97 protein-coding genes, 1 pseudogene and 2 other annotated features (1 of these 100 running past the window's edge) are annotated in these 103,754 nt (G+C 55.8%); of the genes and pseudogenes, 63 read left to right on the top strand and 35 right to left on the bottom strand.

Going from position 1 to position 103,754, the window contains the following annotated elements; translation table 11 throughout:
* Positions 1-907 (bottom strand) — a sequence feature (16S ribosomal RNA rRNA prediction is too short).
* A gap of 455 nt (positions 908-1,362) precedes the next feature.
* Entirely contained in the window at positions 1,363-2,070 is a 708-nt protein-coding gene (locus tag SK54_RS02125) for a FadR/GntR family transcriptional regulator (protein WP_003862405.1), read from the top strand.
* Positions 2,067-3,500, top strand: coding sequence for a multidrug transporter subunit MdtD (gene mdtD / locus SK54_RS02120; protein ID WP_048246649.1), 1,434 nt, complete (start codon positions 2,067-2,069; stop codon positions 3,498-3,500). Before SK54_RS02125 ends, mdtD begins: the two co-directional genes overlap by 4 nt.
* On the opposite strand, the gene rbsR is transcribed toward mdtD, so the two are convergent.
* The 7 genes from rbsR to kup form a co-directional block, all read right to left on the bottom strand.
* On the bottom strand, positions 3,466-4,458 hold the full coding sequence (gene rbsR, locus SK54_RS02115) for a ribose operon transcriptional repressor RbsR (RefSeq protein WP_003862402.1): 993 nt from the start codon (positions 4,456-4,458) through the stop codon (positions 3,466-3,468). The genes mdtD and rbsR overlap by 35 nt on opposite strands.
* Positions 4,459-4,461: 3 nt before the next feature.
* Positions 4,462-5,391 (bottom strand): ribokinase, encoded by a 930-nt coding sequence (gene rbsK, locus SK54_RS02110; RefSeq protein ID WP_015570155.1) that lies wholly within the window; start codon positions 5,389-5,391, stop codon positions 4,462-4,464.
* Positions 5,392-5,499: 108 nt separating this feature from the next.
* Positions 5,500-6,390 carry a ribose ABC transporter substrate-binding protein RbsB gene (rbsB, locus tag SK54_RS02105; RefSeq protein WP_003862397.1) on the bottom strand — a complete coding sequence of 297 codons (891 nt, stop codon included), beginning with the start codon at positions 6,388-6,390 and terminating at the stop codon, positions 5,500-5,502.
* Between the two features lie 27 nt (positions 6,391-6,417).
* Positions 6,418-7,383 (bottom strand): ribose ABC transporter permease, encoded by a 966-nt coding sequence (rbsC, locus tag SK54_RS02100; RefSeq protein WP_003862395.1) that lies wholly within the window; start codon positions 7,381-7,383, stop codon positions 6,418-6,420.
* 4 nt (positions 7,384-7,387) lie between these two features.
* Positions 7,388-8,893 carry a ribose ABC transporter ATP-binding protein RbsA gene (rbsA, locus tag SK54_RS02095; RefSeq protein ID WP_048246648.1) on the bottom strand — a complete coding sequence of 502 codons (1,506 nt, stop codon included), beginning with the start codon at positions 8,891-8,893 and terminating at the stop codon, positions 7,388-7,390.
* A gap of 7 nt (positions 8,894-8,900) precedes the next feature.
* Entirely contained in the window at positions 8,901-9,320 is a 420-nt protein-coding gene (gene rbsD / locus SK54_RS02090; protein ID WP_003862392.1) for a D-ribose pyranase, read from the bottom strand.
* A 196-nt stretch (positions 9,321-9,516) separates the two neighbouring features.
* Positions 9,517-11,385: a low affinity potassium transporter Kup gene (gene kup / locus SK54_RS02085; RefSeq protein WP_006808744.1), complete on the bottom strand. Its 1,869-nt coding sequence runs from the start codon at positions 11,383-11,385 to the stop codon at positions 9,517-9,519.
* 222 nt (positions 11,386-11,607) lie between these two features.
* On the opposite strand from kup, the gene ravA reads away from it, so the two are divergent.
* Together ravA and viaA are read left to right on the top strand one after the other, a co-directional pair.
* Positions 11,608-13,104, top strand: coding sequence for an ATPase RavA (gene ravA, locus SK54_RS02080; protein ID WP_003862389.1), 1,497 nt, complete (start codon positions 11,608-11,610; stop codon positions 13,102-13,104).
* Positions 13,098-14,549 (top strand): ATPase RavA stimulator ViaA, encoded by a 1,452-nt coding sequence (gene viaA / locus SK54_RS02075; RefSeq protein WP_015570153.1) that lies wholly within the window; start codon positions 13,098-13,100, stop codon positions 14,547-14,549. Before ravA ends, viaA begins: the two co-directional genes overlap by 7 nt.
* Here viaA and asnA read toward each other — a convergent pair whose 3' ends face one another.
* A complete protein-coding gene (gene asnA / locus SK54_RS02070) occupies positions 14,550-15,542 on the bottom strand; it encodes an aspartate--ammonia ligase (protein WP_003862385.1) in 993 nt (330 codons plus the stop codon).
* Between the two features lie 151 nt (positions 15,543-15,693).
* Between asnA and asnC the strand changes: the two genes are divergently transcribed.
* The 20 genes from asnC (at position 15,694) to phoU (ending at position 35,618) form a co-directional block, all read left to right on the top strand.
* Positions 15,694-16,152 (top strand): transcriptional regulator AsnC, encoded by a 459-nt coding sequence (gene asnC, locus SK54_RS02065; protein WP_048246646.1) that lies wholly within the window; start codon positions 15,694-15,696, stop codon positions 16,150-16,152.
* Between the two features lie 90 nt (positions 16,153-16,242).
* Entirely contained in the window at positions 16,243-16,692 is a 450-nt protein-coding gene (gene mioC / locus SK54_RS02060; RefSeq protein ID WP_003862381.1) for an FMN-binding protein MioC, read from the top strand.
* Between the two features lie 374 nt (positions 16,693-17,066).
* On the top strand, positions 17,067-18,956 hold the full coding sequence (gene mnmG / locus SK54_RS02055; RefSeq protein ID WP_048246644.1) for a tRNA uridine-5-carboxymethylaminomethyl(34) synthesis enzyme MnmG: 1,890 nt from the start codon (positions 17,067-17,069) through the stop codon (positions 18,954-18,956).
* A gap of 107 nt (positions 18,957-19,063) precedes the next feature.
* Positions 19,064-19,687, top strand: a complete 624-nt coding sequence (gene rsmG / locus SK54_RS02050; protein ID WP_048246642.1) for a 16S rRNA (guanine(527)-N(7))-methyltransferase RsmG — start codon at positions 19,064-19,066, stop codon at positions 19,685-19,687.
* Positions 19,688-20,302: 615 nt separating this feature from the next.
* The gene (gene atpI / locus SK54_RS02045; protein ID WP_003862375.1) at positions 20,303-20,683 is read left to right on the top strand and encodes a F0F1 ATP synthase subunit I; all 381 of its coding nucleotides are present in this window, start codon (positions 20,303-20,305) and stop codon (positions 20,681-20,683) included.
* Between the two features lie 8 nt (positions 20,684-20,691).
* A complete protein-coding gene (atpB, locus tag SK54_RS02040) occupies positions 20,692-21,507 on the top strand; it encodes a F0F1 ATP synthase subunit A (RefSeq protein ID WP_003862373.1) in 816 nt (271 codons plus the stop codon).
* A gap of 49 nt (positions 21,508-21,556) precedes the next feature.
* Positions 21,557-21,796 (top strand): F0F1 ATP synthase subunit C, encoded by a 240-nt coding sequence (atpE, locus tag SK54_RS02035; protein WP_000429386.1) that lies wholly within the window; start codon positions 21,557-21,559, stop codon positions 21,794-21,796.
* 48 nt (positions 21,797-21,844) lie between these two features.
* Positions 21,845-22,315, top strand: coding sequence for a F0F1 ATP synthase subunit B (atpF, locus tag SK54_RS02030; RefSeq protein WP_003862370.1), 471 nt, complete (start codon positions 21,845-21,847; stop codon positions 22,313-22,315).
* A gap of 14 nt (positions 22,316-22,329) precedes the next feature.
* Positions 22,330-22,863 (top strand): F0F1 ATP synthase subunit delta, encoded by a 534-nt coding sequence (gene atpH, locus SK54_RS02025; protein WP_015570151.1) that lies wholly within the window; start codon positions 22,330-22,332, stop codon positions 22,861-22,863.
* A gap of 12 nt (positions 22,864-22,875) precedes the next feature.
* Positions 22,876-24,417, top strand: coding sequence for a F0F1 ATP synthase subunit alpha (atpA, locus tag SK54_RS02020; RefSeq protein ID WP_048246639.1), 1,542 nt, complete (start codon positions 22,876-22,878; stop codon positions 24,415-24,417).
* Between the two features lie 51 nt (positions 24,418-24,468).
* Positions 24,469-25,332, top strand: a complete 864-nt coding sequence (gene atpG / locus SK54_RS02015; RefSeq protein WP_003862364.1) for a F0F1 ATP synthase subunit gamma — start codon at positions 24,469-24,471, stop codon at positions 25,330-25,332.
* Positions 25,333-25,363: 31 nt separating this feature from the next.
* Positions 25,364-26,746 carry a F0F1 ATP synthase subunit beta gene (gene atpD, locus SK54_RS02010; protein ID WP_015570150.1) on the top strand — a complete coding sequence of 461 codons (1,383 nt, stop codon included), beginning with the start codon at positions 25,364-25,366 and terminating at the stop codon, positions 26,744-26,746.
* Between the two features lie 20 nt (positions 26,747-26,766).
* On the top strand, positions 26,767-27,186 hold the full coding sequence (locus SK54_RS02005; RefSeq protein WP_003862360.1) for a F0F1 ATP synthase subunit epsilon: 420 nt from the start codon (positions 26,767-26,769) through the stop codon (positions 27,184-27,186).
* 138 nt (positions 27,187-27,324) lie between these two features.
* The gene (gene glmU, locus SK54_RS02000) at positions 27,325-28,695 is read left to right on the top strand and encodes a bifunctional UDP-N-acetylglucosamine diphosphorylase/glucosamine-1-phosphate N-acetyltransferase GlmU (protein WP_045349583.1); all 1,371 of its coding nucleotides are present in this window, start codon (positions 27,325-27,327) and stop codon (positions 28,693-28,695) included.
* 225 nt (positions 28,696-28,920) lie between these two features.
* Positions 28,921-30,750, top strand: coding sequence for a glutamine--fructose-6-phosphate transaminase (isomerizing) (gene glmS / locus SK54_RS01995; protein WP_048246636.1), 1,830 nt, complete (start codon positions 28,921-28,923; stop codon positions 30,748-30,750).
* Between the two features lie 277 nt (positions 30,751-31,027).
* Positions 31,028-32,068 (top strand): phosphate ABC transporter substrate-binding protein PstS, encoded by a 1,041-nt coding sequence (gene pstS, locus SK54_RS01990; protein WP_017383706.1) that lies wholly within the window; start codon positions 31,028-31,030, stop codon positions 32,066-32,068.
* A 127-nt stretch (positions 32,069-32,195) separates the two neighbouring features.
* On the top strand, positions 32,196-33,155 hold the full coding sequence (gene pstC / locus SK54_RS01985) for a phosphate ABC transporter permease PstC (RefSeq protein WP_015570141.1): 960 nt from the start codon (positions 32,196-32,198) through the stop codon (positions 33,153-33,155).
* Entirely contained in the window at positions 33,155-34,045 is an 891-nt protein-coding gene (gene pstA, locus SK54_RS01980) for a phosphate ABC transporter permease PstA (RefSeq protein WP_003861156.1), read from the top strand. The genes pstC and pstA overlap by 1 nt, the downstream gene beginning before the upstream one ends.
* Before the next feature lie 47 nt (positions 34,046-34,092).
* Positions 34,093-34,866 carry a phosphate ABC transporter ATP-binding protein PstB gene (gene pstB, locus SK54_RS01975; protein WP_003861154.1) on the top strand — a complete coding sequence of 258 codons (774 nt, stop codon included), beginning with the start codon at positions 34,093-34,095 and terminating at the stop codon, positions 34,864-34,866.
* 26 nt (positions 34,867-34,892) lie between these two features.
* On the top strand, positions 34,893-35,618 hold the full coding sequence (gene phoU, locus SK54_RS01970) for a phosphate signaling complex protein PhoU (protein ID WP_003861153.1): 726 nt from the start codon (positions 34,893-34,895) through the stop codon (positions 35,616-35,618).
* Positions 35,619-35,662: 44 nt separating this feature from the next.
* Here the strand turns inward: phoU and yieH are convergent, their stop codons facing one another.
* A complete protein-coding gene (gene yieH / locus SK54_RS01965) occupies positions 35,663-36,328 on the bottom strand; it encodes a 6-phosphogluconate phosphatase (protein WP_017383705.1) in 666 nt (221 codons plus the stop codon).
* Positions 36,329-36,493: 165 nt separating this feature from the next.
* On the opposite strand from yieH, the gene adeP reads away from it, so the two are divergent.
* On the top strand, positions 36,494-37,831 hold the full coding sequence (adeP, locus tag SK54_RS01960; protein ID WP_017383704.1) for an adenine permease AdeP: 1,338 nt from the start codon (positions 36,494-36,496) through the stop codon (positions 37,829-37,831).
* Between the two features lie 88 nt (positions 37,832-37,919).
* Here adeP and SK54_RS01955 read toward each other — a convergent pair whose 3' ends face one another.
* From SK54_RS01955 to rpmH, 9 genes are all read right to left on the bottom strand, one after another.
* Complete coding sequence (locus tag SK54_RS01955) at positions 37,920-38,486, bottom strand: NADPH-dependent FMN reductase (RefSeq protein ID WP_045333543.1); 567 nt, start codon at positions 38,484-38,486, stop codon at positions 37,920-37,922.
* Positions 38,487-38,522: 36 nt separating this feature from the next.
* Positions 38,523-39,269 (bottom strand): 4'-phosphopantetheinyl transferase family protein, encoded by a 747-nt coding sequence (locus SK54_RS01950; protein WP_017694032.1) that lies wholly within the window; start codon positions 39,267-39,269, stop codon positions 38,523-38,525.
* Positions 39,270-39,391: 122 nt separating this feature from the next.
* Entirely contained in the window at positions 39,392-40,363 is a 972-nt protein-coding gene (yidZ, locus tag SK54_RS01945; RefSeq protein ID WP_048246633.1) for an HTH-type transcriptional regulator YidZ, read from the bottom strand.
* Positions 40,332-41,507 carry an MFS transporter gene (locus SK54_RS01940; RefSeq protein ID WP_015570137.1) on the bottom strand — a complete coding sequence of 392 codons (1,176 nt, stop codon included), beginning with the start codon at positions 41,505-41,507 and terminating at the stop codon, positions 40,332-40,334. The genes yidZ and SK54_RS01940 overlap by 32 nt, the downstream gene beginning before the upstream one ends.
* Positions 41,508-41,618: 111 nt before the next feature.
* Positions 41,619-42,983 carry a tRNA uridine-5-carboxymethylaminomethyl(34) synthesis GTPase MnmE gene (gene mnmE / locus SK54_RS01935; protein WP_015570136.1) on the bottom strand — a complete coding sequence of 455 codons (1,365 nt, stop codon included), beginning with the start codon at positions 42,981-42,983 and terminating at the stop codon, positions 41,619-41,621.
* Positions 42,984-43,055: 72 nt separating this feature from the next.
* On the bottom strand, positions 43,056-44,699 hold the full coding sequence (gene yidC, locus SK54_RS01930; RefSeq protein ID WP_003861138.1) for a membrane protein insertase YidC: 1,644 nt from the start codon (positions 44,697-44,699) through the stop codon (positions 43,056-43,058).
* A 2-nt stretch (positions 44,700-44,701) separates the two neighbouring features.
* Positions 44,702-44,959: a membrane protein insertion efficiency factor YidD gene (gene yidD, locus SK54_RS21630; protein ID WP_001307474.1), complete on the bottom strand. Its 258-nt coding sequence runs from the start codon at positions 44,957-44,959 to the stop codon at positions 44,702-44,704.
* Positions 44,923-45,282: a ribonuclease P protein component gene (gene rnpA / locus SK54_RS01925; protein WP_006808764.1), complete on the bottom strand. Its 360-nt coding sequence runs from the start codon at positions 45,280-45,282 to the stop codon at positions 44,923-44,925. The genes yidD and rnpA overlap by 37 nt, the downstream gene beginning before the upstream one ends.
* Before the next feature lie 16 nt (positions 45,283-45,298).
* Positions 45,299-45,439: a 50S ribosomal protein L34 gene (rpmH, locus tag SK54_RS01920; RefSeq protein WP_000831330.1), complete on the bottom strand. Its 141-nt coding sequence runs from the start codon at positions 45,437-45,439 to the stop codon at positions 45,299-45,301.
* A 638-nt stretch (positions 45,440-46,077) separates the two neighbouring features.
* On the opposite strand from rpmH, the gene dnaA reads away from it, so the two are divergent.
* From dnaA to gyrB, 4 genes are read left to right on the top strand one after another with little or no spacing between them, the layout of a single operon-like run.
* Positions 46,078-47,472: a chromosomal replication initiator protein DnaA gene (dnaA, locus tag SK54_RS01915; RefSeq protein ID WP_003861124.1), complete on the top strand. Its 1,395-nt coding sequence runs from the start codon at positions 46,078-46,080 to the stop codon at positions 47,470-47,472.
* A 4-nt stretch (positions 47,473-47,476) separates the two neighbouring features.
* Positions 47,477-48,577, top strand: coding sequence for a DNA polymerase III subunit beta (gene dnaN / locus SK54_RS01910; protein WP_015570134.1), 1,101 nt, complete (start codon positions 47,477-47,479; stop codon positions 48,575-48,577).
* Complete coding sequence (gene recF, locus SK54_RS01905; RefSeq protein ID WP_000060091.1) at positions 48,577-49,650, top strand: DNA replication/repair protein RecF; 1,074 nt, start codon at positions 48,577-48,579, stop codon at positions 49,648-49,650. Before dnaN ends, recF begins: the two co-directional genes overlap by 1 nt.
* Positions 49,651-49,678: 28 nt before the next feature.
* The gene (gene gyrB, locus SK54_RS01900) at positions 49,679-52,090 is read left to right on the top strand and encodes a DNA topoisomerase (ATP-hydrolyzing) subunit B (RefSeq protein WP_006808766.1); all 2,412 of its coding nucleotides are present in this window, start codon (positions 49,679-49,681) and stop codon (positions 52,088-52,090) included.
* 33 nt (positions 52,091-52,123) lie between these two features.
* Here gyrB and SK54_RS01895 read toward each other — a convergent pair whose 3' ends face one another.
* The gene (locus SK54_RS01895; protein ID WP_017694028.1) at positions 52,124-53,059 is read right to left on the bottom strand and encodes a LysR family transcriptional regulator; all 936 of its coding nucleotides are present in this window, start codon (positions 53,057-53,059) and stop codon (positions 52,124-52,126) included.
* A 113-nt stretch (positions 53,060-53,172) separates the two neighbouring features.
* On the opposite strand from SK54_RS01895, the gene SK54_RS01890 reads away from it, so the two are divergent.
* From SK54_RS01890 to SK54_RS01855, 8 genes are all read left to right on the top strand, one after another.
* Positions 53,173-54,198 carry a zinc-dependent alcohol dehydrogenase family protein gene (locus SK54_RS01890; RefSeq protein WP_017694027.1) on the top strand — a complete coding sequence of 342 codons (1,026 nt, stop codon included), beginning with the start codon at positions 53,173-53,175 and terminating at the stop codon, positions 54,196-54,198.
* Between the two features lie 113 nt (positions 54,199-54,311).
* Positions 54,312-55,124 carry a sugar-phosphatase gene (gene yidA, locus SK54_RS01885; RefSeq protein ID WP_017694026.1) on the top strand — a complete coding sequence of 271 codons (813 nt, stop codon included), beginning with the start codon at positions 54,312-54,314 and terminating at the stop codon, positions 55,122-55,124.
* A gap of 226 nt (positions 55,125-55,350) precedes the next feature.
* Complete coding sequence (gene dgoR / locus SK54_RS01880) at positions 55,351-56,040, top strand: D-galactonate utilization transcriptional regulator DgoR (RefSeq protein WP_003861109.1); 690 nt, start codon at positions 55,351-55,353, stop codon at positions 56,038-56,040.
* Entirely contained in the window at positions 56,037-56,915 is an 879-nt protein-coding gene (locus tag SK54_RS01875) for a 2-dehydro-3-deoxygalactonokinase (protein WP_003861107.1), read from the top strand. Before dgoR ends, SK54_RS01875 begins: the two co-directional genes overlap by 4 nt.
* The gene (locus SK54_RS01870) at positions 56,899-57,516 is read left to right on the top strand and encodes a 2-dehydro-3-deoxy-6-phosphogalactonate aldolase (RefSeq protein ID WP_023295663.1); all 618 of its coding nucleotides are present in this window, start codon (positions 56,899-56,901) and stop codon (positions 57,514-57,516) included. The genes SK54_RS01875 and SK54_RS01870 overlap by 17 nt, the downstream gene beginning before the upstream one ends.
* Positions 57,513-58,661: a galactonate dehydratase gene (gene dgoD, locus SK54_RS01865; protein ID WP_017694024.1), complete on the top strand. Its 1,149-nt coding sequence runs from the start codon at positions 57,513-57,515 to the stop codon at positions 58,659-58,661. The genes SK54_RS01870 and dgoD overlap by 4 nt, the downstream gene beginning before the upstream one ends.
* 117 nt (positions 58,662-58,778) lie before the next feature.
* Positions 58,779-60,116 (top strand): MFS transporter, encoded by a 1,338-nt coding sequence (locus SK54_RS01860; protein ID WP_015570129.1) that lies wholly within the window; start codon positions 58,779-58,781, stop codon positions 60,114-60,116.
* A gap of 51 nt (positions 60,117-60,167) precedes the next feature.
* On the top strand, positions 60,168-61,397 hold the full coding sequence (locus SK54_RS01855; RefSeq protein WP_075550070.1) for a DUF3748 domain-containing protein: 1,230 nt from the start codon (positions 60,168-60,170) through the stop codon (positions 61,395-61,397).
* Here SK54_RS01855 and SK54_RS01850 read toward each other — a convergent pair.
* Positions 61,394-61,726, bottom strand: a complete 333-nt coding sequence (locus tag SK54_RS01850; protein WP_017383693.1) for a YceK/YidQ family lipoprotein — start codon at positions 61,724-61,726, stop codon at positions 61,394-61,396. The two genes, SK54_RS01855 and SK54_RS01850, sit on opposite strands and share 4 nt — an antisense overlap.
* Before the next feature lie 247 nt (positions 61,727-61,973).
* Positions 61,974-62,048 (top strand) — a sequence feature (ROSE (Repression Of Heat Shock gene Expression) occurs in the 5'-region of heat shock genes and acts as an RNA thermometer to modulate expression.).
* On the opposite strand from SK54_RS01850, the gene ibpA reads away from it, so the two are divergent.
* From ibpA to SK54_RS01835, 3 genes are all read left to right on the top strand, one after another.
* On the top strand, positions 62,042-62,452 hold the full coding sequence (gene ibpA / locus SK54_RS01845; protein ID WP_006177605.1) for a small heat shock chaperone IbpA: 411 nt from the start codon (positions 62,042-62,044) through the stop codon (positions 62,450-62,452). (Overlaps the previous feature by 7 nt.)
* Before the next feature lie 136 nt (positions 62,453-62,588).
* Positions 62,589-63,017: a small heat shock chaperone IbpB gene (gene ibpB, locus SK54_RS01840; RefSeq protein ID WP_015570126.1), complete on the top strand. Its 429-nt coding sequence runs from the start codon at positions 62,589-62,591 to the stop codon at positions 63,015-63,017.
* A 191-nt stretch (positions 63,018-63,208) separates the two neighbouring features.
* Entirely contained in the window at positions 63,209-64,870 is a 1,662-nt protein-coding gene (locus SK54_RS01835) for a putative transporter (protein WP_017694020.1), read from the top strand.
* On the opposite strand, the gene SK54_RS01830 is transcribed toward SK54_RS01835, so the two are convergent.
* Positions 64,838-65,584: a GntR family transcriptional regulator gene (locus SK54_RS01830; RefSeq protein ID WP_017383690.1), complete on the bottom strand. Its 747-nt coding sequence runs from the start codon at positions 65,582-65,584 to the stop codon at positions 64,838-64,840. The two genes, SK54_RS01835 and SK54_RS01830, sit on opposite strands and share 33 nt — an antisense overlap.
* A 222-nt stretch (positions 65,585-65,806) precedes the next feature.
* Here SK54_RS01830 and SK54_RS01825 point away from each other — a divergent pair, with 222 nt between their 5' ends.
* Positions 65,807-67,429 carry an alpha-glucoside-specific PTS transporter subunit IIBC gene (locus SK54_RS01825; RefSeq protein ID WP_015570124.1) on the top strand — a complete coding sequence of 541 codons (1,623 nt, stop codon included), beginning with the start codon at positions 65,807-65,809 and terminating at the stop codon, positions 67,427-67,429.
* On the top strand, positions 67,426-68,748 hold the full coding sequence (locus tag SK54_RS01820; RefSeq protein WP_015570123.1) for a 6-phospho-alpha-glucosidase: 1,323 nt from the start codon (positions 67,426-67,428) through the stop codon (positions 68,746-68,748). Before SK54_RS01825 ends, SK54_RS01820 begins: the two co-directional genes overlap by 4 nt.
* Here SK54_RS01820 and SK54_RS01815 read toward each other — a convergent pair.
* Positions 68,745-69,638: a helix-turn-helix transcriptional regulator gene (locus SK54_RS01815; RefSeq protein WP_033487029.1), complete on the bottom strand. Its 894-nt coding sequence runs from the start codon at positions 69,636-69,638 to the stop codon at positions 68,745-68,747. The two genes, SK54_RS01820 and SK54_RS01815, sit on opposite strands and share 4 nt — an antisense overlap.
* Positions 69,639-69,811: 173 nt before the next feature.
* Between SK54_RS01815 and SK54_RS01810 the strand changes: the two genes are divergently transcribed.
* From SK54_RS01810 to SK54_RS01790, 5 genes are read left to right on the top strand one after another with little or no spacing between them, the layout of a single operon-like run.
* Positions 69,812-71,527 carry a solute:sodium symporter family transporter gene (locus SK54_RS01810; protein ID WP_033487028.1) on the top strand — a complete coding sequence of 572 codons (1,716 nt, stop codon included), beginning with the start codon at positions 69,812-69,814 and terminating at the stop codon, positions 71,525-71,527.
* On the top strand, positions 71,524-73,020 hold the full coding sequence (locus SK54_RS01805) for a sulfatase-like hydrolase/transferase (protein WP_048246629.1): 1,497 nt from the start codon (positions 71,524-71,526) through the stop codon (positions 73,018-73,020). The genes SK54_RS01810 and SK54_RS01805 overlap by 4 nt, the downstream gene beginning before the upstream one ends.
* A 9-nt stretch (positions 73,021-73,029) precedes the next feature.
* Positions 73,030-73,377, top strand: coding sequence for a YidH family protein (locus SK54_RS01800; protein ID WP_032668912.1), 348 nt, complete (start codon positions 73,030-73,032; stop codon positions 73,375-73,377).
* The gene (locus SK54_RS01795; RefSeq protein WP_032668910.1) at positions 73,367-73,726 is read left to right on the top strand and encodes a DUF202 domain-containing protein; all 360 of its coding nucleotides are present in this window, start codon (positions 73,367-73,369) and stop codon (positions 73,724-73,726) included. The genes SK54_RS01800 and SK54_RS01795 overlap by 11 nt, the downstream gene beginning before the upstream one ends.
* A 17-nt stretch (positions 73,727-73,743) precedes the next feature.
* Positions 73,744-74,829: an anaerobic sulfatase maturase gene (locus SK54_RS01790; protein ID WP_033487026.1), complete on the top strand. Its 1,086-nt coding sequence runs from the start codon at positions 73,744-73,746 to the stop codon at positions 74,827-74,829.
* A 3-nt stretch (positions 74,830-74,832) separates the two neighbouring features.
* Here SK54_RS01790 and dsdA read toward each other — a convergent pair whose 3' ends face one another.
* Complete coding sequence (dsdA, locus tag SK54_RS01785; protein WP_048246627.1) at positions 74,833-76,122, bottom strand: D-serine ammonia-lyase; 1,290 nt, start codon at positions 76,120-76,122, stop codon at positions 74,833-74,835.
* 17 nt (positions 76,123-76,139) lie between these two features.
* Positions 76,140-77,477, bottom strand: a complete 1,338-nt coding sequence (dsdX, locus tag SK54_RS01780) for a D-serine transporter DsdX (RefSeq protein ID WP_048246625.1) — start codon at positions 77,475-77,477, stop codon at positions 76,140-76,142.
* A gap of 204 nt (positions 77,478-77,681) precedes the next feature.
* Here dsdX and dsdC point away from each other — a divergent pair, with 204 nt between their 5' ends.
* Both dsdC and SK54_RS21620 read left to right on the top strand, forming a co-directional pair.
* Positions 77,682-78,608, top strand: a complete 927-nt coding sequence (gene dsdC, locus SK54_RS01775) for a DNA-binding transcriptional regulator DsdC (RefSeq protein ID WP_023302824.1) — start codon at positions 77,682-77,684, stop codon at positions 78,606-78,608.
* Between the two features lie 84 nt (positions 78,609-78,692).
* Positions 78,693-79,778: pseudogene (locus SK54_RS21620) on the top strand (cellulase family glycosylhydrolase); the annotation flags it as partial.
* Here SK54_RS21620 and emrD read toward each other — a convergent pair.
* The 4 genes from emrD to tisB all read right to left on the bottom strand — a co-directional run bounded on the left by emrD (position 79,684) and on the right by tisB (position 82,540).
* Positions 79,684-80,868, bottom strand: a complete 1,185-nt coding sequence (gene emrD / locus SK54_RS01770; protein WP_048247925.1) for a multidrug efflux MFS transporter EmrD — start codon at positions 80,866-80,868, stop codon at positions 79,684-79,686. The pseudogene SK54_RS21620 and the gene emrD sit on opposite strands and share 95 nt — an antisense overlap.
* Positions 80,869-81,043: 175 nt before the next feature.
* Positions 81,044-81,877 (bottom strand): DMT family transporter, encoded by an 834-nt coding sequence (locus SK54_RS01765; protein WP_015570117.1) that lies wholly within the window; start codon positions 81,875-81,877, stop codon positions 81,044-81,046.
* Between the two features lie 62 nt (positions 81,878-81,939).
* The gene (locus SK54_RS01760; protein ID WP_003861064.1) at positions 81,940-82,386 is read right to left on the bottom strand and encodes a GNAT family N-acetyltransferase; all 447 of its coding nucleotides are present in this window, start codon (positions 82,384-82,386) and stop codon (positions 81,940-81,942) included.
* A gap of 64 nt (positions 82,387-82,450) precedes the next feature.
* Positions 82,451-82,540, bottom strand: a complete 90-nt coding sequence (gene tisB, locus SK54_RS21615; RefSeq protein WP_017383683.1) for a type I toxin-antitoxin system toxin TisB — start codon at positions 82,538-82,540, stop codon at positions 82,451-82,453.
* A gap of 726 nt (positions 82,541-83,266) precedes the next feature.
* On the opposite strand from tisB, the gene SK54_RS01750 reads away from it, so the two are divergent.
* The 10 genes from SK54_RS01750 (at position 83,267) to SK54_RS01705 (ending at position 93,169) form a co-directional block, all read left to right on the top strand.
* Positions 83,267-83,980 carry a hypothetical protein gene (locus SK54_RS01750; RefSeq protein WP_032668902.1) on the top strand — a complete coding sequence of 238 codons (714 nt, stop codon included), beginning with the start codon at positions 83,267-83,269 and terminating at the stop codon, positions 83,978-83,980.
* A 195-nt stretch (positions 83,981-84,175) separates the two neighbouring features.
* Positions 84,176-84,655 carry an Hcp family type VI secretion system effector gene (locus SK54_RS01740; RefSeq protein WP_032668901.1) on the top strand — a complete coding sequence of 160 codons (480 nt, stop codon included), beginning with the start codon at positions 84,176-84,178 and terminating at the stop codon, positions 84,653-84,655.
* Positions 84,656-84,762: 107 nt separating this feature from the next.
* Positions 84,763-84,861: an ilvB operon leader peptide IvbL gene (ivbL, locus tag SK54_RS22430; protein ID WP_057979964.1), complete on the top strand. Its 99-nt coding sequence runs from the start codon at positions 84,763-84,765 to the stop codon at positions 84,859-84,861.
* Between the two features lie 106 nt (positions 84,862-84,967).
* Entirely contained in the window at positions 84,968-86,656 is a 1,689-nt protein-coding gene (ilvB, locus tag SK54_RS01735; protein ID WP_015570114.1) for an acetolactate synthase large subunit, read from the top strand.
* A 3-nt stretch (positions 86,657-86,659) separates the two neighbouring features.
* Positions 86,660-86,947 (top strand): acetolactate synthase small subunit, encoded by a 288-nt coding sequence (gene ilvN / locus SK54_RS01730; protein WP_015570113.1) that lies wholly within the window; start codon positions 86,660-86,662, stop codon positions 86,945-86,947.
* A 125-nt stretch (positions 86,948-87,072) separates the two neighbouring features.
* Complete coding sequence (gene uhpA / locus SK54_RS01725; protein WP_003861054.1) at positions 87,073-87,666, top strand: transcriptional regulator UhpA; 594 nt, start codon at positions 87,073-87,075, stop codon at positions 87,664-87,666.
* Positions 87,663-89,168 carry a signal transduction histidine-protein kinase/phosphatase UhpB gene (gene uhpB / locus SK54_RS01720; protein WP_017694010.1) on the top strand — a complete coding sequence of 502 codons (1,506 nt, stop codon included), beginning with the start codon at positions 87,663-87,665 and terminating at the stop codon, positions 89,166-89,168. The genes uhpA and uhpB overlap by 4 nt, the downstream gene beginning before the upstream one ends.
* Positions 89,161-90,471 carry an MFS transporter gene (locus SK54_RS01715; protein ID WP_017383677.1) on the top strand — a complete coding sequence of 437 codons (1,311 nt, stop codon included), beginning with the start codon at positions 89,161-89,163 and terminating at the stop codon, positions 90,469-90,471. The genes uhpB and SK54_RS01715 overlap by 8 nt, the downstream gene beginning before the upstream one ends.
* A 132-nt stretch (positions 90,472-90,603) precedes the next feature.
* Positions 90,604-91,995 carry a hexose-6-phosphate:phosphate antiporter gene (uhpT, locus tag SK54_RS01710; RefSeq protein WP_006808805.1) on the top strand — a complete coding sequence of 464 codons (1,392 nt, stop codon included), beginning with the start codon at positions 90,604-90,606 and terminating at the stop codon, positions 91,993-91,995.
* A gap of 169 nt (positions 91,996-92,164) precedes the next feature.
* Positions 92,165-93,169 carry an alpha/beta fold hydrolase gene (locus SK54_RS01705; protein WP_048246622.1) on the top strand — a complete coding sequence of 335 codons (1,005 nt, stop codon included), beginning with the start codon at positions 92,165-92,167 and terminating at the stop codon, positions 93,167-93,169.
* On the opposite strand, the gene SK54_RS01700 is transcribed toward SK54_RS01705, so the two are convergent.
* A complete protein-coding gene (locus tag SK54_RS01700) occupies positions 93,157-94,059 on the bottom strand; it encodes a LysR family transcriptional regulator (RefSeq protein ID WP_048246621.1) in 903 nt (300 codons plus the stop codon). The two genes, SK54_RS01705 and SK54_RS01700, sit on opposite strands and share 13 nt — an antisense overlap.
* Before the next feature lie 99 nt (positions 94,060-94,158).
* On the opposite strand from SK54_RS01700, the gene SK54_RS01695 reads away from it, so the two are divergent.
* The 3 genes from SK54_RS01695 to nepI all read left to right on the top strand — a co-directional run bounded on the left by SK54_RS01695 (position 94,159) and on the right by nepI (position 96,587).
* Positions 94,159-94,611 (top strand): DUF1198 domain-containing protein, encoded by a 453-nt coding sequence (locus SK54_RS01695; protein ID WP_045343915.1) that lies wholly within the window; start codon positions 94,159-94,161, stop codon positions 94,609-94,611.
* 97 nt (positions 94,612-94,708) lie between these two features.
* Positions 94,709-95,227 (top strand): SRPBCC domain-containing protein, encoded by a 519-nt coding sequence (locus tag SK54_RS01690; RefSeq protein WP_017694007.1) that lies wholly within the window; start codon positions 94,709-94,711, stop codon positions 95,225-95,227.
* Between the two features lie 169 nt (positions 95,228-95,396).
* Entirely contained in the window at positions 95,397-96,587 is a 1,191-nt protein-coding gene (nepI, locus tag SK54_RS01685) for a purine ribonucleoside efflux pump NepI (RefSeq protein WP_047364891.1), read from the top strand.
* Positions 96,588-96,635: 48 nt separating this feature from the next.
* Here the strand turns inward: nepI and SK54_RS01680 are convergent, their stop codons facing one another.
* The 6 genes from SK54_RS01680 to SK54_RS01655 all read right to left on the bottom strand — a co-directional run bounded on the left by SK54_RS01680 (position 96,636) and on the right by SK54_RS01655 (position 102,545).
* On the bottom strand, positions 96,636-97,541 hold the full coding sequence (locus SK54_RS01680; RefSeq protein ID WP_017383673.1) for an EamA family transporter: 906 nt from the start codon (positions 97,539-97,541) through the stop codon (positions 96,636-96,638).
* A 134-nt stretch (positions 97,542-97,675) separates the two neighbouring features.
* Entirely contained in the window at positions 97,676-99,055 is a 1,380-nt protein-coding gene (locus SK54_RS01675) for a carbohydrate porin (protein ID WP_040117018.1), read from the bottom strand.
* Between the two features lie 136 nt (positions 99,056-99,191).
* Complete coding sequence (locus SK54_RS01670; RefSeq protein WP_014168006.1) at positions 99,192-99,494, bottom strand: PTS lactose/cellobiose transporter subunit IIA; 303 nt, start codon at positions 99,492-99,494, stop codon at positions 99,192-99,194.
* 5 nt (positions 99,495-99,499) lie between these two features.
* Positions 99,500-100,876 (bottom strand): glycoside hydrolase family 1 protein, encoded by a 1,377-nt coding sequence (locus SK54_RS01665; protein WP_017383670.1) that lies wholly within the window; start codon positions 100,874-100,876, stop codon positions 99,500-99,502.
* 17 nt (positions 100,877-100,893) lie between these two features.
* Positions 100,894-102,219, bottom strand: coding sequence for a PTS sugar transporter subunit IIC (locus SK54_RS01660; protein WP_023302832.1), 1,326 nt, complete (start codon positions 102,217-102,219; stop codon positions 100,894-100,896).
* 11 nt (positions 102,220-102,230) lie between these two features.
* Positions 102,231-102,545 carry a PTS sugar transporter subunit IIB gene (locus SK54_RS01655; protein WP_003861034.1) on the bottom strand — a complete coding sequence of 105 codons (315 nt, stop codon included), beginning with the start codon at positions 102,543-102,545 and terminating at the stop codon, positions 102,231-102,233.
* Between the two features lie 293 nt (positions 102,546-102,838).
* Between SK54_RS01655 and SK54_RS01650 the strand changes: the two genes are divergently transcribed.
* Positions 102,839-103,754, top strand: the 5' portion of a protein-coding gene (locus tag SK54_RS01650) for a LacI family DNA-binding transcriptional regulator (protein WP_003861033.1). The gene runs 35 nt beyond the window's last position; 916 of the gene's 951 nt are visible here — the first part of the coding sequence; the start codon lies at positions 102,839-102,841; its stop codon lies beyond the right edge, outside the window.

Genomic DNA, 103,754 nt, shown 5'->3' with positions numbered 1-103,754 from the left:
TTAACCTTGCGGCCGTACTCCCCAGGCGGTCGACTTAACGCGTTAGCTCCGGAAGCCACGCCTCAAGGGCACAACCTCCAAGTCGACATCGTTTACGGCGTGGACTACCAGGGTATCTAATCCTGTTTGCTCCCCACGCTTTCGCACCTGAGCGTCAGTCTTTGTCCAGGGGGCCGCCTTCGCCACCGGTATTCCTCCAGATCTCTACGCATTTCACCGCTACACCTGGAATTCTACCCCCCTCTACAAGACTCTAGCCTGCCAGTTTCGAATGCAGTTCCCAGGTTGAGCCCGGGGATTTCACATCCGACTTGACAGACCGCCTGCGTGCGCTTTACGCCCAGTAATTCCGATTAACGCTTGCACCCTCCGTATTACCGCGGCTGCTGGCACGGAGTTAGCCGGTGCTTCTTCTGCGGGTAACGTCAATCGACAAGGTTATTAACCTTATCGCCTTCCTCCCCGCTGAAAGTACTTTACAACCCGAAGGCCTTCTTCATACACGCGGCATGGCTGCATCAGGCTTGCGCCCATTGTGCAATATTCCCCACTGCTGCCTCCCGTAGGAGTCTGGACCGTGTCTCAGTTCCAGTGTGGCTGGTCATCCTCTCAGACCAGCTAGGGATCGTCGCCTAGGTGAGCCGTTACCCCACCTACTAGCTAATCCCATCTGGGCACATCCGATGGCAAGAGGCCCGAAGGTCCCCCTCTTTGGTCTTGCGACGTTATGCGGTATTAGCTACCGTTTCCAGTAGTTATCCCCCTCCATCAGGCAGTTTCCCAGACATTACTCACCCGTCCGCCACTCGTCAGCGAAGCAGCAAGCTGCTTCCTGTTACCGTTCGACTTGCATGTGTTAGGCCTGCCGCCAGCGTTCAATCTGAGCCATGATCAAACTCTTCAATTTAAAAGTTTGATGCTCAATGAATTAAACTTCGTAATGAATTACGTGTTCACTCGTTGAGACTTGGTATTCATTTAGTGTCCGAGGACATTAAGAATCCATGTCACTTTGAGTGCCCACACAGATTGTCTGATAAATTGTTAAAGAGCAGTGCCGCTTCGTTTTCGCTGCGGCGCGGGGTGTGCATATTACGCTTTCCCGCTTCAGAGTCAAGCGTTTGTTTTGCTTTTCTCTGCTGACCCGGCGGCTTGCGTGCCGTTGTTCCGTGTCAGTGGAGGCGCATTATAGGGAGTTCTTCTGAAGTGACAAGAGGAAATTTAAAAAAAGTTTCTGACCGTGTTTTTTTTCACCAAAAGCGATGAGTTCAAGCTAAAAATTGTTCTATTTGATGTATCTGCAACCACAATCACACCTGAGATGGCATAATTAACCGCATCAATATTTAAGGAATAAAAGCGATGCCATTAAGCGCACAACAGCTGGCAGCTCAAAAAAACCTGTCCTATGTGCTGGCAGAGAAACTGGCGCAGCTGATCTTAGCGGGTAAATATGCTCCAGGTAGCATCCTGCCCAGCGAGATGGAGCTGGGAGATCAGTTTGGCGTTAGCCGTACCGCCGTTCGCGAAGCGGTAAAAACATTAACGGCGAAAGGGATGGTGCTTCCACGCCCGCGCATTGGCACCCGCGTTATGCCTCAGGGAAACTGGAACTTTCTCGATCAGGAGTTACTCACCTGGTGGATGACCGAAGATAACTTTAATCAGGTCGTCGATCACTTTCTGGTCATGCGCAGCAGTCTTGAGCCTCAGGCCTGCCTGCTTGCCGCCACGCTCGGCACAGCCGAGCAAAAAGCGCAGCTCAATACTTTGATGGAAGAGATGGTGGATCTGAAAAAGCACTTTAACCGCGAGCGCTGGATAGCGGTCGATATGGCCTGGCATGAACATATCTATAATATGAGCGGAAATCCTTTCCTGACCTCCTTTGCTTCTTTATTCCATTCTGTGTACCACACTTACTTTACCTCTATCACGCAGGATGAGGTGGTGAAGCTGGATCTGCATCAGGCGATAGTCGATGCCATTCAGGAGAGCGACGGGCAGCGAGCCCTGAGTGCGTGCCAGGCGTTGCTGGCCGCGCCAACCCACCAGCAGGTAAATAAATGACAGAGAAAAAAGCACGCAGTATGGCCGGACTGCCGTGGATTGCAGCCATGGCGTTCTTTATGCAGGCACTGGATGCCACTATCCTCAATACCGCCCTTCCCGCCATAGCCCAAAGCCTTAACCGCTCCCCGCTGGCGATGCAATCCGCCATCATCAGCTACACCCTGACAGTGGCGATGCTTATTCCGGTCAGCGGCTGGCTGGCCGATCGTTTTGGCACACGCAAAGTGTTCATGCTGGCGGTGACGCTGTTCACGCTCGGTTCTCTGGCTTGCGCCCTCTCCACCTCTCTGACGGAACTGGTTATCTTCCGCGTTCTACAGGGGATAGGCGGCGCGATGATGATGCCCGTCGCGCGTCTGGCGTTATTACGCGCCTATCCGCGCAGCGAACTGCTCCCGGTGCTCAACTTTGTGACTATGCCGGGGCTGGTCGGCCCGATACTTGGCCCGGTTCTCGGCGGCGTACTGGTGACCTGGGCTAGCTGGCACTGGATCTTCCTGATTAATATTCCGATTGGTGTGGCAGGGCTGATTTATGCCCGCAAATATATGCCGAACTTCACCACGCCAAGACGCAGCTTCGATATGGGTGGTTTCTTCCTGTTTGGCCTGAGCCTGGTCCTGTTCTCCAGCGGGATGGAGCTGTTTGGCGAGAAAATCGTAGCGACGTGGCTGGGGCTGGCCGTCATCCTCAGCGGTATTCTGCTGTTCCTTCTATATATACGTCATGCGCGTCGCCATCCGACACCGCTTATCTCTTTATCTCTGTTTAACACCCGAACGTTCTCCGTCGGGATCGCGGGCAATATTGCCTCGCGTCTGGGCACGGGCTGCGTACCGTTCCTGATGCCGCTGATGCTCCAGGTCGGTTTCGGCTATCCGGCCCTGATTGCTGGCTGCATGATGGCACCCACGGCGATGGGCTCGATTCTGGCAAAATCGACGGTCACGCAGGTGCTGCGCTGGTTTGGCTATCGTAAGACGCTGGTTGGCGTGACGATCTTTATCGGATTGATGATTGCGCAGTTCTCCCTGCAATCTGCGGCGTTACCAATCTGGATGCTGATCCTGCCGCTGTTTGTGCTGGGTATGGCCATGTCGACGCAGTTTACGTCGATGAACACCATCACCCTTGCGGACCTCACCGACGAGAATGCCAGCAGCGGCAACAGCGTACTGGCGGTCACTCAACAGCTGTCGATCAGCCTCGGGGTTGCCGTGAGCGCGGCGGTACTGCGGTTTTATGAAGGGTTCGAGGGAACCAATACCGTTGAGCAGTTCCACTATACCTTTATCACTATGGGCGCGCTTACCGTGGTATCGGCGGTGGTCTTTATGTTGTTAAAACCAAAAGACGGCCGGAACCTGATTAAAGAGCGTCACAAAGAGAAGGCTAAACCGAACCGCGTTCCATCAGAACAGGAGTAAGCTGCAAACGTTGCTGTTGCAGCGTGGGCTGGGCCATGCGGTGGATCAACACATCGATGGCCAGCTCGCCCAGTTCATCCTTCGGCTGATGGATGGTGGTCAGTGGGGGCGTCATGTAGCGCGCCAGTTCGATATCATCGTAACCGACGATCGCCATGTCGTCCGGAACACGTAATCCCGCCTGATACAGCGCCTGATATGCTCCGAATGCCATCGCATCGTTACCGATAAACACCGCCTGCGGACGCGGCTCTTGCGCCAGCAGTTTCTGCATTGCTTCAAATCCACCGTTAAATTCGAAATCGCCGGTGATGCGATAGCCATCAGGAATGGCAAGCCCCGCCCGTTCCATGGCCGAAAGATAGCCTTCCAGACGCAAGCGCGCCGGGGTTTTATCCAGCGGGCCGGTAATACAGGCAATGCGGGTATGACCTTTATCGATCAGATGCTGAGTCGCCATATCGCCGCCCAGCAGCGAGTTATCCTGAATCAGATCGCTGGTGCCGTCGAACGGCGCCCAGTCCATCATCACCGTGGGAATAGAAGGGTAGCGCTGGATGATCTCTTTCGAGGGTTGATGCGTTTCGGTACAGAGCAGCAGCAGCCCGTCGACGCGTTTTTGCATCAGCGTCTCCAGGTTTCGGTTCATGCGCTGCTCATCGCCTTCGGTATTGCACAGCACCAGGCTGTAGCCGCGCTCGAAGCAGCTGCGCTCCACGCCGCGCACCAGTTCAGAATAAAAAGGGTTGGTACTGGCCGTGATCAGCATGCCGATGGTGCGCGTCTGGTTGAGCTTCAGGCTGCGGGCCAGCGCAGACGGCGCATAGTTGAGTTCTTTAATTGCAGCGTCAACTTTCTCCCGAATCGCCTCGCTGACGAAGCGATCGTTATTGATTACGTGGGAGACAGTCGAGGTAGAAACGCCCGCCATACGGGCGACATCTTTCATTGTGGCCAAGCGTTACCCCTGCTGACTTAAGAATTCATCAATCTCTTTACGCCATGGAACAGAAGGCTGAGCGCCTTTACGCGTCACCGCAATCGCAGCGGCGGCATGCGCGAAGCGGATCGCGTCATCCATTGCTTTTCCTTCCAGCAGCGCCGTTACCAGTGCACCGTTGAAGGTGTCTCCTGCGGCGATGGTATCAATGGCTTTGACCTTAAAGCCCGGTACGCGACGGCCTTCGCCATTGACGCTAGCCCACACCCCACGGCTGCCGAGGGTGATGATTACGGTGCCGATGCCTTTTTCATGCAGTGCAAGCGCGGCACGCGCTGCATCGTCATCATTTTCGACACGGATACCCGTCAGCTTTTCCGCTTCGGTTTCGTTCGGGGTGATGATATCCACCAGCGCCAGCAGCTCATCTGATAATACACGGGCAGGCGCAGGGTTAAGTACGACAGACGTATGATTTTCATGCGCAATTTTCGCGGCGGCCAGCACGCTTTCAACCGGTGACTCCAGCTGCATCAGCAGGGCTTCCGCTCCGGCGATGATTCCACGCTGCGCTTCGACGCGTTCAGTCGTTAACGCGGCATTAGCCCCCGCATGAATACCGATGACATTCTCACCTTCCGCATTGACGAAAATCAGCGCCACGCCGGTAGATTCCCCTGCAACCACGCTGACGGGTGCAATGTCGATGTTGTCGCTTGCCAGCTGTTTGCGTACGCGCTCGCCGGTATCGTCATCACCCGTACAGGCGATAAACGCGATATTCGCCCCGCTGCGTCCGGCGGCAACCGCCTGGTTTGCGCCCTTACCGCCGAACGCCACCTGATACTGATTGCCAGTGACGGTTTCGCCCGGAGTGGGGAACGTTTCAAGGTTAAGAATGTGATCGGCATTGATACTGCCAAGGACGACGAGGTTGCCTGCGGTTTTCATGTATTGAGGTGTCCATCTGAGAGCGCCACCGGTCTTACCCGGTGGCGTATGCCACACTTTTCTTTTATTTGGTGTCCCTCAGGCAGCCAGCGACTGCCTGAATCGCCTTTACTGCTTAATGACCAGTTTCAGGTCAACAGGATATTTGGCCTGAACTTTTTCGCCCTTCAGCACTTTATCGGCAGTTTGCACGCCAGTCGCGCCAATCTGCTCAGGCAGCTGAGCGATGGTCGCAGCCAGTTTGCCATCATTTACTGCTTTTTCACCATCCGGCGTGCCGTCAAATCCGACAACCATCACATCTGATTTACCCGCAGTCTGGAGCGCACGCAGCGCGCCCAGCGCCATTTCGTCGTTCTGTGCGAATACCGCCTGCACATCAGGATGCGCGGTCAGCAGGTTCTGCATGACGTTCAGGCCCTTTGTACGGTCGAAGTCTGCCGGCTGGCTCGCCAGCACGTTGAATTTGTGCGCCGCTACAGCCTGCTGGAAGCCTTCACCACGTTCACGGGCTGCGGAAGTCCCGGCGATACCCTGCAACTCGATCACTTTCGCGCCTTCACCTGCTTTCTTCGCGATGTAGTCACCGGCGATTTTACCGCCCAGTACGTTATCAGACGCAATGTGGCTGACCACATCCCCTTTCGTTGCCTGACGGTCAAGGGTGATGACCGGGATCTTCGCCTGGTTTGCCATCTTCACGGCGTTACCGACCGCGTCGGAATCGGTTGGGTTGATCAGCAGGATTTTGGTACCACGAACGGTTAAGTCCTGAACGTTAGCCAGCTCTTTCGCCGGGTTGTTCTGAGAATCCAGCACCACCAGGTTGTAGCCCAGTTTATCTGCTTCTTTCTGCGCGCCATCCTTCAGGGAGACGAAGAACGGGTTGTTCAGGGTAGAGACAACCAGCGCGATGGTGTCCTTCGCCATGGCGTTAGCACTTACGGTTGCGCTCAGCGCGACAGCAGAAACCAGGGTAGCCAGTTTTTTCATGTTCATATCTAAGATGTCCTGTAGTGTCGTCAGTTACTGTTTTTTGTTGTCTACCAGTACCGCCAGCAAAATCACCACTGCCTTAACGATCATCTGGTAATAGGAGGAAACACCTAACAAATTCAAACCATTATTCAGGAAACCGAGGATCAGTGCGCCGATCAATGTCCCAACAATGCGACCTTTACCACCCGCAAGGCTCGTACCGCCCAGAACCACTGCCGCGATGGCATCCAGCTCATAGCCCGTACCCGCCGTTGGCTGCGCGGAGGAGAGGCGCGCCACTTCGATGATGCCCGCCAGAGACGCCAGCAGGCCGCACAGGGAGTAAACGATAATTTTGACTTTATTAACGCTGATACCGGACAGGCGCGTTGCCGCTTCGTTACCGCCCAGCGCATAGATATAACGACCCAGACGGGTATGGTGCAGCATGTACCATGCCGCCAGGAAGACGATAGCCATGATCCAGACCGGGGTCGGGACACCCAGCGGGCGACCAATACCGAACCAGCCAAACAGATCGGCGTTATCGGTAAAACCGGTATTAATCGGGCTGCCGTTGGTGTACACCATGGTCACACCGCGCAGCAGCAGCATCATCACCAGCGTGGCGATGAACGCCTGCACGCGACCTTTCGCCACAATCACGCCGGTTACGGCGCCAATTGCCGCACCTGCCGCCAGCGCAGCGGCAACGGCCACCAGCGCGTTGACCTCAATACCAACAATCGACGCGGCGATCGCGCCGGTGAGGGCCAGCAGGGAACCGACGGACAGATCGATACCCGAGGTCAAAATCACCAGCGTCATCCCCACCGCCATAATGGCGTTGACGGAGGTCTGCTGAAGAATGTTGAACAGGTTATTGACGGTAAAAAAGTTCGGGCTCATGGTCGAGACAATCGCGATCAGCACCAGCAGGGCAATCAGCGATTTTTGTTCCATCAGCCATGCCTTTGTGAAATAGCGGCGACCAGAAACAGCCTGGGTAGTCATCTTCTTACTCCTGATTCACGCGATTAAGCTTGCCCACAGCGGCAGCCATCAGAACTTCCTGGGTGGCCTGCTCGCGAGTGAATTCACCGCCGAGATGCCCTTCATGCATGACGATAATGCGATCGCTCATGCCTAATACCTCTGGCATCTCGGAAGAGACCAGAATGATGCTCAGACCGTCGGCCTTGAACTGGTTAATCAGCTGATAGATCTCTTTCTTCGCGCCCACGTCCACCCCGCGGGTAGGCTCATCCAGGATCAGCACTTTCGGGCGCGTCATCAGCCCGCGGGCAATCGCCACTTTCTGCTGATTCCCGCCGGACAACAGGCCAATCGCCTGCTCCATCGATGGGGTTTTAACGTTAAAGAGACGGATAAAATCGCTGACCGCCTGCTGCTCATCTTTGTGTTTCAGGCTGCCGCCGCTGCGGCTGAAATAGCCTAGCGCAGTCAGGGACATGTTCTCTTTCACCGACATGCCCAGCACTAAGCCGTCGCGCTTACGGTCTTCGGAAATATAGACAATGCCGTTCGCCAGGCCATCCTGCGGCGAGCGGGTGACCACCTCATGGCCGTCAAGGGTAACGTAGCCTCTGGTGCGCGGCAGTGCGCCATAGAGCACTTTCATCAGTTCGGTACGTCCCGCCCCCATCAGGCCCGCGACGCCAAGGATCTCGCCCTTGCGCAGAGTAAAGGAGACGTCATTCACGCCCGGCCCGCAGAGATTATCCACCTTCAGGCGAATCTCTCCCGGCGCTTTATCCAGATGCGGATACTGATCTTCGAGCTTACGTCCCACCATCATTTCGATGAGCGTATCTTCGGTCAGGGTTGCTACTTCGCGCTCGGCAATAAACTGCCCGTCGCGAAAGACGGTGACGTCGTCGCAGATTTCGAAGATCTCTTTCATGCGGTGAGAGATATAGACAATGCCGCGGCCCTGCGATTTCAGCTCACGGATCACGCGGAACAGGGATTCGGTTTCGGTATCGGTCAGGGCGTCGGTCGGTTCATCCATAATGATGACCTTCGACTCGAAGCTCAGCACCTTCGCGATTTCCACCATCTGCTGATCGCCGATGGAAAGGTCGCCCACCAGTCGGTCGCTCTTAAAGCGCAGATTCAGCTTCGCCAGCAGTTTGTCCGCTTCGGCATACATGGTTTTCCAGTCGATTTTGCCAAACCGGTTCACGAACTCACGGCCGAGGAAGATGTTCTCCGCAATGGTGAGCTGCGGGATCAGGTTCAGCTCCTGGTGGATGATGCCGATGCCCGCTTCCTGAGAGGATTTCGGGCCGTTGAAGGTGGTCTCTTTACCCAGCCACAGCAGCGAACCGGCATCGCGTTGGTAGATACCGGTCAGCACTTTCATCATGGTGGATTTGCCCGCGCCGTTTTCGCCCACCAGCGCCATGACGCGCCCGGAATAGACGTTCAGCGCCGCGCCGGAGAGGGCTTTTACGCCCGGGAACGACTTATCGATCCCTTTGAGTTGCAGTAATGCGTCCATGATGGCCTCAGAAGGTGACGCCAGCACAGAGAATGATATTCGCATACGGGGAACACTCCCCGCTGCGAATCACCGCCTGACTGTCTGCGGTTTGTTGTTTGAACTGCTCGTGCGTTGTGTAACGAATTTCTATGGTGTTTCCCTGGTGCTGTTGCAGTTGCTCAATATGGCTGAGCAACGTTTCGTGGAGTTGCGGATTATGTTGTTTGATTTCCGCCGCGAGAATGGCCGCCTCAACCTGCATCTCCGCGGTGACCACTTCCAGTACCTGCATGAACGAGGGTACGCCCTGCGTTAACGCCATATCGATACGGGTTGTGCTGCGCGGAACCGGTAAGCCTGCATCGCAAACCACCAGCGTATCGGTATGCCCAAGACGGGAGATCACCGATGAGATTTCTGAGTTGAGTACTGTGCCTTTCTTCATTTTTTGCTCCACTAGCGAAACGTTTCGCTAAAAACAGTGTAGCCGCAGAAGTGTTCAGAAAACCATCATGACGTAACGGATTTGTGATCAACGTCGAAACGTTTCGCTAAGTGAAATATTGAGGTGATTTTGGCGGGTATGTTGAGGATCTGGTAGGCCGGGTAAGCGCAGCGCCACCCGGCATTTTTAGAAGGACTTAAATCTCGACCTGCGTCCCCAGCTCAATCACGCGATTAGGCGGGATCTCAAACTGGTCAGGCGCACGCAGGGCGTTACGTTGCAGAATGAGATACAGCTTGCCGCGCAGGCGCAGATACCATGGGCGCTTGCCGATGATCAGCGACTCGTGGGACATAAAGAATGACGTCTCCATCATGCGGCAGCTCAGGCCTTCCAGACCGCAGCGGTGGAACACCTCTTCCACGTTCGGCGTTTCGCGCCAGCCGTAGCTTGCCACCACGCGCCAGAAGGTTGGCGATAGCTGCTCAATCTGTACGCGACGCACGTTGTGAACGTACGGCGCATCTTCGGTACGCAGCGTCAGCAGGATCACGCGTTCGTGCAGCACTTTGTTGTGCTTGAGGTTATGCATCAGCGCAAACGGGATCACGTTCAGCGCGCGAGACATATACACCGCCGTGCCCGGCACGCGCACCGGTGGGGACTTCTCCAGCGAGGCGATCATCGCCTCAAGAGAGTTACCGTGCTCGTGCATACGACGCAGCAGGCGGAAACGTTCGCTCTTCCACGTCGTCATCACAATAAACATCACCAGACCCAGCGTCAGCGGCAGCCAGCCGCCGGAGACAATCTTGTCGAGGTTCGCAGAGAACAGCGGCACGTCGATGCAGAGGAAGCCAACCAGGATCAGCCCCACGAGGAACTTATTCCAGTGCCAGTTACGGTACGCCACGGTAGTGGAGAGAATAGAGGTCAACACCATCGTTCCGGTTACCGCGATACCGTACGCCGCCGCCAGATTACTGGAGTGCTCAAAGCTGACGATAACAATCACCACCGCGAAATAGAGCAGCCAGTTGACGAAGGGAATGTAGATCTGGCCAGACTCCATCTCCGAGGTATGGATAATGCGCATTGGGGAGAGATATCCCAGACGCACGGCCTGACGCGTCAGGGAGAATACGCCGGAAATGACAGCCTGAGAGGCAATGACCGTCGCCAGCGTCGCCAGGATCAGCATCGGAACCAGCGCCCAGTCCGGCGCCAGCAGGAAGAACGGGTTTTTAATCGCTTCAGGGTGTGCAAGCAGCAGCGCGCCCTGACCGAAGTAATTCAGCACCAGTGAAGGCAAGACCACGCTAAACCAGGCGACGCGAATAGGGAGTTTCCCGAAGTGGCCCATATCCGCATACAGCGCTTCAACACCGGTAATGGACAGCACCACCGCGCCCAGCGCCACAAACGACACCACTTTATATTCAAGGAAGAAATGCACCGCCCACATTGGGTTCAGCGCGTGCAGGACATCCGGGTTGGCGATAATACTGCGTAAGCCCAGCGCCGCCAGGATCAGGAACCAGGCCAGCATAATAGGCGCGAACAGCTTACCCACCAGCCCGGTACCGTGTTTTTGTATGGCAAACAGCAACGTCAGCACGATAATAGCGAGTGGCACCACCCACGTATCAAGCTGTGGCGCGACAATCTCCAGCCCCTCTATGGCCGACATTACAGAAATCGCCGGCGTAATCACGACTTCTCCATAGAAGAAGCTGCCGCCAATCAGGCCGATGATGACCAGCACGGAGGTCATTCTTGCAGACGTATTGCGCCCGGCAAGGGACATCAGGGTCAGAATACCGCCCTCGCCCGCGTTATCAGCCCGCATTACGAAAGAGAGATACTTAAGGGAGACCACCAGGATCAGCAGCCAGAAGATGAGCGAGAGGAAACCAAATACGGCGTCACGCTCTACACCAAAACCAAACTGACCGGACAGACATTCACGAAGCGTATAAAGCGGGCTGGTGCCGATATCACCGTAGACAACCCCGATCGCCGCAAGCGTTACTGCGGGTAATGATTGCTTATTATCAGTGCTCATAGACTAGTCTTTTCGTTTGAATAACAAATGTGTGCTTAGTCCCTTGGCCCACAAAAAGCGCACAGTATGCACGATTCAATGCAAAATCGTACCCCTAAATGCAGCCGCATTAATGTAGCGCAAAGAAAATAGCGCCGCACTTCAGCCTATTACCAGGCCAGACCGAAACGTCTATACTCGCTTCAATTAGCCGCCACGACGGCGAAAGGATGCAAAACTATTATGGCTCACTCACATTTATTAGCAGAAAGAATTTCCCGCCTCAGCAGTGCGCTGGAGAAAGGCCTTTACGAGCGTAGCCACGCCATTCGCCTCTGTTTACTGGCGGCGCTGAGTGGGGAAAGCGTATTTCTGCTGGGCCCGCCGGGCATTGCCAAAAGTCTGATCGCACGCCGCCTCAAATTCGCTTTCCAGAACGCGCGCGCATTCGAGTATTTGATGACGCGCTTCTCCACGCCGGAAGAAGTTTTCGGCCCACTCTCCATTCAGGCGTTAAAAGATGAGGGACGCTATGAACGTCTGACGGCGGGCTATCTTCCGGAAGCGGAAATCGTCTTTCTTGATGAGATCTGGAAAGCCGGCCCGGCCATACTGAATACCCTGTTGACGGCAATTAACGAACGCCGCTTCCGCAACGGCGCCAGCGAAGAGAAGATCCCCATGCGCCTGCTGGTGGCCGCGTCTAACGAATTGCCCGAAGCCGACAGCAGCCTGGAAGCGCTGTATGACCGTATGCTGATCCGTCTGTGGCTGGATAAAGTCCAGGATAAATCAAACTTCCGTTCCATGCTGGTAAGCCAGCAGGATGAAAACGAAAACCCGGTGGCAGCGTCATTGCAGGTCACGGACGAGGAATACCACCAGTGGCAGGAGGAGATCGGCAAGATAAAACTGCCCGATCCCGTTTTTGAGCTGATCTTCATGCTGCGCCAGCAGCTTGATTTGCTGCCCTCCGCGCCGTACGTCTCCGATCGTCGCTGGAAAAAAGCCATTCGCCTGCTCCAGGCAAGCGCGCTGTTTAGCGGCCGCGATGCTGTCGCCCCAATCGATCTGATCCTGCTGAAAGACTGCCTGTGGCACGACGCAGAAGGGATGAATCTGATGCAGCAGCAGCTGGACGTTTTGATGACCGGACACGCGTGGGGTCAACAGTCGATGCTTAATCAACTGGGCGCGATTGCCCAACGTCGCCTTCAGCTCCAGCAGCAGCAAAGTGACAAAACCGCGCTGAAGGTGAACCGTCTTGGCGGGATGTTTGCCCGTAAACCGCACTATGAACTGCCCGCCGGGCTGACTGACGCCTCGCTCACGCTTCTTCTTCAGCAACCGCTGAAGCTTCATGATATGCAGGTTGTGCACGTGACGATCGAACGCGTTGCGCTGGTTCAGTGGCTGGATAAAGGCGGTGAGATCCGCGGTAAACTCAACGGTATCGGCTTTGCACAGCCGCTGTCGATGGAAGTCGACAGCAGCCAGCACCTAGTGATCCGTGACGTCAGCCTTCAGGGATCGCGCCTGGCGCTGCCGGGCACGGCCTCCGATACTGTTCCGGAGGAGATCAAACAGCAGCTCGACGCGCTGGATAACGAATGGCATCAGCAGCACACGCGCTTCAGCGAGCAGCAGAAATGCCTCTTTATCCATAGCGACTGGTTAGGTCGCATTGAAGCCAGCTTGCAGGATGTCAGCGCGCAGATCAAACAGGCGCGTCAATGCTAACGCTGGACACGCTTAACGTCATGCTGGCGGTTAGCGAGGAAGGGTTGATCGAAGAGGTCGTCATTACCCTGCTCGCTTCACCGCAGCTGGCGGCCTTCTTTGAAAAATTCCCGAAGCTCCGAAAAGCAATGACGGACGATCTGCCCCGCTGGCGCGATAACCTGCGACAGCGGTTTAAGGAGACGGAAGTCCCGCCGGAACTGACAGAGGAAGTGGCTGGTTACCAGCAGTGCCAGCGGCTTTCAACACCGCAGTTTATTGCCCAGCTACAGCAAACCCTGACGCTGCTTGATAACGTTCACTCCCCGTTTGCCAGCCAGGCCAGAGCGCTGGTCACTGACAACCCCAGCTTTACTCCCGCCCTGCATACGCTGTTTTTACAGCGCTGGCGTCTGAGCCTTGTGGTCCAGGCCACGGCCCTTAATCAGCAGTTGCTGGACGAAGAGCGCGAACAGTTGCTCAGTGAAGTCCAGGAGCGAATGACCCTGAGCGGCCAGTTAGAACAGGTGCTGGTGGAGAATGAAAACGCCGCCGGTCGACTCTGGGATATGAGTGCCGGCCAGTTAAAGCGGGGCGATTATCAGCTGATCGTGAAGTACGGCGACTTTCTGGCACAACAGCCGGAGCTGATGAAGCTCGCAGAACAGCTCGGCCGCTCCCGGGAGGCCCGGTCGGTCCCAAAGAAAGATGCGCCGATGGAGACCTTCCGTACGCTGGTACGCGAACCCTCCACCGTACCGGAGCAGGTGGACGGGCTACAGCAAAGCGATGACATCCTGCGCCTGCTGCCTACGGAACTCAGCACGCTGGGCATGACCGAACTGGAGTATGAGTTTTATCGTCGGCTGGTGGAAAAACAGCTCATTACCTATCGACTGCATGGCGAAGCCTGGCGCGAGAAGATCAGCCAGCGTCCGGTGGTACACCAGGATTTTGATGAGCAACCGCGCGGCCCATTCATTGTTTGCGTCGATACGTCTGGATCGATGGGGGGCTTTAATGAACAGTGTGCAAAAGCGTTCTGCCTGGCTCTGATGCGCGTGGCGCTTGCCGATCGTCGTCGCTGCTACATCATGCTCTTTTCCAGCGAAGTTGTTGGGTATGAACTGACCAGCCCACAGGGGCTGGAGCAGGCGATCCGCTTTTTAAGCCAGCGCTTTCGCGGCGGCACCGATCTGGCCAGCTGTTTTCGCAGCATCATTGAGCGCATGCAGGGCGGAGACTGGTACGACGCGGATGCGGTGGTGATTTCCGATTTTATCGCCCAGCGGCTGCCGGACGACGTCGTGAATAAAGTGAAGGAGATGCAGCGCGTGCACCAGCACCGTTTCCATGCCGTGGCGATGTCTGCACATGGAAAACCCGGCATCATGCGCATCTTCGATCACATCTGGCGCTTTGATACCGGGTTGCGTAGCCGCCTGCTCAGACGCTGGCGACGTTAATTAAAGAAGAGAACCGACGCTCTCACGTACCTGCTGCGGCCAGACCCCACACTGTACCTGACCAATGTGAGAGAGTTGCAGCAGCAGCATGGTCAGACGAGACTGGCCAATCCCACCGCCGATGGTCTGCGGCATTTCACCGCGCAGCAGTGCCTGGTGCCACTCCAGTTGCAGACGATCTTCATCACCGGTCACGGCCAGCTGACGCTTCAGTGCTTCAGCATCCACGCGGATCCCCATCGAAGAGAGTTCAAACGCATCTTCCAGAACCGGGTTCCAGACCAGAATATCGCCGTTCAGACCGGCATATTCGCTTTCGCCCACGGTGCTCCAGTCATCGTAATCCGGCGCACGGACGTCGTGACGTTTACCATCAGACAATTTCCCGCCAATGCCGATAAGGAATACCGCGCCCAGCTCTTTGGCGATCGCGCGTTCACGGCCTTTGGCATCCAGATCCGGGAAACGGCTCAGCAATTCCTGACTGTGAACAAAGTGGATCGTTTCCGGCAGGAACGGTGCCAGACCAAACTCTTTGCTCACGGCCGCTTCGGTTGCTTTGATCCCGGCGTAGATCGCCTCAACAGTGGATTTCAGCGTACCGACGTGACGCTCGCCATCTCCCATCACGCGCTCCCAGTCCCACTGGTCAACGTAGACAGAGTGAATCGGGGAAAGGCGGTCTTCATCGGGGCGAAGGGCTTTCATGTGCGTGTAAAGCCCTTCGCCCGCGCTGAAGTCGTGTTGTCCCAGGGTTTGACGCTTCCACTTCGCCAGGGAATGAACCACTTCGAACTGGGCGTCTGGCAGTGTTTTCACTTTTACCTGTACCGCTTTTTCGCAACCAGACAAGTTATCCTGCGTCCCGTCACCCACGCGGCTCAGAATCGGCGCCTGAACTTCAATAAGGCCAAGCTTCTCTTCCAGCTGGCGGGAAAAATGGGATTTTACGAAACTGATCTGGCGTTGTTTTGCGATGTAAGCGGTTTTCATTATTTATACTCCTGCGTCCTGTTGATACTGATTAAGCAACAGAACAGGCGCTTAATTCAATAACCCATCAACAAAAAGCCGCCTTCACTTTTGATTCGTTAAAATAAGACGCTAGAATAGAGGGAATCATTAATCTTCATAAGAAAAACCTATGGAAAATTATCAGATCGACAATCTGGACCGCGGCATTCTGGAAGCGCTAATGGCCAACGCACGCACCGCGTATGCCGAACTGGCGAAACAATTTGGCGTCAGCCCGGGGACCATTCACGTTCGCGTCGAGAAAATGAAGCAGGCCGGGATCATCACCGGCGCACGCATTGATGTCAGCCCGAAGCAACTTGGCTACGACGTCTGCTGCTTCATTGGCATTATTCTGAAAAGCGCCAAAGATTACCCCTCCGCGCTGGAGAAACTGAACGCGCTGGATGAAGTCACCGAGGCGTACTACACCACCGGGCACTACAGTATCTTTATAAAGGTGATGTGCCGATCCATTGACGCCCTCCAGCAGGTACTTATCAACAAGATCCAAACAATCGATGAAATTCAGTCCACTGAAACCCTGATCTCCCTGCAAAACCCGATCATGCGTACTATCCGCCTGTGATCGGGCAATTTCATTCCCACATTTTCCACAGGTAGATCCCAGCTCGTTCACAGCGTACAATGGCCGCCTCTTTATCTGAGCGAGCGATCAATGGCGGACATTACTCTTATCAGCGGCAGCACCCTTGGCGGTGCGGAATATGTAGCGGAACATCTGGCTGAGAAGCTGGAAGATGCGGGCTTTTCTACACAAACGCTGCACGGACCGCTGCTGGAAGATCTCCCGACTGACGGGGTCTGGCTGCTGATCACCTCCACGCACGGCGCGGGCGATCTGCCGGATAACCTGCAACCTTTATATGACGAACTGCTTGAACAACAGCCCGATCTGTCAAACGTCCGGTTTGGCGCTGTGGGGATCGGCAGCCGTGAATATGACACTTTCTGTGGCGCCATAGAGAAAGTAGAAGCTGCGGTGACCGCCTGCGGAGCAAAACAGCTGGGTGAAACGCTGAAGATCAACATCCTCGATCATGACATTCCCGAAGATCCAGCCGAGATCTGGCTCGCGGAGTGGAAAAATTTACTCAAAAACGATTAAAGATCGTGCGATCAGATGTGGATAACTCTGGTTAAAAGCTCGTATTAAGCCGTAGTTATCCAAAGAACAACGTTGGTTTAGTTTTTGACCTGTGTATAAAGTGGCGATCTGATCCCAGCTTATACGGTCCAGGATCACCGATCATTCACAGCAAACGATCCTTCCTAACTGCATGATCTTATTTATGGGATCGGACTTATCCACAGAGGTCTGCGATCCTAATAAGAGATCACAATAGAACAGATCTCTAAATAAAAAGATCTTCTTTTTAATAGCCCAGGATCCCAATGCTTTCTCGAAAGACTAAAGTTGAGTAGAATCCACGGCCCGGGCTTCAATCCATTTTCATACCGCTTTACGCGAGGCAGACCACCATGTTTTATCAGGATCCTTTTGACGTCATCATCATTGGCGGGGGTCACGCAGGCACTGAGGCCGCAATGGCCGCAGCGCGAATGGGTCAGCAGACCCTGCTTTTGACACACAATATCGACACGCTGGGACAAATGTCCTGTAATCCGGCGATTGGCGGCATTGGGAAAGGACACCTGGTAAAAGAAGTGGATGCACTTGGCGGCCTGATGGCGAAAGCGATCGATCATGCAGGCATCCAGTTTAGGATACTAAACGCGAGTAAAGGGCCTGCTGTTCGTGCGACCCGCGCACAGGCAGACCGCGTGCTTTACCGTCAGGCTGTGCGCACCGCGCTGGAGAACCAGCCGAACCTGATGATCTTCCAGCAGGCAGTTGAAGATCTTATCGTCGAGAACGATCGCGTCGTGGGTGCCGTAACCCAGATGGGGCTCAAGTTCCGCGCAAAAGCGGTTGTGCTGACGGTCGGGACATTCCTGGACGGAAAAATTCATATCGGCCTGGATAACTACAGCGGTGGCCGTGCTGGCGATCCGCCGTCTATCCCACTTTCACGTCGTCTGCGTGAACTGCCGCTGCGCGTCAGCCGCCTGAAAACCGGTACACCGCCGCGTATTGACGCGCGCACCATTGATTTCAGCGTGCTGGCGCAACAGCACGGTGATAATCCGATGCCGGTGTTCTCGTTCATGGGCAATGCGGCTCAGCATCCGCAGCAGGTACCGTGCTACATCACGCATACCAACGAGAAAACCCATGACGTGATCCGCAATAACCTCGATCGCAGCCCAATGTATGCTGGCGTGATCGAAGGGATCGGCCCGCGCTACTGCCCGTCGATCGAAGACAAGGTGATGCGCTTTGCCGATCGTAACCAGCACCAGATCTTCCTGGAGCCGGAAGGGCTGACCTCAAATGAAATTTACCCGAACGGCATCTCCACCAGCCTGCCGTTCGATGTACAGATGCAAATTGTTCGCTCAATGCAGGGCATGGAGAACGCAAGAATCGTTCGCCCTGGCTACGCTATTGAGTACGATTTCTTCGATCCGCGTGACCTGAAGCCAACCCTGGAAAGCAAATTCATCCAGGGTCTGTTCTTCGCGGGCCAGATTAACGGTACTACCGGCTACGAAGAAGCCGCAGCGCAAGGTCTGCTGGCCGGTCTGAACGCCGCTCGCTTCTCTGCCGAGAAAGAGGGCTGGGCACCGGCGCGTTCTCAGGCTTACCTGGGCGTTCTGGTCGACGATCTCTGCACGCTGGGGACCAAAGAACCGTACCGCATGTTTACTTCTCGTGCGGAATATCGCCTGATGCTGCGCGAAGACAATGCCGATCTGCGTCTGACTGAGGTGGGCCGTGAATTGGGTCTGGTGGATGACGAACGCTGGGCGCGCTTCAACGAGAAGCTGGAGCGTATCGAACAGGAACGTCAGCGCCTGAAAACCACCTGGGTGAATCCGCAGGCGGAAACCGCTGCCGAAGTAAACGCTCACTTAACAGCACCGCTGTCGCGCGAAGCCAGCGGGGAAGATCTGCTGCGTCGTCCTGAAGTCACTTACGAGAATCTGGTCAAACTGACCGCGTTCGCGCCGGGCCTTGAAGACGCGGAAGCGGCTGAACAGGTCGAGATCCAGGTGAAATACGAAGGCTACATCGCGCGTCAGCAGGATGAGATCGAAAAACAGCAGCGCAACGAAAACACGCTGCTGCCGGAAATGCTGGACTATCGTCAGGTGACGGGCCTTTCCAACGAAGTGATCACTAAGCTAAACGATCACAAACCTGTGTCGATTGGCCAGGCCTCACGTATCTCCGGCGTCACACCTGCCGCGATTTCGATTCTGCTGGTGTGGCTGAAAAAGCAGGGTATGCTGCGCCGCAGCGCGTAATGCTCTGAAAATTGCCCGGTGGCGCTGCGCTTACCGGGCCTACTGAACCCGTAGGGCGGGTTAGCGAAGCGCCACCCGCCACTTAAGTTTCTCAACAGGTATCCACCGTGCTCAATAAACTCTCTCGTCTGCTGGAACAGGCAGGTATTTCGCTCACCGATCACCAGAAAAATCAGCTGGTGGCCTATGTCGATATGCTGAACAAATGGAATAAAGCGTACAACCTCACCTCCGTACGCGATCCCAACGAGATGCTGATTCGTCATATTCTCGATAGCATCGTCGTGGCGCCATATCTGAACGGGGAACGTTTTATCGACGTGGGCACCGGCCCGGGCTTGCCGGGCGTTCCGTTGTCTATTGTTCGACCGGAGAGTCAATTCACGCTGCTGGACAGCCTGGGTAAGCGCGTACGCTTTTTACGCCAGGTCCAGCATGAGCTGAAGCTGGAAAACATCATGCCCGTGCAGAGCAGGGTAGAGGAGTTCCCGGCTGAGCCACCGTTTGACGGCGTTATCAGCCGCGCATTTGCGTCACTCAATGACATGGTGAGCTGGTGCAAACACCTGCCGGCGGAGAAGGGGCGTTTTTATGCGCTGAAAGGGCAACTTCCGGGGGACGAAATCGAGCTGCTTCCGGACGGTTTTGCTGTCGAATCCATTGAGAAACTTCAGATCCCTCAGCTCGAAGGTGAGCGTCATCTGGTGATAATTAAGCCAAACACTTTTTAAAAATTAATAAAAAATGTGGAATTTGTGCTGTTCTGATCGTGTTAAAAAGCAGCACATCCCGTCTGTTTTGGCCGTTGTTAATTTAACCTTGTTGTTACCATGGGTTTTCTTATGGTTAACCTGAAGTGAGTTGTTCACTCTGAGGATAATCAACCATGAAAATATCAGCCTGCTAAAAGTGGGTAAAGGCAACAAGAATGGAATGTTAAATATTTATTAAGAATGTCAATAAAAGGTTTTTGTTGTATACGGCTCTGTTTTAAAAATAGTTGCGATTTTTTTGCTTTAATTTCATACAGATGAAATAAATCGTTTTACGTCTTTGATAAATACCACTTTATCGCAAATGTGTATTTTGTGATCTCGTGCACGCTTTATCACCAACGTTTCCGCGCTGTTTGCAGTTTTGCCTGAAGGTCGGCACTTAGGTCAAAAGTTGAAAAATAGGACTGGGGAAAAATATTTAAACATTTATTCACCTTTTCGCTACTTAATGTTTGAAATCACGGGTACGCACCGTATAATTTGACCGCTTTTTGATGCTTGACTCTGAGCCTTAAAGGACGTTTTATACGACACGCGGCATACCTCGAAGGGAGCAGGAGTAAAAACGTGATGTCTGTGTCGCTCTTGAGTAGAAACGTTGCTCGTAAGCTTCTGTTCATTCAGTTTCTGGCTGTGATAGCAAGTGGACTGCTGTTTAGCCTCAAAGACCCCTTCTGGGGCATCTCCGCCGCGTGCGGAGGTTTGGCGGTGGTTCTGCCAAACGTGTTGTTTATGATTTTTGCCTGGCGTCATCAGGCGCATACACCCGCCAAAGGCCGCGTGGCCTGGTCCTTCGCTCTCGGCGAAGTGTGTAAGGTGTTGCTGACCTTTGCTCTACTGGTGATGGCGCTGGCGGTTTTGAAAGTGGTATTCATGCCGCTGATAGCAACGTGGGTTTTGGTGCTGGTGGTACAAGTTCTGGCTCCAGCTGTAATCAATAACAAAGGGTAAAAGGCATCATGGCTTCAGAAAATATGACGCCGCAGGATTACATAGGTCACCATCTGAATAACCTTCAGCTGGACCTGCGTACATTCTCGCTGGTGGATCCACATAACCCCCCGGCCACCTTCTGGACGATCAACATCGACTCCATGTTCTTCTCGGTGGTTTTGGGTCTTCTGTTCCTGGCCATGTTCCGCAGCGTTGCTAAAAAGGCGACCAGCGGTGTTCCAGGGAAATTCCAGACGTTCATCGAGATGATCATCGGCTTCGTCCATGGCAGCGTGAAAGACATGTACCATGGTAAGAGCAAACTGATTGCTCCGCTGGCCCTGACCGTGTTCGTTTGGGTCTTCCTGATGAACCTGATGGACCTCCTGCCTATCGATTTCTTACCTTGGATCGGTGAGCACGTACTCGGCCTGCCTGCACTGCGCGTGGTTCCGTCTGCCGACGTGAACATCACCCTGTCGATGGCGCTGGGCGTATTTATCCTCATTCTGTTCTACAGCATCAAAATGAAAGGCGTAAGCGGCTTTGTGAAAGAGCTTACCTTGCAGCCGTTCAACCACTGGGCGTTTATTCCGGTCAACCTGATCCTGGAAGGCGTTAGCCTGCTGTCCAAACCTGTTTCACTGGGTCTGCGACTGTTCGGCAACATGTATGCGGGTGAGCTGATTTTCATTCTGATCGCGGGTCTTCTGCCGTGGTGGTCACAGTGGATTCTGAATGTGCCATGGGCCATTTTCCACATCCTGATCATTACGCTGCAAGCCTTTATCTTCATGGTTCTGACGATCGTCTATCTGTCGATGGCGTCTGAAGAGCACTGATTTTTTACCAACACTACTACGTTTTAATTGAAACAAACTGGAGACTGTCATGGAAAACCTGAATATGGATCTGCTGTACATGGCTGCCGCTGTGATGATGGGTCTGGCGGCTATCGGTGCTGCGATCGGTATCGGCATCCTCGGGGGCAAATTCCTGGAAGGCGCAGCGCGTCAACCTGATCTGATTCCTCTGCTGCGTACTCAGTTCTTTATCGTTATGGGTCTGGTGGATGCAATCCCAATGATCGCTGTAGGTCTGGGTCTGTACGTGATGTTTGCTGTCGCGTAGTAGTTGTTTTAAAACCCCAAGCCACAGAAATTTAAGAGGTATTGTGCTGTGAACATGAACGCAACAATCCTCGGCCAGGCCATCGCGTTTATTCTCTTTGTCTGGTTCTGCATGAAGTATGTATGGCCGCCTTTAATGGCTGCCATCGAAAAACGTCAGAAAGAAATTGCTGACGGTCTGGCTTCCGCAGAACGCGCTAAGAAAGATTTGGACCTTGCACAGGCCAACGCGACAGACCAGCTGAAAAAAGCGAAAGCTGAAGCTCAGGTAATCATTGAACAGGCTAACAAACGCCGTTCTCAGATCCTGGACGAAGCCAAAGCTGAAGCAGAACAGGAACGTACTAAGATCGTGACACAGGCTCAGGCTGAAATTGAAGCTGAGCGTAAACGTGCTCGTGAAGAACTGCGTAAGCAGGTTGCGATTCTGGCTGTTGCTGGCGCCGAGAAGATCATCGAACGTTCCGTGGATGAAGCTGCTAACAGCGACATCGTGGACAAACTTGTCGCTGAACTGTAAGGAGGGAGGGGCTGATGTCTGAATTTGTTACGGTAGCTCGCCCCTACGCCAAAGCAGCTTTTGACTTTGCTGTCGAACACCAAAATGTCGATCGCTGGCAGAATATGCTGGCGTTTGCCGCTGAGGTGACGAAAAACGAACAAATGGCCGAGTTGCTTTCTGGTGCGTTAGCGCCTGAAACTCTCGCCGCGTCGTTTATCGCCGTGTGCGGAGAGCAACTGGATGCCAACGGCCAGAACCTGATTAAGGTGATGGCGGAAAATGGTCGTCTCCGTGTGCTCCCGGATGTTCTCGAGCAGTTTGAGCACTTACGTGCCCTTAGTGAAGCTACCGCTGAAGTTGAAGTAACTTCTGCGACTGAACTGAGTAACGAACAGCTTGCGAAAATCACCGCCGCGATGGAAAAACGTCTGTCACGCAAAGTTAAGCTGAATTGCAAAATCGATAAGTCTGTAATGGCAGGCGTAATCATCCGCTCGGGTGATATGGTCATTGATGGCAGCGTACGCGGCCGTCTTGAGCGCCTTGCAGACGTCTTGCAGTCTTAAGGGGACTGGAGCATGCAACTGAATTCCACCGAAATCAGCGAACTGATCAAGCAGCGCATTGCTCAGTTCAATGTTGTGAGTGAAGCTCACAACGAAGGTACTATTGTTTCTGTAAGTGACGGTGTTATCCGCATCCACGGCCTGGCCGATTGTATGCAGGGTGAGATGATTTCCCTGCCGGGTAACCGTTACGCTATCGCACTGAACCTGGAGCGCGACTCCGTAGGTGCCGTTGTGATGGGTCCATACGCTGACCTTGCCGAAGGCATGAAGGTTAAGTGTACTGGCCGTATTCTGGAAGTACCGGTTGGCCGTGGCCTGCTGGGGCGCGTTGTTAACACCCTGGGTGCGTCAATCGACGGTAAAGGTCCGGTTGAGCACGATGGCTTCTCCCCAATCGAAGTTATCGCACCAGGCGTTATCGACCGTCAGTCCGTTGATCAGCCAGTGCAGACGGGTTATAAGTCCGTTGACGCCATGATCCCAATCGGTCGTGGTCAGCGTGAACTGATCATCGGTGACCGTCAGACCGGTAAAACCGCGATGGCTATCGACGCCATCATCAACCAGCGTGACTCCGGCATCAAATGTGTGTACGTGGCTATCGGCCAGAAAGCGTCCACCATTTCCAACGTGGTTCGTAAACTGGAAGAGCACGGCGCGCTGTCTAACACCATCGTTGTGGTAGCAACCGCGTCTGAATCTGCTGCACTGCAATACCTGGCGCCATACGCCGGTTGCGCAATGGGCGAATACTTCCGTGACCGCGGTGAAGATGCGCTGATCGTATACGATGACCTGTCTAAACAGGCCGTTGCTTATCGTCAGGTTTCCCTGCTGCTCCGTCGTCCACCAGGACGTGAAGCATTCCCGGGCGACGTATTTTACCTCCACTCTCGTCTGCTGGAGCGTGCTTCCCGCGTTAACGCGGAATACGTCGAGAACTTCACCAAAGGTGAAGTGAAGGGTAAAACAGGTTCTCTGACCGCTCTGCCGATCATTGAAACCCAGGCGGGTGACGTTTCTGCGTTCGTTCCGACCAACGTAATCTCCATTACCGATGGTCAGATCTTCCTGGAAACCAACCTGTTTAACTCCGGTATTCGTCCGGCGGTTAACCCGGGTATCTCCGTATCCCGTGTGGGTGGTGCTGCTCAGACCAAGATCATCAAGAAACTGTCCGGTGGTATCCGTACCGCGCTGGCACAGTATCGTGAACTGGCTGCGTTCTCTCAGTTCGCATCCGATCTGGACGAAGCAACCCGTAAACAGCTGAGCCACGGTCAGAAAGTGACCGAGCTGCTGAAGCAGAAACAGTACGCGCCAATGTCTGTTGCTCAGCAGGGCCTGGTACTGTTCGCGGCTGAACGCGGTTACCTCGAAGATGTGGAACTGGCGAAAATCGGTAGCTTCGAAGCCGCTCTGCTGGCTTACGTCGACCGTGATCACGCTCCGCTGATGCAAGAGATCAACCAGACCGGTGGCTATAACGACGAAATCGAAGGCAAGCTGAAAGCTATCCTCGATTCCTTCAAAGCAACCCAATCCTGGTAATCGTCCGGCGGCTTGTCTCAGGACAAGCCGTCTGGCATTGAGGAGAAGCTCATGGCCGGCGCAAAAGAGATACGTAGTAAGATCGCAAGCGTCCAGAACACGCAAAAGATCACTAAAGCGATGGAGATGGTCGCCGCTTCCAAAATGCGTAAATCGCAGGATCGCATGGCGGCCAGCCGTCCTTATGCAGAGACCATGCGCAAAGTGATTGGTCACCTTGCGAACGGTAATCTGGAATATAAGCACCCTTACCTGGAAGAACGCGACGTTAAGCGCGTGGGCTACCTGGTGGTGTCGACTGACCGTGGTCTGTGTGGCGGCTTGAACATTAACCTGTTCAAAAAACTGCTGGCGGATATGAAAGGCTGGTCCGATAAAGGCGTTCAGTGCGATCTGGCACTGATTGGCTCTAAAGGCGTCTCTTTCTTTAACTCCGTTGGCGGCAACATTGTCGCTCAGGTGACCGGTATGGGTGATAACCCGTCCCTGTCCGAACTGATCGGCCCGGTTAAAGTGATGTTGCAGGCCTACGATGAAGGCCGTCTGGACAGACTGTACGTTGTCAGCAACAAATTTATTAACACCATGTCTCAGGTGCCTACGCTCACTCAGATGCTGCCGTTACCGGCATCAGAAGATGACGAGCTGAAACAGAAAGCCTGGGATTACCTGTATGAACCCGATCCGAAACCGCTGCTGGATACCCTGCTGCGTCGTTACGTTGAATCTCAGGTTTATCAGGGCGTTGTAGAAAACCTGGCCAGCGAGCAGGCCGCACGAATGGTGGCGATGAAAGCCGCGACCGATAATGGCGGCAGCCTGATTAAAGAGCTGCAGTTGGTTTACAACAAAGCTCGTCAGGCCAGCATTACTCAGGAACTCACCGAGATCGTCTCGGGGGCCGCCGCGGTTTAACCAGGTTTACGAATTACGTAGAGGATTCAAGATGGCTACTGGAAAGATTGTCCAGGTAATCGGCGCCGTGGTGGACGTCGAGTTCCCTCAGGACGCCGTACCACGCGTGTACGACGCGCTTGAGGTACAGAATGGTAACGAGAGCCTGGTGCTGGAAGTTCAGCAGCAGCTCGGCGGCGGTATCGTGCGTACCATCGCCATGGGTTCTTCCGACGGTCTGCGTCGTGGTCTGGAAGTAAAAGACCTTGAGCACCCGATCGAAGTCCCGGTAGGTAAAGCAACACTGGGTCGTATCATGAACGTATTGGGTCAGCCAATCGACATGAAAGGCGACATCGGTGAAGAAGAGCGTTGGGCTATCCACCGCGCGGCACCTTCCTACGAAGAGCTGTCCAGCTCTCAGGAACTGCTGGAAACCGGCATCAAAGTTATCGACCTGATGTGTCCGTTCGCGAAGGGCGGTAAAGTCGGTCTGTTCGGTGGTGCGGGTGTAGGTAAAACCGTAAACATGATGGAGCTGATCCGTAACATCGCGATCGAGCACTCCGGTTACTCCGTGTTTGCGGGCGTGGGTGAACGTACTCGTGAGGGTAACGACTTCTACCACGAAATGACCGACTCCAACGTTCTGGATAAAGTATCCCTGGTTTACGGCCAGATGAACGAGCCACCAGGAAACCGTCTGCGCGTTGCGCTGACCGGCCTGACCATGGCTGAGAAGTTCCGTGACGAAGGTCGTGACGTTCTGCTGTTCGTTGATAACATCTACCGTTACACCCTGGCCGGTACTGAAGTATCTGCACTGCTGGGTCGTATGCCTTCAGCGGTAGGTTATCAGCCTACGCTTGCGGAAGAGATGGGTGTTCTTCAGGAACGTATCACCTCTACCAAAACCGGTTCTATCACCTCCGTTCAGGCGGTATACGTACCTGCGGATGACTTGACTGACCCATCCCCAGCCACCACCTTTGCTCACTTAGATGCAACCGTGGTACTGAGCCGTCAGATCGCGTCTCTGGGTATCTACCCGGCCGTTGACCCGCTGGACTCCACCAGCCGTCAGCTGGATCCACTGGTTGTTGGCCAGGAGCACTACGACACCGCGCGTGGCGTACAGTCCCTGCTGCAACGTTATCAGGAACTGAAAGACATCATCGCCATCCTGGGTATGGATGAACTGTCTGAAGAAGACAAACTGGTGGTAGCACGTGCGCGTAAGATCCAGCGCTTCCTGTCCCAGCCGTTCTTCGTTGCGGAAGTATTCACCGGTGCACCTGGTAAATACGTTTCCCTGAAAGACACCATCCGTGGCTTTAAAGGCATCATGGAAGGCGAATACGATCACCTGCCAGAGCAGGCGTTCTACATGGTTGGTTCCATCGAAGAAGCCGTGGAAAAAGCCAAAAAACTTTAACGCCTTAATCGGAGGGTGATATGGCAATGACTTACCACCTGGACGTCGTCAGCGCAGAGCAACAAATGTTCTCTGGTCTGGTCGAGAAAATCCAGGTAACGGGTAGTGAAGGTGAACTGGGTATTTTCCCGGGTCACGCACCGCTGCTCACCGCCATTAAGCCTGGTATGATCCGCATCGTTAAACAGTTCGGTCATGAAGAGTTTATCTATCTGTCCGGCGGCATTCTTGAAGTGCAGCCAGGCAGTGTGACCGTTCTGGCCGATACCGCTATACGTGGCCAGGATCTCGACGAAGCGCGAGCCCTGGAATCGAAGCGTAAGGCTGAAGAGCACATTAACAGCTCTCATGGTGACGTGGATTACGCTCAGGCGTCTGCGGAGTTGGCCAAAGCGATCGCGAAACTGCGCGTTATCGAGTTGACCAAAAAAGCGATGTAACACCGGCTTGAAAAGCACAAAAGCCAGTCTGGATCCCAGGCTGGCTTTTTTTTTCGGCCTTAATTCATGATGAAAAAGATGTAGAATTTTAAGCATCAAACGTTTTTACTTCTCACACAAACTACCGTCAGGATGCGTATGTTAAACAGTGCGATGAGCGTGGTGATCCTTGCCGCAGGCAAAGGTACCCGCATGTATTCCGATCTGCCTAAGGTGCTCCACACGCTGGCAGGAAAGCCAATGGTTCAGCATGTTATTGATGCAGCGAATGAATTAGGCGCCAGCCAGGTGCATCTGGTTTATGGACATGGCGGCGATCTGCTGAAAAAAACGCTGCGTGATGACAATCTCAACTGGGTGCTACAGGCAGAACAGTTGGGTACAGGCCATGCGATGCAGCAGGCTGCACCCTTCTTCGCTGATGATGAAGATATCCTGATGCTCTACGGCGACGTCCCGCTGATCTCCGTTGAAACCCTCACTCGCCTGCGTGAAGCCAAACCGCAGGGCGGCATCGGTTTGTTGACCGTCGTGCTGGACGATCCAACCGGCTATGGCCGCATTACGCGTGAAAACGGCAAGGTAACCGGGATTGTTGAGCATAAAGATGCCACTGACGAACAGCGCCAGATTCAGGAGATCAACACCGGCATCCTGATTGCGAACGGTGCGGATATGAAGCGCTGGCTGTCCAGACTCAACAATAACAACGCGCAGGGTGAATACTACATCACCGACATCATTGCGATGGCGTACCAGGAAGGGCGTGAGATTGCCGCCGTTCACCCGGCTCGCATCAGCGAAACGGACGGGGTAAACAACCGTCTCCAGCTTTCTCGCCTGGAGCGTATTTACCAGTCCGAGCAGGCAGAAAAGCTGTTGCTCGCGGGCGTTATGCTGCGCGATCCGGCGCGTTTCGATCTGCGTGGCACGCTGACCCACGGGCGCGACGTTGAAATAGATACTAACGTTATCCTGGAAGGTAACGTCACGTTGGGCAACCGCGTCAAAATCGGCACTGGCTGCGTGATTAAAAACAGCGTGATCGGTGACGACTGCGAAATCAGCCCGTACAGCGTGGTGGAAGATGCCCATCTTGAGGCGGCATGTACCATCGGCCCGTTTGCGCGTCTGCGCCCGGGCGCTGAGCTGCTGGAAGGCGCTCACGTAGGTAACTTTGTGGAAATGAAAAAAGCGCGTCTGGGTAAGGGCTCGAAAGCCGGTCATCTGACCTATCTGGGCGATGCGGAAATTGGCGACAACGTAAACATCGGTGCTGGAACCATCACCTGTAACTATGACGGTGCCAATAAGTTTAAAACCATCATCGGTGATGATGTGTTTGTAGGCTCCGATACCCAGCTGGTGGCGCCCGTCACCGTGGGCAAAGGCGTGACCATTGCCGCCGGGACAACCGTTACGCGCGATGTGGCCGAGAACGAGCTGGTGTTAAGCCGTGTGCCGCAGGTCAGCAAGCAGGGCTGGAAACGCCCGGTGAAGAAGAAGTAACAACAAGGCGGGTGGCGCTATGCTAACCCGCCCTACGATTGAGTAGGCCTGATAAGGCGTAGCCGACATCAGGCAAACCCGGGAGAGGAGATAAATATATATCTCCCCCCACAAGCAGTACCCATAAAAATAACCCCACTCTCTACAAGGCTCGGGGCGCCCGGAAAGGGCAAATACAGGTCAGCGACAACGCATGGCATAACGCCATAATCAGGAAATCTAACTATGTGTGGAATTGTTGGCGCAGTTGCGCAGCGTGATATTGCTGAAATCCTTCTCGAAGGTTTACGTCGTCTGGAATACCGTGGTTACGACTCAGCCGGTCTGGCTGTGGTCGATGCAGAAGGTCATATGACCCGTCTGCGTCGTCTCGGTAAAGTGCAGATGCTGGCCCAGGCTGCGGAAGAACATCCGCTGCACGGTGGCACCGGTATTGCACATACCCGCTGGGCGACCCACGGTGAGCCATCTGAAGGCAACGCACACCCGCATGTGTCTGAACACATTGTGGTGGTGCATAACGGCATTATCGAAAACCACGAACCGCTGCGTGAAGAACTGAAAGCGCGCGGCTATACCTTCGTCTCTGAAACCGACACCGAAGTGATTGCTCACCTGGTGCACTGGGAGCTGGCAAAGGGCGGTACACTGCGTGATGCGGTGCTGCGCGCTATCCCTCAGCTGCGTGGTGCTTACGGTACGGTGATCATGGATTCCCGCGACCCGTCCACGCTGCTGGCCGCGCGTTCCGGTAGTCCGATGGTGATTGGTCTGGGCATGGGTGAAAACTTTATCGCTTCCGACCAGCTGGCGCTGTTGCCGGTTACCCGTCGCTTTATCTTCCTGGAAGAGGGAGACATTGCCGAGGTGACACGTCGCAGCGTGACCGTATTCGACACGAAAGGCGAGCAGGTTAAGCGTCAGGAGATCGAATCAAACCTGCAATACGACGCGGGCGACAAAGGTGCTTACCGTCACTACATGCAGAAAGAGATCTACGAACAGCCAAACGCCATTAAAAACACCCTGGCCGGGCGCATCAGCCACGGCGAAGTGGATCTGAGTGAGCTGGGCGCCAATGCCAACGAACTGCTGGGCAAAGTCGAGCACATTCAGATCGTGGCCTGCGGTACCTCTTATAACTCCGGTATGGTCTCGCGCTACTGGTTTGAATCCCTGGCGGGCGTGCCGTGTGATGTGGAAATCGCGTCTGAGTTCCGCTACCGCAAATCTGCGGTGCGTCGTAACAGCCTGATGATCACCCTTTCTCAGTCTGGCGAAACGGCTGATACCCTGGCGGCGCTGCGTCTGTCTAAAGAGTTGGGTTACCTGGGCTCGCTGGCCATCTGTAACGTGCCGGGCTCTTCGCTGGTACGTGAATCCGATCTGGCGCTGATGACCAAAGCCGGTACTGAAATTGGCGTGGCTTCCACCAAGGCGTTTACCACTCAGTTAACCGTTCTGCTGATGCTGGTGGCGAAACTGGCGCGTCTGAAAGGTCTGGATGCCTCCGTTGAACACGACATTGTGCATGGCCTTCAGGCGCTGCCGAGCCGTATCGAGCAAATGCTGTCTCAGGACAAACGCATTGAGGCGCTGGCGGAAGATTTCTCTGACAAACATCACTCCCTGTTCCTGGGGCGTGGCGATCAGTATCCGATTGCGCTGGAAGGCGCACTGAAGCTGAAAGAGATCTCTTACATTCACGCTGAAGCTTACGCGGCAGGTGAACTGAAACATGGCCCGCTGGCGCTGATCGACGCGGATATGCCGGTTATCGTGGTGGCACCGAACAACGAACTGCTGGAAAAACTGAAATCTAACATCGAAGAAGTGCGCGCCCGTGGTGGTGTTCTGTACGTCTTTGCGGATAAAGATGCCGGTTTCGCCAGCAGCGACAACATGCACATCATCGAGATGCCGCATGTGGAAGAGGTGATTGCGCCGATCTTCTATACCGTTCCGCTGCAACTGCTGGCTTATCACGTCGCGCTGATCAAAGGCACCGACGTTGATCAGCCGCGAAATCTGGCGAAGTCTGTTACCGTAGAATAACTCCTTCAGACTCCACCTTCGGGTGGAGTTTTTTTTATGACAACCTGTCATTTTCAGCTATTTTTTCAGTGTCACATAAAGAAAATATTACTGAAATCCTGCCGTCACGTTCCCATTTAAGTGGATGAGAATTAAAGATCTTTTTGGTTTTCTTTAAGTGAAACTTTCTTTGTCATAAAACTGTCATATTTCGTACATTTATCTGTCACCTGTTTGTCCTATTTTGCTCATCGTAGCCACTTAAACAATGATTTACGAAATCCTTGCAGGAGACATTATGAAAGTTATGCGTACCACTGTCGCAACTGTTGTCGCCGCGACCTTATCGATGAGCGCTTTCTCTGCCTTTGCAGCAGCAAGCCTGACTGGCGCTGGTGCAACCTTCCCTGCGCCGGTGTATGCCAAATGGGCGGATACCTACCAGAAAGAGACCGGTAACAAGGTCAACTATCAGGGTATCGGCTCCTCCGGTGGCGTAAAACAAATTACCGCGAATACCGTTGATTTCGGCGCATCCGACGCTCCGCTGTCTGATGAGAAACTGAATCAGGAAGGCCTGTTCCAGTTCCCGACCGTGATCGGCGGCGTTGTGCTGGCTGTTAACATCCCTGGCCTGAAATCAGGCGAGCTGGTGCTGGACGGCAAAACCCTGGGTGACATCTACCTGGGCAAAATCAAAAAATGGGATGACGAAGCCATCACTAAGCTGAACCCGGGCGTTAAGCTGCCTTCGCAGAATATCGCGGTGGTTCGTCGTGCTGACGGCTCTGGTACCTCTTTCGTGTTCACCAGCTACCTGGCGAAAGTGAACGAAGAGTGGAAATCTAAAGTCGGTTCCGGCTCTACCGTTAACTGGCCAACCGGTCTGGGCGGTAAAGGCAACGACGGTATCGCAGCCTTCGTACAGCGTCTGCCAGGCTCCATCGGTTACGTAGAATACGCTTACGCTAAGCAGAACAACCTGGCTTACACCAAACTGGTTTCTGCCGACGGCAAACCGGTTAGCCCGACCGAAGAGAACTTCGCCAACGCCGCGAAAGGCGCTGACTGGAGCAAATCCTTCGCGCAGGACCTGACCAACCAGAAAGGCGACGATGCATGGCCTATCACGTCTACCACCTTCATTCTGGTCCACAAAGAGCAGAAGAAGCCTGAGCAGGGTGCTGAAGTGCTGAAGTTCTTCGACTGGGCATACAAAAATGGCGGCAAACAGGCTAACGATCTGGATTACGCCAGCCTGCCAGACAGCGTGGTTGAGCAGATCCGTGCTGCATGGAAAACCAACGTGAAAGACAGCAGCGGTAAAGCGCTGTACTAACAGGATATATTTAACGAAGATGGCGGGTGGCGCGCAGCGATCCCGCCCTACGGTTCATCCTGTAGGCCCGGTAAGCGTCAGCGCCACCGGGCATATTCGTAAGACGTCTCATAAAGAAGAGTAATTTATGGCTGCAACCAAGCCTGCATTTAACCCTCCGGGTAAAAAAGGTGACATGATTTTCAGCGCGCTGGTGAAACTGGCTGCGCTGATTGTGCTATTGCTGCTGGGCGGCATTATCGTGTCCCTGATTTTCTCCTCCTGGCCGAGCATTCAAAAATTTGGTTTCGCCTTCCTGTGGACCAAAGAGTGGGATGCGCCGAACGATATTTACGGTGCGCTGGTGCCGATTTACGGCACGCTGGTGACCTCTTTTATCGCCCTGCTGATTGCGGTTCCGGTGAGCTTTGGTATTGCCCTGTTCCTGACGGAACTGGCGCCAGGCTGGCTGCGACGTCCGCTGGGTATCGCCATTGAACTGCTGGCGGCCATCCCAAGTATCGTTTACGGCATGTGGGGCCTGTTTATCTTCGCGCCGCTGTTTGCGACGTACTTCCAGGAGCCGGTCGGTAACGTTCTCTCTGCCATTCCGTTTGTGGGAGCGCTGTTCTCCGGCCCGGCATTCGGTATCGGTATTCTGGCGGCAGGTGTGATCCTCGCCATCATGATTATTCCGTACATTGCGGCGGTCATGCGCGATGTCTTCGAACAAACCCCGGTGATGATGAAAGAGTCGGCCTACGGCATCGGCTGCACCACCTGGGAAGTTATCTGGCGCATCGTCCTTCCGTTCACCAAAAATGGGGTGATTGGCGGCATTATGCTGGGCTTAGGCCGCGCGCTGGGTGAAACCATGGCGGTCACCTTTATCATCGGCAACACCTACCAGCTCGACAGCGCCTCGCTCTATATGCCGGGGAACAGTATTACCTCTGCGCTGGCGAACGAATTTGCCGAAGCGGAATCCGGGCTGCACGTCGCGGCGCTGATGGAACTGGGTCTGATCCTGTTTGTTATCACCTTTATTGTGCTGGCTATCTCCAAGCTGATGATTATGCGTCTGGCTAAAAACGAGGGGGCACGCTAATGGCGACTCTCGACATGCAAAACACCGCTCAGCTTGCGGAATCCCGTCGCAAAATGCAGTCAAAGCGCCGGATTAAAAACCGCATTGCGTTGACGCTTTCCATGGCAACGATGGCGTTCGGCCTGTTCTGGCTGATCTGGATCCTGATGTCCACCATCACCCGGGGTATTGATGGAATGTCCCTGGCGCTGTTCACCGAGATGACGCCGCCGCCGAACACGGCGGGTGGTGGTCTGGCAAACGCTCTGGCGGGCAGCGGCCTGTTGATCCTGTGGGCGACCGTTTTCGGTACGCCGTTGGGCATCATGGCGGGTATCTATCTGGCGGAATATGGCCGCAAGTCCTGGATCGCTGAAGTCATCCGCTTCATTAACGACATTCTGCTTTCTGCCCCGTCGATTGTCGTGGGTCTGTTTGTTTACACCATCGTGGTGGCGCAAATGGAACACTTCTCCGGCTGGGCGGGTGTGATTGCGCTGGCGCTGTTGCAGGTGCCTATCGTTATTCGTACCACTGAAAACATGCTGAAACTGGTGCCGGACAGCCTGCGTGAAGCGGCTTACGCGCTGGGTACGCCTAAATGGAAGATGATTTCGGCTATCACCCTGAAAGCGTCCGTCTCGGGGATCATGACCGGTATCCTGCTGGCTATCGCCCGTATCGCCGGTGAAACCGCACCGCTGCTGTTTACCGCCCTCTCCAATCAGTTCTGGAGCACGGACATGATGCAGCCGATCGCCAACCTGCCGGTGACGATCTTTAAATTTGCGATGAGCCCATTCGCGGAATGGCAGCAGCTGGCCTGGGCCGGGGTGCTGATCATCACCCTTTGCGTACTGTTGCTGAACATTCTGGCGCGCGTCATTTTCGCGAAGAAGAAACACGGTTAAATTTTTACGGCGCGGCAGCTCGCGGCGCCGAATGAGGAAATGAGTCAATGAGTATGGTTGATACTGCCCCGGGTAAGATTCAGGTTCGTGATTTGAACTTCTACTACGGCAAATTCCATGCCCTGAAGAATATCAACCTGGATATCGCAAAGAACCAGGTAACGGCATTTATCGGTCCGTCCGGCTGTGGCAAATCCACGCTGCTGCGCACCTTTAACAAAATGTATTCGCTCTATCCGGAGCAGCGCGCAGAAGGTGAAATTCTGCTGGACGGTGACAACATCCTGACCAATACCCAGGATATCGCCCTGCTGCGTGCGAAAGTGGGGATGGTATTCCAGAAACCCACGCCGTTCCCGATGTCGATCTATGACAACATCGCCTTTGGTGTGCGTCTGTTTGAGAAGCTCTCCCGTGCGGATATGGACGAGCGCGTGCAGTGGGCATTGACCAAGGCCGCATTATGGAACGAAACCAAAGATAAACTTCACCAGAGTGGGTACTCTCTCTCCGGTGGTCAGCAGCAGCGTCTGTGCATTGCGCGCGGTATCGCCATTCGCCCGGAAGTCTTGCTGCTGGATGAGCCGTGCTCAGCCCTGGACCCGATCTCAACCGGGCGTATCGAAGAGCTGATCACCGAGCTGAAGCAGGATTACACCGTGGTGATCGTGACCCACAACATGCAGCAGGCTGCACGTTGTTCTGACCACACGGCGTTTATGTATCTGGGCGAGTTGATTGAGTTCAGCGATACGGACGCGCTGTTCACTCGTCCGGCGAAGAAACAAACCGAAGATTATATTACTGGCCGCTACGGTTGATTTGCCTTAGTGCATGTGGAGAAACCATGGACAACCTCAATCTTAATAAACACATTTCCGGCCAGTTTAACGCAGAGCTGGAAAGCATTCGCACCCAGGTGATGACCATGGGCGGCATGGTCGAGCAGCAGCTTTCTGATGCGATCACGGCGATGCACAACCAGGACAGCGAGCTGGCGAAGCGCGTTATTGAAGGCGACCACAACGTCAATATGATGGAAGTCGCCATCGACGAAGCCTGCGTGCGCATCATTGCGAAGCGTCAGCCGACGGCGAGCGACCTGCGTCTGGTGATGGCGATCATCAAAACCATCGCCGAGCTGGAGCGTATCGGTGACGTGGCGGATAAAATCTGCCGTACCGCGCTGGAGAAATTCTCCCAGCAGCACCAGCCGCTGCTGGTGAGCCTGGAGTCTCTCGGGCGCCACACCGTGCAGATGCTGCACGACGTGCTGGACGCTTTCGCGCGCATGGATCTGGACGAAGCGGTCCGTATCTACCGTGAAGACAAGAAAGTTGACCAGGAATACGAAGGCATTGTGCGTCAGCTGATGACCTACATGATGGAAGATTCTCGTACCATTCCAAGCGTACTGACCGCGCTGTTCTGCGCGCGCTCCATCGAGCGTATCGGTGACCGTTGCCAGAACATTTGCGAATACATTTTCTATTTCGTGAAGGGGCAGGATTTCCGACACGTGGGCGGCGACGAGCTGGACAAGCTGCTGGCGGGTAAAGATCCGAAAGAGTGATATGTGTGGCGGGTGGCGCTAACGCTTACCCGCCCTACGTTAATTCAACGCGTAATATCCCACCCGCGCGCCTTCCACAACGCTGGCAGTTGCGCCAGATCGGTAAAGGTTGTCACTTTTGGATGGTCGATCGGCTTGTTGTGCGGATCGGCGCAGAAGTAAAACACCTCCATCCCCGCATCAATCCCTGACTGCGCGCCGGCAGATGAGTCATCCACCAGAATGCAGTTCTCCACGTTGACGTTCATCGCCTTCGCCGCGTGGAACATCAGCGCCGGATCGGGCTTCCAGCGCTGGATATCGTAGCCGCTGAACAGTTTTTCCGGGAAGTGGTGCAACATCTCCAGCTTGCCGAGCGAGTGCTGCATTTTGCTGACCGGGCCGTTAGAGACCACGCAGATCGGCACCGTCATCGCATCCAGCAGCGCGTTAGCGCCGGCGATAACTTCCAGCTCGGCGTCGAAGAGGCGTGCGACCTCGGCGCGGTACACCGGTTCCAGATCCGCTTTCACCAGATCCACCCCGTGCTCTTCGTTAATGATGTCGATGATCTCGTACAGCTTCACGCCCTTAAAGCGTTTAAACACCTCTTCGAGATCGAGCGTAATACCAAATTCCTGGAACATGGCGACATACGCGCGGGAACAAATGACCTCACTGTCGACCAGCGTACCGTCACAGTCGAAAAATACCGCTTCAATTCCGGACATGCCTTTCCCTTTTAACAAGTTTAACGTTTTCGTACGGCAGTTCACCGGGACGCAATCGTTGCCGTATAAGCAAAATCAATGAAAAAAGTATCCCGTAACCGCCACTATTGTCGCATTTTGGTATAGGATAGCGACGAATTTTCCCTCCTTGTTCGGAAATTGATGATGAGTCAACAACACACTACCCAGACGTCTGGTCAGGGGCTGCTTGAGCGCGTGTTCAAACTGCGCGAGCACGGCACAACGGCACGCACCGAAGTGATCGCCGGTTTTACTACCTTCCTGACGATGGTCTATATCGTTTTCGTTAACCCGCAAATTCTGGGCGTGGCTGGCATGGACACCAGCGCCGTCTTTGTAACCACCTGTCTGATCGCGGCCCTTGGCAGCATCCTGATGGGCGTTTTCGCTAATCTGCCCGTGGCGCTGGCCCCGGCAATGGGTCTGAATGCGTTCTTTGCGTTCGTGGTGGTTCAGGCAATGGGCCTGCCGTGGCAGGTTGGGATGGGCGCCATTTTCTGGGGCGCGGTCGGCCTGCTGCTGCTGACCATCTTCCGCGTGCGCTACTGGATGATTGCGAACATTCCCGTGAGCCTGCGCGTGGGCATCACCAGCGGTATCGGTCTGTTCATCGGCATGATGGGGCTGAAAAACGCTGGCGTTATCGTGGCGAACCCGGAAACGCTGGTGAGCATTGGTAACCTGACCTCTCACAGCGTGCTGCTGGGCGTGCTGGGCTTCTTTATCATCGCGATCCTGGCATCGCGCAACATCCATGCTGCGGTGCTGGTCTCTATCATTGTGACCACGCTGCTGGGCTGGATGCTGGGTGACGTGCATTACAACGGTATCGTCTCTGCGCCACCGAGCGTCTCTACCGTGATTGGCCACGTTGATCTGGCGGGCTCGCTGAACCTGGGACTGGCCGGGGTGATTTTCTCCTTCATGCTGGTCAACCTGTTTGACTCCTCCGGTACGCTGATTGGCGTGACCGACAAAGCGGGTCTGGCAGATGAAAAAGGCAAATTCCCGCGCATGAAGCAGGCGCTGTATGTGGATAGCATCTCTTCCGTTGCTGGCTCTTTCATCGGTACCTCGTCTGTTACCGCTTACATTGAATCCTCTTCCGGTGTGTCCGTGGGTGGTCGTACCGGCCTGACGGCGGTAGTTGTGGGTCTGCTGTTCCTGCTGGTGATCTTCCTCTCTCCGCTGGCGGGGATGGTGCCACCATACGCGGCAGCCGGCGCGCTGATCTACGTCGGCGTGCTGATGACCTCAAGCCTGGCGCGCGTGAAGTGGGAAGATCTGACGGAAGCCGTTCCGGCATTTATTACCGCGGTGATGATGCCGTTCAGCTTCTCGATCACCGAAGGTATCGCGCTGGGCTTTATCTCTTACTGCGTGATGAAGATCGGTACCGGCCGCTTCCGCGAACTTAGCCCGTGCGTGATTATTGTGGCGCTGCTGTTTGTGCTGAAGATTGTGTTTATTGATGCACACTAAGATGCTGGTGGTGTCAGGTGGCGCTTCGCTTACCTGACCTACTGACGAGTGTAGGCCCGGTAAGCGCTAGCGCCACCGGGCTTTTTTATCAGGCCTTCACCCGCTTAATATAATCCCCAAACGCGGTCAGCTGGCCAGAGAGATGGTCACGCGTACTCTGATCCACCACTTCACCCGTCTGCGGGTCGACCTTGTTCTGAATCACGCCGCCCATAAATTCCGGCTTGTTCATCACCATCGCATCCAGGAACACCAGGATCTGACGCAGGTGATACTGGCAGCGCGCGCCGCCGATGGCGCCCATTGAGCTGGTCTGGATCAGCACAGGTTTACCAGACAGCGGCTGCTCCGGTAAACGGGACAGCCAGTCAATGGCGTTCTTCAGACCACCCGGCACCGAGTAGTTATACTCAGGCGTCACAATCACCACGCCGTCAGCCTGACGGATTTGCTCGGCTATCGCTTCCACACTCTGCGGGAACCCTTCTTCCTGCTGAACGTCAGCATCATAAAGCGGGATGTCGCCAATGGACGGCAGGGTACTGATCTCCATTCCCGCAGGCGCCAGCTGCGGCAGCGTACGGGCAACCATCCCGTTAAAAGAACCTTTGCGCAGGCTTCCCAGTAACGTAACAACTTTCAACGTATCAGACATGATTACTCCTGTTTCATCATGATGATCCTGGACGGATCAGCTATGGGTGTATGCTTTTTCTGCCGGTAAACTGGTTAATCGCATCAGGCGCGCGGCGGGCTCGTTGGCGCGCTCAGGTACATCCGGAAGACTACGCCAACCGCGAGTGCTGTCAAACTCCCAGATTTTCAGCCGTTCGATGGCGGGGGTCACCGCAACGGACCAGATCAGTACGTCCTCAGCGTCGCAGAGTGCCTCTACCAGCGAGGCTTTTGTCGCGCGCAGGCGTCCGGAGCCGGGGAGCAGCTGCAACAGGCTGGCGTCGTCTGACGCCGCGCCGCTCAGTTTGCGGATGCTCTGGCGAAGGGTGATGAGCTGCGCTCTGGCTTCAACGGGGTCGTTCTGGTTACGTATCCACAGCTTTTCATTGCTGGAGAGCGGGTATTCATCGAGCGCGTTAGCACCATGGAAGCTGCGCGTGACGCGTTGTAGCTCCATATCCAGGCCGCAATCACCTTCCGTCGTCAGCGCGACGCCAACAATGTTGCCGGTGTACGCAATGGAAAAATGGGGGAGTGCCGGGTCCGCAAAAACCGGGCGACCTTCTGGCTGGGTGAGTATGTCCGGTAATTCGCTGGTGCCGTAGAGCATAAAAAGCAGTTCTGCGAGGAGCGCTCGGGAAGCTAAAAACCGCGTCCTGCGGTGTTCAGGTAGTTTGAGCGCCTCACTGTGACAGGCTGAAGAAAGTCTGGCCGATACGAGATGCCCTTCCGTTAATGTTCCTCGTGCAAAGTGCGTAGCCATTTTTCGCTCCTTGATAATGGTCGTAGTCGGTTAAACGGTTACATGATTATCGCTTAACTCAGCTTCTGTTTTAATCAGTAAATGGAAATAAGAGAAGCCTGAGCACCGAACTTTACATTATCTTAGGCAAAAACCTGACCTGGTGCGGTATACAGCGCTTTGATCGTCTCGCGCAGCCAGAGGATTTTCGGATTATGGCTGTTCCGTTTATGCCAGATCAGCGTGAAGGGGACGGTGAGCTTTTCTGCCTGCGCCTCATCGATGGGAATGGGCAGACAGACCAGATTACGCTGGTGGAGTTGATTGTAGTGATGACAGTAGTGCGGCGCAGTGGCAATGTAGTTGTGATCCGGCTGGGCCGCCATAAACATCGACTGTTCAAAACCGGGCAAACTCATGGCGATGTTACGCTCCCGACCCATCTCTCTTAGCACCTCGTCGAGCGCCCAGGTGTCGCTGCGTTCCCAGAAGATGCTGATATGCGGGTAGCGCAGAAACGTCTCCAGATCCCATGCTTCCTGGAGCGCGGGATGATCCTCGCGCAAATACACGCACGGACGGTCACTGAACAGGATTTCGTAGTCGATAAACCACGGCATCAGCTTTAGCAGTTCGCGCGAGCGAGGGTGCGTTTCACGCCCGGTGAAGCCTAGATCCACTTCTCCGCGCGTAATGGCGTCCAGCGAATCGTAATCCCATTGGCGCAGCTTCACCGTCGCCTGTGGGTAGCGTTCATTCACCTGCTCCAGCAGGGCATTAAAGCGGATCAGCATCAGCGGTGTTTCGGCGGCGAGCACAAACTTAAGCCCGCCAGGAGAGCTATGGTGGAATTTATCGAGGATCTGGTTGCCAATCTGCATCCAGTCGGCCAAATCCTGTTCCAGACTCACCGTCAGCGGTGTGGGCAATAGCCCTAAAGGCGTTTTCACAAACAGCGGATCGTCGAACCAGTCGCGCAGCTTCGCCAGCGATTTACTCACCGCGGACGGCGTCACGTTCATCCGCTTCGCGGCTTTGGTGACGCTGCGCTCCTGCAACAAAAGTTGCAGGCAAAGTAAAAGATTAAGATCGAGACTGCTGATGGGCTTCTTCATAGTGCGCCGCGGGCTGGATGACCATAAGTAAGGTAATGCAGAGTATGCTACAGCCAATCAGAACCCCGATCAGCATATTCAGCGCGTTAAGGCCGATCACCGCCGCCAGCCAAATCCACAGTGACGAACCGCAGACCTGCGCAATGCCCAGCACCGAGCTTGCCACGCCTGCCCGCAATGAAAACGGGCCAAGTGCCTGACTCATTGCCACACCAAAGCCGACGGAGAATCCGGCGCAGATCAGAGTAATGCCCACCAGCATTACAGCGTGTGAGGTGGCGGTCGCCAGGATCACGCCTGCGGCGAGGAACAGCGTCTGTGAGGTGAGCATCAGCGTGCGCTGGCGGAAGATGTTGAGCGCAAAGGGCGTGGAGAATGAAACCGCCATGCTCACCATCGCGGTTAGCGCCATCACCGTCGAATACTCACCGCGATCGAAGCCCATCGTCTCCATCAGCAACACCGGGGAAACGTTTACATAGGTGAGGATCACCGCCACGCTAAGCGTGGTGATTGTCAGCCGACTCAGGAAAAAGCGATTCATCAGCTTTTCAGCCGGATGGAGGGTTGCGGTGTGATATGGCTGTTGCGAACCGGGATGGGTCTCTTTCAGCACCGTCACGGACAGGATAAAGACGATGGCGCCCATTGCGGCCATGGTCCAGAAAAGACTCTGCCACGGAAATTTAAGCATAATCAGGTAGCCTACAACCGGTGCCAGCACCGGGATGATGCAGGTAATGCCGTTCAGCATCGACAGCACTTTAGCGCGGCGCTGGGCGCTTAAGGTATCGCGAAGAATAGCAAACGCCACCACGTAACAGCCACCCGCGCCAATGCCCTGGATAAAACGGCCTGACAGGAACATTGTGCTTTCCTGAGCTACTGAAGACAGTACTGATGCCAGCGCAAAGATAACTGCACCCGTAATGGCGACGGGCTGACGGCCTGCTTTATCCGCGATTTTCCCGGCAAACACCATCGACGACGCCATTCCCGCGAGGTAGGCCGAAAACGCGATGTGCAGCTGCGCCTCGCTGGCGCCCAGATCGCGGGCAATATGCGGTAGCCCCACCAGATACATATCAATGCCGGACGGATACAGCAGAACCAGCGCAAAACTACAGAACAGAAAACGAGCCATAAATCCCCCATAGATGCAGGCAAGCAGGATAGGGGGCGTGGAGGGATTAAGCGAGTTGCCATTTGGACAATGGTGATTTCCCAGGAGGAAATCACCCTGTATTAACGGGAATTACTTACCAATACAGAAGCTCGAGAAAATCCGACCCAGCAGATCGTCCGACGTAAACTCCCCGGTGATCTCACTCAGGTTCTGCTGCGCCAGACGCAGCTCTTCCGCCAGCAGTTCACCGGCCCACGCGCCGATCAGCTGGGCTTTACCCTGCTCAAGGTGGCGAGCCGCCTCTTCCAGCGCCTGCAAGTGACGACGACGTGCCAGGAAGCCGCCCTCCATACTGGTGTCGAAGCCCATGCTCTGTTTGAGATGGCTACGCAGGGCTTCCACGCCTTCACCGGTACGGGCCGACAGGCGAATAAGTGAGTGACCATTCACATCGCTGATGCCCAGCGTTTCGCCGGTAACGTCGGCCTTGTTGCGCACCACGGTGATCGGCAGTTTAGCCGGGAGACGGGCGATAAAGTCTGGCCAGATTTCAGCCGGGTCAACGGCGTCGGTTGTGGTGCCGTCCACCATAAACAGCACGCGGTCGGCCTGCTCGATCTCCTGCCAGGCGCGTTCGATACCGATACGCTCGACTTCATCGCTCGCATCGCGCAGGCCAGCGGTGTCGATGATGTGCAGCGGCATGCCGTCGATATGGATATGCTCGCGCAGGACATCGCGGGTGGTGCCGGCTATGTCGGTCACGATCGCCGCTTCACGGCCCGCCAGGGCGTTCAGCAGGCTCGATTTTCCGGCATTGGGGCGACCAGCAATCACCACCTTCATTCCTTCACGCAGCAGGCTGCCCTGGCGCGCTTCGGCGCGAACGGCATCGAGATCGTTCATCACCTGGTTGAGCTGAGCTTCAATTTTACCGTCTGAGAGGAAGTCGATCTCCTCGTCCGGGAAGTCGATAGCCGCTTCGACATAGATTCGCAGGTGAGTAAGTGCTTCCACAAGGTGATTCACGCGTGCGGAAAATGCCCCCTGCAACGAGTTCAGCGCGGAGCGGGCTGCCTGTTCGGAACTGGCGTCGATCAGGTCGGCAATCGCCTCGGCCTGCGCCAGGTCGAGCTTATCGTTGAGGAAAGCACGCTCGGAGAACTCACCCGGCTTTGCAATGCGCAGGCCAGGCAGGGTCAGAATACGTTTTAACAGCAGGTCGAGGATCACCGGGCCGCCGTGACCCTGAAGCTCCAGCACGTCTTCGCCGGTGAAGGAGTTTGGGCCGGGGAACCACAGCGCGATGCCCTGGTCCAGCGGTGTGCCGTCGGCATCCTTAAACGGCAGATAATCAGCGTAGCGCGGCTTTGGCAGTTTACCCAGCACCGCTTCGGCCACCTCACGCGCCTTCAGGCCGGAGATGCGCAGAATGCCTACACCACCGCGTCCCGGTGGGGTTGCCTGGGCGACGATAGTGTCGTTATGGCTCATGGTTGCTCTCGTTCAATACAAATAAAAAAGGCGGTCAATCGACCGCCCTTATTTTAGCGTTAAGTTACCGAATCAGGACTTTTTCTTTTCGCGGCTATGCAGGCCACGTTTTTCCAGACCACGGTAAATCAGCTGCTGCTGGATGATGGTCACCAGGTTGCTGACGATATAGTACAGCACCAGACCTGACGGGAACCACAGGAAGAACACGGTGAAGATGACCGGCATAAAGGTCATGATCTTCTGCTGCATCGGGTCGGTCACGGTGGTCGGAGACATCTTCTGAATGAAGAACATCGTCACGCCCATCAGGATCGGCAGGATGTAGTACGGGTCCTGTGCGGACAGGTCATGGATCCACAGAGCGAACGGCGCGTGGCGCAGCTCAACGGAACCCATCAGCATGTAGTACAGCGCAAGGAAGATTGGCATCTGAATCAGCAGCGGGAAGCAACCACCCAGTGGGTTCACTTTCTCTGCTTTATACAGGGCCATCATCTCCTGGCTCTGACGCTGTTTGTCATCGCCCAGACGCTCACGCATAGCCTGAATCTTCGGCTGTAGCATACGCATCTTCGCCATGGAGGTGTACTGCGCTTTAGTCAGCGGGTACATGATGCCACGAACGATAAAGGTGATAACGATGATGGAGAAGCCCCAGTTACCCAGGAAGCTGTGGATGAACTTCAGCAGCTTAAACAGCGGCTGAGAGATGAACCACAACCAACCGTAATCGACGGTCAGATCCAGGTGCGGCGCAACGGCAGCCATTTTGTCCTGGATTTCCGGGCCGACCCACAGGGTGCTTGCCAGTTTACCGGTTTGACCCGGCTGCACCAGAACCGGCTGAGATTTGTAGCCGATGGCTGCAATACCGTTGCCGAGGTTCGCGGTGTAGAAGTTGTTCGTACCGTCGTTATTCGGTACCCACGCCGTCGCGAAATACTGTTGCAGCATTGCGACCCAACCGCCTTTAGAGCTGACGTTCAGGTTTTCGTTATCGGCAATGGTGTCGAATTTGTATTTCTCGTACTTGGTATCTGGCGTGGAGTAAGCCGCGCCACGGAAGGTATGCAGCGCAAAGTTGCTGCTTCCGGTGTCACGGTGAGACGGCAGATTGATGGACTGCTTCAACTGACCAAAGGTAGAGATTTCCAGTGGTTTCGCACCGGCGTTCTGTACGCTGTAGCCCACGTTCACCGCATACTCACCGCGTTTCAGGGTGAAGGTTTTGGTGAAGGTGTTGCCTGCCGCGTCGGTGTAGGTCATCGGGATAACCAGTTCGTTCTGACCATCAGCCAGCACAAACGTGTCATTCTCGACGTTATACAGTGGACGCGCACCGTTAGCCGGGTTATCCGGGCCATCACGACCGGTCAGGCCGCTCTGCGCCTGGTAGATAAATTCAGGCGTGGTTTCCAGTAACTGGAACGGTTCGGTAGACTTCAGCTCTTTCGGGTAGGTCAACAGCAGCGCCTGCTCAACATCACCACCACGGGTGTTGATAGTCAGCTCAAGCACATCGGTCTTAACCGTAATCTGTTTCCCCTGGCCACTGGCCGGTACGCCCTGGTCGGCGGCGCTACCCGCTGCGGTGGTCGTGGTCTGCGTGGTCTGCTGCTGGGGTTGAGGATTTTTATCCTGCTCCCATGCCTGCCAGATCATGAAAGACACGAACAACAAAGCGATGATAAGAAGATTGCGTTGCGAATCCATCGTTAGTGTTCTCTGGTATCAAAAGGTCCTGGAGGGACGGGGTCGTCTCCACCTGGGTGTAAAGGGTGGCATTTTAATACGCGTTTCACCGTCAACCAACTGCCTTTTATCACTCCAAACCTGCGCAATGCCTCAATTCCGTAGCTTGAGCATGTTGGCGTGAAACGGCAGTGTGGCCCGAGTAGCGGACTAATCAGGCGTTGATAGACCCGAATGAGGGCTATCAGGACCCGCGAGCCAGGCGACAGTGGCGGCGCCATAATTTTTCCAACGCTTCCGAGAGAGCACGGTTATCGAGGTCGGCAACCCCTTTTTTAGCCACCACCACGAAATCCATTGAAGGCAGTTCGTGCTGACGTAAACGGAAGCTTTCACGCGTCAGACGTTTAATCCGGTTGCGTTCATGCGCACGCTTAACGTTTTTCTTGGCGACTGTGAGACCGATGCGGGGATGCCCCAGCGAATTTTGGCGGCCGAGGATGGTGATTTGCGGCGTGCCAGCCCGTAATGGCTGCTGGAAGACGAAAGTGAAATGAGTGGGAGTTAACAAACGTAACTCCCTGGGAAATGCGAGCTTAACCACTCAGGGGTTAGCTTTATTACTTGGAAACGGTCAGACGAGCGCGGCCTTTAGCACGACGACGTGCCAGAACCTGACGACCATTTTTAGTAGCCATACGAGCACGGAAGCCGTGAGAACGGTTGCGCTTCAGTACAGACGGTTGAAAAGTGCGTTTCATGGCGATTTCTACCTAAACTTGAAAAAATTCATGACTTTTGCGGATGCCCGACCGAGTTTCGAATGACGGACGCCGAAGCCGTGGGTGATTAAAGAGGCCGGATTGTAATAATTGTACACTCCGGAGTCAATTCTCTTTCCTTAAATCCCTGTGTATTTCCGCACGTTTTCGCGTGGAAAATGAGCAGCGGACGACGCAGGAAGATGAGCATCACGCGCCGGGTCGAGGATTATACGGGCTCAACGATAAAGCGCAAGGATCGTCCCGGATCTTCGTTAGATCATTTAAGCCAAAAATTGTCTGTGCTCATTAAATTTTCCAATATGCGGCCTAAATCGCGAGGCACTCGCGTCAGGATCGTTTACACTTACCCGATTCCGGATCTTCCTGTGGATAAATCGGGAAGAATCTGTGAGAAACAGAAGATCTCTGGCTCAGTTTAGGCTATGATCCGCGGTCCCGATCGGGATCCAGCGATCCTGGTCGGGCATAAACACAACATCGTTCAGGTTGTATCAACGATAGCGTGTATAACCGCAGATAGCGGTTCGCACATCACCCTGATGGGGTCATGTCGATGTGCGCCAACAATCATGAATATTCAATAGTTTTCTTTTATTGTTCGAGTGGAGTCCGCCGTGTCACTTTCGCTTTGGCAGCAGTGTCTTGCCCGATTGCAGGATGAGTTACCAGCCACAGAATTCAGTATGTGGATCCGCCCGTTGCAGGCGGAACTGAGCGATAACACGCTGGCTTTGTATGCGCCAAACCGTTTCGTGCTCGATTGGGTAAGGGATAAATACCTTAATAACATCAATGGACTGCTGAACGATTTCTGCGGGTCAGATGCCCCACAGCTGCGTTTTGAAGTGGGCACAAAGCCGGTCACCCAAACCGTTCGTGAAGTTGTCAATGTGGCAGCCCCTGCACAGGCGGCGCCCGCGCCAGCGCCTCGCGTTGCACCGGCTCGTCAGGGCTGGGATAACGTTCCGGCCCCCGCTGAGCCTACCTACCGCTCTAACGTTAACGTGAAACACACGTTCGATAACTTCGTTGAAGGTAAGTCGAACCAGCTGGCGCGCGCGGCGGCTCGCCAGGTAGCCGATAACCCCGGTGGCGCTTACAACCCGCTGTTTCTGTATGGCGGCACGGGTCTCGGTAAAACGCACCTGCTGCATGCGGTGGGTAACGGCATTATGGCGCGTAAGCCCAATGCGAAAGTGGTGTATATGCACTCCGAACGCTTCGTTCAGGACATGGTAAAAGCCCTGCAAAACAATGCGATCGAAGAGTTTAAACGCTACTACCGTTCCGTTGATGCGCTGCTGATCGATGACATTCAGTTCTTTGCCAATAAAGAACGATCGCAGGAAGAGTTTTTCCATACCTTTAACGCCCTGCTGGAAGGCAATCAGCAGATCATTCTGACCTCGGATCGTTATCCAAAAGAGATCAACGGCGTTGAAGATCGTCTCAAATCCCGCTTCGGCTGGGGCCTGACCGTGGCTATCGAGCCGCCGGAGCTGGAAACCCGCGTCGCGATCCTGATGAAAAAAGCCGACGAGAACGACATTCGCCTGCCGGGTGAAGTGGCGTTCTTCATTGCCAAGCGCCTGCGTTCCAACGTGCGTGAGCTGGAAGGGGCGCTGAACCGCGTTATCGCCAACGCCAACTTCACCGGTCGGGCGATCACCATCGATTTTGTGCGTGAAGCGCTGCGCGATTTATTGGCTTTGCAGGAAAAACTGGTCACTATCGACAATATTCAGAAGACGGTGGCTGAGTACTACAAGATCAAAGTGGCAGATTTACTGTCTAAACGTCGTTCCCGCTCGGTGGCGCGTCCGCGTCAGATGGCGATGGCGCTGGCAAAAGAGCTAACCAACCACAGCCTGCCGGAAATCGGTGATGCGTTTGGTGGCCGTGACCATACGACCGTGCTGCACGCTTGTCGCAAGATCGAGCAGTTACGCGAAGAAAGCCACGACATAAAAGAAGATTTTTCCAATTTAATCAGAACATTATCATCGTGACGCTATGAAATTTACCGTTGAACGTGAACATTTATTAAAACCGCTGCAACAGGTGAGTGGCCCATTAGGCGGCCGCCCTACGCTGCCTATTCTTGGAAACCTGCTGCTTCAGGTCGCGGACGGTACGCTGTCGCTGACCGGCACAGATCTGGAAATGGAAATGATCGCGCGCGTTACGCTGACTCAGCCGCACGACGCGGGCGCGACCACGGTTCCGGCACGTAAATTCTTTGATATTTGCCGTGGGCTGCCGGAAGGCGCTGAAATCGCAGTGCAGCTGGAGGGCGACCGCATGCTGGTGCGCTCTGGCCGCAGCCGTTTCTCCCTCTCCACGTTGCCCGCTGCGGACTTCCCGAACCTGGATGACTGGCAGAGCGAAGTTGAATTTACCCTGCCGCAGGCGACGATGAAGCGTCTGATTGAAGCCACGCAGTTCTCCATGGCGCATCAGGACGTTCGTTACTACTTAAACGGCATGCTGTTCGAAACCGAAGGTGAAGAGCTGCGTACCGTGGCGACCGACGGTCACCGTCTGGCGGTTTGTTCCATGCCGATTGGCGATTCACTGCCAAACCATTCGGTGATCGTACCGCGTAAAGGCGTAATTGAACTGATGCGTATGCTCGACGGCGGTGAAACGCCGCTGCGCGTGCAGATCGGCAGCAACAATATTCGTGCCCACGTGGGCGATTTTGTCTTCACATCGAAGCTGGTAGACGGTCGTTTCCCGGATTATCGCCGCGTATTGCCGAAGAACCCGGATAAAACGCTGGAGGCGGGTTGCGACATCCTCAAGCAGGCGTTCGCGCGTGCCGCTATTCTCTCCAACGAGAAATTCCGCGGCGTACGTCTGTACGTGAGTGAAAACCAGATCAAAATCACCGCCAACAACCCGGAGCAGGAAGAGGCAGAAGAGATTCTGGACGTCACCTACGCCGGGGCTGAGATGGAAATCGGCTTCAACGTCAGCTATGTGCTGGATGTGCTGAATGCACTGAAATGCGAGAACGTTCGCATCCTGCTGACTGACTCCGTTTCGAGCGTACAGATTGAAGATGCCGCATCACAGTCGGCTGCTTATGTTGTCATGCCAATGAGACTGTAATGTCGCTCACCCGTCTGTTGATCCGCGACTTTCGCAATATCGAAAGCGCGGATCTCGCTTTATCCCCTGGCTTTAACTTCCTGGTTGGCGCGAACGGCAGCGGCAAAACCAGCGTGCTGGAAGCCATCTATACGCTCGGCCACGGCCGGGCGTTTCGCAGTTTGCAGATTGGTCGCGTGATTCGCCACGAGCAGGAATCTTTTGTTCTGCACGGGCGTTTGCAGGGCGCAGAGCGGGAAACCGCCATCGGCCTGACCAAAGACAAGCAGGGCGACAGCAAGGTGCGCATCGACGGCACCGATGGCCACAAGGTGGCGGAGCTGGCGCTGCTGATGCCGATGCAGCTGATTACGCCCGAGGGGTTTACTTTACTCAACGGCGGCCCCAAATACAGAAGAGCGTTCCTCGACTGGGGATGCTTTCACAATGAAGCCGGTTTCTTTAACGCCTGGAGCAACCTGAAGCGTCTGCTTAAACAGCGTAACGCCGCATTGCGCCAGGTCACGCGCTACGCTCAGCTGCGTCCGTGGGACATGGAACTCATCCCTCTTGCGGAACAAATCAGCCGCTGGCGTGCCGAATACAGCGCAGGTATCGCCGAAGACATGGCCGACACCTGCAAACAGTTTTTACCCGAGTTCTCTCTCACCTTCTCTTTTCAGCGTGGCTGGGAAAAAGAGACGGATTATGCCGAGGTGTTAGAGAGAAGCTTCGAGCGCGATCGCATGTTGACCTACACCGCGCACGGCCCGCACAAGGCGGATTTCCGCATTCGTGCCGACGGTGCGCCGGTGGAAGACACGCTGTCGCGCGGGCAGCTGAAGCTCCTGATGTGCGCGCTGCGCCTGGCGCAGGGGGAGTTCCTCACTCGAGAGAGCGGGCGACGCTGCCTGTACCTGATAGATGATTTTGCCTCGGAACTTGACGACGCGCGGCGCGGGCTGCTTGCCAGCCGCTTAAAAGCCACGCAGTCGCAGGTTTTCGTCAGCGCCATTAGCGCTGAACACGTTATAGACATGTCGGACGAAAATTCGAAGATGTTTACCGTGGAAAAGGGTAAAATAACGGATTAACCCAAGTTGAAATGAGCGAGAAACGTTGATGTCGAATTCTTATGACTCCTCCAGTATCAAAGTCCTGAAAGGGCTGGATGCGGTGCGTAAGCGCCCGGGTATGTATATCGGCGACACGGATGACGGCACCGGTCTGCACCACATGGTATTCGAGGTGGTAGATAACGCTATCGACGAAGCGCTCGCGGGTCACTGTAAAGACATCGTGGTCACGATCCATGCGGACAACTCCGTGTCCGTTACCGATGACGGTCGTGGTATCCCAACCGGTATTCACCCGGAAGAGGGCGTATCTGCTGCGGAAGTCATCATGACCGTTCTGCACGCAGGCGGTAAGTTCGATGATAACTCCTATAAAGTTTCCGGCGGTCTGCACGGCGTAGGCGTCTCCGTGGTTAACGCCCTGTCGCAGAAGCTGGAGCTGGTTATCCAGCGCGAAGGCAAAATTCACCGTCAGATCTATCAGCACGGCGTGCCTGACGCTCCGCTGGCCGTCACGGGTGATACTGATAAAACCGGTACCATGGTGCGTTTCTGGCCGAGCCTCGAAACCTTCACCAACGTCACCGAATTCGAGTACGACATTCTGGCGAAACGCCTGCGTGAACTGTCGTTCCTGAACTCCGGCGTGTCGATTCGTCTGCGCGACAAACGCGACAACAAAGAAGACCACTTCCATTACGAAGGTGGTATCAAGGCGTTCGTTGAGTATCTGAACAAGAACAAAACGCCAATTCACCCGAATATCTTCTACTTCTCTACTGAAAAAGACGGTATCGGCGTGGAAGTGGCCTTGCAGTGGAACGACGGTTTCCAGGAAAACATCTACTGCTTCACCAACAACATTCCACAACGCGATGGCGGTACGCACCTGGCGGGCTTCCGCGCGGCGATGACCCGAACCCTGAACGCCTACATGGACAAAGAAGGCTACAGCAAAAAAGCGAAAGTCAGCGCCACCGGTGACGATGCACGTGAAGGCCTGATTGCCGTGGTCTCCGTGAAGGTGCCGGATCCGAAGTTCTCCTCACAGACCAAAGACAAGCTGGTCTCTTCTGAGGTGAAATCGGCGGTTGAACAGCAGATGAACGAACTGCTGAGCGAATACCTGCTGGAAAACCCGTCCGACGCGAAAATCGTGGTGGGTAAAATTATCGATGCGGCGCGTGCCCGTGAAGCGGCGCGTAAAGCGCGTGAAATGACCCGTCGTAAAGGCGCGCTGGACCTGGCAGGCCTGCCGGGCAAACTGGCTGACTGTCAGGAACGCGACCCGGCGCTGTCTGAACTGTACCTTGTGGAAGGGGACTCCGCGGGCGGTTCTGCGAAGCAGGGCCGTAACCGCAAGAACCAGGCGATTCTGCCGCTGAAGGGTAAAATCCTTAACGTTGAGAAAGCGCGCTTCGACAAGATGCTCTCTTCTCAGGAAGTGGCGACGCTCATCACCGCGCTCGGCTGCGGCATTGGTCGCGACGAGTACAACCCGGACAAACTGCGCTATCACAGCATCATCATCATGACCGATGCGGACGTCGACGGCTCGCACATTCGTACGCTGCTGTTGACCTTCTTCTATCGTCAGATGCCGGAAATCGTTGAGCGCGGCCACGTCTACATTGCCCAGCCGCCGCTGTACAAAGTGAAGAAAGGCAAGCAGGAACAGTACATTAAAGATGACGACGCGATGGATCAGTACCAAATCGCGATCGCCCTTGATGGTGCGACCCTGCACGCAAATTCCAGCGCGCCAGCGCTGGCCGGTGAGCCGCTGGAGCGTCTGGTCTCCGAGTTCAACGCCACGCAGAAAATGATTGGCCGTATGGAGCGTCGCTATCCGAAAGCGCTGCTGAAAGAGCTGATTTACCAGCCGACCCTGACCGAAGCCGATCTGAGCAACGAGCAGACCGTCACCCGCTGGGTGAACACCCTGGTGAGCGAGCTGAACGAGAAAGAGCAGCATGGCAGCCAGTGGAAGTTCGACGTCCAGCAGAACGCTGAGCAGCAGTTCGAGCCGATCGTCCGCGTGCGTACCCACGGCGTCGATACCGACTACCCGCTGGAGCACGAATTTGTGACCGGTCCGGAATACCGCCGTATCTGCACCCTCGGCGAGAAGCTGCGCGGTCTGATCGAAGACGATGCGTTTATCGAACGTGGCGAACGTCGTCAGCCGGTAGCCAGCTTCGAACAGGCGCTGGAGTGGCTGGTAAAAGAGTCCCGTCGTGGTCTCTCTATTCAGCGTTATAAAGGCCTGGGCGAAATGAACCCGGATCAGCTGTGGGAAACCACCATGGATCCGGAAAGCCGTCGCATGTTGCGCGTCACCGTTAAAGACGCAATCGCAGCGGATCAGCTGTTCACGACCCTGATGGGCGATGCGGTTGAACCACGTCGCGCCTTCATCGAAGAGAACGCCCTGAAGGCGGCGAATATCGATATTTAATCGTCGCTTTACGACAGCATAACTGGCCGCGCTTCAGCGCGGCTTTTTTATGGACGCAGGAAACTCCAGCGACATCACTGCCGGTAAACGTTTGACCAGCATATCTATGGCAATTCTTACCCTTAGCGGCAGGTGTGGCGTCTGCTGCCAGACGGCATGAACGTCGAAGCGTACATCCGGGGCCTGCTTTAAGAGCGGGACAAGATCTCCCTGCTGAATTTCTTTAATGACCATCCAGCAGGGTAACCATGCAAGGCCGTGGCCGGCCAGCGCCGCGTCGCAGATCGCCTGCAAATCATCCATATTGAGCGATGAGCGGGGAATAAACGTGCGCGACGTGCCATCGTAATCCATCAGCTGCCAGGGTAGGACTCTGCCCGCACGCGTGTAGTTAATGGCCGTATGCTGGCGTAAATCATCAACGGTTTGCGGCTGGCCATTCTTAAGCAGATAATCCGGCGCGGCGCACAGCACCATCCGGTGCTCCCCCAGCCTTCTGGCGACCAGCACGCTGCTGTCAGCCAGAGCGCCATTGCGCACCGCCATATCAAACCCTTCTTCCACGAGATCCACGACGCGGTCGCTGAAGGACATTTCAAGCTCAAGCCCGGGATGCTCCTGCGCCAGCTCTATTAGCAGCGGGGCGATACACTGGCGACCAAACAGCACCGGCACGGCAACACGCAGCCGACCGCTGACCTGATGTTTTCCGGTTTCAAGCTGCGATTCAGCGCCACGGATCTCCTCCAGCGCGCGCAGGCAGCGTTCATAAAAAAGCGCGCCGTTATCGGTCAGCCTCTGACTGCGGGTGGTCCGATGAAACAGACGAACCCCCAGCCTCTCTTCAAGACGAGCAATACTTTTTCCTACCGCCGAGCGCGACAAATGCAGACGGACGGCGGCCTGGGCAAAACTTCCTGCCTCAACGGAGGCAACGAAAACGGGAATATCTTTCAGCGTATCGGTCATGGACGGATTGTGTCAATTTGGTCATCAATGAAGGGAAAACTTATCGCCACTGGCGACGCTGAGTCAACGGTAGACTGTCAGAACTGAAAATCATCTGATGACAGGAGAAAAAAATGACTGAAACAATGCAACGCTGGTCAATGGATGCCCTTGGTCGTGAAAGCCTCAGGCTCGTTCAGGAGCCTGTTCCACAGCCAGGCCCGGGGGAGGTTCGCGTAAGGGTTAATGCCGTTGCGCTCAACTACCGGGATAAAATGGTGATTGAAGGCACGATGCCGATTCCGCTTTCCTTCCCGTTTACCCCAGCATCTGACATGGCAGGCGTGGTGGACAGCATCGGCGAAGGCGTTACGCGTTTCAAGCCCGGCGCACGCGTCATCTCAACCTTCTTCCCGGAATGGATCGACGGCAAGCCGCAGGCAGACGCGCGCGATTTGCCCTATAAAACGTCCGGTGGATACTTCCAGGGCATGCTGGCCGAATATGTGATTGTGAGTGAAAACGCGCTGGTGGCGTCCCCGGAAAGCCTGGATGACGCTGAGGCCAGCACGCTTCCTTGCGCGGGGCTTACCGCATGGTTCGCGCTGGTGGAGCGCGGTCATTTACGCGCCGGGCAATCGGTGCTGGTACAAGGGACGGGCGGTGTGGCGCTATTCGCTTTGCAGATAGCAAAAGCGCACGGCGCAGAAGTTATTGTTACGTCGGGGAGTGATGAAAAACTGGCGCGGGCCAAAAAGCTGGGGGCCAGCCAGGGCATCAACCGACTGAAAGGCGACTGGGCTGAAAATACGCTGGCACTGACGCAGGATCGCGGCATCGACCATATTATCGAAACGGTGGGTGGGGAGAACCTGAGACATTCCCTGCGCGCCGTTGCCGTTCATGGGCGGATATCGGTCATTGGCGTGCTGGCCGGGACAGAAATTTCTCTGCCTGCAAGCGAGCTGTTGCTGAAATCTCCCGTCATTCAGGGGATTGGGGTTGGACACCGCCGGGCGCTGGAAGATTTTGTCCGTGCTGTTGATGTCACGGAGTTAAAACCGGTGATTGAGCATCGCTACCGCTTTGACGAGCTGGAACAGGCGCTTGAACATCTGGATCGCGGTGCGTTTGGCAAAATCGTTCTCACCCGCGAGTGAGTTCCCGTTCCCGGGATAAACGTAAAAGGGGCTTTTTGTTGCGCAAGGTAGCTCTATTTTTGTGTGCTTAATCGCGTTAGCATGAGGTAGCACTCATTTATCCCGGGGACCCCATGGCCATCAAACTCATTGCAATCGATATGGACGGCACGCTGCTGCTGCCGGACCACACTATCTCTCCTGCCGTTAAAAATGCGATCGCCGCCGCACGCGAAAAAGGCGTGAACGTGGTGCTCACCACCGGACGCCCGTATGCCGGGGTGCACAGTTACCTGAAAGAGCTGCACATGAACCAGCCTGGCGATTACTGCATCACCTATAACGGCGCGCTGGTGCAAAAGGCAGCCGATGGCAGCACGGTGGCGCAAACTGCACTGAGCTATGATGACTACCTTTTCCTGGAAAAACTCTCCCGCGACGTGGGCTCTCACTTCCACGCGCTCGATCGCAATACGCTTTACACCGCCAACCGCGATATCAGCTACTACACGGTGCACGAGTCCTACGTTGCAACCATTCCACTGGTGTTCTGCGAAGCGGAAAACATGGACCCGGCAACCCAGTTCCTGAAAGTAATGATGATCGACGAACCCGCGATCCTCGACAAAGCCATTTCACGCATTCCGGCTGAGGTAAAAGAGAAATACACCGTGCTGAAAAGTGCGCCGTACTTCCTCGAAATCCTTGATAAACGCGTCAATAAAGGCACGGGCGTCAAATCGCTTGCCGATGCGCTGGGCATCAAGCCTGAGGAGATCATGGCGCTGGGCGACCAGGAAAACGATATTGCGATGATCGAATATGCGGGCATGGGCGTGGCGATGGATAACGCCATCCCGTCGGTAAAAGAAGTGGCGAACTTCGTGACCAAATCTAACCTGGAAGACGGCGTTGCCTGGGCGATCGAGAAATTCGTTCTGTCGTAACAAGTGCTTTGAAAGATTAGCCCCGGTTATTAACCGGGGCTTTTTTTGGCCCTGAATTTATCAAATTGTTCTTTTTGTGATCTGGATTGTAGTACAACATTAACTGATTGTACTACATTGTCACCACGGCAAAGACGAAAGGCCTCACGTTTGTACTGCAAAAGTGAGGCGAAATTCAGCGGTCGCGGTAAAGTAGTGATGGACTTACAGAGCACAAGGACTCTCCATGACACTCAATAAAACCGATCGCATTGTCATCACGCTGGGCACTCAGATTGTGGGTGGCAAATACGTTCCCGGTTCGCCGCTGCCAGCAGAGGCGGAACTGTGCGAGGAGTTTGAAACCTCGCGCAACATCATTCGGGAAGTGTTCCGCTCGCTGATGGCGAAGCGGCTGATTGAAATGAAGCGCTATCGCGGCGCGTTTGTGGCGCCGCGTAACCAGTGGAACTACCTCGATACCGATGTTCTGCAATGGGTGCTGGAAAACGACTACGACCCACGGCTCATCGGCGCGATGAGCGAAGTCCGAAATCTGGTGGAACCGGCCATCGCCCGCTGGGCGGCAGAGCGCGCAACGTCAGGTGACCTGGCACAGATTGAGTCGGCTTTAAACGACATGATCGCCAATAACCAGAATCGGGAGGCGTTCAACGAAGCGGACATTCGTTACCACGAAGCGGTATTGCAGTCGGTGCATAACCCGGTTTTACAGCAGCTTAGCGTGGCGATCAGCTCGCTACAGCGAGCAGTATTTGAACGTACCTGGATGGGCGATGAGGCCAACATGCCGAAAACGCTTCAGGAACATAAAGCGCTGTTCGATGCGATACGGCATCAGGACGGTGATGCGGCAGAGCAGGCGGCGCTGACCATGATCGCCAGCTCGACACGAAGGTTGAAGGAAATCACATGACATCACGCTACATCGCAATTGACTGGGGATCGACCAATCTGCGCGCCTGGCTCTACCAGGGTGAGCAGTGCCTGGAAAGCAGGCAATCAGAAGCAGGTGTGACGCGCCTGAACGGTAAATCCCCCGCAGCGGTGTTAGCAGAAGTGACACAAAACTGGCGCGACGGTACTACGCCAGTGGTGATGGCCGGAATGGTCGGCAGTAACGTGGGGTGGAAGGTCGCGCCTTACCTGTCAGTTCCGGTGCATTTCACCGCCGTTGGCGAGCAGTTAACGTCCGTTGGCGACAATGTCTGGATTATTCCCGGTTTATGCGTCTCTCGCGACGATAACCATAATGTGATGCGCGGCGAAGAGACGCAGCTGCTCGGGGCGCGCACCCTTTCTCCTTCTTCTGTCTACGTCATGCCCGGGACGCACTGCAAATGGGTCCAGGCGGATGCTGAGCAAATTCATGATTTCCGCACCGTGATGACCGGCGAACTGCACCACTTGCTGCTTAAGCATTCGCTGGTGGGGGCCGGTTTGCCGGAGCAGACCCCTTCGCCGGAAGCGTTTGCCGCCGGGCTTGAGCGCGGGATCGCATCCCCTGCCGTTTTGCCGCAACTTTTTGAGGTTCGCGCCTCGCACGTGCTGGGAAATCTTCCGCGCGAACAGGTCAGCGAATTTCTGTCCGGCCTGCTGATTGGCGCAGAAGTCGCCACTCTGAGCGACGCGTTCGCCGGGCAGCAGGCCATCACGCTCGTCGCGGGTTCATCGCTGACGTCTCGTTACCGCCAGGCGTTCCACGCTATCGGACGGGATGTTGCTGCGGTGGAAGGCGACACGGCATTTCAGGCAGGCATAAGGAGCATCGCTCATGCAGTGGCAAACTGAACTTCCCCTGATCGCGATTTTGCGCGGTATCACGCCCGGTGAGGCCTTAGCGCACGTTGGCGCGGTGATCGACGCCGGGTTCGACGCGGTGGAAATCCCGCTCAACTCCCCGGAGTGGGAAAAAAGCATTCCGGCAATTGTGAAGGCGTTTGGTGATAAGGCGCTGATTGGCGCAGGCACCGTGCTGCAACCGGAGCAGGTGGATGAACTGGCGAAAATGGGCTGCAAGCTTATCGTCACACCGAATATCAACCCCGAGGTGATCCGCCGGGCGGTGGATTACGGCATGACCGTCTGCCCGGGTTGCGCCACGGCCACAGAAGCCTTTGCCGCCCTCGATGCGGGCGCACAGTCTCTCAAAATTTTCCCGTCGTCGGCCTTTGGTCCGGATTACATCAAAGCGCTGAAAGCGGTCTTACCCGCCAGCGTGCCGGTCTTTGCCGTGGGCGGCGTCACGCCGGAAAACCTGGGCCAGTGGATGAGCGCGGGCTGTGTGGGCGCGGGGCTGGGCAGCGATCTCTATCGTGCCGGTCAGCCCGTTGAGCGTACCGCACAGCAGGCGGCAGCATTTGTGAAAGCGTATCGAGAGGCAGTGCAATGAAAATAACCAAACTCACCACGTACCGTTTACCCCCGCGTTGGATGTTCCTGAAAATCGAAACCGACGAAGGCGTGGTTGGCTGGGGCGAGCCGGTGATTGAAGGCCGTGCGCGCACCGTTGAAGCCGCGGTGCACGAGCTGGGCGAATACCTGATTGGCCAGGATCCGGCGCGCATCAACGACCTGTGGCAGGTGATGTACCGCGCGGGATTTTACCGTGGCGGTCCGATCCTGATGAGCGCCATCGCCGGTATTGATCAGGCGCTGTGGGATATCAAAGGCAAAGTGCTGAATGCCCCGGTCTGGCAATTAATGGGCGGCCTGGTGCGCGACAAAATCAAAGCCTACAGCTGGGTGGGCGGTGACCGCCCTGCGGAAGTGATCGACGGTATCCGGCAACTGCGCAACATCGGTTTTGACACCTTCAAACTCAACGGCTGCGAAGAAATGGGCGTTATCGACAACTCGCGCGCGGTAGACCGGGCGGTGAATACCGTGGCGCAAATCCGTGAAGCCTTCGGCAACGAGATTGAGTTTGGTCTGGATTTCCACGGCCGCGTCAGCGCGCCAATGGCCAAAGTGCTGATTAAAGAGCTGGAGCCGTATCGCCCGCTGTTTATCGAAGAGCCGGTGCTGGCCGAGCAGGCGGAATACTATCCGAAACTGGCTGAACAGACGCACATTCCCATCGCGGCTGGGGAACGCATGTTCTCGCGCTTCGAGTTTAAACGCGTGCTGGAGGCGGGCGGCATTGCGATCCTGCAACCGGACCTCTCCCACGCGGGCGGCATCACCGAATGCTACAAAATTGCCGGAATGGCAGAAGCCTACGATGTGGCGCTGGCGCCGCACTGTCCGCTTGGGCCGATTGCGCTGGCGGCCTGCCTGCACGTCGACTTCGTCTCCCGCAATGCGGTGTTCCAGGAACAAAGCATGGGCATTCACTATAACAAGGGCGCGGAGCTGCTCGACTTTGTGAAAAACAAAGAAGACTTCAGCATGGAAGGTGGTTTCTTTAAACCGTTAACGAAGCCGGGCCTTGGCGTGGAGATCGACGAAGCCAAAGTCATTGAGCTGAGTAAAAGTGCGCCGGACTGGCGTAACCCACTGTGGCGTCTTGAAGACGGTTCCGTAGCCGAGTGGTAAATCGCCGGATGGCGCTACGCTTATCCGGCCTACTCTCTCGTAGGCCCGGCAAGCGAAGCGCCACCGGGCAAAAAAAACGTACATAGAAAAAATATAACCCTCTGTAAATTACAGGGCATGGTGAGCGGCTTCGCTATGCCCAAAATCTGGAGACAGATTGCGATGGATATTCCAGTTACTGCTGCAAAAACCGGGCGTCGTCGTTACCTGACGCTGATCATGATCTTTATTACCGTGGTCATCTGTTATGTCGACCGCGCCAACCTTGCCGTGGCATCGGCTCATATTCAGGAAGAGTTTGGCATCACCAAAGCGGAAATGGGCTACGTCTTCTCGGCGTTTGCCTGGCTGTATACGCTCTGCCAGATCCCGGGCGGCTGGTTCCTCGACCGCGTGGGTTCACGTCTGACCTACTTTATCGCTATTTTTGGCTGGTCCGTGGCGACCCTGTTCCAGGGCTTCGCGACTGGGCTGATGTCGCTGATTGGCCTGCGCGCCATCACCGGGGTGTTTGAAGCGCCGGCGTTTCCGACCAACAACCGCATGGTGACCAGCTGGTTCCCTGAACACGAACGCGCTTCCGCTGTTGGTTTTTACACCTCCGGGCAGTTTGTTGGTCTGGCGTTTCTGACGCCGCTGTTAATCTGGATCCAGGAGCTGCTGAGCTGGCACTGGGTGTTTATCGTCACCGGCGGGATCGGCATTATCTGGTCGCTCATCTGGTTTAAGGTTTATCAGCCGCCGCGCCTGACCAAAAGCATCACCAAAGCCGAACTGGACTACATCCGCGACGGCGGTGGCTTGGTGGATGGCGATGCGCCCGTGAAAAAAGAGGCGCGCCAGCCGCTGACCAGAGCGGACTGGAAGCTGGTCTTCCACCGTAAGCTGGTGGGCGTGTATCTGGGACAGTTCGCGGTGACCTCCACGCTGTGGTTCTTCCTCACCTGGTTCCCGAACTATCTGACCCAGGAAAAAGGTATTACCGCGCTGAAGGCAGGCTTTATGACCACCGTACCCTTCCTTGCGGCGTTTTTCGGCGTCCTGCTCTCGGGCTGGCTGGCGGATAAGCTGGTGAAAAAAGGTTTCTCGCTGGGCGTTGCGCGTAAAACGCCGATTATCTGCGGACTGCTGATCTCTACCTGCATCATGGGAGCGAACTACACCAACGATCCGGTGTGGATCATGACCCTGATGGCGGTAGCGTTCTTCGGAAACGGTTTTGCCTCCATCACCTGGTCGCTGGTGTCGTCCCTGGCGCCGATGCGTCTGATCGGCCTGACTGGCGGCGTGTTTAACTTCGTTGGCGGCCTGGGCGGGATCACCGTACCGCTGGTCATCGGTTACCTGGCGCAGGACTACGGCTTTGGTCCGGCTCTGGTGTATATCTCTGCCGTGGCGCTGATCGGGGCGCTCTCCTACATCCTGCTGGTCGGCGACGTTAAACGAGTAGGCTAATCCCTTCGGATGTTTTACCCTGATGCGATAACCGCGCATCAGGGTATTTTCATGAAACAAATCACCTTCGCTTCCCGCAACCACCAGCTCACCAACATCAACACCTGGACGCCAGACAGCCAGTGGCTTGTCTATGATGTCCGCCCGTCCGGCGCGTCGTTTACCGGTGAAACCATTGAGCGGGTCAATGTTAGTACGGGCGAGGTTGAGGCGATCTACCGTGCGACTGACGGCGCGCATGTCGGCGTGGTAACCGTTCATCCGGCGCAGGAAAAATATGTTTTTATCCACGGCCCGAAAAACCCGGATGCAGACTGGCAGTATGATTTTCACCATCGTCAGGGGGTGATTGCGCACAATGGTCAGGTGAGCAATCTTGATGCGATGGATATCACCGCGCCTTACACCGCAGGCGCGCTGCGTGGCGGCAGCCACGTCCACGTTTTTAGCCCGAACGGGCAGTTCGTCAGCTTTACCTACAACGACCATGTGCTGCACGCGCGCGATCCGCAGCTGGATTTGCGTAACGTCGGGGTGGCGGCGCCTTTTGGCCCAGTAAACCCACAGGGGAACCATCCGCGGGAATATGCCGGCACCTTCTGGAGCGTACTGGTAAGCCGGACAACGCCGAACCCGAAACCGGGCAGCGATGAGGTAAACCGCGCCTATGAAGAGGGCTGGGTGGGCAACGACAGGCTGGCGTTTATCGGCGATACGGTGTCTGCGAAAGGCGAGAAAGTGCCCGAACTGTTTATTGTCGATCTCCCCAAAGACGAGCAGGGCTGGAAACGGGCGGGCGATGCGCCGTTGCAGGGAACGCCTGATACAATGCCCGCGCCGCCTGCGGGCGTAACGCAACGTCGCTTAACCTTCACCCATCAGAAGGCGTATCCGGGGCTGGTGAACGTGCCGCGCCACTGGGTGCGCAGCAATCCGCAGGGGACGCAGATTGCGTTTTTAATGCGGGACGATAACGGCGTTGTGCAGCTGTGGCTTATCTCCCCTGAGGGCGGCGAGCCGCGTCAGCTGACCCACACTGAGCGTGGTATTCAGTCGGCCTTTAACTGGCATCCTTCCGGCAACGGGCTGGGATTTGTGCTTGCAGGCCGTATTGCCTGCTGCGATGCGCAGACCGGAGAGGTGACGTTTTTGACGTCCGATCACGGCAATCCGCCGTCTGCTGACGCTGTGGTGTTTTCCCCGGACGGACGATTTATTGCATGGATGGAAGAGAAGGACGGTTTCCGCCAGCTGTGGCTAACGGAAACCGCACAGAATTAGCGTGGAGGCATCTCTGCGGGCGGGATGACGGAATTGGTCGCCAGCTTTTCCTGCTCGCTTTTCTCAACGCGCGAACGCACTGAGCTGTCGGTGCGGAACATATCCCACGGCAGCAGAAGCGTATCGGCAACCGCCGTAAACGGCATATCAAGAATCGCCAGAGATTTGGTACCCCAGTTTGTCTCATCATCAGAGATCATTGCGGCACTGGCGCGCGTCCCCGGATATGTTCCTTCTTTACCGCCGGTGTGCGACATCACGCTCGAACACCCGCAAAGTAAAACAACCCCGCTGAACGACGCCAGCTTAATCAGAACATTTCTCATCATCACTCAGTCATCTTTAGTAGCACGGCATTGACCTGCAACTCAGGGTTATAGCGAGGCGCGTCCAAAATGGATAGCTCAAAACTCCCGCACTGTGGTCGTCATCGCAATTTAACCCTTTGTGCTGTGCCCCTGAGTCTATGCGACAACCAGCAAAGTGCAAAAAAATCTCACATCAACAGTCTTGAAAAGGCCGTATCCAGACCCATTTTAAGAATGTAACCCGATAACGGACACGCCTGATGGGTGTTCGGGGAAGCAGAAGCCTGTCCATGGTGGAAGGCTACATTTTCTCGCTGATTTCAGGAGCATTTATCCATGCGTAATTTCGATCTCTCTCCGCTATACCGTTCTGCCATTGGTTTCGATCGTCTGTTCAACCACTTAGAAAACAACCAGAGCCAGAGCAACGGCTATCCTCCTTACAACGTTGAACTGGTTGACGAAAACCACTATCGCATTGCGATTGCTGTTGCCGGTTTCGCAGAGAGCGAACTGGAGATCACCGCGCAGGACAATCTGCTGGTGGTGAAAGGCTCCCATACGGCCGAGCAGAAAGAACGAACCTACCTCTACCAGGGCATCGCAGAGCGCAACTTTGAGCGCAAGTTCCAGCTGGCTGAGAACATCCACGTCAAGGGCGCGAACCTGGTGAACGGCCTGCTGTTTATCGAACTGGAACGTGTGATTCCGGAAGAGAAAAAACCGCGTCGTATCGAAATCAACTAATTACGCGGGTCGCGTGAGCGGCCCACCCGAACTTGCTTGCCGTAACGGGAGCATATGCGAATCCGCAAGGGTTTGCAGGTACAACTGTGCACAAAATTAAACTGTGCCGCACTCGCTTCTCAGAAGGAGATTTAGTATGCGTAACTACGATTTATCCCCCCTGCTGCGTCAGTGGATCGGTTTTGACAAACTGGCTAACGCGCTGCAAAGCGCAACCGAACAGCAGACCTTTCCGCCGTACAACATCGAAAAAAGCGATGATAACCACTACCGCATCACGCTTGCGCTGGCCGGGTTCCGCCAGGAAGATCTCGACATCCAGCTTGAGGGTACGCGCCTGACCGTGAAAGGGTCACCGGAAAAACCAGACACCGAGACCAAATGGCTGCATCAGGGGCTTGTCACTCAGCCGTTTAGCCTGAGCTTTACCCTGGCAGACCATATGGAAGTTTCTGGCGCGACGTTCACTAACGGGCTGCTGAACATTGACCTCACCCGTAACGTGCCGGAAGCCATTGCGCCTCAGCGCATCGCCATTAGCGAACGCCCGGCGTTGAACAGCTAAACCACGTTTTTGCCGGGTGGCAAACCTGCCGATCCTGTAGGTCGGGTAAGGCGCAGCCGCCACCCGACTCGCTCACAGATGCCATGAAGCCCTGCCCCGGCAGGGCTTTTTTGTGCGCCATCGCCCATACAACCGCCGTCAGCTCTGAGAGAATCCTTAGCATAACTATGGTTATACACAGGATGTGGATCATGAGTGATATCGCGTTAACCGTTAGCGTGTTGGCCCTTGTCGCGGTAGTGGGGCTATGGCTGGGGAATATCAAAATCCGCGGCGTCGGATTTGGCATCGGCGGGGTGCTGTTCGGCGGGATTTTTGTCGGCCATTTTGCCGACCAGCTTGGGTGGGTGCTCAGCGCCGATATGCTGCATTTCATCCAGGAGTTCGGCCTGATCCTCTTTGTGTATACCATCGGTATTCAGGTGGGGCCGGGCTTCTTCGCTTCCCTGCGCGTCTCCGGTTTACGCCTTAATCTCTTTGCCTTCGGCATCGTCGTGATGGGTGGGCTGGTTACCGCCATTCTGCATAAACTCTTCGCGATTCCGCTGCCCGTTGTGCTGGGCATCTTCTCCGGCGCCGTCACGAATACGCCCGCGCTCGGGGCGGGCCAGCAAATTCTGCGCGATCTGGGTATCCCTGCTGATGTCGTCGATCAGATGGGGATGAGCTACGCCATGGCCTATCCGTTTGGCATTTGCGGTATTTTGCTCTCGATGTGGCTGGTGCGCGTGCTGTTCCGTGTTAACGTCGAGCAGGAGGCAAAAGAGCATGAAAGCACGCTGACCAACGGCCATGCGCTCATTAAAACCATCAACATTCGCGTCGAAAACCCCAACCTGAACAATATGGCGATACAGGATGTTCCCATTCTGAACAGCGCGACCATTATCTGTTCCCGCCTGAAACGTGATGAAACGCTGATGGTACCTTCACCGGATACCCTTATTCAGCACGGCGATCTCCTGCATCTGGTAGGGCAACCGGCGGATTTAAACAATGCCCGGCTGGTGATTGGTCAGGAGGTGGATACCTCACTCTCAACCCGTGGAACGGACATGCGCGTGGAGCGCGTGGTAGTGACCAATGAGAAGGTTTTGGGCAAGAAAATACGCGATTTGCAGGTTAAAGAGCGTTATGACGTGGTGATCTCCCGGCTTAACCGCGCCGGTGTCGAGCTGGTAGCCAGCCAGGATGCCAGCCTGCAATTCGGTGATATTCTCAACCTCGTCGGGCGTCCCTCATCCATTGATGCCGTAGCGGACATGGTAGGCAACGCCCAGCAAAAACTCCAGCAGGTGCAGATGCTGCCGGTCTTTATCGGCGTCGGGCTTGGCGTCATGCTTGGCTCCATCCCCCTGTACGTGCCCGGCTTCCCGGTAGCACTGAAGCTGGGTCTGGCAGGCGGGCCGCTCATTATGGCGCTGATCCTCGGGCGTATCGGCTCCATCGGTAAGCTCTACTGGTTTATGCCGCCGAGTGCTAACCTGGCGCTGCGGGAGTTAGGCATCGTGCTGTTTCTGGCGGTGGTGGGGCTGAAATCCGGCGGCGATTTTGTCGATACTCTGGTCAACGGCGAAGGGATGAGCTGGGTAGGATACGGCATATTTATTACCGCTATCCCACTGATAACGGTCGGATTACTGGCACGTATCTTCGCTAAAATGAACTATCTCACGCTGTGCGGCATGCTGGCCGGTTCCATGACCGATCCGCCCGCGCTGGCGTTCGCCAACAACCTGCACGCCACCAGCGGCGCGGCGGCGTTGTCCTACGCCACGGTTTATCCGCTGGTGATGTTTCTGCGCATCATCACCCCGCAGCTACTGGCGGTGCTGTTCTGGGGGATGGGCTAACAAGTCTTCCGGGTGGATGCGCCGCAGATGGTAGTCCACCTGGTAATCGCTGGTGTTCCGGAACATCACGGAATAATTGAGGAACTCGCCGCTGTCGCTGTAGGAAAGGGAGGTGATGCGCAGCAGCGGCGTCTGTTCCGGCACATTCATATAACCGGCCAGCTGTTTATCTGCCAGCACCGGCGTCAGGCTCTCGTAGTTGCCGCTGATGGTGATCCCGCATTCCTTCTCGATGTAATCAAACTTAGATCCTTCGAGATGCGCCAGGGAAAGATTGCGGAACAGCTTCACCGGCATAAAGCTGTCCTCCAGCATCAGCGGTTTTCCGTCCACGTAACGCACCCGCCTTGAAAAATAGATCCGCTCATCAACCTGAATCCGCAGCTGGCTGGCGATGGCGGGCGGCGCGGGCATCACTTCAAACTGCAACACCTTGCTCTGCACTTCTTTCCCCTGCTGGCGCAGCACCTCCACCAGCCCGGTCAGGTTAGTCGTTTCATGATGAACGTCTTTGCGCGCCACGAACGTCCCGCTGCCGTGTCGACGTTCAACCAGCCCCCAGCTTACCAGCAGATCCAGCGCCTTGCGGATGGTCATCCGGGCTACGCCAAACTCCTTTGCCAGCGCTTTTTCTCCGGGTAACGGACTGCCAATGTTGTAGTCCGAGGAATTCAGCCGCAGCCGCAGCCGATCGGCAATTGATTTGTAGATCACCAGTAGACCTCTCTGCGCACATCATGGCGTGGATTACGTCTTAACTTGTCTATGTTTAGTTTAAAAAGTAGACCTGATTGGTCAAATTAAAACCATGAATGCGATCACGAATCGCAGCGGCATACCATGTTGCCGCATCAGTAAGTTCTTATGCTCACCTCAGGCCAGTAAAAAACCATAAAGGCCTCTATCCCCTACAGGTTGTTTCATGAGGATTTAAAAATGCTCAGTCAAATACAACGTTTTGGCGGCGCCATGTTCACCCCGGTTTTGCTGTTTCCCTTTGCCGGGATCGTGGTTGGGATCGCCATCATGCTTCGCAATCCGCTGTTTGTCGGTGAGGCCTTAACCGCGCCGGATAATCTGTTCGCGCAAATTGTTCACATCATCGAAGAGGGCGGCTGGGCGGTGTTCCGAAATATGCCGCTGATTTTTGCTGTCGGCTTACCGATTGGCCTGGCAAAGCAGGCGCAGGGCCGCGCCTGTCTGGCGGTGCTGATTAGCTTCCTGACCTGGAACTACTTTATCAACGCGATGGGGATGACCTGGGGTCACTTCTTTGGCGTCGACTTCTCTGCTGAACCCACTGCCGGCAGCGGGCTGGCGATGATTGCCGGAATCAAAACGCTTGATACCAGCATCATCGGGGCGATTATCATTTCCGGGCTCGTCACCGCCATCCACAACCGATTTTTCGACAAGCCGTTGCCGGTCTTTCTGGGGATTTTCCAGGGCACCTCGTTTGTCGTTATCCTCGCGTTCTTCGTCATGATCCCTTGCGCCTGGCTGACGCTGCTGGGATGGCCGAAAGTGCAGATGGGCATTGAGTCGTTGCAGGCCTTTCTACGTACCGCTGGCGCGCTGGGCGTATGGGTTTATACCTTCCTGGAACGCATTCTGATCCCAACCGGATTACACCACTTTGTCTACGGCCCGTTTATCTTCGGCCCGGCTGCGGTAGAAGGCGGCATTCAGGTCTACTGGGCACAGCACCTTCAGGAATTCAGCCAGAGCACTGTGCCGCTGAAAACGCTGTTTCCGGAGGGCGGATTCGCGCTGCACGGCAACTCTAAGGTGTTTGGCTCAGTCGGTATTGCGCTGGCTATCTGGTATACCGCGTCGCCGGAGAACCGCGTCAAAGTGGCAGGTCTGCTGATCCCGGCCACGCTTACCGCCGTGCTGGTGGGCATTACCGAACCGCTGGAGTTCACCTTCCTGTTTATCTCGCCGTTGCTGTTTGCCATCCACGCCGTGCTGGCCGCAACGATGGCGACGGTGATGTATACCTTCGGGGTGGTGGGGAACATGGGGGGCGGTCTGCTGGACCAGTTCCTGCCGCAAAACTGGATCCCGATGTTCCATAACCACGCCTCGACGGTATTCACCCAGATTGGCATCGGCCTCTGCTTCACCGCTCTCTATTTCGTGGTTTTCAGGACGCTTATCGAACGTCTGAATCTCAAAACGCCGGGCCGGGAAGAGAGCGAAATCAAACTCTACAACAAAGCCGACTATAAGGCCGCGCGCGGGCAAACCACCGCCCCGGCGGCAGCCAGCCAGCAGGTCGGGCAGGCTGCTGGGTTCTTACAGGCGCTCGGCGGTGCAGCAAACATCGAAAGTATCAATAACTGCGCCACCCGCTTGCGTATCGCCCTGGTGGATATGACGAAAACCCAAAGCGACGACGTCTTCAAAGCCCTGGGCGCACACGGTGTGGTGCGGCGCGGCAACGGCATACAGGTGATTGTCGGTCTGCACGTTCCTCAGGTGCGCGACCAGCTGGAATCGCTGATGAAAACCCCCTTAACAAACGAACAAACCACTCTGACAGAGGCTATATCATGAAAAAATTCTCAGTTGTTATTGCAGGCGGCGGCAGTACATTCACGCCTGGTATCGTCCTGATGCTGTTAGCCAACCGTGACCGTTTCCCGCTGCGTGCGCTGAAGTTCTATGACAATGACGGAGCACGTCAGGAGATCATCGCCGAGGCGTGCAAAATCATCCTTAAGGAGCAGGCGCCGGAGATTGAATTTAGTTACACCACCGATCCTGAAGCGGCCTTTACCGATGTGGATTTCGTGATGGCGCATATTCGCGTGGGCAAATACCCCATGCGTGAAAAAGATGAAAAAATCCCGCTGCGCCACGGCGTGCTGGGCCAGGAAACGTGCGGGCCGGGCGGCATCTCCTACGGCATGCGCTCCATCGGCGGCGTGCTGGAGTTGGTGGATTACATGGAGCAGTACTCCCCGAACGCGTGGATGCTGAACTACTCCAACCCGGCGGCGATTGTTGCGGAAGCCACGCGCCGCCTGCGTCCGAACGCGAAAATTCTCAACATCTGCGACATGCCGATCGGCATTGAAGGACGTATGGCGCAAATCGTCGGCCTGAAAGATCGCAAAGAGATGCGCGTGCGTTACTACGGTCTGAACCACTTCGGCTGGTGGACGTCGATTGAAGATCTGAACGGCAACGATCTGATGCCGAAACTGCGCGAATACGTGGCGAAAAACGGTTATGTTCCGCCTTCGGAAGATGCGCATACTGAAGCGAGCTGGAATGATACTTTCGCCAAGGCTAAAGACGTACAGGCGCTGGATCCGGACACCATGCCGAACACCTACCTGAAGTATTACCTGTTCCCGGACTATGTGGTCGCCCATTCCAACCCGGAGCGTACCCGCGCCAATGAAGTGATGGATCACCGTGAGAAGCATGTATTCAGTTCATGCCGGGCGATTATCGAAGCCGGTCATTCTTCTGCCGGTGAACTGGAAATCGACGAACATGCGTCGTACATCGTCGATCTGGCGACCGCGATCGCCTTTAATACCCAGGAACGCATGCTGCTGATTGTGCCTAACAATGGGGCTATCCATAATTTTGACGCCGACGCGATGGTAGAAATCCCTTGTCTGGTCGGCCACAACGGACCGGAGCCGCTGACCGTTGGTGATATTCCGCACTTCCAGAAAGGGCTCATGAGCCAGCAGGTGGCAGTGGAAAAACTGGTGGTGGACGCCTGGGAGCAGCGCTCGTATCAGAAACTCTGGCAGGCGATTACCCTGTCGAAAACCGTACCGAGCGCGTCGGTGGCGAAGGCGATTCTGGACGATCTGATTGAAGCCAACAAAGAGTACTGGCCGGAACTGCATTAATTTTCCTGACCGGCATCATTGAGGTGCCGGTCCTTAAACTTGCTGACCGCCGACGGCGCATAGCCAAACTTATTCTTAAACGCTTTGCTGAAGTGAAACGAATCAAAAAAGTTGAGCATGTCAGCCACCTTGTTTACCGTATTTCCCTCCTGGCGCAGCAGCGATTGCGCCAGTTCGAGGCGTGCGTCAAGATAATATTCTTTCGGCGTTTTACCCGTGTATCGTAAAAAGATCCGCCGCAGCCAGGGCTCGCTGCACTGCATCCGCTGTGCCATTTCTGTGACGCTCCAGCGCTTTTGCACACTGGCGTGCAACTCGGCCAACAGATTTTCCAGACGCAGCAGTTCCCGATCTTTTCTACCATTTTCGGAAATAAGACAAATCCACTGATAGATAATTTTTGTGAGAAACGCGACGGCTAAATTATTTTTTATGTTGGACCGCAAAGCGAGTAATTCAGCAACTTCTGAAAGTTCTTTATTAAACTCGTCGCCATTATAAATTATGCCAGTTTGTAATATAGGGATTTCCATCATGTTTGTGGGGATGAATTCCATCCAGTATTGTTCCCAGATAAGACCGTCGCAGTAGTACGACGTTATATCGGTAGGTTTTAAGAATATAACGTTATTTCCATTAAGCATAATTTCAGAATTATCTTTGAGCCTGATTTTCCCGCACCCTTGCACGGTATAAACCGCCACCCAGGAGTTAGCAATCAGCGGTTTTTTCTTATCCTGAGGCCAGATAACGCGGTAGCTCTCGTCGGCTAGCGTATGCCAGAGTGAGATCAGTGAAATTCCGCTTGAGATCACACTTTCATCAAGAACTAAGGGAATATTGTACGTTGTTTCGTTTTTTACATGCGAAATTTGAATTTTTCCATTCATTTTAATTTCCCGTCAGCAAATTATGCCCACAACCTGTAGCGGAATTTATCAGAAAATTACCGTGATGGGGAAACCAGTCTTGTATTTTAAGATATCGAATAGCCTGGGTCCGGTGCGTTAAATTCCTCTGTACAGCGAACTACCGGGTCATAATCATAATTAAGGGCAACAAGATGAATATTCAGCAAATTGTGAGCTTTATTGCCTTTACGCTGCTGGTGGCGTTTATCACCTGGTGGAAGATACGTAAAGTGGATACCGCTTCGCAGCAGGGATACTTTCTGGCGGGCCGGTCGCTGAAAGCGCCAGTGATTGCTGCTTCACTGATGCTGACCAACCTGTCCACAGAGCAACTGGTGGGTCTGTCTGGCCAGGCCTATAAAAGCGGCATGTCGGTGATGGGCTGGGAGGTCACGTCAGCGGTTACGTTGATTTTTCTGGCGCTGATCTTCCTGCCGAAGTATCTGCAACGCGGTATTGCCACTATTCCCGATTTTCTGGAAGAGCGTTACGACAAAACGACACGCATCATTATTGATTTCTGTTTTCTTATCGCGACGGGCGTCTGCTTCCTGCCGATTGTGCTCTACTCCGGCGCGCTGGCGTTGAATAGCCTGTTTCACGTCGGCGATGCGCTTGGACTTTCGCAGGCCGCAGCCATCTGGTTGCTGGTCATTCTGCTGGGGCTGGCCGGAATTGTGTATGCCGTTATAGGCGGAATGCGCGCCATGGCGATTGCGGACTCCATTAACGGCATTGGTCTGGTGATCGGTGGTCTGCTGGTACCCGTGTTTGGTCTGATTGTGATGGGGGATGGCAGTTTTTTACAGGGAGTTGAGCGTCTGACCACCGTACACGCCGAGAAGTTAAATTCCATTGGCGTAAGCACCGATCCGTTGCCTATCGGCGCGGCGTTTACGGGCCTGATCCTGGTGAATACCTTTTACTGGTGTACGAATCAGGGAATTGTGCAGCGAACGCTGGCCTCGAAAAGTCTCGCTGAGGGACAAAAAGGGGCCTTGTTAACCGCCGTGTTAAAAATGCTCGACCCGCTAATTCTGGTGCTTCCTGGCCTGATTGCGTTCCACCTGTACAGCGATCTGCCGAGTGCGGACATGGCCTATCCTGCTCTGGTCAACAAAGTCCTGCCGACACCGTTGGTGGGTTTTTTTGGTGCCGTTTTATTTGGTGCAGTTATCAGTACGTTCAACGGGTTCCTGAATAGTGCCAGTACGCTCTTTAGTATGGGAATTTATCGTCGCATCCTGAAGCCTGATGCGACGCCGGACGGACTGGTGCAGGTAGGACGCCGGTTTGGCCTGTTTATCGCAGTGGTATCTGTAATAGTTGCGCCGTGGATTGCCAATGCGCCGGAGGGGCTTTATTCATGGATGAAACAGCTAAACGGCATCTATAACGTTCCACTGGTGACTATCATCATTATGGGCTTTTTCTTCCCGCGCATTCCAGCCCTCGCCGCGAAAGTGGCGCTGTTTATCGGCATTTGCAGCTACATCGTAATTAATTATCTGGTGAAATTCGATTTTCACTTTCTCTATGTTCTGGCCTGCACGTTCTGCATCAACGTGGCGGTAATGTTGATTATCGGCTGGCTCAAACCGCGCGACACGCCGTTTACCTTCCATGACGCGTTTGCCGTGGACATGTCACCCTGGCGTAACGCGAAAATTGCCTCGGTGGGTATTCTCTTCGCCATGATTGGCGTCTACGCCGGGCTGGCCCAATTTGGGGGGTATTCCACTCAATGGCTTGCCATCGTCAGCTACTCCATCACCGCAGGGGTCGTGATTTATCTCATTATCGATGCCATCCGTCAGCGCCGTAACCCTTCGCTTGTTTATGTTTCCGACGTTAAGGAAAAGCCATGAAACGCCCGAATTTTCTGTTCATCATGACCGACACTCAGGCCACGAATATGGTGGGCTGTTATAGTGGTAAACCCCTGAACACCCACCATATTGATCAGCTTGCGGAAGAGGGGATTCGCTTCAATGCTGCTTATACCTGCTCCCCTGTTTGCACCCCCGCGCGTGCGGGGCTGTTCACCGGGATCTACGCTAATCAGTCCGGACCGTGGACCAACAATGTTGCACCAGGCAAGAACATCTCAACGATGGGGCGCTACTTCAAGGATGCGGGCTATCAAACCTGCTACATCGGCAAATGGCATCTTGATGGTCATGACTATTTTGGCACCGGCGTTTGTCCTCCCGAATGGAATGACGAGTTTTGGTTTGACGGCGCTAACTATCTGGCAGAACTTACCGAAGAGCAGATTAATCTGTGGCGCAACGGCCTTAATAGCGTAGAGGAATTGCAGGCTAATAATATCGATGAGACCTTTACCTGGGCGTACCGCATCAGCAATCGCGCGATCGATTTTTTACAGCGCTCTCACCCGGAGGACGAACCCTTTTTGATGGTGGTCTCTTACGACGAACCTCATCATCCCTTCACATGCCCGGTTCAGTATCTCGAGAAATATCAGGACTTTTACTACGATTTAGGGGAAAAGGCTCAGGATACGCTGGTGGATAAGCCCGTACATCACCGCCTCTGGTCGCAGGCCATGCCGTCACCAGTTGAAGATGGCAGCCGGTATTACCATCACCCGCTTTATTTCGCCTGTAATGACTTTGTGGACGATCAGATTGGTCGTGTGGTTAACGCACTCACCCCCGAACAATGCGAGAACACATGGGTCATATATACCTCTGACCATGGCGAGATGATGGGAGCACATCGGCTTATCAGCAAAGGTGCGGCTATGTACGACGATATTACCCGCATCCCGTTGATTATACGCCCCCCACAGGGCGCACCGAAGCAAGTCGACACGCCGGTCAGCCATATCGATTTACTGCCGACCATGATGGCGCTGGCGGGGATACCTAAACCTGACATCCTGCCGGGTGACAATATTCTGGCGACAGAGCCAGAGCGCGGAGTGATGGTGGAATTTAACCGCTACGAGATAGAACATGACAGCTTTGGCGGATTTATTCCGGTACGCTGTTGGGTAACGGATGCATTCAAGTTGGTGCTGAACTTGTTCACAACTGATGAACTCTACGACCGCCGCAATGATCCAAACGAGATGCATAATCTGATTGACTCGCCGCGCTATGCTGAGCAGCGCAATCAGCTGCATGATGCGCTGCTGGATTATATGGATAAAATCCGCGACCCGTTCCGTACCTATCAATGGGCGTGTCGACCGTGGAGAGCGGACGCTATCCCTCGTTGGATGGGGGCTTTCCGTCCGCGGCCGGGAGATGGCTATTCTCCGGTGGTGCGTGATTACGACACCGGACTGCCCACGCAGGGGGTAAAAGTGGAAGAGAAAAAGCAGAAGTTTTAAGGAGACAAGATGAAAATTTCCCGCGTCGGTGAAGCGCCGGATTACCGCTTCTCGCTGGCCAATGAACGCACATATCTGGCGTGGATCCGCACCGCGCTAGGTTTTCTGGCCGCAGGCGTGGGTCTTGATCAGCTTGCACCCGATTTCGCTACGCCACTGATCCGTGAATTGCTGGCATTACTGCTGTGCCTTTTCGCAGGGGTGCTGGCGGTTTACGGCTACCTGCGCTGGCTGCGAAACGAAAAAGCGATGCGACTTAAAGAGGATTTACCCTACACCCGCGGCCTGCTTGTGATTAGCACTATATTACTGGTGGTTGCCGTAGTGGTGATGGGGTTGGTGCTCTATGTCGGGTAGCCGCAAAGCGCGCCGTGAGGCCGACCCAGGTCTACAGCCGGAGCGAACGTCGCTGGCCTGGCTGCGCACGTTACTGGGCTACGGTGCGCTTATCGCGCTGGCGATTAAACACAACTGGCACCACACGGGGCTTCCATTCTGGATTTCACTTGTGGTACTTGCGCTGGTGGCGGTTATCCTCTGGCGCTACACGCGCAGTCGTAATCTGATGGACGTTGAGCATGGTGATTTCGCACAACCTAAAGCCGTACGTGACAAATTTTTGATCGCTGTCGCTGTTCTCTCCCTCTCTATATTGTTTGCTATTACGCACTTACATCAGATTATCTCTTTTATAGAGGAAAAATAATGACAGGATGTCATGTGATGGCCAAACCGGCCAGCTCTCGCTGTAACCTGAACTGCCGTTACTGTTTTTATATCGATAAACCCGAACAACCCCAAATGAGCGAGGCCACTCTGGAGGCGTTTATTTGCCAACAGATTGCTGCCCAGCCGGATGATGACGTTCACTTTGCCTGGCAGGGAGGTGAACCCACGCTGTGCGGCATCAATTTTTTTCGTAACGTGGTGGCGTTGCAGCAACGCCACGGGAAAGGAAAGCGCATCATGAACGCTTTTCAGACTAACGGCGTACTGCTCAACGATGAATGGTGCCGTTTTTTTCGCGAAAACGACTGGCTGGTAGGTATCTCTGTCGATGGTCCTGCCGAATTGCACGATGCCTATCGCGTTAACCGTCGCGGCAATTCGACTCACCAAAAAGTTCTCGCAGCCATTGAAAAGCTATGTATTCATCAGGTTTCTTTCAATCTTCTGACGGTGGTCAATCAACAAAACAGCCAACAGCCGGAGCGGGTGTACCGTTTTCTTCGCGCGCTCGGCACCCCATTTTTGCAGTTTATTCCGTTGGTAGAGCAGGGTAATCCGTCATCAGTGAGTGACAGGGAGTGGGGGACATTCCTGAAGGCAATCTTCGACCTCTGGGTAAGAGAAGATGTGGGGCGCGTTTTTGTGCAGCTCTTTGACTCAATGCTGGGCGTCTGGAGTGGCTATCCCGCACAGATGTGCTCACTGGCCGAACGCTGCGGGCATGCCTTTGCACTAGAGGCCAATGGCGATCTCTATCAATGTGACCACTATGTTTATCCTGAATACTGTCTGGGAAATATTCATCAAATGCCGATATCTGTTCTTAACCAAACCGCCGCGGCGCGTGCATTTGGCGAAATTAAGCACGATTCGCTCACGGATGAGTGTAGGCAGTGTTCTGTTCTTCCCCTGTGCAATGGCGACTGCCCCCGCCATCGCCTGAACGGTAAAAGCGTGCTATGCGAGGGCTACCGTGATTTCTTTTTTCACAGCGCGCCGTACATGCGGGCCATGCGCGACCTCATCAGGCATCAACGTTCGCCCGCTGAACTGATGAAACAGCTGCGGCAGAGCGGCTGACGATCAGGCGTTTCCCTTCGCCAGGTACTTCGCCATCTCATCCTCCGGCACCATGCCGCCGCCGGTCGCCCACACCAGGTGGGTAACGTTCTCATCGGCATCGACGCGCACCGGCCCGGCCATCCCCGCCAGCGCCGACGGCTCCAGGCGAATCCCTTCCTCCTGAGCCAGCCAGCCGAGCATGTCGTACATGCTCTGGTCGGAAAGGGTGTAGAACCCGTCGAGCAGGCGCTCCATCGCGCGGCCCACGAAGCCGGAGGCACGTCCTACCGCCAGACCGTCCGCCGCCGTCACGTTATCAATGCCCAGATCCTGCACCGCAATCTCATCGTGCAGCCCGGTATAAACGCCCAGCAGCATGCACGGCGAGTGCGTTGGCTCCGCGAAGAAGCAGTGGACGTTATCGCCAAAGGCCAGCTTCAGGCCAAACGCCACGCCGCCGGGACCACCGCCGACGCCGCACGGCAGGTAGACGTACAGGGGATGATCGGCATCCACCACGCGGCCCTGCTCGGCAAACTGCGCCTTCAGGCGCTCGCCAGCAACCGCATAGCCCAGGAACAGCGTGCGTGAGTTCTCATCGTCAATAAAGAAGCAGTTCGGATCGCTTTCCGCCGCTTTGCGTCCCTGCTCCACCGCCACGCCGTAATCCTGCTCATATTCCACGACGATCACGCCGTGGCTGCGCAGTTTGGCTTTCTTCCACTCGCGGGCGTCGGCGGACATATGCACCGTCACCTTAAAGCCAATGCGGGCGCTCATAATGCCGATGGACATCCCCAGGTTGCCGGTTGAGCCCACCGCGATGCTGTACTGGCTGAAGAAGTTCTTAAAGCGCGGCTCCAGCAGAACGCTGTAGTCGTCTTCAAGGCTCAGCAACCCGGCGTCCAGCGCCAGTTTCTCCGCATGAGTCAGCACCTCATAGATGCCGCCGCGCGCTTTGATCGAGCCGGAAATCGGCAGATGGCTGTCTTTTTTCAGCAGCAGCGTGCCTGGAATGGCCTTACCGGACTCTTTCTCCAGCCGCGCCTGCATCGCCGGGATCGCGACCAGGTCGGATTCGATAATCCCGCCCGTTGCCGCCGTTTCCGGGAACGCTTTCGCCAGATACGGCGCGAAGCGTTTCAGGCGCGCGTGGGCGTCGTCCACGTCGGCTTTGGTCAGCCCGACATAAGGCAACCCTTCTGCAAGCGTCGTGGTGCGCGGGTTAAGCCAGGTGGTTTCTTTCAGGGCAATCAGATCCTCAACCAGAGGAAACTGTGCGGTTAAAGTAGTGATAGTTGCGTTTTCCATAGTACGTCTCTTCGCGCTCAGATAATGAAGGAAAGCAGGAATGTGCCGCCAAGTGCAAGCACCGAGGCGATAAACGTCGCCGTCGTATAGTATTTGAAGGTCTCGTTCAGGGTCGCGCCGCAATACTGCTTCACCAGCCAGAAGAGAGAATCGGTCACGATCGTGCAGCCAATAGCGCCGGACCCGATGGCAATGGTGATGATCTCCGGGCTTACGTTCGGGTAGAGCGGCAGCATCGGCGCTACTATCGCCGTGGCACCCATCATCGCTACCGTTGCCGAACCCACGGCGGCGTGCAGCACCAGTGCCACCAGCCAGGCGAGAAGGATAGGGTGCATATGCAGGTTCGAGAGAATATGTGCCAGCGTCTCCGCCAGACCGCTGGTTTTAAGGATGGCGTTGAACGCGCCGCCCGCACCGATAATCAGCAAAATGTTGGCGATAGAGCCAAAGCCGTGCTCCGTATGGGTCAGCATTGCGCCCATGCCCATGTGCTGGCGGATCCCCAGCAGGTAGTAGGCGACAAACACGGCGATAAACATCGCGGTGATGGGGTTGCCGATAAACTCCAGCAGGGTATACAGCGAGCCTTCTTTTGCCATGTTCAGCTCGGCAATGGTTTTCACCAGCATCAGGGCAATCGGCAGCAGCACGGTGAACAGCGTGGCGCTCAGCGACGGCAGCGTGTGTTCTTCCCGCACCTTCAGGTCTGAAAATTCCGCCGGAACCGGCTTATAGGGCAGACGATCGCCGAGCAGCTTCAGGAACAGCGGGCCGCCAACCAGAGACGCCATCAGGCCCACCATCAGACCGTAGACAATCACCGTCCCGACGTCCGCCCCTAATTTATTGGTGACAAACAGCGCGGCCGGATGCGGAGGCACCACGCAGTGCACTGCCATTAGTGCGGTACAGAGCGGAATGGCCAGCTTGAGCAGCGACGTGTTGGTCTTTTTGGCGATGGAAAACGCCAGCGGGATCAGCAGTACCACGCCCACTTCCACAAACAGCGTAATGCCGCAGATCAGGCCGACCAGGACCATAATCACGTCCGCCGACAGCCAGCGGCAGCGCTGCAACGTAATCCCGATGCGCTCTGCCGCGCCGGTGACTTCCATCATTTTGCCGAGAATAGTGCCAAGACCGATAACCGCCGCCAGGAAGCCCAGCGTACCGCCAATCCCGCTCTCAATGGCGTTCACCATATCCAGCGGGCTCATCCCCATCATCGCGCCGACGAAAAAGCTTGCCAGCAGCAGCGCGAGGAACGGGTGAAACTTCAGTTTTACGATGGTTAAAACAATCAATACGATGCTGACAAGCAGCGTTGCCACAACCCAGACCTGAGATCCCATATCTCACCTCACCCTTATGTCATCTGGGGGTATTGGACGAAAAAACGGCGTGGGCTGACAAACGATATAAATTGGCGTTCAGATGAGCCAGATTGGATCAACTGAGTGACTGGACTCTAAAAAGCGCACTTAACTCGTATTAGGTTCACATAAATTCATTCTTGAGCGGTATGCTGAACGCAGAAATTACGTGTGGGAATTGTGATGACCGATGCGAATGAAGGCAGAAACCGGCTTTTAAACGGCTGGCAACTGTCGAAAATGTACACCTTTGAAGTGGCCGCCCGGCATGAGTCCTTCGCGCTGGCGGCGGCGGAGCTGTCGCTCAGCCCCAGCGCGGTGAGCCACCGCATAAACCTGCTGGAAGAGGAGCTGGGCATTCAGCTGTTTGTCCGCTCACACCGTAAAGTGGAGCTGACGCAGGAAGGCAAGCGCGTTTACTGGACGCTGAAATCGTCCCTCGACACCCTGAATCAGGAGATCCTGGATATTAAAAACCAGGCGCTGTCAGGTACGCTAACGGTGTACTCCCGGCCGTCGATCGCCCAGTGCTGGCTGGTGCCGATGCTGGGGGATTTTACCCGCCGCTACCCGTCGATTTCACTTACTATTCTGACTGGTAATGATTACGTCAACATGCAGCGAACCGGCATCGATCTGGCGCTCTATTTCGACGATACGCCGCCAAACCACCTTTCTCATCACTTTTTGATGGATGAAGAGATTTTGCCCGTCTGCTCGCCGGCGTATGCCCGGGAGCATGAACTGCTGAAAAACCCCCATAACCTCAGCCACTGCACGTTACTGCACGACCGTCAGGCCTGGAGCAATGATTCCGGTACGGATGAGTGGCTGAGCTGGGCGCAGCATTACGCGGCGAATATGCCGTTATCATCGGGTATTGGCTTCGATCGCTCTGATTTAGCCATTATCGCGGCCATGAATAATGTGGGGGTGGCGATGGGGAGAAAGCGGCTGGTGCAAAAACGTCTCGAACGAGGGGAGTTGATCGCACCCTTTGATGGGAAAACTCTCAAGTGCCATCAGCATTATTACGTCTCAACGCTTCCCGGCCGTCAGTGGCCGAAAATTGACGCCTTTATCGGCTGGCTAAGAGAACTGGCGGGTTGAAGAATTATTACGCTTTCGCTCTACACCAAATGTGAAAAAGCGTGCTAAATACAGGTAATGCTTTTGATTTATCCAGGGTAAACCGTGTTAAAGCCTTTTATTGCCACTGCGATCTTACTCTCTTCCGGCTGGGCTATTGCCGCTGAGCCGCCGCTGACGGCTGCCCGTTACGCGCAGATGCTGGGCGTCGGAATGGATGTCGACTGGGCACGCACCGAGCGCGGTATCCGCGAGTTCGACCCGCTGGTGGTCCGTGATTTTCAGGCGAAAGGCATACACCATGTCCGTATTCGGGTGGCGGGCGAACCGACGGAAGCGCGGCTGATTCACCTGCGTAAGCTGGTGGAGGCCTGCGAGCAATACGGCGTCATCCCCATCATCGCTTATCAGGCCGATGAATATAAAAACGACCCGAAAGCGGATACCGAAAAAGAGGTGATTAACTGGTGGATTGCCGTGGCGCACTATTTTGGTCAGCGCTCGCCGTTGCTGGGCTTTGACCTGATCTACGAACCGGCGGACAAGCTCAACCACAACGTTGCTTCGCTCAACCGGGTGTATGAGAAAGCGATCAAAGACATTCACGCCATTGATGCCAGCCGCATGATTTTTATCGCCCCTCGTCTGCGCGCCGCGCCGGAGGATTTATCCAGCCTGAAGCTGCCCGCGCACAGCCAGAATTACCTGCTGGCGGAGTGGCATATTTTCCCCTGGGGCCCGCTGAAAACGAACGGTAAATACCCGTGGACGTCCGGAACTGCGGCTGAGAAAGCGGCTATCCGTAACCGAATCAACGCCGCGCTGCACTGGCAACAAAAAACCGGGCATGTGAGCTGGGTTGGCGGCTGGGGGGTGGGCGAATCGAAAAGCCTGACGCCAACCGCCTCGCAGATGGCGTTTGCCACGTTTATGGCGTGCGAGCTGCAACAGGCCAACATCCCGTATGCGATAAACGCCGATGTTCAGTTTTATGACGGGGAAGAGGGGGCGTGGCGGCCTGCCCCAGAGCGGCTATTGCAGGCGATGATTGCGCCCGTCTGTGAAAAGCCCGGCGAGAAGCCGGGCCATCATGCGGTTAAACCGGCTGTTCGTGATGCGAGACACGCGACGCCAGCGGCAGCCAGCACAGCAAAATCAGCAGCCCCATCAGGGTCATCAGCAAGCCTAAACTCGCCTGCCCGGTCTGCGGCATCATAGCCGAAAGCCAGGCCAGCGCGCCGGAACCGATGTTCTGCAAACCGCCCACCAGCGCGCCTGCCGTGCCTGCGAGGAACGGGAACGGCTCCATCGCGCCGCTGGTGGCGAGGGGAAACAGCATGCCCGCGCCGAAGAAAAACAGCGCTGCCGGGATGAGCAACGTCCAGACCGACATCACGTCAAACAGCCCCGGGATCCACATCATCAGCCCGGCCAGCAGACAGCTGATCACCGACTGCCACATCAGGGTGGAGAAACGCTTGTTCGGACGTCCGGCGAACCATGCGCCGAAGAACGCCGCTGGGATCGGCAGAATAAACAGAATACTCACCACCATACTGCTCAGGCCAAGGCCTGCGCCCAGCAGCACGCCGGAGCAGGCTTCAAACACCGCAATGCCCGCCAGGCCGCCGATCAGCATCAACAGATAACAGGTAAACGACCCATTACCGAACAGCGTTTTGTAGCTGGCGATGAGCTTCGTGCGCGGCGCGTCCTGTGGGCGGGTTTCCGGCATCCAGCGCGCCATGCTGAAGGTGACAATAATGCACAGCACCAGCAGGAAGGCGTAACAGGCGCGCCAGGACCAGACGGTATCCAGCAGACCCCCAATCAGCGGGGCCAGCAGCGGGCTGACCAGAATACCCATATTTAACAGACTGTTGGCGTGACGAAGCTGTGTGCCCTGGTACATATCACGCGGCAGGGTACGCGCCATAACCCCGCCGACGCCGGTGCCCACGCCCTGGAGGGCGCTGGCGGCAATCAGGACGGTCAGGCTGTGCGTGGTAATGGCAATCACCGTTGCTACCATGAAAATGCTCATGCCCACCAGAATGACCGGACGACGCCCGACGCGATCGGACAGGGGACCATAAACCAGCTGTGAAACGCCATAGGTCAGCAGATAGGCTGCCATCACGCTCTGGACTGCACCTTCGCGGACGCTCAGATCTTTTGCCATATCGGCAATCGCCGGAATGTAGATGGTTTGTGCCATCTGCCCGACGGCCACCAGTAACACCAGCATCAACAATAAGTTCACGTTCCGTTGCTTTTTCATGTCGCTGAATACTTTTGCCAAAAGAGATAAATAAAGAATAAGTGACTACGCATTCCCATAAATGCGCGAGGAATCTACCACAGAGAGATGACAATTTAAGCATTACTGTGATGAATGACAGAAGACGTGAAGGCAGGATTTGTAAACAAGATCGGCAACTAATGTTGCCAGCGAATTACGCCAGGCGCAGCAGGACCGCACCGGCAGCAATACCCAGTGCCGCCGCGATGCGCAGGCCGGCAACCTTCTCTTTTAAAAGCACAAATGCGATTAATGCGCCGAAGAGAATAGAGGTTTCACGCAGTGCCGCGACCACAGCCAGCGGTGCCTGGGTCATCGCCCAGAGTGCCAGACCGTAAGATCCCATCGTCCCGACGCCGCCGAGCAGCCCTTTTTTCCAGTGCAGGCGCAGGTAGCTGGACGCTTCGCGACGCCGCGCCACCATTGCCCAGCTCAGCAGGCAGAAACCGTTCATGAAGAAGGTCCAGAGCGTATAGCCCAGCGCAGTGTCCGAGAGTCGCACACCGGTGCCGTCCACCAGGGTATACCCGGCGATAAAACAGGCGTTCAGCAGCGCCAGCCAGATCCCCTTGCGTGACTGCATGCGGCCGTTCATCGCCATGGCCAGAATCGAAAGACAAATGACCCCAATGCCGGACCAGGCAAGCCAGGAGAGATGATCCCCGAGCACCAATACGCTGATCAGCGCCACCAGCAGAGGGGCCGTCCCGCGCATAAGGGGGTAGGTCTGGCTCATGTCGGAGACCTGATAGGTCTTCGCTACCAGCACGGTGTACACCACCTGTAACGCACAGGAGACGAACAAATATGGCCAGCTTGCGGCAGTTGGCTGAGGAGAGAAGGGCAGTAAAATCAGGGCAATAAGCGCGGCTGAACCGCTGACTCCGATCGCCGAGTAGAGCTTATCCGTTCCGGCTTTAACGATGGCGTTCCAGCTGGCATGCAGCAGTGCGGCGAACAGTAAAATGCAGAAAACGGTGATGGTCATGGCGTATCGGTTGGTGAAATGTCATCCAACTGTAACATTCACCCGTCGATGCTGCCAGCCGCTTACACTGCGCAAAAAAGGCGGTGCGTCACCCGGGGTTCGTCTGACACCAGCCTGAAGCCCGCCCGATGGTAAAATCCGTACGCGGTTTCCGGCGCATGGGTATTAAGAAAATCAAACCAGATGCTGGCATCCGCCATCACCACGGTCAAAAGCTGTTTGCCTATGCCCTGCCCACGGCACTTCTCGCTGACGTAGAGATGACGAATACGTCCGGCGCGCGGCTGCTGGCTGAACGGATCGCGATTAAGGCCGCACACGCCCACCAGCCTGCCGTTAAGAAACGCCCCCAGCAGTTTTTCACCCGGCGCGTTAAAGCGGTTTTCACCCCGCTGCCAGTTCTCTTCCAGCCTGCGCAGCATATTGAAATTCAACGCGATACTCTCCGCCTTCAGGGCGATATACCCGGGTTCATCGGGCGTGACAGGCTCAATTAACAGACGCGACATAGCATTCCCTCGTTATTAAAGAGGGGCGGTTGCCCGCCCCTCTCAGGTGCGACTTGAACCTGAATCACCGAACGTATTTCAGGACAGCATCAAGCAGTTGCAATACAGCAACAATGAGTTTGAGGACAAGTATGACCATATCCACGACGCTCATACGCGTCTCCTTTTGGTTAAAAGGAGCACGATGCTGGCGTACCTTTCCGCCGCCTGTGGCCAGCACCTGGATTGACGTAACACAGTGTGCTCACTTCAGGGGTTAAGGCACTGACGGCACCACCCGTTTCAGCCAGGACTTCGTTGCGCCGGTAAACTGCGGCCCCCTCGCTCACTGCGAACACCCTCAGTATAGATAAATACTGTATGCATGAACAGTATTTTATGGACAAAATTTGGAAGGCGATCCATACTCAAAAACGTCAAAATCCGTGCCGGAATTGCGCGTTCGTCTTCGATCGCGTATACTTTTCGCGTTGACGTAACACAGTGTGTTCTGCGGCAACCAACCGCAAAACCCTGATAAAAACCTCGCTTAGGCGGGGTTTTTTGTTTTCAGGGCAGCCCAGAAAAGGTGCTTGTTGACTTATTGGCAATGGGTGCGGCTGGCATGCAGTATGATTCAATGATTAATTTAATAAGTTCTAATAAGCAGTGGTTCTGGTTCTAGGCCACTTATACAAGTTTACGTCTCTCAATACATAAACTCATTCCAGACATCAATACTCTTCTGAAAGTGAAAAAATGGTATCGACTATAATTGCAGTAAATAATAATGAACTAATTTATATTTTTCTTAAATATTTGCGGGGTTAACCCTCCTTAATTTGAATTATTCGATTTTTCATTGTACTATCTATAACCACGCGCATAGTATGGATACATTATGCAGGCATCTGATTATTTAAAGATGAAGTTCCAAAGCGACAGGCAGTTGGCTATTTATGGGCAGCAGGGCGTTGCAGGGACGTGGAAAGCATTACAGGGGATCGGCTCTGATATTTACTCAGGAATTGAGCGTGTAAGTTGGTACTCATCATGCTTAATCCCCAGCTATCACGATGTGTGTGACGAGCTTCTCTCAGAAGAAAAGAGAATGTACCTCTCAATTCTCTCGCTTTACCGTTATCGCGATGTAATAGCACACATGCTATATCTTTATTTTGAAAGTGTTATTTCCGATTCTGAAAATGGAAATGAACACAATCGCGTTCGTAAGATGGATTCAAAAGTAACCGGGCTTGTTAATAACATACCGACCAGCAAGGCCGCGCGTTTAGCGATAGCATGGGGTCTGGCCAAATCCCTTTCCGAATCTGGCCTGCTGTCTGAAATCGTCGTCGAACGGCTTGCACGCCGCGTACCTAACGTTGTCATGGCGCTTCAATTGATTGGAACGGAACAGAAGTGCGCTCTTGCTGCTCGTCGCCTGAAAACACTGAACCCTAAATATTACGCCACCCTCTATGCCGCACAACTGGAGATGCTTTACTACTTTTTTGAGCCTTTCCTGTCTGAACTCATTAAGAAGGTGCAGTTGGGATTCTATAAGGATTTCGATGCAATTTATAAAGACTTAAAGGGCAAGGAGCATGTTTAAAAGTCTGTTATCAATTCTATTTACGGATATTTTATTCCCTGTTTATATTTTTGCGTGCGCCTCTTTGTTCCTGTGGTTGGTACCTGACCACTGGGTCTTACTAACATTCATTGCTATCGTTGTGTTTATTATTGTTCACCCGATGATTTTTGGCCACTTTGATAAATACGATTAAATGTTATTAAAAGGATTTTTATGTCAAACCCAGCTTATTTGTTTTTAACAGATGAAAATGGTTCTCCCATGGTTGGCCCTTGCCTTGTGTCAGGGCGTGAAGGTGCAATTGAACTTAAAACGTTCACTCATAATGTCAACGTCCCGGTCGACGGGAATACCGGGAAATTGACGGGTACGCGTATACACATGCCCATCATGTTTCAAAAAGAATTTGATCGTGTAACCCCGCTTCTCTTTCGCGCATTGAGTACGGGAAGAACGCTCAAGTCAGCCACTATTAAGATGTATCAGATTAATGAGGCGGGTTTTGAACAGGAGTATTTTAATATCTTCCTGGAGAATGTGAAAATAACCTCAATCACACCAGACCTGTATCCCGGCGCAAACACCGGAACCCACCTTGAAACGGTTCTCATACGCTACGAGAAAATCACCTGGAAGCATTGCGACGGCAATGTCATCTATAGTGACACCTGGAATGAGCGAGCAACGTACTGAAACGTGATCCCTGACGCATTTTTGCGCAGATGAAAATATTTCCATTGTCACATCCGAAAACCTGTGTTTGTATAAATTCAATCAATGATTCCAAACACAGGTCCCCAATGACTTCATCCATCTTCACTTCGACCCTACTAAAAACTGCGCAACCTGCCGCAGTGGTCGTCGTGCGTGTGGTGGTGGTCGTCGGCAATGCGCCGTAGGGACTGGATCAACACACGAATCCAAAACCCCGCCGGCGCAAACCGGGCGGGGTTTTTCGTTTAGGACCCTCCCCGGAAGGCTGGCTCAGAAGAAAAGGACTGGAGCATGGCAAGTTCGGGCACAACATCCACCAAGACGCGTTTTACAGGCGCGCAGCTGATTGTTCATTTACTGGAACGACAGGGCATCACCACCGTTGCGGGCATCCCGGGTGGGACCGTACTGCCGCTGTATGATGCGTTAAGCCAAAGCACACAGATCCGCCACGTGCTGGCGCGCCACGAGCAGGGCGCAGGCTTTATCGCCCAGGGCATGGCGCGTACCCAGGGTAAACCGGCGGTCTGTATGGCCTGTAGCGGGCCGGGCGCCACTAACCTGGTGACCGCCATCGCCGACGCGCGTCTCGACTCCATTCCGCTGATCTGCATTACCGGCCAGGTGCCGTCCTCGATGATCGGCACCGATGCGTTCCAGGAAGTCGACACCTACGGCATCTCTATCCCCATCACCAAACATAACTATTTAGTTCGCGATATTAGCGAGCTGCCTCAGGTTATCAGCGATGCGTTCCGCATTGCGCAGTCTGGCCGCCCGGGCCCGGTGTGGATAGACATTCCTAAGGATGTCCAGACCGCAGAAATTGAGATCGACGTTCTGCCGGAGCCGGGTGACCGTGCCCCCGCGCCAGAATTCAGCGCTGAGAGCGTGCGCGATGCGGCGGCGATGATCAACGCCGCCAAACGCCCGGTGCTCTATCTGGGCGGCGGGACGATCAACGCCGCGGATGAAATCCGCCAGTTCGCTGAAAAAGCTAATTTGCCCACCACTATGACCCTGATGGCGCTGGGTATGCTGCCAAAAGCGCACCCGCTCTCTCTCGGCATGCTGGGAATGCACGGCGCGCGCAGCACCAACTACATCCTGCAAGAGGCGGATTTGCTGATAGTTATGGGGGCGCGTTTTGATGACCGGGCGATTGGCAAAACCGAGCAGTTCTGCCCGAACGCCAAAATCATTCACGTGGATATCGACCGCGCCGAGCTGGGTAAAATCAAGCAGCCGCACGTGGCGATCCAGGGCGACGTGGCCGAGGTGCTGGCGCAGCTGATCCCGCAGACGGAGGCAACCGACCGCGCCGACTGGCGCCAGCTGGTAGCCGATCTGCAACGGGAGTTCCCGGGCGCTATCCCAACCGAGGGCGACCCGCTGAGCCACTATGGTCTTATCAACGCCGTCGCCGCCTGCGTGGATGACAGCGCGATTATCACCACCGACGTCGGCCAGCATCAGATGTGGACCGCTCAGGCGTATCCGCTGAACCGTCCGCGCCAGTGGCTGACCTCCGGCGGCCTTGGCACCATGGGCTTCGGCCTGCCAGCAGCGGTTGGCGCGGCGCTCGCCAACCCGGACCGCAAGGTGATCTGCTTCTCCGGTGACGGCAGCCTGATGATGAATATTCAGGAGATGGCGACGGCGGCCGAAAACCAGTTAGACGTCAAAATCATTCTGATGAACAACGAGGCGCTGGGTCTGGTGCACCAGCAGCAGAGCCTGTTCTACAAGCAGGGCGTGTTTGCGGCGACCTATCCGGGGATGATCAACTTTATGCAGATTGCCGCTGGTTTTGGCCTGCACACCTGCGATCTGAACGCCGAAGAAGATGCCCACGCGGCGTTGCAGGATGCGATTTCTCGCCCTGGCCCGGCGCTGATCCACGTGCGTATCGACCCTGAACAAAAAGTGTATCCGATGGTGCCGCCGGGTGCGGCAAATACTGAGATGGTGGGGGAATAAGCCATGCAGAAACAATGTGATAACGTCATTCTGGAACTCACCGTCCGCAACCACCCAGGCGTCATGACCCACGTCTGTGGGCTCTTTGCCCGTCGGGCGTTTAACGTGGAAGGCATTCTGTGCCTGCCGATTCAGGGCAGCGAGCACAGCCGCATCTGGCTACTGGTGAACGACGACCAGCGTCTGGAGCAGATGATGGCGCAGATCGACAAGCTGGAGGACGTCACCAAAGTGGCACGCAACCAGTCCGATCCCACCATGTTTAACAAAATTGCGGTGTTTTTTGAGTAAATCACTTAAGGTAAGAGGCTTTTGCCGGATGGCGCTGCGCTTATCCGGCCTGCAAGGACGTTACACGTAGGCCGGATAAGGCGTTTGCGCCGCCATCCGGCGCGTTCACGCATCAGGATCAAACCATGACCACCATCGCCCTTATCGACGACCACCTTATCGTTCGCTCCGGCTTTGCCCAGCTTTTAAACCTCGAACCGGATTTTCAGGTCGTGGCCGAGTTTGGCTCAGGACGCGAGGCGCTGGCGGGCCTGCCGGGACGCGGGGTACAGGTCTGTATCTGCGATATCTCTATGCCGGACCTCTCTGGGCTGGAGCTGTTAAGCCAGCTGCCGAAAGGAATGGCGACGATCATGCTCTCGGTCCACGACAGCCCGGCGCTTGTCGAGCAGGCGCTCAACGCGGGGGCGCGCGGGTTTCTCTCTAAACGCTGTAGCCCGGACGAGCTGATTGCCGCCGTGCGCACCGTCTCCACCGGAGGCTGCTACCTGACGCCGGATATTGCCATCAAGCTGGCGGCGGGACGGCAGGATCCGCTCACCAGACGCGAGCGCCAGGTGGCAGAGAAACTTGCCCAGGGCATGTCGGTGAAAGAGATTGCCGTAGAGCTGGGGCTGTCGCCAAAGACCGTTCACGTTCATCGCGCCAACCTGATGGAAAAACTCAACGTCAGTAACGATGTCGAGCTGGCGCGCCGTATGTTTGACAGCTGGCAATGAACTCCCTGTTTTCGCGGCTGATCGCCGTTGTTGCCAGCTTTTTCATCTTCTCCGCCGCGTGGTTCTGTCTGTGGAGTATCAGCCTGCATCTTGTCGAGCGCCCGGAGCTGGCGGTGCTGCTGTTCCCCTTTGGCCTGCGGCTGGGGCTAATGCTGCAATGCCCGCGCGGCTACTGGCCGGTGCTGCTGGGCGCAGAGTGGCTGATGCTGATCTGGCTGGCGCAGGAAGTGGCGTTGGCGCACCTGCCTTTATTGATGACCGGAAGCCTGCTCACGCTTATCCCGGTCGCCCTGATTTCCCGCTACCGTCACCAGCGCGACTGGCGCACGCTGCTGCGTCAGGGTGCGGCGCTGATTGCCGCCGCGCTGTTGCAGTCCCTGCCGTGGGTGGGTGAAAAGGAGGGGCTCAACGCCCTGCTGCTGACCCTCACCGGCGGCCTGACGCTGGCCCCGACCTGCCTTGTGATCTGGCATTACCTTACCAGCACCGTCTGGCAGCCGCTCGGCCCGGCGCTGGTCTCCCAGCCGGTGAACTGGCGCGCCCGGCACCTGATCTGGTATCTGCTGCTGTTTGTGGTGAGCCTGTGGTTGCAGCTTGGTCTGCCCGCTGAATTATCACGCTTCACGCCGTTTTGTCTGGCGCTGCCGATCATCGCCCTTGCCTGGCATTACGGCTGGCAGGGCGCATTGATCGCCACGCTGATGAACGCCATCGCGCTGATTGCCAGCCAGACCTGGCACGATCACCCGGTAGATCTGCTGCTCTCGCTGCTGGCTCAGAGCCTCACCGGGCTGCTGCTCGGCGCGGGCATACAGCGCCTGCGCGAGCTGAACCAGTCCCTCCAAGCCGAGCTGGCGCGCAACCGCCGTCTGGCGGAGCGTCTGCTGGAGACGGAAGAGAGCGTGCGCCAGGAGGTTGCTCGCGAATTGCACGATGATATCGGCCAGACCATCACCGCCATCCGCACCCAGGCGGGCATTGTTCAGCGCCTGGCGGCAGAAAACGCGGGCGTGAAGCAGGGCGGGGCGCATATCGAACAGCTTTCGCTGGGCGTCTATGATTCCGTTCGTCGCCTGTTAGGGCGGCTGCGCCCGCGCCAGCTTGACGATCTCTCGCTCGAGCAGGCAATACGCTCTCTGATGCGCGAGATGGAGCTGGAGAGCCGCGGGATTGTCAGCCATCTCGACTGGCGCATTAACGAACCTGCGCTGAGTGAAGGCCAGCGTGTGACGCTGTTCCGCGTCTGCCAGGAAGGGCTGAACAACATCGTCAAGCACGCCAGCGCCAGCGCGGTAACGATCCAGGGCTGGCAGCAGGACGAGCGCCTGATGCTGGTGATTGAAGACGACGGCTGCGGCCTGCCGCCGGGCTCCGGCCAGCAGGGGTTTGGCCTGGCGGGCATGCGCGAGCGCGTGAAGGCGCTGGGCGGCACGCTGACGATCTCCTGCACCCACGGAACGCGCGTCAGCGTCAGTTTGCCGTTAAGGACACACCATGTTTAAAACCCCCGCCAGCGCCGCCCCGCTAAGCAACAAAGCGGAAATCGATGCCCGCTATCGCTACTGGCGTCGCCATATCCTGATTACCATCTGGCTCGGCTACGCGCTGTTCTACTTCACCCGCAAAAGCTTCAACGCCGCCGCGCCGGAAATTCTCGCCAGCGGCGTGATGACGCGCACCGATATTGGCCTGCTGGCGACGCTGTTTTACATCACCTACGGCCTGTCGAAGTTCTTCTCCGGCATCGTCAGCGACCGCTCCAACGCGCGTTATTTTATGGGCGTCGGGCTGATCGCCACCGGGGTGGTGAACATCCTGTTTGGCTTCTCCACCTCGCTGTGGGCCTTTGCCCTGCTGTGGGCGCTGAACGCCTTTTTCCAGGGCTGGGGCGCGCCGGTCTGCGCCCGCCTGCTCACCGCCTGGTACTCACGCAACGAGCGCGGCGGCTGGTGGGCGATATGGAATACCGCGCATAACGTCGGCGGGGCGCTGATCCCGATGGTGGTCGGCGCGGCGGCGCTGCACTACGGCTGGCGCGCGGGGATGATGATTGCCGGTGGCCTCGCGATTGTCGCCGGACTGTTCCTCTGCTGGCGCCTGCGCGACAGGCCGCAAACCGTCGGCCTTCCACCGGTGGGCGACTGGCGGCACGACGAGATGGAGATCGCCCAGCAGCAGGAAGGGGCCGGGCTGTCCCGCCAGGAGATCCTCACCAAATACGTGCTGAAAAACCCGTACATCTGGCTGCTGTCGCTCTGCTACGTGCTGGTCTACGTGGTGCGCGCGGCGATCAACGACTGGGGCAATCTGTACATGTCCGAAACTCTCGGCGTGGACCTGGTGACCGCCAACTCGGCGGTGACGATGTTCGAGCTGGGCGGGTTTATCGGCGCGCTGGTGGCGGGCTGGGGCTCGGACAAGCTGTTCAACGGTAACCGCGGGCCGATGAACCTGATTTTTGCTGCCGGGATCTTACTCTCCGTCGGCTCGCTGTGGCTGATGCCGTTCGCCAGCTACGTGATGCAGGCGGCGTGCTTCTTCACCATCGGTTTTTTCGTCTTTGGCCCGCAGATGCTGATCGGCATGGCGGCGGCGGAGTGTTCCCACAAAGAGGCGGCAGGCGCGGCGACGGGCTTTGTCGGGCTGTTTGCCTACCTTGGCGCATCGCTCTCCGGCTGGCCGCTGGCGCGGGTGATCGACGTCTGGCACTGGAGCGGTTTCTTTGCGGTGATCGCCATCGCGGCGGGGATTTCCGCCCTGCTGCTGCTGCCGTTTTTGCACGCGCAGGCACCGCGCGAAGCGTGACGCGCCTCACCTTTTGCTGCCGAGACGCGCAAAACTAAGAAATTTTCCCGGTTTCACCTGGACGCTGTCTCAGGCATCTCTCCTGGCTGGTTTTTACAATGCTGCAAAAATCAGCTCAGGAGTAACTCAGTCATGCTGGCCTTCTTAAATCAGGTGCGCAAGCCGACCCTGGATCTGCCGCTCGACGTGCGGCGCAAGATGTGGTTCAAACCGTTCATGCAGTCTTATCTGGTGGTCTTCATCGGCTACCTGACCATGTACCTGATCCGCAAAAACTTTAACATCGCGCAGAACGACATGATCTCAACCTACGGGCTGAGCATGACGCAGCTGGGGATGATTGGCCTGGGCTTCTCCATCACCTACGGCGTGGGGAAAACGGTTGTGTCCTACTACGCGGACGGCAAAAATACCAAGCAGTTCCTGCCGTTTATGCTGATCCTCTCCGCCATCTGTATGCTCGGCTTCAGCGCCAGCATGGGCGCGGGCTCCGTCAGCCTGTTCCTGATGATCGCCTTCTACGCCCTGAGCGGTTTCTTCCAGAGTACCGGCGGGTCGTGCAGCTACTCCACCATCACCAAATGGACCCCGCGCCGCAAGCGGGGTTCGTACCTCGGCATGTGGAACATCTCCCACAACCTCGGCGGAGCGGGCGCGGCCGGCGTGGCGCTGTTCGGTGCGAACTACCTGTTCGACGGTCACGTGATCGGCATGTTTATCTTCCCGTCGATTATCGCCCTGATTGTCGGCTTTATCGGCCTGCGCTACGGCAGCGATTCCCCGGAATCCTACGGCCTCGGCAAAGCTGAAGAGCTGTTCGGGGAGGAGATCAGCGAAGAGGACAAAGAGACCGAAGAAAACGAAATGTCCAAATGGCAGATCTTTGTTGAGTACGTGCTGAAAAACAAAGTGATCTGGCTGCTCTGTTTCTCGAACATCTTCCTGTACGTGGTGCGTATCGGTATCGACCAGTGGTCCACCGTGTATGCCTTCCAGGAGCTGAAGCTCTCGAAAGAGGTCGCGATTCAGGGCTTCACCCTGTTTGAAGTGGGCGCACTGGTCGGCACGCTGCTGTGGGGCTGGCTCTCGGACCTCGCCAACGGTCGTCGCGCGCTGGTGGCCTGCGTCGCGCTGGCGCTGATTATCGCCACGCTCGGCGTTTACCAGCACGCCAGCAACCAGTACGTTTACCTGGCGTCGCTGTTTGCGCTCGGCTTCCTGGTGTTCGGTCCGCAGCTGCTGATCGGCGTGGCGGCGGTTGGCTTTGTGCCGAAAAAAGCGATCGGCGCAGCCGATGGGATTAAGGGCACCTTCGCCTACCTGATCGGCGACAGCTTCGCCAAGCTCGGTCTGGGCATGATCGCCGACGGCACGCCAATTTTCGGCCTCACCGGCTGGGCGGGCACCTTCGCCGCGCTGGATGCGGCAGCGATTGGCTGTATCGTCCTGATGGCGATGGTTGCGGTGCTGGAAGAGCGTAAGATCCGCCGCGAGAATCGTGCGCAGAAATTAAAAGTAGCCTGAGTGTGCAGGTAACTTCTTTGCCCGGTGTGTGATGCCGGGCTTTTTTATTTTTCACGGCCTGCCTTTTACCTTTACCCCGCTTTACACACCCGCCCCTCTCCATGCTCTACAGTTTTTTTGCTGCCGCCTTTCGTGCAGCCTTAGCCCTTTTTGCTAACGGAGAGCTTGCATGTTGACCCGACGATTGTCCTGCCTGGCGCTGCTGATGGCGCTGGCCTCCCCCGCAATGGCCGCGAATGCCCCCACCTACGGCGAGAAGCTGGAAGGTTTTGACTACGGCTGGCCGGTAAAACACTTTACCTTTACCTCGCAGAACCAGCCTCTGGATATGGCTTACCTGGACGTGAAGCCGGAAAAACCCAACGGCCGCACCGTGGTGCTGATGCACGGCAAAAACTTCTGCGCTGGCACCTGGGACGGCACGATCCGCGCGCTTTCAGCCAGCGGGTATCGCGTGATCGCACCCGACCAGATCGGCTTCTGCAAATCCACCAAGCCGGAGCATTATCAGTACACCTTCCAGCAGCTGGCGGATAACACCCACGCGCTGCTGAAAACGCTCGGCGTTGATCGCGTGACGGTTATCGGCCATTCGACCGGCGGCATGCTGGCGACCCGCTACGCGCTGATGTGGCCGCAGCAGGTGGAGCAGCTGGTGATGGTGAACCCAATAGGGCTTGAAGACTGGAAAGCGCGCGGCGTGCCGCATATTACGGTCGACCAGTGGTACCAGCGTGAGCTGAAGGTCAATGCCGACGGTGTTCGTCAGTACGAGAAAAACACCTACTACGCCGGGGAGTGGAAGCCGGAGTACGAGCGCTGGGTCACCATGCTTGCCGGGTTAAACAACGGGCCGGGCAAAGCGCGCGTGGCGTGGAACTCGGCGCTGCTCTACGACATGATTTATACCCAGCCGGTCGTCTATGAATTTAACGAGCTGAAGATGCCAGTATTATTGATGATCGGCACGAAGGACAACACCGCCATCGGGAAAGATCTCGCCCCACCGGAGATCCGCAAGACGCTCGGTAACTACGCGGTGCTGGGCAAAGAGACGGCGAAGCGTATCCCGCACCCGACGCTGGTTGAATTTAACGACATGGGCCACGCGCCGCAGATGCAGGATCCAGCCCGCTTCCACGAGGCGCTGCTGAAAGGGCTTCAGGCGCGCTGACTGGTCTCCAGCAACAGCCCGCGCAGCCACGCCTGCGCGGGGTTGCGGTGCGTTCTGCCGTGCCAGGCCATGCTTTTGGTAAAGCCGGGCACGGGAACCGGCGTCTCGCAGACGAACATCCCCGTCTGCTTTTCCGCTATGCGTGATGGCACAACGGCAATCATATCGCTGAGGGCCAGCACGTCCGGCAGGACTAAAAAGTTACTCACCGATAAGCCAACATGCCGCGTTCGGCCAGTTTTCTCCAGCGCGCCATCCGTTACGCCGCGAAAACCGTCGCCCTCGTAAGAGACCAGCACATGCTCCAGGGCGCAAAACCGGTCTAACGTCATAGGCTTTCCGGCATCCGGATGGTCAGCACGCATCATGCAAACGTACCGTTCATCATAAAGCGCCCGGCCGTGAAGCTCGTCAGGTGTGGTATGCGGGGTGATCAGCGCCACGTCGACAGAGCCTTGTTCGAGCTGGCTGACCAGACGGTCGGATTCCACAGGCACCACGCGCACGCGAATACCCGGCGCCTGCACCTTAAGCGCAGCGATAAACGGCACGACGACCGCGCGCAGGGCGTAGTCGGTCGCAGCAAGCGTGAAGGTGAACGTTGCGGTGAGCGGATCAAAGGCGATCGGCTGAAGCAGCTCGTCGATATCTGCCAGAATGCGTTTGACGGGAGCCGCCATTGCTTCCGCCCGGGTGGTAGGCACGATGCCGTGCGGCGCGCGGATAAACAGCGGGTCTTCAAAGTAATCCCGCAGGCGGTTAAGCATGCCGCTTACCGCTGGCTGGGTCAGGGCAAGACGCGCCGCCGCGCGGGTGACGCTGCGTTCGTCCAGCAGGGCATCCAGCGTTTTCAGCAGGTTAAGATCCAGCGTGCGCAGATCCGCTTTCATGACGTTTTTCCACCTCTTTTCCGTTTACTATTATGGCGCTGCCCGCTGTTGACGCGCTGCGTTTCCCGCTATGATGGGCGGCTAGTCTAAGGAGAACGCATGGTCTGGATAATGCTGGCAACGCTTGCCGTGGTGTTTGTGGTTGGATTTCGTGTCCTGACCTCAGACTCCCGCCGCGCCATCAAACGTTTAAGCGAGCGGCTGGGGATCACCCCGATGCCGGTCGAGTCGATGATTGACCAGTTCGGTAAAACGCCGGGCAATGAGTTTATCCGCTATCTTGAACGCCCCGACGAGGCGCATCTGCAAAATGCCGCCCAGGTGCTGCTGATCTGGCAGGTCTGCATCGTCGACGCCAGCGAAGAGAATCTGCATACCTGGCACCGCATGCTGCGTAAAGCCCGTCTGGCCGCGCCGATCACCGACGCGCAAATCCGCCTCGCGCTCGGCTTTATGCGCGAGATAGAGCCTGACCCGCAGGAGCTTAACGCCTTCCAGCTGCGCTACAACCAGCTTTTCCTGCCGGAAGAGGGCGTGTTTTACCTGCACTGATATCACGAAACGTGATGAAGAGTATAAAGCATCGTCATTAGATTTATATCACCCGCAGGCGCACCATCACCTTATCAACTAACCGATGAGGTGAACCATGAAACAATCCGCCATTATCTGGCCGAACGACTATCTGCCAGGCACCACCGATAACTTTGCATCCAACGAAATCATCGTCGCCGGGCTGAGCGCAAAAGAGATTTGGGCGCAGCTTAACGACACCACCCTGTGGCCGAACTACTACAGCAACGCCGAAGATATCCGTTTTCACGACGGCAGCGGCCCGGCGCTGAGCGCCAACGCCCGCTTTCGCTTCACCACCTTCGGCTTCCCGGTTGAAGCGCAGGTGACGGAGTATGTTCCGCCCGTGGAGGGCGAAGCCGCGCGTATCGCGTGGCACGGCTGGGTAGAAGGGGATGCGAATTCGCGTCTGGACGTGATCCACGCCTGGCTGTTTGAAGACCTGCCGGGAAACCGCGTGCGCATTCTGACTCAGGAGTCGCAGAAAGGCGTGCCGGCGCAGGAATTAGCGCGCACCGTGCCGAACCCAATGATTAACGGGCATCAGGAGTGGATCGTGGGATTAGCGAATGCCGCTCTTAAGGCTCGCGGGTAATTTTGCCCGGTGGCGCTTTGCTTACCGGGCCTACAAGCCCGTAGGCCGGCGCAAGCGCAGCGCCGCCCGGCATTAAAAAACGACAAAAGTTGTCGAAACGTTAAATTCGTCACACTTTTGATGATAAACTGCGCGACTTTTCCGCACGTTTTTATCTTCAGGTGATGCCATGACAGAACATACCCAGCCCACGACTACACCGCAGGCCAAAGAGGTTTCACGCCCCAACTGGTCGGCGGTTTTCTCCGTGGCATTTTGCGTCGCCTGCCTGATCACCGTCGAGTTCCTGCCGGTCAGCCTGCTGACGCCGATGGCGCAGGATCTGGGCATTTCCGAGGGCGTGGCGGGGCAGTCCGTGACCGTCACCGCGTTTGTGGCGATGTTCGCCAGCCTGTTTATCACGCAGGCGATCGGCACCATTGACCGTCGCAAGGTGGTTATTCTGTTCAGCGTGCTGCTGACGCTCTCCTGCCTGCTGGTTTCTTTCGCTGAAAGCTTCACCCTGCTGCTGCTCGGCCGTGCCTGTCTGGGGCTGGGATTAGGCGGCTTCTGGGCGATGTCCGCCTCGCTGACCATGCGCCTGGTGCCCGCGCGTACGGTGCCAAAAGCCTTGTCCGTTATCTTCGGTGCGGTCTCGATCGCGCTGGTGATCGCCGCGCCGCTGGGCAGTTTCCTCGGTGGAATTATCGGCTGGCGCAACGTCTTTAACGCGGCGGCGGTGATGGGCGTGCTGTGCATTATCTGGGTGTGGAAGGCGCTGCCGTCCCTTCCGGGGGAAGCGGCGCACCACAAACAGAACATGTTCGCGCTGCTGAAGCGCCCGGGCGTGATGGCGGGGATGACCGCCATCTTCATGGCCTTTGCCGGGCAGTTTGCTTTCTTCACCTATATCCGCCCGGTGTATATGACCATGGCGGGCTTTGACGTGGACGGCCTGACGCTGGTGCTCCTGAGCTTCGGGATCGCCAGTTTTGTCGGCACCTCGCTGTCGTCCCAGTTCCTGAAGCGCTCCCTGAAGGTGGCGCTGGCGGGTGCCCCGCTGGTGCTGGCGATCAGCGCCGCGGTGCTGGTGTTGTGGGGCAGCGATAAGTGGGTGGCTTCGGCGATCGCGATTATCTGGGGCTTTGCCTTTGCGCTGGTGCCGGTGGGCTGGTCGACGTGGATCACCCGCTCGCTTGCCGATCAGGCGGAAAAAGCCGGGTCGATTCAGGTGGCGGTGATCCAGCTGGCGAATACCTGCGGCGCGGCGGTGGGCGGCGTAGCGCTCGACCACCTGGGGCTGACCTCGCCGCTGGTAATTTCCGGCACGCTGATGCTGCTGACCGCGCTGCTGGTGGCGGGGAAGGTTAAGGCGAAGTAGTGCTTTTCTCCCTCTCCCGTGGGAGAGGGTTGGGGTGAGGGCATCAGGCTACGCCGATGTCTGAACCCGTCTTCTCGAATCCATCGAAATCAACACCACCGACGACACAATCAGCAGCGTCCCCAGCCAGTCCGGCAGGGTGAATGCCACCCCCAGCAACACCACCGACAGCAGCGCGCTGCTCAGCGGCTCGGCGCAGCTCAGAATGCTCGCCTTCGGCCCGCCGATCATCTGTGCGCCTTTCAGATACAGGCTGAACGTCAGCGCGGTGCCAATCACCACCAGGTAGAAAAACGCCAGCAGCAGGCCGCCGTCGATCACGAAGGTGGTGCCGCGTCCGGCGTAGAACGGCGTCAGCATTAGTCCCGCAATCAACATACTCCAGCCGACAATCGGCAGCGTGCCGTAGCGGGCGATAAGCGTCGACGGGTACGTCGTATAAAACGCCGCGGCAAACGCCGAGGCGATACCGAAGAACAGCGCGGCCGGCGAGATGGAGAGCGACGTCGGGTCGCCGTGGGTTACCAGCAGGAAGGTACCCACAAGCGACGTGAAAATCGCGGATAAGACAAATATGCCGGGACGCGTTTTCCGCGCCAGCGCAAACCATGCCACGATAATGGTCGGCGACAGAAACTGGAGCACGGTGGCCGTCGCGGCGTTGGATTTTTCAATTGTCAGCAGGAAGGTGAGCTGCACGGTAAGCGCGCCAGCCAGCGAGAAAAACAGCAGGCTGAGGGCGTCTTTGCGGTTTTTGACGACCGAGAAAATCTTGTCGCCGTGAACGAAGGAGAGCGTCAGCAGGATCACGCCGGTAAACAGCAGACGAACCATGGTCAGGTAAGGCGAAGAGATGTGGCTTTTCTCCATGATGTACTGCGCGCAAACCCCGGAACTGCCCCATAAAACGGCGGCGATCAGGACGTTGAGCATCCCTTTGCGTGTGGAACCCATGTTCTCCCCTGTTATGTTGGTTTTTTTGTAGCATAACATGGGATCTTGCCGGGTGGCGCTGCGCTTACCCGGCCTACAAAACCTTGTAGGCCCGTGCAAGCGCAGCGCCGCCGGGCGAAACAAACGACGCTGTACTAGAACCACGCCTCCCACATCGCGCCGACGTTGAAGTCGTCCAGCGTTTCATCTTTGGTGTTGTTCACGCGCGCGGTACGTTCGTTATCCACCTTGCCGCCGGTCACGTAGAAGCGCAGCATCGGACGGAACTCCGGCCCCATGGCGATAGACATGTTCTGCGACAGGGTCAGCTTCCAGCCCTTGTTGTCGCCGCCGTTGTCGTAATCCACGTGCTGCCAGCCCGCTTCCAGCCAGGTGGAGTGAACGTCGTTCCACCAGTGCATCGGGCGCACGATGGCGTTGTAGTTCTTGCGGTTGTCGGTCTTATCGCGGCTGTTGTCGTAGTCATGGAAGGCGAGGAGGTACTCCACCTGCGTCGCCTGGGTGAATTTGTACAGCCCTTCGAAGCTGGCGTAGACCGTGGTCAGATCCTCGGTTTTGTTGAACACGCTGTTGTCCGCGTTATCGGAGTAGCGGGCAATCACCTTGTTCACGCCGCTGTCGTTGGTGTGGCTCAGCACCACGCCGCCCTGCCAGGCGTTCAGACGTTCGTCGCTCTCCACCGCTTTCGAGTCAAAGCCGTAGTTGGCGTACAGCTCCAGATCCAGCGGACCGAGCTTCATACCGTGGATTTTAGACGTCGCGGCGTAGTTGCCTTTGTCGCCCGTGCCGGACCCGCCGGTACAGGTGATGCGCGACGGGTTCGCTTCGTCTTCCATCACTTCCGGGCTACAGGATTCCACCGCTGCCACGGCGGCCACGTCAAACTGCACGCCGCCGATGTCGAAGTTCTTCACCCCGGCGCCCTGACCGTCGTGGTTCATCCAGAAGTAATCGTTGATGCCCTGCTGCGGACGCTGGTGGAAGTCGCGACCCGCCCAGAAGTAGGCGTTCGGGTTGGAGGCCATAATGTTGGTCACGCCGGCGTAGGCTTTCTTGAGGTTAACTTCGTCGCCCCAGTGGTCGATCATCACGTTGATGTCCCAGATGGCGCCGTTTTCGCCCTTGAAGGCTTTAGAGAGCTGGAACTCGCCGCCGTTGCCTTCGTTGCCCAGACGACCAATGGCGGACGCGCCGTTGTAGGAGCCGTCCACCGCCACGTATTTCTGATCGGCGGCCTGGAAGTGCGCGCCGTAGCGGGCGTAGCCGGTAAATTTAACCCCGAACGGGATCGCCATATCCGGAGATTGCGCCGCGCTCTGCGGCTCGGTCACCACGTCCGCTTTTTTCGCGACCGCAGCATCCATTTTGGCCTGACGCTCGGCCAGGGCTTTATCCACCGCTTTCGCCACAATGGCGTCGATTTGCTCCTGAGTGAATTCCTGAGCGAGAACGGAAATTGGGCAAAGCGCGGCGATAACCGCCATGGTTAATGGAAGTTTTTTAATCGTATTCATGGTTATCTCAATATAGTTTAATTTTATTCAGACAATAACCATCCCGCTCCGATCTGACAGAGTATGTCGCTATCATCAGAACAAGTGGATCTCTATTTAGGGTACAGAGGTATTACAGTAATTATTTCGCCATAGACTATCTCTGATATAAATGAATAATTTCTTCGGATAACTCGCGCGCTAATAAGGAATTCATTAAATGATCCTGGGCGTGCACCATAATTAAGGTCATCGGCTGGCGGGCTTCGCCCGCATCCTGCTCGATCAGTTTGGTCTGCATCTTGTGCGCCTGGCGCGCGTAGCCGTCGGCTTCGCGCAGCAGGCTTTTGGCCTCGTCAAGGTTGCCCTGACGCGCCGCGTGCAGGGCTTCAAAGCACAGGCTGCGGGACTGGCCGGCGTTGACGATAATTTCCATTACGGCTTCTTCTAGTGCGATCATCATCATTACTCTTTATCAAAACTATTATTTAAGGCGGTGGCGGCAAACCACTCTCCGCTTTTTTTAATGGTGCGCTGCTGCGTCTCTACATCGAGTTGAATAAAACCGTAGCGGTTTTTATACGCATTACACCACGACCAGTTATCAATAAATGTCCACATATGGTAGCCAAGACAATTGCAGCCTTCGCTAATACCTTTGTGCAGCCACGATAAATGCTCAGAAATAAAATCAATGCGGTATTGATCGTTAATCTGGCCATTTTCAATAAAGCGCTGCTCGTTTTCGACGCCCATGCCGTTTTCCGAAATAAAGCAGCGAGGGTTGCCGTAATTATCGCGCAGGTTAACCAGAATATCGTAAATACCCGGCGCGTAGATTTCCCAGCCGCGGTACGGGTTCATCTTACGGCCCGGCATCTCGTAATTATCAAAGAACCACTCCGGCATAAACGGCGCCTGCGGGTTCACCGCGCTGTCGCGACACTTCACGCGACGCGGCTGATAGTAGTTAACGCCGAGCAGGTCGATTTTCCCTTCCGCAATCAGGAAACCGTCTTCCGGCTTGCAGGCGGGCAGCTGATCGTAAGATTTCAGCAATGCCACCAGGTCCGCCGGATACTCCCCGCGCAGCACCGGGTCGAGGAAGCTGCGGTTAAACATCAGGTCCGCTATGTGCGCCGCCTTCACGTCCGCCGGGTTCCGGGAGCGCGGGTACGACGGCGTCAGGTTGAGCACGATGCCGATCTCACCCGCGTAGTGTCCGGCGCGGTAAGCCTGAACGGCCTTCGCATGGGCCAGCACGGTGTGATACGCCACGGTGGCTGCCCGACGAAAATCCACCACGTTCGGGTAGTGGAAGTCGTACAGATAACCGCCTTCCACCGGAACAATCGGCTCATTGAAGGTAAACCAGTGCAGCACGCGATCGCCGAACAGCTCGAAGCAAATCTGCGCATAGCGGGCGTACGCGTCCACCACGTCACGGTTTTCCCAGCCGCCAATCTCCTGCATCGCCATCGGCATGTCGAAATGGAACAGGGTGATAAACGGCGTGATGCCCTGTTCATTCAGCTCATCAATGACCTGATTGTAAAAATCGACCGCGTCCGGGTTCACTTCACCGATACCGTCAGGGATCAGGCGCGCCCAGCTAATCGAGGTGCGAAAGCTGTTGTGGTTCAGCTGCTTTAACAGCTGAATGTCCGTTTTCCAGTGCTGATAAAACGTGGAGGTGTGCTGCGGCCCCACGCCGTTGTGAAAACGGTTCGGCTCGCGGGCAAACCAGTAATCCCACGTGGTTTCACCCTCTCGTGTCCCTTCCGTCTGGAGAGCGGAGCTTGCGCTGCCCCACCAGAAGTTATCGGGAAATGCGTATTTCATGACTCTTCCTCTTTGACTTAATTGCTGGCGGCTTCAGCGTTACCGACGGTCGCCTGAGCTTTCTGCTCTTCGTTTTTGATGAGCGTACGCTCATAGGCACGCAGGAACGGCAGGTACATCAGCGCGGACATCACCATACAGACCAGGCACATCACCACCGGGCTGAGCGCCCAGTTCGCCGCCCACGAGGCGCCAATCGGCGCGGGGGTGGTCCACGGGGTTAACGAAACCACCTGAGCCAGCCAGCCGAGTTTGGTTGCGCCGTACGCCAGGCAGGCGTTGACCAGCGGAACAAACACGAACGGGATAAACAGCATCGGGTTCATGATGATCGGTGCGCCGAACAAAATCGGTTCGTTGATGTTAAAGAAGCTTGGCACCACGCCCATTTTGCCGATGGTGCGCAGGTGGGTAACGCGGCTACGCAGCAGCAGGAACGCCAGCGGCAGGGTGGAGCCTACGCCGCCAATCAGCAGGTAGTGATCCCAGAAACCTTGCAGATAAACGTGCGGCAGCGCCGCGCCCGCCGCCAGCGCCGCCTGGTTTGCAGAGAGGTTCGCCATCCAGAACGGGTTCATGATGCCGGTGACAATCAGCGACCCGTGGATACCAGCGAACCAGAAGATCTGGCACAGCAGCACGGAGAGCAGAATGGCGGGCAGCGAGTCAGACGCCGACACCAGCGGCTCCAGCAGGTGCATAATCGCCTGCGGGATGATCATCCCGGTCTGCGCTTCAATGAACAGGTTCAGCGGGTGCAGCGTTCCGATCACCACCATCACCGGGATCAGGATCTCAAACGAACGCGCCACGCCGGTCGGCACTTCCTTCGGCAGGCGGATGGTGACGTTGTTCTGTTTCAGCCACGCATAGACGCGAGTGGAGTAGATCGCGGTGATAAGCGCAGTGAAGATCCCCTGACCGGAGAGATACTGGGTCGAAATTTTGCCATCGGCATAGGGCGCGGCGACCAGCAGGAAGGCCATAAAGGCCAGCAGGCCGGACATCACCGGATCGAGGTTAAACTGACGCCCCAGGCTCGCCCCAATCCCCACCGAGATGAAGAAGGTCATCACGCCCATGCTGAGGTTAAACGGCAGCATCAGCTGTTCGCGGTAGGTCTCGGAGAAATCCAGCCAGCCGCGGGCGAAGCTGTTGGTGGTATCCGCCGAAAACGGCGGGAAGATAAACACCAGCATAAACGAGCCGATGATCATAAACGGCAGCGCGGCGGTAAAGCCGTCGCGGATGGCAATCACATACTTTTGCTGACCGAGCTTCGCGGCCAGCGGGGTAATTGACTGCTCAATCACCGCGACCATGGATTGATATAACGAACTCATGTGAACACCTTTTAGTGTGCCGCTTCGATGAGCGACAGAGCATAGTCCAGTACTTTATCGCCACGCTGCATGCCGTAATCCATCATGTCGATGGGCTGCACCGGAATGCCTTGCGTCGCTGCCTTGTCTGAGAGCGTCTTTAACATGTATTTCACTTGCGGTCCGAGAAGCACCACCTGATAGTGCGGAAACTGCGTATCAAATTCGGATACGCCATACGCATCTATCTTCACGGGCAAGCCCCGTTCTTTTGCAACATCGATCATTTTGCTGACCAGCAGGCTGGTGGACATCCCGGCAGAGCAGCACAGCATAATCTTGAACATCGACAACCATCCTCAAAATGTAAAAAGTTATTGCGAGGATGATTGGACATGATACGGAAACCGGTTTCCATTTATAAAAGACAGAAGTGTGACAACCATCAAGATCCCTTACTTATGAGGCTAATTAACCGGATGTGGGTCACATAATTTGGCTGTTTTGGCATCAAATTGAGTGGAAACGGAAAATCGGTTTCCATGGAAAACGGAAACGGATATACTCCGTTCTGGCTATAATGTGAGCCGTAGCGGTGATGGAAATTACAGACGCCAGTTGCGTCTGACAGGGGAGAGAGATGTCTACAATCAACGATGTATCGCGTCTGGCCGGGGTGTCCAAAGCCACGGTATCACGGGTGTTGAGCGGGTCGCGTGGCGTTAAAGAAGCCAGCCGCCAGGCTGTTCTGAAAGCGGTGGATGAGCTGAACTATCGTCCCAACGTGATCGCCCAGTCGCTGCTCAGCCAGTCGACGGGCTGCATTGGGGTGATTTGCGCGCAGGAAAACATTAACCAGACCACCGGTTACCTGTACGCGCTGGAAAAACACCTCAGCCAGCATCAAAAACATCTGCTGCTGCGTTTCGCACACACAAAAACAGAAGTGATGAACGCCCTTGAAGAACTCTCCTGCGGCTTATGTGATGACATTCTGGTGATTGGCGCGCGTTTCCCGCTAGACGTGGACATGGACAACGTGATTCTGGTCGACTGTATGGAAGCCGATAACGCCAACAGCATTCAGTTCGATCACGCGTTCGCGGCTGAAACGGCCTGTAACTATCTCACCAGCCAGGGGCGTCGCCAGATAGCGCTGATCCACCCGCACGGCAGCGGCTTTGCCGATCAGGTGCTGCTGGGCTACAAACACGCGCTGGAGAAAAACTTCCTGCCCTTTAATCGCAACCTCGTGTTTATGGACGCGACTTCATCGTCCGTTGCGCTTCAGGAATTACTCAACAACGCGTCCACGCTGAACTTCAACGCGCTGCTGGTGGCGGATGAGCAGGAAGCCCAGCGGGTGATCCCGCAGTTACAGGCGTTTAATAAATCGGTACCGGAAGACATCATGGTTTTCAGCCTCGGCGGTTCGCTGCATCTGCCGGGTATTCCGGTGATCCCGGCCATTGAGTATTCCATGGACGCCATGGCGGCGCGCATCGTGAGCTGGCTGACAGAGAAAACGCAGATGCTCGGGTCCTACGTTCTGCGCG

This window comes from Enterobacter sp. MGH120 (genome assembly GCF_001037725.1).
GTDB classification, from domain to species: domain Bacteria; phylum Pseudomonadota; class Gammaproteobacteria; order Enterobacterales; family Enterobacteriaceae; genus Enterobacter; species Enterobacter hormaechei_C.
The sequence above is the reverse complement of the archived record's forward strand: the minus strand, read 5'-3'. Positions and strand labels throughout refer to the sequence as shown.

What these genes read in the sequence shown, in the direction of transcription:
- uhpB (WP_017694010.1), top strand. Translation starts at nt 87,663, where the DNA reads ATGAACTCCCTGTTTTCGCGGCTGATCGCCGTTGTTGCCAGCTTTTTC.
- dsdA (WP_048246627.1), bottom strand. Translation starts at nt 76,122, where the DNA reads ATGGAAAACGCAACTATCACTACTTTAACCGCACAGTTTCCTCTGGTT.
- SK54_RS01805 (WP_048246629.1), top strand. Translation starts at nt 71,524, where the DNA reads ATGAAACGCCCGAATTTTCTGTTCATCATGACCGACACTCAGGCCACG.
- atpB (WP_003862373.1), top strand. Translation starts at nt 20,692, where the DNA reads ATGGCTTCAGAAAATATGACGCCGCAGGATTACATAGGTCACCATCTG.
- SK54_RS01800 (WP_032668912.1), top strand. Translation starts at nt 73,030, where the DNA reads ATGAAAATTTCCCGCGTCGGTGAAGCGCCGGATTACCGCTTCTCGCTG.
- SK54_RS01665 (WP_017383670.1), bottom strand. Translation starts at nt 100,876, where the DNA reads ATGAAATACGCATTTCCCGATAACTTCTGGTGGGGCAGCGCAAGCTCC.
- asnC (WP_048246646.1), top strand. Translation starts at nt 15,694, where the DNA reads ATGGAAAATTATCAGATCGACAATCTGGACCGCGGCATTCTGGAAGCG.
- rpmH (WP_000831330.1), bottom strand. Translation starts at nt 45,439, where the DNA reads ATGAAACGCACTTTTCAACCGTCTGTACTGAAGCGCAACCGTTCTCAC.
- SK54_RS01810 (WP_033487028.1), top strand. Translation starts at nt 69,812, where the DNA reads ATGAATATTCAGCAAATTGTGAGCTTTATTGCCTTTACGCTGCTGGTG.
- SK54_RS01700 (WP_048246621.1), bottom strand. Translation starts at nt 94,059, where the DNA reads ATGAAAGCGGATCTGCGCACGCTGGATCTTAACCTGCTGAAAACGCTG.
- SK54_RS01670 (WP_014168006.1), bottom strand. Translation starts at nt 99,494, where the DNA reads ATGATCGCACTAGAAGAAGCCGTAATGGAAATTATCGTCAACGCCGGC.
- SK54_RS01870 (WP_023295663.1), top strand. Translation starts at nt 56,899, where the DNA reads ATGCAGTGGCAAACTGAACTTCCCCTGATCGCGATTTTGCGCGGTATC.
- atpA (WP_048246639.1), top strand. Translation starts at nt 22,876, where the DNA reads ATGCAACTGAATTCCACCGAAATCAGCGAACTGATCAAGCAGCGCATT.
- ibpA (WP_006177605.1), top strand. Translation starts at nt 62,042, where the DNA reads ATGCGTAATTTCGATCTCTCTCCGCTATACCGTTCTGCCATTGGTTTC.
- SK54_RS02005 (WP_003862360.1), top strand. Translation starts at nt 26,767, where the DNA reads ATGGCAATGACTTACCACCTGGACGTCGTCAGCGCAGAGCAACAAATG.
- glmU (WP_045349583.1), top strand. Translation starts at nt 27,325, where the DNA reads ATGTTAAACAGTGCGATGAGCGTGGTGATCCTTGCCGCAGGCAAAGGT.
- mnmG (WP_048246644.1), top strand. Translation starts at nt 17,067, where the DNA reads ATGTTTTATCAGGATCCTTTTGACGTCATCATCATTGGCGGGGGTCAC.
- pstB (WP_003861154.1), top strand. Translation starts at nt 34,093, where the DNA reads ATGAGTATGGTTGATACTGCCCCGGGTAAGATTCAGGTTCGTGATTTG.
- rbsB (WP_003862397.1), bottom strand. Translation starts at nt 6,390, where the DNA reads ATGAACATGAAAAAACTGGCTACCCTGGTTTCTGCTGTCGCGCTGAGC.
- SK54_RS01850 (WP_017383693.1), bottom strand. Translation starts at nt 61,726, where the DNA reads ATGATGAGAAATGTTCTGATTAAGCTGGCGTCGTTCAGCGGGGTTGTT.
- mioC (WP_003862381.1), top strand. Translation starts at nt 16,243, where the DNA reads ATGGCGGACATTACTCTTATCAGCGGCAGCACCCTTGGCGGTGCGGAA.
- SK54_RS01855 (WP_075550070.1), top strand. Translation starts at nt 60,168, where the DNA reads ATGAAACAAATCACCTTCGCTTCCCGCAACCACCAGCTCACCAACATC.
- SK54_RS01860 (WP_015570129.1), top strand. Translation starts at nt 58,779, where the DNA reads ATGGTGAGCGGCTTCGCTATGCCCAAAATCTGGAGACAGATTGCGATG.
- rbsD (WP_003862392.1), bottom strand. Translation starts at nt 9,320, where the DNA reads ATGAAGAAAGGCACAGTACTCAACTCAGAAATCTCATCGGTGATCTCC.
- atpH (WP_015570151.1), top strand. Translation starts at nt 22,330, where the DNA reads ATGTCTGAATTTGTTACGGTAGCTCGCCCCTACGCCAAAGCAGCTTTT.
- atpI (WP_003862375.1), top strand. Translation starts at nt 20,303, where the DNA reads ATGTCTGTGTCGCTCTTGAGTAGAAACGTTGCTCGTAAGCTTCTGTTC.
- dsdC (WP_023302824.1), top strand. Translation starts at nt 77,682, where the DNA reads ATGACCGATGCGAATGAAGGCAGAAACCGGCTTTTAAACGGCTGGCAA.
- SK54_RS01655 (WP_003861034.1), bottom strand. Translation starts at nt 102,545, where the DNA reads ATGTTCAAGATTATGCTGTGCTGCTCTGCCGGGATGTCCACCAGCCTG.
- phoU (WP_003861153.1), top strand. Translation starts at nt 34,893, where the DNA reads ATGGACAACCTCAATCTTAATAAACACATTTCCGGCCAGTTTAACGCA.
- ilvB (WP_015570114.1), top strand. Translation starts at nt 84,968, where the DNA reads ATGGCAAGTTCGGGCACAACATCCACCAAGACGCGTTTTACAGGCGCG.
- yieH (WP_017383705.1), bottom strand. Translation starts at nt 36,328, where the DNA reads ATGTCCGGAATTGAAGCGGTATTTTTCGACTGTGACGGTACGCTGGTC.
- SK54_RS01760 (WP_003861064.1), bottom strand. Translation starts at nt 82,386, where the DNA reads ATGTCGCGTCTGTTAATTGAGCCTGTCACGCCCGATGAACCCGGGTAT.
- SK54_RS01825 (WP_015570124.1), top strand. Translation starts at nt 65,807, where the DNA reads ATGCTCAGTCAAATACAACGTTTTGGCGGCGCCATGTTCACCCCGGTT.
- mdtD (WP_048246649.1), top strand. Translation starts at nt 2,067, where the DNA reads ATGACAGAGAAAAAAGCACGCAGTATGGCCGGACTGCCGTGGATTGCA.
- SK54_RS01790 (WP_033487026.1), top strand. Translation starts at nt 73,744, where the DNA reads ATGGCCAAACCGGCCAGCTCTCGCTGTAACCTGAACTGCCGTTACTGT.
- SK54_RS01715 (WP_017383677.1), top strand. Translation starts at nt 89,161, where the DNA reads ATGTTTAAAACCCCCGCCAGCGCCGCCCCGCTAAGCAACAAAGCGGAA.
- atpG (WP_003862364.1), top strand. Translation starts at nt 24,469, where the DNA reads ATGGCCGGCGCAAAAGAGATACGTAGTAAGATCGCAAGCGTCCAGAAC.
- asnA (WP_003862385.1), bottom strand. Translation starts at nt 15,542, where the DNA reads ATGAAAACCGCTTACATCGCAAAACAACGCCAGATCAGTTTCGTAAAA.
- uhpA (WP_003861054.1), top strand. Translation starts at nt 87,073, where the DNA reads ATGACCACCATCGCCCTTATCGACGACCACCTTATCGTTCGCTCCGGC.
- SK54_RS01750 (WP_032668902.1), top strand. Translation starts at nt 83,267, where the DNA reads ATGCAGGCATCTGATTATTTAAAGATGAAGTTCCAAAGCGACAGGCAG.
- kup (WP_006808744.1), bottom strand. Translation starts at nt 11,385, where the DNA reads ATGAGCACTGATAATAAGCAATCATTACCCGCAGTAACGCTTGCGGCG.
- SK54_RS01660 (WP_023302832.1), bottom strand. Translation starts at nt 102,219, where the DNA reads ATGAGTTCGTTATATCAATCCATGGTCGCGGTGATTGAGCAGTCAATT.
- SK54_RS01940 (WP_015570137.1), bottom strand. Translation starts at nt 41,507, where the DNA reads ATGGCTCGTTTTCTGTTCTGTAGTTTTGCGCTGGTTCTGCTGTATCCG.
- pstS (WP_017383706.1), top strand. Translation starts at nt 31,028, where the DNA reads ATGAAAGTTATGCGTACCACTGTCGCAACTGTTGTCGCCGCGACCTTA.
- SK54_RS01950 (WP_017694032.1), bottom strand. Translation starts at nt 39,269, where the DNA reads ATGGCTACGCACTTTGCACGAGGAACATTAACGGAAGGGCATCTCGTA.
- pstC (WP_015570141.1), top strand. Translation starts at nt 32,196, where the DNA reads ATGGCTGCAACCAAGCCTGCATTTAACCCTCCGGGTAAAAAAGGTGAC.
- yidC (WP_003861138.1), bottom strand. Translation starts at nt 44,699, where the DNA reads ATGGATTCGCAACGCAATCTTCTTATCATCGCTTTGTTGTTCGTGTCT.
- rbsA (WP_048246648.1), bottom strand. Translation starts at nt 8,893, where the DNA reads ATGGACGCATTACTGCAACTCAAAGGGATCGATAAGTCGTTCCCGGGC.
- mnmE (WP_015570136.1), bottom strand. Translation starts at nt 42,983, where the DNA reads ATGAGCCATAACGACACTATCGTCGCCCAGGCAACCCCACCGGGACGC.
- dnaN (WP_015570134.1), top strand. Translation starts at nt 47,477, where the DNA reads ATGAAATTTACCGTTGAACGTGAACATTTATTAAAACCGCTGCAACAG.
- pstA (WP_003861156.1), top strand. Translation starts at nt 33,155, where the DNA reads ATGGCGACTCTCGACATGCAAAACACCGCTCAGCTTGCGGAATCCCGT.
- viaA (WP_015570153.1), top strand. Translation starts at nt 13,098, where the DNA reads ATGCTAACGCTGGACACGCTTAACGTCATGCTGGCGGTTAGCGAGGAA.
- SK54_RS01675 (WP_040117018.1), bottom strand. Translation starts at nt 99,055, where the DNA reads ATGAATACGATTAAAAAACTTCCATTAACCATGGCGGTTATCGCCGCG.
- yidZ (WP_048246633.1), bottom strand. Translation starts at nt 40,363, where the DNA reads ATGAAGAAGCCCATCAGCAGTCTCGATCTTAATCTTTTACTTTGCCTG.
- gyrB (WP_006808766.1), top strand. Translation starts at nt 49,679, where the DNA reads ATGTCGAATTCTTATGACTCCTCCAGTATCAAAGTCCTGAAAGGGCTG.
- SK54_RS01765 (WP_015570117.1), bottom strand. Translation starts at nt 81,877, where the DNA reads ATGACCATCACCGTTTTCTGCATTTTACTGTTCGCCGCACTGCTGCAT.
- SK54_RS01815 (WP_033487029.1), bottom strand. Translation starts at nt 69,638, where the DNA reads ATGAATGGAAAAATTCAAATTTCGCATGTAAAAAACGAAACAACGTAC.
- ibpB (WP_015570126.1), top strand. Translation starts at nt 62,589, where the DNA reads ATGCGTAACTACGATTTATCCCCCCTGCTGCGTCAGTGGATCGGTTTT.
- SK54_RS01795 (WP_032668910.1), top strand. Translation starts at nt 73,367, where the DNA reads ATGTCGGGTAGCCGCAAAGCGCGCCGTGAGGCCGACCCAGGTCTACAG.
- uhpT (WP_006808805.1), top strand. Translation starts at nt 90,604, where the DNA reads ATGCTGGCCTTCTTAAATCAGGTGCGCAAGCCGACCCTGGATCTGCCG.
- SK54_RS01705 (WP_048246622.1), top strand. Translation starts at nt 92,165, where the DNA reads ATGTTGACCCGACGATTGTCCTGCCTGGCGCTGCTGATGGCGCTGGCC.
- ilvN (WP_015570113.1), top strand. Translation starts at nt 86,660, where the DNA reads ATGCAGAAACAATGTGATAACGTCATTCTGGAACTCACCGTCCGCAAC.
- yidD (WP_001307474.1), bottom strand. Translation starts at nt 44,959, where the DNA reads ATGGCGCCGCCACTGTCGCCTGGCTCGCGGGTCCTGATAGCCCTCATT.
- SK54_RS01895 (WP_017694028.1), bottom strand. Translation starts at nt 53,059, where the DNA reads ATGACCGATACGCTGAAAGATATTCCCGTTTTCGTTGCCTCCGTTGAG.
- SK54_RS01835 (WP_017694020.1), top strand. Translation starts at nt 63,209, where the DNA reads ATGAGTGATATCGCGTTAACCGTTAGCGTGTTGGCCCTTGTCGCGGTA.
- SK54_RS01690 (WP_017694007.1), top strand. Translation starts at nt 94,709, where the DNA reads ATGAAACAATCCGCCATTATCTGGCCGAACGACTATCTGCCAGGCACC.
- SK54_RS01890 (WP_017694027.1), top strand. Translation starts at nt 53,173, where the DNA reads ATGACTGAAACAATGCAACGCTGGTCAATGGATGCCCTTGGTCGTGAA.
- SK54_RS02125 (WP_003862405.1), top strand. Translation starts at nt 1,363, where the DNA reads ATGCCATTAAGCGCACAACAGCTGGCAGCTCAAAAAAACCTGTCCTAT.
- rbsC (WP_003862395.1), bottom strand. Translation starts at nt 7,383, where the DNA reads ATGACTACCCAGGCTGTTTCTGGTCGCCGCTATTTCACAAAGGCATGG.
- yidA (WP_017694026.1), top strand. Translation starts at nt 54,312, where the DNA reads ATGGCCATCAAACTCATTGCAATCGATATGGACGGCACGCTGCTGCTG.
- ivbL (WP_057979964.1), top strand. Translation starts at nt 84,763, where the DNA reads ATGACTTCATCCATCTTCACTTCGACCCTACTAAAAACTGCGCAACCT.
- SK54_RS01875 (WP_003861107.1), top strand. Translation starts at nt 56,037, where the DNA reads ATGACATCACGCTACATCGCAATTGACTGGGGATCGACCAATCTGCGC.
- SK54_RS01695 (WP_045343915.1), top strand. Translation starts at nt 94,159, where the DNA reads ATGGTCTGGATAATGCTGGCAACGCTTGCCGTGGTGTTTGTGGTTGGA.
- adeP (WP_017383704.1), top strand. Translation starts at nt 36,494, where the DNA reads ATGAGTCAACAACACACTACCCAGACGTCTGGTCAGGGGCTGCTTGAG.
- rbsK (WP_015570155.1), bottom strand. Translation starts at nt 5,391, where the DNA reads ATGAAAACCGCAGGCAACCTCGTCGTCCTTGGCAGTATCAATGCCGAT.
- dgoD (WP_017694024.1), top strand. Translation starts at nt 57,513, where the DNA reads ATGAAAATAACCAAACTCACCACGTACCGTTTACCCCCGCGTTGGATG.
- dsdX (WP_048246625.1), bottom strand. Translation starts at nt 77,477, where the DNA reads ATGGGATCTCAGGTCTGGGTTGTGGCAACGCTGCTTGTCAGCATCGTA.
- SK54_RS01680 (WP_017383673.1), bottom strand. Translation starts at nt 97,541, where the DNA reads ATGGGTTCCACACGCAAAGGGATGCTCAACGTCCTGATCGCCGCCGTT.
- SK54_RS01955 (WP_045333543.1), bottom strand. Translation starts at nt 38,486, where the DNA reads ATGTCTGATACGTTGAAAGTTGTTACGTTACTGGGAAGCCTGCGCAAA.
- glmS (WP_048246636.1), top strand. Translation starts at nt 28,921, where the DNA reads ATGTGTGGAATTGTTGGCGCAGTTGCGCAGCGTGATATTGCTGAAATC.
- dgoR (WP_003861109.1), top strand. Translation starts at nt 55,351, where the DNA reads ATGACACTCAATAAAACCGATCGCATTGTCATCACGCTGGGCACTCAG.
- SK54_RS01820 (WP_015570123.1), top strand. Translation starts at nt 67,426, where the DNA reads ATGAAAAAATTCTCAGTTGTTATTGCAGGCGGCGGCAGTACATTCACG.
- nepI (WP_047364891.1), top strand. Translation starts at nt 95,397, where the DNA reads ATGACAGAACATACCCAGCCCACGACTACACCGCAGGCCAAAGAGGTT.
- SK54_RS01740 (WP_032668901.1), top strand. Translation starts at nt 84,176, where the DNA reads ATGTCAAACCCAGCTTATTTGTTTTTAACAGATGAAAATGGTTCTCCC.
- ravA (WP_003862389.1), top strand. Translation starts at nt 11,608, where the DNA reads ATGGCTCACTCACATTTATTAGCAGAAAGAATTTCCCGCCTCAGCAGT.
- emrD (WP_048247925.1), bottom strand. Translation starts at nt 80,868, where the DNA reads ATGAAAAAGCAACGGAACGTGAACTTATTGTTGATGCTGGTGTTACTG.
- tisB (WP_017383683.1), bottom strand. Translation starts at nt 82,540, where the DNA reads ATGAGCGTCGTGGATATGGTCATACTTGTCCTCAAACTCATTGTTGCT.
- atpD (WP_015570150.1), top strand. Translation starts at nt 25,364, where the DNA reads ATGGCTACTGGAAAGATTGTCCAGGTAATCGGCGCCGTGGTGGACGTC.
- atpE (WP_000429386.1), top strand. Translation starts at nt 21,557, where the DNA reads ATGGAAAACCTGAATATGGATCTGCTGTACATGGCTGCCGCTGTGATG.
- recF (WP_000060091.1), top strand. Translation starts at nt 48,577, where the DNA reads ATGTCGCTCACCCGTCTGTTGATCCGCGACTTTCGCAATATCGAAAGC.